The organism is Sorangium sp. So ce1504, assembly GCF_051521635.1.
GTDB lineage: Bacteria > Myxococcota_A > Polyangia > Polyangiales > Polyangiaceae > Sorangium > Sorangium cellulosum_B.
In genome coordinates this window covers 8,379,471-8,494,813 of the sequence record NZ_CP150365.1, presented here as the reverse complement: position 1 = coordinate 8,494,813, position 115,343 = coordinate 8,379,471, and the positions used below count along the sequence as shown (strand labels likewise).

The following is a 115,343-nucleotide window of genomic DNA, read 5'->3' as shown; positions in this document are numbered from 1 at the left end:
GCCCGCGGGCTCTCCACGGAGCTCGGGCAAGCGCGCAGCCAGATCGCGGACCTCGAGGCCCGGACGCAGGAGCTCGATCGGCAGCTGGAGCAGCGCGCGGGCGAGCTCTCCGCGGCTGCCGCGGAGCGCGAGCGCTTGCTGGGTGAGCTCGCCGAGCGGGCGCAATCCATCGAGGCGCTCCAGGGCCGGCTCGCCGAGGCCGAGCGGCGTGGGAGCGAGCTCGGCGCTCAGCTCTCGCAGCGGACCGAGGAGCGCGACACCCTGCGGGCGCACGGCGAGCAGCTCACCGAGCAGCTGGCCGTCGAGCGCGCCCGCCTGCAGAAGGCACGCTCGAAGTGGGGTGAGGACCGCGTCTCGCTCGAGCGCGCGCGGGAGGCGCTCGCCGCGGCGCTGTCGCAGATCGATCAAGCCGAGGCGCTCTCGATCGAGTGAGCCCTCGGCGCTCCCTGGAGGGCGCTCGGGGCGATCAGCGCGAGAGCGCGGCCGCCCCGAACGCCTCGGGGAGCAGCGCCGACAGCGAGGTGGTCCGCGGCGCCACGCCGTCGGCCTCGGCGGCGATGAGGCGGATCGGGAAATCCACGGCGAACTCGGCGAGGGTTTGCCGGCACATCCCGCACGGGCTGCCGAGCACGGGCCCGCTGGTGGCGACGGTGAGCGCGATCGGATCGCGCTCGCCGGCCGCGACCATCTGCACGATGGCGGAGCGCTCTGCGCAGATGGTGAGCCCGTACGAGGCGTTCTCGACGTTGCAGCCGGTGAACACGCGGCCGGATCGCACGAGGATCGCCGCGCCCACCCGGTAGCTGGAGTACGGCGCGTGCGCCCGCGTCCGGACGGCGAGGGCGGCCTGGTCGAGCGCGTCCCAGTCGATCGCCTGCGCCGCTTCAGCCGAGGTGAGCGCGTCGCTGGCGTCGCGCGGAGGGCGGCTCACGACGCCGTGCTCCCGACGCGGCGGACCCACGTCGAGAGCAGCGCCGTGAATCGGGCGCGCGCCTCCCGGGCGGTCTCCTCGACCTCCTTGTGGTCGAGCTCGCGCTTGGTCAGCCCCGCGGCGAGGTTCGTGACGCACGAGATGGCCGCGGCGGGCACGCCCATGTGCCTGAGCGCGATGATCTCCGGGACGGTGCTCATCCCGACCGCATCGGCCCCGAGCGTGCGCAGCATCCGGATCTCGGCGGGCGTCTCGTACGTCGGTCCGAGCAGCGCGGCGTAGACCCCCTCGCGCAGGGCGACGCCCGTGTCGCTCGCCGCAGTCTTCGCGAGCTCGATCAGCCTGGGATCGTGCGCGTAGGTCATGTCGGGGAAGCGCTTGCCGAGCGCCTCGTCGTTCGGCCCGACCAGCGGGTTCGCTCCCATCAGGTTCAGGTGATCGGTGAGCAGCATGAGGTCGCCGGCGGCGAACCCCGGGTTGATGCCGCCGGCCGCGTTGGTCAGGAGCACGGCGCGACAGCCGAGCCGGGCGAGCACCCGCACGCCGAACACCACCTTCGCCAGCGGGTGCCCCTCGTAGAGGTGCGCGCGCCCCTGCAGGCAGGCGACCTGCACGTCCCCGACGCGGCCGGCGCAGAGGAAGCCGGGGTGCCCGGCGACGGCCGGCCGGGGCATGCCGGGGATGTCCGCGTAGGGCACCTTCACGAGCTCGGCGAGCTCGTCGCCCCAGCCGCCGAGCCCCGATCCGAGCACCACACCAACGCGCGGAGGCGCTGGAATTCGTTCACGAATGACGCGCGCGGCTTCGTCGAGCTCAGGCAGGAGGGTCACCGTGACAAGCTACCCCAGGGCGGCGCAAAGGGTAAACGTCGCAGCGTAAACGTCGCAGATGCACGGCGGCGCCGCGCGTGATAGGGTCGCCGCCCTTTCGGGGCAAGTGACGACGATGGGCACCAAGATCGAAGATTTCTTGAAGGAAAAGAAGATCGACCCCCGCCGCATCATCGCGGCGTCGGTGAAGATCGAGCGGCTGCAGCCGGAGGATCGGGCGATCCGCCTGACCAAGCGGCTGGCGCGTGGCAGCGAGGACGCCGCCAAGAAGAAGGAGGCGGCCAGCGCCAAGAAGCCGCGCAGCGGTCGTCCCGTGACCGACCGCACGCTGAGCGCCGCGCTGCAGGGCAAGGCGATCAGCGGCCCCGCGAAGACGCGCGTTCTTCGCGCGGTCAACCGGGTCCTAGAGCAGAAGAAGCAGGAGAAGGTCGAGCTGTCGGCGCTCTTCGAGCTGCCCAAGAAGGGCGGCGCAGCGGGGGCCGAGGCCGCGGGCTGAAGCCGACGGGGACGACCCGGACGGCGCCGCGATCTCCTCGACTCGCCCGGCTGGAGCGCTCGTTGGCCTGAGGCCGGCGCGGGCTCCAGCCGGGCCCCTTTTTGTCAGGGGCTGAAGGCGCTCGCTACACGCGATCGCGGCGGCGGGAGCCCAGATCGAGCAGGTCGGCGGCGACGAGGGCCACGGTCAGCGATACGGCGATGAAGATCATGCGCCGGAAGGTCGCGCCAATGTGGCTCAAGGAACAACTTTTCTGCGTTCGGCGTAACCGCTGCCCTTGTGGAGCAGCCGTGCGGCGCCATGAATGATCCGGCGGCTCGGCGCACCAGAGCTCTCCGTGCATACCGTGGCGGTCGAGACGGGGGCGCTGTGGGCGCACCTCTCGCGGTCGTTCTTCCCTGCTGACGCGGCTGCGCCGGACGGCCGTGGCGACGACCTGCCCGAGTGCGCTGCCAGAGACGCCCACGCGCCGCTCGACGTCGCGTTCGCGGGCGGTGACCGCTCTCGTCGTCCGGCGCTCCTCGTCTCTCCGTCGAGCTCCATGAGCGCCGAGGGGGCGGGTAGGCTTCCGCAGGTGACCGAGCCCGACGACGTGGGCGAGTGGATCCGCCGCTTCCAGAGCGGTGACCCGACGGCGTTCGCGGAGATCTTCCGCCGCTACCGCCGCGACGTCGCGCGCCTCGTCTTCAGGATGCTCGGGCCGACCGCCGACGTCGAGGACGTCATCCAGGAGGTGTTCATCCAGGTGCACCGGAGCCTGGGTGACTTCCGCGGGCAATCGAAGTTCACGACGTGGCTCCACCGGGTGACGGTCAATGCCGTGCTGATGGCGCGGCGCGCTGCGCGCTGCCGGCCGGTGTTCGTGGGCGAGCTCGGCGCCGATATCGAGGTGGACCGCGGCATGCTCCCGGACGAGGACGCCGCTCGCGCTCGCAGGATCGACGCCTTTCGGCGGGTGCTGGAGCGCCTCCCCGAGAAGAAGCGGGTCGTCTACGTCCTGCACGAGCTCGAGGGGATCCCGCCGAACGAGATCGCGGAGATCGTCGGCGCGCCGGTCCTGACGGTGCGGACGCGCCTGTTCTATGCGCGCCGCGAGATCGAGGCGATGATGCGCGCCGAGCCCGCGCTCGCCCAGCTCGCCGCCGAGCTGGCCGAGGGCGGCGCGGACAAGGCGGATGGCGCCGGGCCGGCAGCGGCGCGCACGCGCGTTTCCGTGGGGGGCGCCGCCGTGGGATACCCCGCGGCGGATCCATCGGCTGTCGACGCGGAGGACGCATGAGCGGCGCAAAGCACTACGACCGGGCACGCGAGCACATGGAGCGGTTGCTCCGCGCCGAGCAGCCGCCCGAGCCGCGCTGGGAGACCATCGAGCGCGAGCTGTTCGCGCGGATCGAGCGGGCCGCTCCGGTCCACCGCGCCGCGCCGCAGCAGCGCTCGCCGCTCGGGCGCGCGCTCGGGTTCGCGGCGGCGGCGGCGGCCATCGCGTTCGCGGTCCTCGCGGCCGGGCGCTCCGCCCCGCCCGTCACGGCGACGTCGACGCCGCCGCGCGCCCGCGATCTCGCCGAGGTCCCCGTGGCAGCCGGCGGCGACCGGGCGTCCGGCGACCTGGACTTCCGCGCCCTCCGGCCCGGCGACTCCGTCGAGACCGCGGACCACGCGGTCTCTTTCGTCGATGTCGGCTCGGTGCGCTGGACGCTCCTGCCGGACAGCCGCGCCGTCGTGCGCGCCGTGGGCGCGGCAGGGGTCGGCCACGTGATCTCGCTCGAGCGAGGCTCGGTGCGCGCCGACGTCGTCACGCGCGCGCCCGAGGAGGGGCTCGTCGAGGCGTTCGCCGTCGAGGTGGACGGCACCCGCGTCGCGGTGCACGGCACGCTCTTCACCGTGACCCGCCTGGAGGGCCGCGTGGAGGTCGACGTGGAGCACGGCACCGTCGCGGTCGGCCCTGCGGCGTACCGCGGCGCGACCACCGCGCACCTCCTCGTCGGCCCGTCGCGCGGCACCTTCTCGCTCGACGGCGGCCGCGAGGCGCGCCTCCTCGAGCGCCCCGCGCCGCAGGAAGGCGCCGCCGCGGTCGCGTCGCCGGAGCCGGAGCCGGCGCCTGCACCCGCTCCGCCCCAGCCGTCCGTCGGCGCGCGTCTGCCGGGCGGAGCCGCTCTGGCCCCGGCGGTCGTGGCTCGCGCGGAGGAGCCCGCCGCCCCTGCGGTCGCCGAGCCGACTGCGCTGCTGTCGCCGCTGACGACCGAGCCCCCGCCCGCCGCCGCGCCGCCGCTCCGGGAGGCGCAGGAGGCGTCTGGCCCGCCGGCGCTCACGCCGGCCTCCGTGCAGTCGCTGCTGTCGAGCTGCTTCGCGCGCGAGAGCGCGGGCGGCAGGTCCTCGGTCCGCCGATCGATCGTCTCGACGCTGCACGTCTCCGTGCGCCCCGACGGCAGCGTCGCCGCCCTGCGCTTCAACCCGCCGCTCCGGCCGGCGCTGCAGGCTTGCGCCGAGGGCCTCTACCGAGGGCGCTTCGCGGGAGGCTCGAGGCAGCTCGACATCCCCCTGACCATCGACGACTGAGCGGCGGTCACCCGCTTCGGATACGGGCCCATCTCGACGTTTTCGGTGCTCAGCGCACCGGAGTGCGCTTGCGCGCCGAAAACGCCGATCTGGGCCCGTCTCCTGTGCGGGTGACCGCCGCTCTTCCTGTGCGGGTGACCGCCGCTCTTCCTGTGCGGGTGACCGCCGCTCTAGAGGGAGCCGAGGAGCTGCGTGAGCGCGTAGGTTTCTCGCGCGCCCATCATGCTGAACTGTACCCCCATCCCCTCAGGGGTGGTCCATCGCACCACCGACGGGATCACGGCGACCTGCTTCAGTCCTTGCAGGGACAGCAGCACCTCGACGGTCGCGCCGAAGGGAGCCGGCGAGCTCGTCTCGATGAACATCCCGCCGAGGCTGAGGTCGCGGCATATCGCGTCGACGCGCGGGCCGTCACCGATCCGGAACGCGATCGAGATCTCGATTTGCTTGCGCGGGTGCTTCCGGTGATCTCGCACGTTCCTCGCTGGCTAGCTGCGCGGCGCTGAGGCGCGCCGCGTGGGGTATTCTGGAGCGCAGAGGAGACGATCAATGTCGCGAGCCGAGAGCGTCGCTGTCAAGCGCCGGGAGCCGCGCTCGAGTTCTTCTTCGAGCCGCTCGAGCCGCTCGAGTCGCTCGAGCCGATCGAACAACAGCGGCAGCAGCACCCCCGCGGTCGCGGTCGCGTCGTCCACGAGGGCCGACGCGGGGGCGCGCCGCGGCTGGAAGCGGCACCTCGAGGGCTGGGAGCCGGGGCTCGTGGCCGTGTTCATCGCGGGGTCCGCGGCGATCCTCGCTGTGCCGCGGTCGGTCGAGCCGGCCGAGCTGCCGCTGCCGCTCGCCGACGCGCGAGCCCTCGCGCGCGTGCGAGACGCGGACATCACGCGCGCCCGCGAGGCCGAGGAGCTCGGGCTCGACGCCGAGGTGCGCGAGCTCGGCTCCGCCGTCCGCGCGTTCGGGCTCGTGGACGCCGACGCGGATCACACCGAGGCCGAGCTCCTCGCCGCGCGCGCGCGCGTGATCGACGCCATGGGCCGCGCGCTCGCCCAGGGGGACGAGGCGGTGCTCCGGCTGCGCGCCTACCAGCTGAGAGCGTTCGTCCGCGAGGTGCGCCGCTTCGAGGCGACCGGCGAGGAGTCCGACGAGCTCCGCGAGCTCGGCGGCGATTTCCTCGGGCTGCTCCGCCGAAACGCCTGGCTGGGGCAGGGGGACGCGGCGCCGCGCGGCGGCGGGGAGGGGGCCCGCCGCGTCGCCATGGATGGCGTCGCGCTCGGTGTGCTCTTCAAGAAGCGCTGGAGCGCCATCGTCGGCGTCCAGCGAGATCCGTTCGCCCCGGCGCTCGACGAGGAGCGCGCGCTGTTCAAGTTCTTGCTCGCGCACCCGCTCGTCGCCGCGAGGAGCGCGCAGACCCTCCCGGCTCCTCCCGACGAGGAGACGGCGGCGCGCCTTGCGCAGGCGGGTGGGTCGGGGCCGCGCGCACCCGCGGCGGCGCTCCGCGCAGCGGAGGCGCGGCGCGCCGAGGAGCAGTATCGCCTGAAGAAGATTGACGAGCTCGCCGCGCTCGACCCCTCCTATCCCAGGCACCTCGCCCGCGGTGTCACGCTCTATCGGCTGGGGAGCTTCATGCAATCGGCGGAGGCGTTCCGCAGCCACCTGGACCAGCACCCCGACGGGGCGTACACGCTTCGAGCGCAAAACTACCTGCGCGCCGCGCTCGAGCGCGCGCGCGAGGAGCAATTCTAGGAACGGTCTCCCGTCGGCCGCGCCGATCGGTCGCGCCCGCATCCCCCGGGGCGGGCCTACGGGCCCCTGCGTATCCCGCCGGGGCGGTACGGGCGCCCGCTGATGCCCTTGGCCGGGTTGCCTTGCCCGCCGCGCCCTCGGCGCGTCTCCATCTCGTTCCAGATCCCCTGCTTGGCCGAGGCCTGCAGGAACCGGCGAGCGGCCGGAAATACCTCCTGCTCCTCGCTCTCCACATGGCGCTGGTGCGCAGCGCGCAGGTCCTCGATGAGCTGGGGGATCGCCTCCACGGCCTCGGGGCCGCCGTCTCTGTCGATCGCGGCGCGCAGCGCATCGATCGCGCGCTGTTGCGCCTTGTGCTCCTGCCGGAGGCGATCGAGGGTCGGCGCGATCGCCTCGAGCACCGCGAGCCGCGGGTACAGCGAGCGCTCCTCGTCCTCGCGATGCCGGCTCATCGACCGCTCGAAGTAGGACACCACGCTGGAGAGACCCTCGAGCGCGGCGGCGCGCCCGCGGGGATCGCTGAGCGCGCGCGCGGCGCGCGCGAGATCGTTCAGGTTCTCTTCCAGGCTCCGGTGAGCGGCGGCGAGCTTCTCGAGCGGATCGATCCGGTCATCGGACATTCATCGATGATCGGACGACAAGGCGCACGCGTGGAAGCCCTTTATTCCTTCCGCGCGCGATTGGCGCTCCGCGTCGCGCGCGCGGCGTCGCGCGCTCCGCGCGCTATTAGCGCTCCGCGTCGCGCGCTCCGCGCTGTGCGCTGGTCATCCGACCAACTCGCCACCTGACCAGCGGAGACCGTATCGCACCTCCGGCGCCGGTCATCCCGCGCGGGATCGCTGGCGCGTTCTACGGAAGGCCCGCGTTGCGGGGCAGATCGAGGTGCAGCGCGGGCGCCAGCATCTCGCGCGCGAGGTGCACCTCGAGCAGGTCGATCACGGGGCTCTTCGACACCGCGCGGAGCCGCTCGTCCGCGCCGGCATCACCCGCCGCCTTCCTGGCCATCGCGGTGTAAAATTGCGCCTCCACCCGCTGCGCCGCGCTCCGGGCGAGCCTGCCGAGATCCGCGTCGCTGAGCCCACCGTTCGCCCAGGCCGCGAGCTTTCCCGTCCAGGATGCGCGGCTCGTCGCGCTGTCCAGCGCGCGACCCGCGGTGCCGTCGGTCGCGACGCCGAGGGCGCGCTCCAGCAGCAGGACCCAGAGCCCGCCGTAGATGAGATCGTCCTCGTCCACGTTCGCCTCGAGGCCGCGCTTCAGCGCCCGTCGCGCGGCGGGGAGATCGCGCTCCACGAGCGCGCGCCCCACGGCGTCGAGCATCGTGGCGCCGAGCTGCGGCGGCTCGGCCGCCACCAGGGCGAACGCCCGATCGTACGCCCGGGTCGCGCCCTTCTCGTCGCCATAGCCGTCGAGGATGCGCCCGAGCAGCCGCTCCGTCCGCGCCTTGGCGCCGGGATCCCGGGCGCGCTGCCGGGTGTCGAGCGCGGCGGCGAGCGCGGCGTCGAGCGACTCCTTCGCCCGGTCCTGCGTGCCAGCGTCGCGGTGGAGCTCGAAGGCGAGCAGGTGCGCCTGGATGATCTCGAGCGGCGCGCTGCGCGCGTCCGGCGCTCCCAGCGCGCGCCGCACGTCCTCGAGCGCCGCCTGGGGCTCGCCGGACTGCCGCTCGGCCATCGCGAGCACCGTGAGCCCGTTGACCGTCGGCTCGGCCGCCGTCGCCGCGCGGAGCAGCGGCAGCGCGGCCACGAGGTTGCCGGCGCGCAGCTCGAGCGACGCCATGAGAGAACGGACGCGGGCGCCTGACGGATCGAGCGCGCCGCCGCCGCGCGCCGCGCGATCGGCGAGCACGAGCAGCGGCCCCGCCGCGTTGTAGGTGCGCCGGGCCGCGTCGAAATCGTCGTTCGACGCCTCCTCCGAGAGCGCGCTCAGCACGAGCCCGAGCGCGGCCCCGAGCGCGCCCGGGCTCGGCCGGTCGCCGAGCGCGCCGACGATCACGAGCGGCGTCGCCTCGGACATGCCGAGGCGGATCATCACCTGGGAGAGGAGCGTGGCGCTGTCGTAGTTCTGCGGGTCGCGCCGGTAGGCCTCGAGGGCCGCGCCCCAGATCGCCCCGTCGAGCAGATCCTGCCGCATCCCGGTCTCGGCGTCGCGCTCCTGCGCCTCGTGCTGCGCGAAGGCGGCGGCGAGCGCCTGCCACGAGACCGCGTCGTCGTCGGAGGCGGCGGCCTTGAGCCGCTGGTACAGGCCGGGCGGGATCACCCGGCGCACGCTCGTGCGGTCGATCTGATCGATCGCGCCCTTCGCGTCGCCGAAGCGGAGGAACAGCGCCGCCAGGCTCGCGCCGCCCGACTCGAGCGCGCGCGCCGCCTCGACCGCCTCCTCGCGCTCCGGCCTCGCGCCGCCCTGGCGGTACTCGATGTTGAACTCGATCGCCCGATCGATCCACGCCACGGTGGCGGCGGCCGCGCGCTGGATCGACTCCGCGCGGCCGTCGACGAGGGCGCGCGAGACGGCCGCGCGCTGATCCGCGCCGAGCTGCTCGAGCGGCCCGCCGGTGCGCGTCTCCTTCATCCACTGCTCGAGCGCGGCGAGGTGCTCGTCGCTCTCGGCGCGGGCCCGGCTCCCGCTCGGCAGCGCGGCGGAGCGGATCTCCATGAGGGCCCGCACCCGCCCCTCGTCGCCGCGCGGGCTGAGCCGCTCGATCGCGCCGGCGATGGCGCGCTCGCCTACGGCGTCGATCATCTCTGCGCGCCCCTCGCCGGGACGGACGAGGGCCAGCGCGCCCAGGACGCTCTCGACGGCCCGATCGGGCTGCCCTGCGTTGAAGCGCCCGGCGGCGTGCGCGAGCTGCCTGCGGACCACGCCGATGAGCAGGCCCGTGCGCTGCGGGCTCTGCTTGCCGTCGCGCACGATCGCGAACAGGCTGGCAGAGAAATCGGCGTCGCGGACCTCGACGGCAGCGACGCGGCCCTCGGCGCCTGGCGGCCCCTTCGCCCCCGGCGAGCCAGAGGCCCCGCAGGCGACGGGAGAGAGCGCGAGGACGAGCGCGGCGAGACCCCGAGCGAGACGGCGCCGAGGGAACAGGGGCGGCAGCGACATTGCGAGCCAGTGTACACGGGGGGAGCGTGAGCGCACCCCTCGGAGGCGCTACCGCGAGCCGTCGCCGAGCTTGCGGCCGAGCAGCTTGGAGGCGAGCGTCTCGCCGAGCTCGCTCATCATCAGCTGCTCGACCACCGCCTCGGTGGCGGCGCGCTCCGCCTCGCTCGTGTACTGGAACTCGATCCCCATCCCCGCCGGAGCCGACTCTGTCGCCTCGGCGGTCGTGACGATCCACTTCACCCGCCCGCGAAGGCGGAGCGGCTCGGCCAGGTTCCGGATCGAGAGGGCGAACACGAACTCGGTGCCGATCGCGAGCGGGCGATCCGTCCGGATGAACGTCCCGCCTTTCGAGATGTTGCGCGTGTAGTCGGCGAAGAACGTGTTGAGCCGTTTGTACTCTACGCTCAGCTCGATCGCGGCGCGATGGGCCGAGCGGCGGTCAGCATCCGTCACGGGACCCACCCTACCACGGCGCATGCGGGCCAATGCGGACCAGAGTAAAGTCGCCGGCCATGCGACTCGCAGGGGTCAGGGCCGCGCTGGCGAGCGGGCGAGGCACGATCGACGCGACGCTCGCCGCCGGGCGGGCAGTGACGCGGGCGGGGCTGCTCGCCGCGCTGCGTTGGCCGGGGCTCAAGGTGCTCGCGCGCGAGCTCGCGAGAGGCAAGGCGAACCCGTCGCTCTTGTTCCGTTTCCACGCCGAGAACAGCCCCCACCGGATCGCGGTGATCGAGCCGCTGGGCCTCGCGAGCCTCGCGCCCCGCGCGGCGGAGCGAGGCGCGGGACCCCCGGCCGAGGATCGGGTCTACTCCTTCTTCGCGCTGAACGAGGCCATCGATCGGCTGGGCTCCGCGCTCGACCGGCGCGGCGTCGGCCCGGGCGTCACCGTGCTGCTCGCGCTCAAGAACCGCCCCGAGTTCCTGATGTGCCAGGTCGCGCTGGCCCGCGTCGGCGCGTCCGTGGTGGCGGCCTCGTGGCGATCGACCCCCGCGGAGCTCGCCTACCTCGCCGGCCACTCCGGGGCGCGCCTGCTCCTGTTCGACTCCGACATCGCCGGGGTGATCCGCGAGGCCGCGCCGCGGCTCGAGGGGATCCCGCCCGAGGAGATGATCGCGATCGGCGAGCGCGCCCCGGGCTTCTCGCACCTCGACGACCTCCTCGCCGAGCGCGGCGCCGAGCGGGGCGCCTCGCCGGATCGGAGCGAGCGCGCCGCGGTGGTGATGTACACGTCCGGCACCACCGGCAAGCCGAAGGGCGCGGTGCGCGGCTTCGGCGGCGGCATCGTCCTCCCGGCGCTCGGGGCCATCGGCGCGACCCCGATGCGCGCGGGGGACGTGCACCTCGCCGTGTGCCCGCTCTACCACCTCACGGCGCTCGGCTTCGTCAACCTGTCGCTCATCGTCGGCGCCACGATCGTGATCCTCCCGGAGTTCCAGCCCGAGCTCTTCCTCGAGGCGATCCAGCGGTACCGCGTGACCACCACGGCGGTCGTCCCGACGATGCTCCACCGCGTCCTCGAGCTCGGCGAGGCGCGGCTCAGCGCCTACGACACGTCGTCGCTCACCGCGATCTTCGTGGGCGGCGCGCCGCTCTCGCCGGCGCTCGCGGCGGAGGTGATGGCGGCGTTCGGCGACCGGCTCTTCAACTTCTACGGCGCGACCGAGACGGGCATCGTGACGATCGCGGGCCCCGGGGATCTGCGCGCCTCGCCGGGCACCATCGGGCGCCCCGTCGCCGGCAGCGAGCTGCTCCTCGCGCGCGAGGACGGGACGCCGTGCCAGGACGGCGAGGTGGGCGAGCTTTACGTGAGGAGCTCCTTGCTGGTCTCCGGCTACCACAGGGACCCAGGCGCCACGCGCGAGTCGACGCGCGACGGCTACTTCTCGGTCGGCGACCTCGCCCGCCGCGACGCGCGCGGCTGCTACCACCTCGAGGGCCGCAAGCGGGAGCTCATCATCTCGGGGGGCGTGAACGTGTACCCCGCCGAGGTGGAGTCGGTCCTCCACGAGCACCCGGCGGTCGCCGAGGCCGCGGTGGTGGGCGTCCCGGATCGCGCCTTCGGGGAGCGCGTGCGCGCGGTCGTCGCCCTGCGCCCCGGCGCGACCGCGAGCGAGGGCGACATCCGGGCGCACTGCCGCGCGCGGCTCGCGGGCCCGAAGGTCCCGCGCGAGGTCGTCTTCGTCGACGCGCTGCCGCGCAACCCGACGGGCAAGGTGATGAAGCGCGAACTCGCCGGGCCCGAAGGGAAATCAGCGGATTAGGCGGCCCGGTAGCCGCTGTCCCGGGAGGGCGATCGATGCTATTTCGCACGTCGTGCGGGATCCGTACGAAGTATTGGGCGTCGAGCGTTCCTCGACGCAGGATGAAATCAAGAGCGCCTTCCGGCGGCTCGCCGGCCAGCACCATCCCGACAAGAACCCGGGGGATCAGGGCGCGCACGTCCGCTTCAAGGAGCTGAACGCGGCCTACCAGATCCTGAGCGATCCGCAGAAGCGCGCGGCGTTCGATCGGTTCGGCCCCGCCGCCGTCGGCGCCTCCGCCGGCTCGGGGGTCCCGGGCGTGCCCTTCGACATGCAGGACCTCAACCTGGACGCCATCTTCGGCGATCTCCTCGGCGCCCTGGGCATCCGGGTCGGCGACCGCGGGACGCTGCAGAAGGAGGTGCGGATCACCTTCGAGGAGGCGGCGTTCGGCTGCGCGAAGGAGATCACCTACGATCGCGTCGAGCCGTGCGGCGACTGCGCCGGCTCGGGCTCCGCGCCGGGCGCGTCGACCGAGCGCTGCTCGGCGTGCTCGGGCCGCGGCCGCGTCCGGATGCAGCAGGGGATGTTCCCCATCGCGATCGAGCGTCCCTGCGGGCGGTGCCGCGGCACGGGGCGGATCGTGACCGACCCGTGCAGGACGTGCCGCGGCGCCGGCCTCGCGGCGAAGCAAAAGACCATCGAGGTGACGATCCCTCCGGGCGTGGAGAACGGCGCGACGCGGCTCGTGGAGCGCGGCGGCAACGCCGTCCGCTCCGACCGGGGGCCGGGCGATCTGGAGCTCACCATCCGCGTCTCGCCGCACGAGCTCTTCCGCCGCGTCGGCGACGACGTGGTGTGCTCCGTGCCGATCTCGTTCGCGCGCGCGGCGCTCGGCGGCGAGCTGGAGATCCCGACGCTGGAGGGGAAGGGCCGGCTCCGCATCCCCCCGGGCACGCAGCCCGGCGCGGTGCTCCGGATCAAGGGCAGGGGCATACCGCGTCGCGTCGTGGGCGGGCGCGGCGACCAGCTCGTCGAGGTGAGCGTCGAGGTGCCGACGCAGCTCACCGCGACGCAGCGGGAGCTCATCGCGCAGCTGGCGAAGGACCTCGGCGAGAACGTGCAGCCTCAGCAGGCCACCTTCATGGAGAAGCTGAAGGGGCTGTTTGGTTGACCTGGCGCGCGGCCGCGCGCGATCCTCCGCGTTCTTCTGAACGCCGAGGCACGAGCTCTGCTTCGAGCGCCTGAGCCGACATGGCGACGGAGGCATCGGACATGGACAAGGCGAAGTTCATCGACGTCCTGAGCGACTCCACCGGAGAGACGGCGGAGAAGGCCGTGCGCGCAGCGCTCCTCCAGTACCCGGACGCGGGGGTGCAGATCCGCCTCCACACGCGGGTGCGCACGCCGGAGGTCGCGCGGCCGGTGCTCGAGCGCGCGGCCCGGGAGGGCGCGCTCGTCGTGTTCACCGTGGTGAGCCCCGAGCTGCGCGAGTTCCTGCATGCGTCCACCGCCGAGCTGAACATCGAGGCGATCGATCTGATCGGCTCGCTCATCGTCCGGCTCGGCACCTTCCTCGACCGGGAGCCGATCAACCTGCCGAGCGCGATGCTCCCGCTGAGCGAGGAGTACTTCCGGCGCATCGAGGCGGTGGAGTTCGCGGTGAAGAGCGACGACGGGAAGGAGCCGCGGAACTTCAAGAGGGCCGACATCGTCCTCGTCGGCGTCTCGCGCACGTCGAAGACGCCGCTGTCGACGCTGCTCGCGCAGCGCGGCCTCAAGGTCGCGAACCTCCCCCTGGTGCTCGGCGTCCCGCCGCCGCTCGAGCTGATGGAGGCCCCCCAGGATCGGGTCGTCGGGCTGACCATCGGGATCGATCAGCTCTGCGAGATCCGGCAGGCGCGGCTGCGCCAGCTCGGGATGCCCTCCGAGACCAACTACGCGATGCGCGAGCACGTCCGGCAGGAGCTCGACTTCGCGAACCGTCTCTTCGCCGCGCACCCGGAGTGGCCGGTGGTCGACGTCACCAAGCGCGCCATCGAGGAGACGGCGGTGATCATCCTCGAGCACCTGAAGGAGCGCGACGAGCGCGCCAAGGTCGTGCGCTCCTCGCTCGTGTGAGGCCGCGGCTCCAGCGAGATCAGCTCACGATCTTGAGGGCGCGGCCGACGAGGACCTCGTTGTGGCTGCCGGTCCTGTACCCGCCGAGATCGAGCGTCACGTACCGGAAGCCGTGCCGCTTGCCGGCGGCCACGATCTCGGCGCGCACCGGCGGCTCGGCGGCGCGCGCGAGCTCGCCCGCGTCGAGCTCGATGCGCGCGAGGTCGTCGTGGTATCGGACGCGGACCTGGCGGAACCCGATGCCGCGCAGCGCCGCCTCGAAGCCGCCGATCTGCGCGAGCCGCTCGCGCGTGACGCTGGTCCCGTAAGGGATCCGGCTGGAGAGGCAGGCCGCGGCCGGCTTGTCCCAGATGGGCAGGCCGACGCGCGCCGCGCCGGCGCGCACATCGGCCTTGCTGAAGCCGAGCTCGACGAGGGGGCTCAGCACGCCCGCCTCCCGCGCCGCCTCCAGCCCGGGGCGGTAGTCGCCGAGGTCGTCGGTGTTGGTGCCGTTCACGATCGCCGCGAGCGCCCACTCGGATCGCCTTCGCGCGGCGATCCGGTAGAGCTCGCTCTTGCAGTGGAAGCAGCGATCCGGGTTGTTCGCGACGTAGCGCGGATCGTCGATCTCGGACGACTCGACGAGCCGGTGATCGGCGCCGATCAGCCGGGCGATCGAGGTGGCCTCTTCCTTCTCGGCCGGCGCGAGGCTCGGCGAGACCGCGGTCATCCCGACGGCCCTCGGGCCGAGCTCCTGGTGCGCGACCGCGAGGACGAAGGCGCTGTCGACCCCGCCGGAGTAGCAGACGAGGACCGATCCGAGCTCCCGGAGCCGGGCGCGCAGCCCGGCGAGCTTGGCATCAATGGGCGAGCCCTCGGGCGTGGACGACAGCGCGGACATGGCGATCCTCTTACCATAAGCCGCGTTCCGCGCCGGTCGGCCCGGCGTCCGCCAGGTTACTTGCGGTCCGAGCGCCGGTTCTGACACGCTGCAGGGCGAGATGGACCCGAAGAGGAAGCAGGCCGCCCGCACCTCCCTGCCGTTCGCGCTCGCGGCGGCGCTCGCGCCCGCCGCGTTTGCTGGCCAGGGGTGCAGCGACAACCGGCTGCCGCCGCGGGAGCTGCCGCGCGCCGAGGAGCAGCAGGCGCTCCCGCGATGGTACCCGGAGAAGCCCTGGTCGGAGCAGGGCGGGGAGAGCCAGGTCTACATCGAGGGCAAGATCGTCTTCGACACGAGCAAGGCGACGATCCGGCCGGGCAGCGAGAAGACGCTAGAGATGCTGCTCCAGTTCATCAAGGAGCACCCCGAGGTGACGCGGCTGCGGATCGAGGGGCACACGGACGCGCAGTCGAGCGAGGAGCACAACCAGGCGCTCAGCGCGCGGCGCGCCCTCGCGGTCGCCGACTGGCTGGTCGATCACGAGGTCGAGAGCGACCGGCTGATCGCCGTGGGCTTCGGCGAGTCGCGCCCGCTCGGGCCGAACGAGATCGCGGCAGGCCGCAGCGAGAACCGCCGGGTCGAGTTCCACGTGGCCGAGGTGAACGGGCGCCCCTTCCTGGGGCAGGATCCGTACAGGGGCGGCCTGGCGCTGGAGGTGCTGAGCCTCGAGCAGCGCAAGCAGCGCGCGGAGCAGGCCGCGCAGCTCAAGGCGCCCCCGCCCCGCAAGGGCTTCGTGGCGACGGGCGACGAGATCAAGCCGGTGCAGGTCAAGCCCCGGGCCACGTCGGAGGCGCAGGAGGGCGAGCCCCCCGCGCCGAGCGCGCCGGCCAAGGAGAGCGCGCCGCCACGTGACGGCGGTGGCGCGGCGCCCGCGGGCGGGGGCTGAGCGACCTCAGGGCGCGAGGTGCCGCGTGCGCGGCGCCCGTGTCCGGTAACGCTCGAGGAGCGCGAGCGTCGCGTCGAGCGACGCGCCGTACGGGAGCACGTTCCCCTTCGGCGTGGCGTACTCGAGGTAGAGGTTGTCGTCGGTGGACAGGATCGGGCCGCCGTCCTCGGCCGCGTCGGCGACGAGGCGATCGAGATCGTCGCCCGAGGTGACGAGGGCGTCGAGGAGGTCCTCGAGCCGCGCGCTGGCGAGCGTCGCCTGGAGCGACGGGCGCGCGTCGAGCCCGGCGAGGCGCGCCCCCGAGGCGACGAGCGGTGCGCCGCTCGCGACGAGGATGCCCTGCGCGCCGCCCACGAACAGCGCGACGTGCGGGAATGCGCTGCGCATCGTCCTCACCACGACGGCGAGCTCGCGCCGCCGGATGTGGTGGAGCTGCACCCACTGCTGCAAGACGCCGCCCTCGGTGAGCCGCGACCGGGCCAGCTCGTAGAACTCGTGGCTGTAGAGGCTCGCGGCGCCCGCGAACCAGACGCTGGTGAGCTCGATGGCGATGAGATCGTAGCGGCCCGGGGCGGCGACGAGCAGCTCGTTCCTGCCGTCGTTGAGCGAGAGGCGGACGCGGGGATCGTCGAGCGCACGGAGGCTCGGGCCGGCGAAGAAGCGCCGAGACGCCTCGACGATCGCGGGCGAGATCTCGGCGACGTCGATGCGCTCGAAGGGGTAGGCCGCGATGGTGCCGGTCGTCGTGCCGGTGCCCAGGCCGATGACGAGCGCGGCGCGCGTGTCGCGGAGGAAGAGCGAGGGGAAGTGCGCGAACCGCCGCTGCGCCGTCATCTCGGGGCCGTCGTCGCCCTGGAACTTGCCGTTCGTGTACATGGTCGTGACGCCGGCGAGGTGCGCGACCGTGGTGACGCCGCCGTGCACGTCCTCGCGCACGAAGTCGATGCGCTCGGGGCGCGGCCCCATGGCGAAATAGACGTTCGCGCCGCTCGTGAGGCGGGCCATGTCCCAGCGGGGCGCGAGCACGGCGAGCGCCCCCGCCGCCGCGGCCAGCGCGAGGGCGCGGGGGAGCTCCGCCCCGGCGCGCGCGGCGGCGAGGACGGCCGTGAGGGCGAAGGCGAGCGCGATCGTCAGGAGCGCGCGCTCGGAGCCGAGCGCGGGCAGGATGAGGTAGCCGGTGACGATGGAGCCGGCGATCGTGCCCAGGGTGTTCGCGGAGGTCAGCCTGCCGACGCGCGCGGCGACGTCGGCGTGCGCGGCGGCGCGCGCGAGGAGCAGGGGGAAGGTGGTGCCCATGCACAGCGTGGGCAGCGCGAGGATCGCGAGGGCGGCGAGCGCGCGGCACGCCTCGCGGCCGGCCCACCCGTCGACGTGCTTGCCCGCGAAGGCGAAGAGCCGCGGGAGCTGGTCCCAGAGCGGGACGGTGGCGGCGAGCGAGAGCGCGGCGGCGGCGAGCCCCCGGGAGAGCGCGCCCTCGCCGTGGCGGCGCGCGAGGGCAGGCGAGCGCGCGGCGCCGGCCGCGAGGCAGACGAGGAAGACGGCGAGCATCAGCCCGAAGGCGTAGGCGCTGTTGCCGATGAGCAGCGCGAGCAGGTGGGTCTGGACCACCTCGGCGGCGAAGACCAGGAAGCCCGACGCGAACGCGAGCAGGAGCAGGAACGGCGGCTCGGTCCGGCCGGCGGCCGCAGGGAGCGGAGCGTCCGCGGTGCGGGCCTCGGGGGAGCGCGCGTCGGGGGCGGCAGCAGGCGCCGGGCCGCGCAGCCCGGCGGAGATCGCGACGACGCCGAGGACGAGGTTGGCGATCGCCGCGGACCAGAGCGCGCCTCGGATGCCGAGGTGCGGGAGGACCACGTAGGCGCCGGAGAGCGCGCCGGCCGCGCCGCCGGCCGTGTTGATGGCGTAGAGCGAGGCGAGGCGGCGCGCGGCGTCGTGCTCGGCGGGAGGCGCGCCGCCGTCCGGCGCGGCGCCGGCGCGGAGGATGCGCGAGAGCACCGGCAGCGTGGCGCCCATCGCGACCGTGGGGACGACGACCACGAGCGCGGTCAGCGCAGCGCGCGCCGCGGTGAGCAGCGCGAGCGAGTCGGGCGCTGCGCGGGCGACGGCGACGTAGGCCGAGGTCAGCGCCTCGAACAGGAACGGCGAGACGGCGCAGATCGCGCCGACGATCACCTCGAGCGCGCCGTAGACGACGAGCGGGCGGCGCGCGGACGCGGCGTGGCGTCCGCCGAGGTGCGCGCCGAGGGCGAGGCCGCCCATGAAGGCGGCGAGGACCGTGCTCACGGCATACGCGGTGGCGCCGAAGACGTAGGCGAGCAGCTTGGAGAAGGCGACCTCGTAGAGGAGGCCGGTCGCGCCAGAGACGAAGAACAGGGCGGCCACGAGCGGGAAGCGGGAGCGCACGGGCGCGCACGCTAGTACAGGCGCCCGACGAGCAGGCACCTCAGAGCGCCGAGCACGACATCCCTCGGCAGGCGGCCGAGGGCGGGCGCGACGCGCCGCCCCGTCACCAGCCGAGCCGCTGCAGCCGCTCTCTGGCCCCCTTCACCCCGAAGATCGTCTCTTCGCCGGGCGGCACCACGGGCGCGAGCAGCACCGCCGCGAGCACCGCGGTGACGACCAGGGGCGCTCGCGCGTCGTCGCCGGCGATCGGCGGCTCTCGCACCTGCCAGACCCGCCGCGCCCGCGCGAGCAGCGCGTCGAACCCGCACCCGCCGATCGCCCGCACCCCCGCCGCGGCCGCCGCTCGCACGAGCGGCGCACGATCCAGCGGCACCGTCATGACGAGCACGCGGCTCGTCGCGCGTGGCGTGGAAGTAGAAGAAGAGGAGGTGCGCGCGACGTCCACCTCGACGGCGTCGGCCATCGGCGTGCTCCCCGACGGATACGCCTTCTTCTGCACGAGCGTGAGCTCCGCCCCGAAGAAGACGCGCGCCTGATGTGCCCAGCGGTGCTCGTCGATCCGCGCCTCGGGCTCCGGCGACAGCAGCGACCACCCCTGGCTCGGAGGCAGCAGCTCGATACGTCCTTCCGCCCACCCGCTGCCGTCGAATTCCATATGCGCGCCCGCTGCCACGGTAATCCCTGGTTTGACCTGGTCCGGATCGCACGAACGCGCGGCCGGTGGTCTATAGTTCGTGCCATCTAGGGTAAAGGTGAGCCCTGCATGCCGAAGTCCGATCAGGCGTCGGAAGAGCAAGGCCGGGCTGCCCTGAGGGCGGCCCTCTTTATACACCGACGCGCGCCGCTCTCCCGTCTGCTCGCTCGCCGCGGGCTCGGTCCCTACCGCGGGTACGGCGAGCTCCTGGAGGCGATCGAGCGGCTCGCCGACCGCGGCGCGCAGGTCACGCTGATCGGGCGCTCGATCCGGGGCGAGCCGCTGCTCGCCGTTCACCTCGGCGCAGCCAGCCTGGCCGCTGCGCGCGGCGAGAAGCAAGCCGCAGGCCTCCTGGCGCCGAGCGCCCAGGGAGGACAGAGCGTTGCGAACGGCGTCTCACTCCGTCCGCTCGATGGCACGTCGGATCGCGATGGCAGCCGCGCGCCGGGCGGCGCGGACGACCCGGCGCCGAGCGACGCCGCCCTCGCTCGGTTGGCCGAGCGCGCCGAGCGCGCCAGTCTGCGCCCCTCGACGGGAGCCGGGTCGCGTGAGCGCGTGCGGACGACGGTGATCCTGTCCGGGATCCACCCCCTCGAGTGGATCGGCATCGAGGCCCACCTCGCGCTGCTCGATCGCCTCGCGACCCAGGACCTCGGGGGCCGGTCGATCCTCGCCGTCCCGATCGTGAACCCGGATGGGCTCCTCCGCGTCGAGATGAACCTCCGCGCCGGGCGACACCGGTACGTGCGGGGCAATGCCCGGGGCGTCGACCTGAACCGGAACTTCGACGCGGGATGGTACGAGCGCGGCCTCATCCAGCGCTTCATCGGGCTCCTCTTCTCGCCCGGCAGCCGCCCCGCCAGCGAGCCGGAGGTGGAGGCCATCGCGCACGCGCTGTCGTCGCGCCGGATCGACCGCGCCTTGTCGCTGCACAGCGCCGGCGGCGCCGTGCTGTACCCGCCGGCGCACAGCCTCTGGCCCGTGGCCGACGCCGCCGAGCACCGCGCCTTCGCGCTGCGCGTCGCGCGCGCCGCGGACCGCAGGCCGTACCGCGCCATGCCCTACGTCCGCTTCGCCTGGGGCGTCCGCAAGGCCGGCCTGGAGATCGACTGGCTCCACGATCGTCACGGGGCGCTGTCGCTCCTCGTGGAGTGCTCGCGCGGCAAGCTCGGCCTCCGGCCGTCGCGCCTCGTCGAGCCGTTCGCCTGGCACAACCCCCGGCGTCTCGACGACGCCACGCCGCCGCTCGTCGACGCCCTCCTACCCTTTGTGAAGGGTGCGCGCGCCTAGAGCGGCGGTCACCCGCTTCGGATACGGGCCCATCTCGACGTTTTCGGTGCTCAGCGCACCGGAGTGCGCTTGCGCGCCGAAAACGCCGATCTGGGCCCGTCTCCTGTGCGGGTGACCGCCGCTCTGCTGCCGTTCTGCTGCGGCTCTGCTTGGTGCAGAGGGGGGCGGAGACCGATGTGGTTCCGCGAGGAACCGGGCGCGGCGCTCAGAGCTCGATCGGCTCGCCGACGGGGATCTTCTGCAGGCCGAGGAGGACGCCGAGGGCGGCGAAGGTCGCCGCCATCAGGCCGTACGCCGCGAGCGCCCGGTGCTCGATCAGCCAGCCGGCGCCGATGGGGCCGATGATCTGCGAGATGCTCGCCAGCGACTGGCTCACGCCGAGCGCCGCGCCCTGCTCGTCGCGGCCGACGCTCTTCGTGAGGAGCGTGGTGACGGCCGGCCTCACCACCGCCGCGCCGAACGCCGCGATCCCCACGAGCGTGAGCAGCACGGGCAGGGTGTACGCGACGCCGAGCAGGCCGTAGCCGACCACCATCGTGCCGAAGCCGAGCAGCGCGAGCCGCTCCTCGCCGTACCGCTTCGCCAGCCGGCCGATCAGGCCGCCCTGGATGCTGCCGCCGATGAGCCCGGAGAAGGCGTAGAGATAGCCCGTCTCCTTGACGCCGAACGCGAAGCGCCGCTCGAGGAAGAGCGCAAGGCCGCCGATGAGCGTCGAGAAGGAGAGAGAGAAGGCGAAGAACTCGAGCAGCCTGCGGCGCGGGAGCGGCCGGTCGAAGTACCGGCGGAAGGCGTCTCCGCGGCCGAGCGACGCCGGCCGGGCGGCCGCGGCGGTCACCCCGTCCTGGGCCGCCGGCAAGGGCGGCTTCGCCGGGAGCAGCGTGGCCGTGAGGAGGACCGACAGGAGCGACAGCGCCGCCGCCCCGTACGCCGGCGCGCCGTAGCCGAAGCGGCTCGCGAGCTCCCCCGTGATGGCCGGGCCGAGCAGGAACCCGGAGCCGAAGGCGATGCCGATCAGGCCGAACGCCTTGGTGCGCTCCTCGGGCCGGGTCACGTCGCTGATGTACGCCTGCGCGATCGTCAGGTTCCCGGCCGTGAGCCCGTCGATGATCCTCCCGAGGAACAGCATCCAGAGCGAGCTCGCCGAGCCGAGCACCAGGAACCCGAGGAACGTGCCGGTCTGGCTCACGAGCAGCGTGGGTTTGCGGCCCACCCGGTCCGAGATCCGGCCGAGGATCGGCCCGGAGACGAGCTGACAGACCGCGTAGCTCGCCGCGAGCACGCCGACCACGAGCTCGCTGGCGCCGAAGTGCTCGGCGTAGAACGGGAGGAGGGGGAGGACGAGCGTGAGGCCGAGGACGTCGACGAAGACGGTAAGGAAGATCGGCAGGAGCGGCGAGCGGAGCATGATGGCTTTCGGTGGCGATGGACTGCGGTGACGGCCGCCGGCGACCGGGCCGGCGATGGCCGGGCCTCCGGACGGGCGCCTTGACGGCGTTGTCCTCATGACGCATCTGCGCCGCGGCGGGTACCCTCCAGCGCGCGTCCAGCGCTCGTGCGGGGCACGGGCCGGGCCGCGGGCGGGCCCGGGGACGCCCGCGCCGTGGCTCAGCGCTCCGACGGGGCGACCGCGCGCGGGTCGGGAGAGCGGAGCGCGAGGGTCATCTGGATGTCATCCAGGATGGCGCCGTCGACCCGGAACGCGTCCTCCCGGGTGCCGATCGGGACGAACCCCATCCCCGCGTAGAGCCGCCTGGCCCGCTCGTTGTTGGCGAAGACGCCGAGGTCGAGGTACTCGAGGCCCGCCTCGTCGCGGGCCCACGCGATCGCGGTCTCGAGCAGGCGCCGGCCGTGGCCCTGCCCGGTGTGGGGGCCGAGGATGCCCATCGCGACGACGGCGCGGTGGCCCTCGGACCAGACGCGGCCGCCGCGGAGCTCGATGTGCCCGATGATGCGCGCCCGCGGCTCGCTCGACCGGAGCAGCCAGGCCCGCCCCCAGAGCGGCTCGTCGAGCCCCTTGCCCCAGCGGTCGCGCGCGCTGTGCTCGACCTCGTCGGGGGCGAGCGACGTAGCGATGGCGAAATGGGGCACTCCGCGCCGGCCGGACTCGGCGACGTGCTCGATGAGGTAGGCCGCGAAGGCCCGCGCGTCCGAGCGGTGGGCCGGGGCGATGGCGTGGAGGGCGGGGGAGGGGATCATGCCGCGGCGCGCGCAGCGCCACGCCGAGCGTAGTGCCGCCCTGGCGCCCGCGCGACCTCCAACGGCAGCAGGCGGGCTCGGCCAGGTGATCTCGGGCTGAGGGACGCGGACGGCCGGACGCTGCTCAGGGCGTCACCAACGTGAACGTGAACGTGAACGTTTACGTGGTCGTGAACGTGAACGTGAACGTTTACGTGGTCGTGAACGTGGTCGTGGTCGTGGTCGTCAACGTTAGGTCGTGAACGACCACGACCACGACCACGACCACGACCACGACCACGACCACGTTCGGATATAGGAGAACGCGGCGTGAAGCTTGGTTAACGCTGATGAGGGGGAGCGCGGGGCCCCGGCGTGGGGAGGCGCGGATCAGTCGGGGAAGATGCCCAGCTGCTCCGGGTCGGCGAGGCCGAACTGGGCCATCATCTTGAGCAGGTAGTCAGGCACCGACTTGTAGCCCTTCAGCTCGTACGCGTAGTGGTTCTTGTAGATGGTGAGCTGGGTGCAGTTCTCGTTGATGTTCTGATCGCACGCCGGCACCTCCTTGAGCGGGCCGACCGCGGGCACGTCCTTGATCGCCGGATCCGGGATGATGATCGCGGCGCCGTCCGGGTGGTACGTGATCATCGCGCGACCATACTTGTTGAAGCCGGGGCCGTAGTCGGCGACGTACGCGGGATCCGCGGGGATGCTGTCCGCCGGGTTGCCTGGCTGCGCCTCGTGCCTCGCGTCGAGCTGGTAGCCCTTCGCGGTGAGGGCGTTGGCGTACTCGAGCACGCGGGCCGCGATGCCCTTCTGCACCCACTTGCCGCCGGAGTCCTCGCACGCCGCCCTGTTCTTGCCGGCCCCGAAGAGGCACTCCATGCCGTACGTGCGGGCGTAGTAGACCTGCCCGGACGTCGGGTCCTGCCACTCGATGCGCTGCTCGAAGCCCGGGTCCGCGTCGCTGCCGAGCCGGTAGACGCGCATCATGTCGAGCCAGTTCGTCTTGCCGTTCGCGGGGATGTTCGCGAGCGTCCACGCGATCAGGAACTTCTGCACCTCCCAGCCGATCTGCGGATCGACAGCGACGGTCCGGTCCACGACGGCCGGGTCGAAGTCGCCGCCGAGGTAGTTCGTGCAGAGGTTCTTCCCGTTGGTCGGGAAGCAGACCTTCGGCCCCTCGTTCGGCCACCAGCTGACCCAGCCCATCGGGCGCGCCGGGAACTCCTTCGCCAGCGGGTCGGGATCCTTGCTCGCCGTGTCGAGCACCGGGAAGCCGTCCTCGCCGGCCTCGAGGCGAGGCGCGAGGAGCGAGCGATCGCCGGTGAGGGCGTTGGCGAGCACGCGGCGGTAGCCCTCGGGCAGCACGTCGGCCATGCCGACCGCGCGGAAGCGGGCGTCGTAGAAGTCGCGGCGGGACTGGCTCACGAACCGGTCCTCCGACTCGGAGAGCAGGATGGCCGTGTGGATCTTGTCGTAGTAGCTGCCCGCGTTGAACGAATAGTCGGTGTCGAAGTCGCCGTTGCTCTCCGAGTTCCTGTTCTCGAGCGGGTGACCGCCGAACCCGATGTCCTTCAGGTAGCCGGTCGAGCCGTTCGGGATCTGCACCAGCACCGGGCTGTTGGTCGTGCCGCCGAAGGAGCCGAAGTCCTCGCCGGCGCCGTAGTCGTCGCCGTCGAGGTTCGAGCGGAGGACCGGGTCGTTGAACAGCGGATCGCGCAGGTAGTGCGGCCCCTCCTCCGGGCGGGCGAGCTGCCTCGTGAAGTGATCGAACGCCACCGTCGCGGCCACGACGTTCTCCTGCAGGCTGCCCTCGACGAGGAGCGGCCACAGCGTGTCGAACGACAGGCCCTGGTTCGTCGCGAGATCCTGGTAGATCGTCCCGTAGAACCCGATGCCGCCGGCGATGCCGAGCATCTTCTCGTTGTAGCGGCTGTAGGACCTGTCCGCCGCGGCGCGGACGCTGAACGTCGTGCGGTTGCGCCGGAAGTTGTCGAAGATGTGCCTGTTCTCCTGGGTGGTGAGCAGGAACATCAGCTGCTCGTACGGGTCGGCGCCGTTGTCGTGACGGAAGACCGAGACGTTGCCGGTGTCGGCCCAGTTGTCGGTCGCGAACCCGTACGGCACGCGGACGCGGTTCTGGGCGTCGACCGCCGGGCCGCCGCGGAAGGCGCCGATCGCGGTCTCGCTGTCCTGCGGCTTGCGCAGCTGCTTCCAGCCGACGTAGTCGACCGGCTGCTGGCGGCAGCGCTTCGTCTCCTCGCCGACCGTGACGATGCCGCCGTCGAGGAGCGGGTGCCACTTGCCGTCGAGCTGCTCGTTCCACGTCGCGGGCGGGGTCGCCTCCACGTCGTAGCAGTCGCGGATGACCTCGTACTGCGATTGCAGCTGGGAGTAGTGGAAGTCGTTGACGCTGGGCGCGCTCGTGGCGTTGCCCTTCGCGAACATGCCGTACTTGATGCCGGCCAGCCCGCCGAAGTTGTCCGTCGCGGCGAGGAGCCCGCCGCCGACCCTGCCGCCGGCGAGGTAGTTGCGGTCGCCGTTGTCGTAGACGCTCACGTTGTCGCCGTAGAAGAAGCGCGCGGCGGCGAAGTCGTAGACGCCCAGGCCGACCAGGTCCTGCGAGACGTCGCCCGGGTAGTCCATGACCGTGGAGTGCTGGAACATCCAGATCATGTTCTTCTGCTCTTCGTCCGTGATCGCGTCGAAGTAGCGAGGGCCGACGCACTGCTCCGGGCTCTCGTCCGCCTCACCGGTGCACGCCGCCTTGACCTTCCCGTTCTTCGTCCTGAGCTGCCAGTACTGGGGCCGGAAGAAGAGCGAGGCGTAGCTGCTCACGAAGTTGTGCCGGAGGCCGATGGAGTGCCCCATCTCGTGCGCGATGACCGCGTACTGGTAGCGGCGCTGGATGTACTTGAACATCTTCTCGTAGCGCCCCCGCTTCTCGTCGGCCGTCTCGTCGTCGCCGACGGGGAACTTCTCGCGGAGCGCCTCCGCGAGGCCCGTCATCGCCGAGGCCTCGGGGGCCTCGTGCAGGATGCAGGCGCCGCGCTCGGCGAGCGCGTTGTCGTGCATGCGGCGGAGCTGCGAGTGCATCTTCGGGTTGTTCATCGCGAACGGCGACGCCGCGTCCGCGAGCGGGCCCTCGATGGGCAGGCCGGCGGGGACGCCCGCGCGCTTCAGCATCGCCGGGTTCAGGAGCTCCGACTCGGCGAGGCTGCCCCGGGCGGCCTTCATGCGGGCGCCCACGACCGCCTGCTGCGGGGAGGGGACGTCGCCCCGCACCGCGATGTCGGCGACCTTCGCCTTCATCGGCTCGATGAGCGCCTTGAGCTGGGGGGAGACGCCCTGCGCGACGAGGCCCGCGTACGCCTCGGCGTCGAGCTTCGTGGCGCTCGCGAGCCGCGACGTGACCTCCTGCTTCGTCATCGTGGGCCCCTGGCCGCCGCCGGACATGCGGCTCGCCTGCGCCCAGTCACGGATGTACGTGCCGTCGGTGATCTCGGAGGTCGGGATCTCGCCGTTGATGTAGCGGACGATGTCGACGAGCTGCTGCGCCGCGGAGTCGGTGACGTGGCTCCAGATGTTGATGCTGGCGGCCACCTTCTCGCCCGTGATCGGGTCGTCGGCGTCGACCATGATGCCCCAGGGCGACGGGGTCTGCGGCTTCTCGACGATGAGCACGCTGTTGTAGCGGAGGTCGCCGAGCCGCGGGGCGACGCGCTCCTCGAGGGGGACGCTCGTGTCGCCGCAGGCGGGGTGATCGCCCTCCACGATGGGGTTGTGGCAGAGCACGATCACCGAAGGCTGCGTGACGACGCTTCCGATCGCGAGCGTCGCCTGGTCGCCGCCCCGCCGCTGAGAGAGCTGCTCCACGGCCTGCTTGGCCTGGTCGTCGCACGCCGGCGCGTCCCAGCCCTGCTCGCGGCGGCACGCGTTCAGCGCGCGCGAGAGCGCGACGGCCTCGTCGATGTCGTCCTGCTGGCCCTTCCACATCGGGAACTTCGCGTCGCAGTCCTGGCCGCCCGTCTTCCGGCACTCGACGAGGCGCGACGTCTGGATCGCGGTCTTCATCGCGAGATCCCACTCCTCGGTGGCCCACTGGGTCGCCTCGAAGATGTCCTCCGACGTGTTGCCGCCGACGTACCAGGGGATGACGACGGCCTCGCGCTCCGTGTAAGGCAGCGTGCACTTCTGCTTGTACACGTCGCACTGCGAGCCCGCGCCGGCCGCCGCGCACACGTCCGCGGTGCCGTCCTTGTTCTCGTCGAGGTTCGGATCGGCGGTCACGTCGCCGGCCGGGGCCGTCTCCCGGGTCGCGCAGGCGACCGCGCCCTCCATCGCCTCGGGATCCGTGTAGAAGTGGCTGCGCTTCCAGAGGTTGTAGCGGGCCGCGAAGCGCCGCCACTGGTTGTCCACGATGCCGTAGTTGCGCTCGTAGCCGTAGCGGTAATCGAAGTTGAAGATGCCGAACGCCTGGAACCTCACGCCGTCGAAGTCGACCGGCTCGTAGTCGTTGTCGACCACCTTCTTGAACGACTGCCGGATCGTGATCTCGACCGGGTTGCAGTTGCCGTACGGGTCGGTGCCGCCGGCGAAGTCGCCCGGGAGCATGCAGGCAGGGAACTTGTCGATGCCCCAGCCGAGGCTCGAGAGGTCGAGCAGCGCGGGCGTGGCGAACGCCTTCGTCGTGACGTCGAAGTAGCCGTTCTCGCCGTCGAACCGCGGGGCGTCGGCGGAGGCGGGGTCGCTGACGTAATAGGCGAGCGGCTCGTACTCGACACCTCCGTAGAGGCCGATCTGCGACAGGGTGTCGAAGTTGTAGGCGTCGGTCGCGAGGTTGCGGGACCAGTCGACGCGGATGTACTCGCGCTCGTACCAGAGCCGGTCGCTGGTGTTCTCGACGATGACGTTCGACTCCTCGCCGGTCGAGGGGTTGTAGTCGCGGACGATGTCGAAATGCGACTCGATCGCGTAGCTCGCGACGATCTGGCCGTCGTTCGTCGTCTTCTTGGTGAGCCCGTTATAGTTGTTGCCCTTGCCGTCGGTCCCCTCGATGCGCTCGTAGGCGAGCCGGGCGTTGAGCTGGCGCTCGGTGATCTCCCACTTGATCCGGGAGACGGGCTGGGCGTAGGTCGACGTGAAGAGGCCATCTTGGGCGGCGCCGTACCCGACGTCGACGACCGTACCCCGCATGTAGAACTCGGGGTCATCGACGATGTCTTTGAGGTCCCCTCCAACGAAGAAGGACTTGGCGAGCGCATCGCTCTGCACCCTTCTGATGGACGGCCGCTCCTCGGCGCAGCCCGCCCCCACGACGGTCAGCGCGACGGTGCCGAGGAGCACCGCACGCCTAAAAATTCGATTCATCAACGATCCTCCGGAAGCTGCCTGTCGAGATCGACGCACAAGCTGACCCTTCACGGCGCACAGGGCGCAGCGCGAGGTAGTCCCCCCAAGGCAAGAACGTTGCCAACGCTCGCCGACGCTCGAACGCGAGCTCTTTCGATAAGTTAAGCACCTGTCGCACATGTGCATCGGGGGTGGCGTTAAAGAGTTAACTGTTGCCGGACGAGCTTGCGACCGGCGCCCGTCTCCGGGGTGACGGCGGTCGGAGCAGTGCTCGGGACGGTCGACGGCGCGGGCGCGGCGGCGCGCCGCGCGCGCTCGCGGAAGGGGCACCGCGCGCCGCCGGGGGCCGACAAGTCGTCGGCTGTCGAGTTCTTTGGTATGGTCGCCGCGTGCACTCTCCCTCGCATCGGACGCGCGGGTCGCGCGGGCGCGCGGACAGCCATGGGCGCAGCGCTCTCCTGCGCGAGGGGCACGGCCGCCCTGGGGCGGGCATGCGGTGCGGCCGCCCGGAAGCGGGCGAGCGGGGCAGACGCCGGCAGGTGCCGGGCGCATGAGGCATGAAGCGCTCCTCGGCCGCAAGGTGGCCGGGCGGTTCACGATCACCCGCTTCCTCGGCGAGGGCGGCATGGCCAGCGTCTTCATCGCCGAGCGCGACGCCGAGCCCCGCCGGGTGGCGATCAAGATCATGAACCCGGAGTTCACCGGGGACCGCGCGTTCATCCGGCGCTTCCAGCGCGAGGCGAAGGCCGCGGCGCGGGTGAAGCACCCGAACTCCGTCAAGATCTTCGAGTACGGGGTCGAGGGCGCCCTCAGCTACATCGTGATGGAGCTGCTCTCGGGGGATGACCTCTACGTCCTCCTCGAGCGCCACGGCGCGATCGGCCAGGCGCGGGCGGTCCGCATCCTCTCGGAGGTGTGCGAGGCGCTCGCGGTCGCCCACGAGATGGGCGTCGTGCACCGCGATCTGAAGCCCGAGAACGTCATGGTGGTCCCCGATCCCATGCACCCTCACGGCGAGCGGGTGAAGGTGCTCGATTTCGGGATCGCCAAGATCCTCGACACGGGCTCGTCCGGCGAGGCGCCCGAGCTCCTCGCCGACCCGCTGTCCGTCGTGACGCGCGCGGGCACGTTCGTCGGCACGCCGGCCTACATGGCTCCGGAGCAGTGCGGGCTGCTGCCGGTGGATCAGCGGGCCGACCTGTACACCTGCGGGGTCCTCTTGTTCCAGCTCGTCACGGGGCGGCTGCCGTTCGAGGGCGAGACGCCGCTCCACACGGCGACGCTCCACATCCATGCGCCGGTGCCGGCGCCGAGCAGCTGCGCGCCCGGGATCCACCCGCGCCTCGAGGCGCTGATCGTGAAGGCGCTCGCCAAGGAGCCGGCGGACAGGTACCAGACGGCGCGCGAGCTCGGGTACACGCTGCACTGCCTGCTGGCCGAGCTGCCCGACACGGCCGTGGGGCTCGGGCCGATCTCGCGCCGGCAGCCGAGCTCGCTCTTCTCGCGGGACGCGTCGCTGCAGCGGGGGCCGATGTCGCTCCCGCCGCTGACGTCGCTGCCGAGCTCGACGTCGGCGCCGATCTCCGGCCAGGCGCCCAGGGCGGAGCTCTCGATCGAGTCGGCCCGGACGCTCGTCTCCGGCGGGGGGGCGGGCGCCGAGGTCGCGCGTCCGCCGCCGGTGGTGCTTCACCACGCGCCGCCGCCCTCGGAGCTCCCGCAGACGCTCGATCCGCAGGCGGTCGCGCCGGGGGCGGGCGCCGAGCCGCAGCGCTGGGCCGGGGAGTCGGTGCCGGAGATCTCGCTGCAGCTCCCGTCCTGGTCCCACGGCGCCAGCGAGGCGCTGCTCTCGGGGAACGGCCTGGCCGAGCCGGGCGCGTACGACGACGCGAGCGGGGACGACGACAGCACGCTCACCATGGTCCGTCGCGACGAGCTCCTCGGTCCGGCGAGGGTGCGAGTCCACACGGCGGCCTATGACGAGGGCGACGAGCTCGACATCACGCCTCCTGGCCGCGAGGTGAAGGCGACGCTCCGCTCCGCCGAGGACTTCGGGCTGGGCACGCCCGAGAAGCGGGCCGAGGTCGGCCTGGTGCGCGTCGATTCCGTGCCGGTCCCGGCGACGCCGCAGAGCCCGCTCGACGGGGGGGCGGCGGGGGCGTGGGACAGGAGATCGCCGCGCGCCGCCAACACGCTCCGGCTGGTCTCGTCCCACCCCCCGGCCGAGAGCCAGATGCCCACGGTGACGCCCGGCGAGCTCCAGGCGGCGAGCCCGCAGGGGTTCGGGGCGATGGGGTTCGGCGCGGCGAGCGCGGAGACCGCCGGGGACTCCGCGGCGGTCGTACGGAGGGCGCCGGCCGCGGCCGACAGCGCCTCGCCGGCAGCCCCGGCGGCGTCGCTGCCGTTCGAGCTCGCCACGACCATCGCAGAGCAGCGCACGGTGCTGGAGCGCCGCGCGACGATGCCCGATCACGTCGTCGTGCCCCAGGCGCCGCCTGCGCCGGCGCCTCCGCAGGCGCGGGAGCCGAGCTGGCTCGCCGGCAAGCGGGGGCTCATCATCGGCTTCGTCGCCGGGATGCTCCTGACGGCGCTGGCGATGTTCCTTGTGATGCGCCTGCTCTCCTGACGTCTCGCACGCGCCCTCCCGCGCGGCGCGCCCTCTCCGACACCGCGCGCCGGTTCAGGGGATGTCGTACGTCAGCAGCCGGCACTCGATCGGGCCGTTGAACACGGTGAGCGAGCGCTCCGGCCTCCTGCGCATGGCGTGCTCGATGTCCTCGGTGCCGGCGAGGATGGCGACGCGGTGGCCCTCGAGCCGCGACAGCGCCGCCGCCATGTCGCGGTAGAGGGCCAGCGTCCCCGGCAGGCGCTCGCCGTACGGCGGGTTGGTCAGGACGTGGCCCGGCGGCGCGGTCGGGGCGAGCGCGGTGATGGACTGACAGCGGACCTCGATCTGCACGCCGGCCATCCGGGCGTTGCCGCGGGTGATCTCGGCGGCGCGGGGGTCGATGTCGGCGGCGACGATCGCGGGGCCCTCGGGCCGGATCCGCGCGCGGGCGGCGTCGCGGAGCTCGGTCGTGCGCCGCGCGGCGGCCTGATCGTGGCACGCCCACCGCTCGAAGCCGAAGCGCTGCGCGCGCAGGCCGGGGGCGATGTCCCGCGCCCAGAGCGCGGCCTCGAGGGCGATGGTGCCGGCGCCGCACATCGGGTCGACGAACGGGCGGGCGCGGTCCCAGCCGGAGAGGCGGAGCAGCGCGGCGGCGAGCGTCTCCTTGAGCGGCGCGCCGCCGATGTGCGTGCGGTAGCCGCGGCGGTGGAGCGCGGCGCCGCCGAGGTCGGCGTAGAGCGTCGCGCGGTCGCGGACGAGGTGGAGGAAGAGGGCGAGATCCGGGTCGTCGAGGTCGACCGACGGGCGGGCGCCGACGCGGCGCCGGATCTGGTCGACGATGGCGTCCTTGGTCCGCTGCGCGATGAACTGGGTGTGGGTCAGCGCGCTCGAGCGGCAGGAGGCGCGGACGGCGAGCGTGTGGACCGGGCTCAGGTAAGGGGCCCAGTCGACGCGCGAGACGCCCTCGTAGAGCGCGTCCCCGCTGGGCGCGTCGAACGAGGCGAGCTCGACGAGCACGCGCACGGCGGTGCGGAGCTCGATGCACGCGCGGAAGCCGTCGTCCGGCGGGCCGGAGAAGTGGACGCCGCCGCGATCCGCGCGGACGCCGCGGAACCGGTGCTCGCGGAGCTCGTCGCGGAGGGCGGGCTCGGTTCCTTTGGCGGCGGTCGCGAAGAAGTCCATGGCGACGGGGCTTCTAGCCGAACCGCCGCGCGGCGGCCCTCACGAACGCGGCCTCTGGCCGCGCGGCCGCTCCCAGGGCGAGGCGCGTGGCACTGGATTCGCACGGCGTTCGCTGAGCTCTGGGGTGTGTGGACCGGGCGCAGGGACGCCGGCGCTCGGCAGGTGGAGTGAGCGGGCTCCGCGGTCGGCGGGCCGAGGCCGCTCGGGCAGGACGCCTGGCCCGAGGCCGCGGCGAGCGGGCAGAGCGAGGGAGCCAGGGCGTTGCGCGGCGGAGGCGCCGGCACGGCGATCCGCGAGGGAGGGAGGCCAATGGAGCATCGGATGGCGGCTTTGCGTGGCATCAACATCGCGCTCGGGATCTGGCTCTTGATCTCCGCGTTCCTCTGGCGCCACGGCCGGGACGAGTTCACCAACACCTGGGTGGTGAGCGCGCTGTGCGTCGTCTTCGCCCTGATCGCGCTCTGGGCGCCGAGGGCGCGTTACGCCACCGCGATCCTGGCGGTGTGGCTCTTCGTCAGCGCCTGGACGATACCGGCGCTGCTGATGGCGACGGTGTGGAACAACGCGCTCGTCGCCGTCGGCATCCTCGTCGTGTCGCTCCTCGCGACCGACGTCGCGGTGCGGGGCTCGCGGGCCGCGCCGCGCGTGTAGGCGCCGAACGGTCGCGCCGCCGCGGCCGGAGGGCCGGCCCGGGGGCGCCGACGGCGCTCCCCCAGCTGCGCGCTGGCGGCGCGCGGCGTGTTCGCCTCGCGGCGTCGATCGTGTATAGCGGCGTCGCGAGCGCCGCGCACGAGCCGGCGAGAGGATGTTCCATGAAGCTCAGCGTCAACGTGAACAAGATCGCGCTCCTGCGGAACTCGCGGGGACACGATGCCCCGAATGTCCTCTCCTTCGCCCGGAAGATCGTCGACTACGGAGCCCACGGCATCACCATCCATCCGAGGGCGGATCGGCGGCACATCACGCCGGACGACGCGCGGGCGGTGACTCGCCACATCACCACGGTGGAGACGAACTTCGAAGGCGATCTCCGCGAGGAGTTCCTGGACCTCACGCTCGAGCTCAGGCCGACGCAGTGCACGCTGGTCCCGGTCACGCCGGGCGAGCTCACCTCGCACCGCGGCTGGGACGTCGCGAAATGGCGCTTCGTCCTCCAGCCTGTGGTGAAGCGGCTCAAGGAGGAGGGGATCCGGACAAGCCTCTTCGTCGAGGCCGACCCGGCGGTGGTGCCCGTGGTCGCGGAGATGGGGGCCGATCGCATCGAGATCTACACCGGTCCTTACGCCCAGGCGTTCGATCGCGGCGATCACCGCGCGGAGCTCGACAAGATCGTCGCGACCGTGAGGGCCGCCGTGGCGGCCGGGGTCGGGATCAACGCGGGGCACGACCTCACCGTGGAGAACCTCGCGCCGCTCGTCCGCGAAGCGCCGCAGATTCAAGAGGTGTCGATCGGTCACCACCTCGTGGCGCATGCGCTCGAGGTCGGGATGAAGCAGTCCGTGCGCGACTACCTCGCGGCGGTCGAGGGGCGCCCCGCGCCGGCGCAGTAGCGGAGGGCCGGCCGAGCGCGCCGGTCAGCGCTGCGCCGGCCGAGCTCGCCCCGCCGCGATCGCGCCGCCGGCGGCGCCAGCCCTGGTCAGCTCCGGTGTTTGCTCAGCGGATCGACAGCGACGTCATCCACCGGCACGGCCGCGGACGGGCGGGACGCGGGGCCACGCACCGGCAGCTCCACGATGAACTCCGCGTGGCGCCCCTTCTCGGTGTTCCCGAGCCGGATCGCGCCTCCATGGCCGTGACGCACGATCTCATAGCAGATGGAGAGCCCTAGCCCGGTGCCCTGCCCGTTGGGCTTGGTCGTGAAGAATGGGTCGAAGATCCGCTCACGGATGAGCTCCGGTATCCCGGTGCCGTTGTCCCAGATCCGGATCTCGGCGATCGACCCGACCCGGCGCGTCGACACCCGGATGCGAGGCGGCTCCGCCGCGGCGCCCCTCTCCGCCCGCACCCGCTCACCCACGGAGTAGAGCGCGTTGTTGACCAGGTTGATGATCACGCGAGCGAGCTCCTGATCCATCACCTCGACCGGCGGGAGCGAAGCGTCGAACTCCTTCTCGACCACCACGTCCAGGGCGGGCGCCGCAGCGAGCTTGCCGACCATCGCGAGCTCGACCGACTTCTCGACCAGCGCGTTCAAATTCACCGGCTCTCGGACGCCCGACAGGACACGGGAGTGCAGCAGCATGTTGTTCACGATGGCGTTCGCGCGCTTGCCGTGCTCCGCGATCTTGTTCGCGTTGATCCTCAGCATCGGGAGCACCTCCCTGATCTTCGCCATGACCTCGCCGCTGTGCGGGTCGTCGAGATGGAGCTCGGTCGAGAGCGTGACGAGCTCATCCGCGAATCGAACGGACAGATCAGCGAAGTTGTTGACGAAATTGAGCGGGTTCTTGAGCTCGTGAGCGACTCCCGCGGTGAGGTTGCCGAGCGACGCCATCTTCTCCGCCTGGATCAGCTGCTGCTGGGTCTGCTGCAGGTGCTCGAGCGTCGACGCCAGCGCGATGTTCTTGCGCTTGAGCTCCTCGGTTCGCTCGTCGACCTTCCGCTCGAGATCGTTGTAGAGCCGCGCGTTCTCGATCGAGATCGCGACCTGCGACGAGAGCAGACGGAGCACCTTCAGCCGATCCGAGGTGAAGGTGTCGGTGATGAGGTTGTTCTCGAGATACAGCACACCGACGAGCTGTCCCTGATGAACGAGCGGGGCACAGAGCACCGACCTCGGCTGGCAACGCACGACGTAGGGGTCGCTGACCAGCCGCTCATCCCGCGCCGCGTCGCGCAGCACGACGCTCTCCCGCGTCCTGGCGACGTAGTTCACCAGCGCGTGCGGGAGATCCGGGCTCTGATCCATCGGGATCGACTGAAGCACGGTGACCTCCCCGGACACGATCGTCCCCTTGGCCTCGATGACGAGCTGGCCGGCTTCCTTGATGAGGAGGACTCCCTTCTCTGCGCCTGCGTTCTCGAGCATGATCTGCATGATCCTGTCCAGGAGCCGACCGAGCATGATCTCGCTGGAGAGCACCTGGGACGCCTTGACGACCGTGGTCAAGTCGAGGTCCTGGGGCGTCGGCGACACCGTCACGGCGGTGCCGCTCTGATGCTTCACCTGCGCCGGAGACGACCGCATGAGGAGCACGGGATACTGCTCGTCGAGCGCGCGGACCTTGGTGTGCGCGCCCCAGGTGAGATAGCAGCCGCGCGCCTCCTGGAGGTACGAGCCGGCCAGCTGCGGTTTGCCCCTGTTCAGATGGAACAGCGCCGCGCGCTCGCACGCCAAAGCCACATCGTGGAGGTACTCGCTCTTCCGCGCTGCGGAGATCGCGTCGTCGTAGAGCCTCGCCGCCTGCCTGGATCGGCCCTCCACGCGCGCCTCCTCGGCCAGCACCAGCGCATATTTGTGGCGGGCGTTCACCGCGCTGTGCTCGGCCCACTTGTGCAAGATCCGCTTTGCCTTGTCGATCGCGCCGCGCAGGCGGCGCCTGTCCGCGCCGTCCGCGTCCGGAACCAGCGAGAGCGCCGCGAGCGCCCGGTAAAACGCGTGGTGCGGAACGAACGCCGAGCTCGGGTCCAGCATGTCCTTGTAGGCCTCGAGCCGCGACGCGATCTCCACCACCTCGTCATGACGCTCGAACAGGTAGCCGATCTGGAGCGCCAGCAGCAGGTGCTGCGCGCGCTGCATGTCCTCGGTGACGTACGCGTCCGGCTCGAGCGAGTGCTCGTTCGAGCGCAGCGCGGAGGGGTCGGCGTCCTGCAGCTCTCGCGTCCAGCGCAGGGTGATCTGCATGCACTGGACCACCTTCTGGGCGTCGGTCCGTCGCCCGAACTCGAGATACCGGCGAGCCTGGGCGGCCACCTCGGCGATCGGGGTGTCGACCAGAGAGGTCCAGTAGATGCTCAGGCACATGCAGTACGATGCTTGCACCAGGTTGCCGGAGTCGACGGCGCACTGGATCGCCTCCGCGAGCAGATCGAGCGCCTCGCGCAGGTGGGACGAGAACACCTCCAGGAAGCTCGCGATGACGAAGAGCGTCCTGCACGTCACCGATGGATCATTGAACTTGCGCGCCAGGACCAGGGCGAGCTTGCCGTACGCCGCGCCCGTCCTGGGATCGCGGAGCACCGAGCTGTTGAACATGCCGAAGCAGGCGAACGCGAACGAGGAGGCCTCGGTGTTGCCGTAGGTGAGCGACAGCTGCACGAGCTTGAGGATGATGAGCCCGATGAGCTGCTCGCGCTGCAGCAGGTAGGCAGGGAACCAGAGGGTGATGAGCAGACCCATCGCCGCCCGGATCTCCGGCGTCATGCGGTCCGGCAGCTCGCTGAGCTCGCTGATCTGCCTGCCCCGCAGCTTCCATCGAACCTGGGCGAGCTCGAGCAGCACCTCACCCATGTGCGGCTTGGACGACAGCCGTATGCCGAGCAGCTGCAGCGCGAGCAAGCCGGTCTCCACGGCCTGCTCGTACTGGCACAGGTGCAGGAGCTGCGTCACACGGGCGGTATGCACGGCGACCCGCTCGTCGTCGGCGCGGGCGTTGCGGAGCAGGAGCGCGAACCTCTCGTCGGCGTCCGCGAAGCGGGTCATGAGATAGTCGCACTCGGCCCTCTCGAGGTGCAGCGCGAACGTCAGCTCATGACAGCGGCTCCACCCCTCCGCCCCGACGAGCTCGGTGCCAGCGGCGAGGTAGCGCAGCGCCGGTTCGTAGGCAGCGGACGCCTTTGCCTTGCGACCGGCGGTGAGATCGAGCTGCGCGATCTCCTGGCGCTCCGTCGTGTCGCGCACCACCTCGGCGCCTGCGTTCAGGTGATTGACCACCTCGAAGAGCCGCTCCGCGACGCGCTCGGCCGGGAGGCGCCGCCGGAGGAGGCGGCCGATGTCGAGGTGGGTCTTCTTCCGGTCCTGGTCGGGGATGAGCGAATAAGCTGCCTGCTGCACGCGGTCGTGCAGGAACTCGTACGGGACGGCGAGCTCCTCCAGCGACGCATCGAAGGGATCTCCCGGCTCGGCGCCGAGCAGCAGCTTGTACGACTGATCCGTGGGCAGGATGAGGCCCGCTTGCACGGCCTCCCACAGGGCGTCGGCCGTCTCCCGCGGTGAGCGCTCGAACACGATGGACAGGATGTTCGAGTCGAAGCGGCCCCCGACGCAGGCCGCCAGCTTCACCGCGCTCTGCGCCGCGAGCGGGAGCCTCTGCAGCTTGCCGACCAGGAGGTCGACCACGTTGTCCGTGACCCCGACGGACCTGAGCTGATCCATGTCCCAGCGCCACGCGCCCACGCCGCGCTCGTCCGAGAGCGCCGGGTCGAACACGAGCAGCCGCTCTTGATGGAGCGTCTTCAAGAACTCCATGACGAAGAACGGATTGCCGTGGGTCTTGCTGGCCAGGAGCGACGCGAGCGGCCCCGCGCGCTCCGCCGTGCACGAGAGGACGTCGACGAGCCACCCCGTGAGATCGTCCTGGGAGAGCGGCGCCAGCGCGAGGTGGGTGACCCTCGTCGCCTCCACCTGGAGGCGCTCGAACGCGCGGCCCAGCGGGTGGCCGTCCGTGACCTCGTTGTCTCGGTACGCGCCGATCAGCAGCAGGTAGCCGCTGGCCGGGTTTTCGCTCAGGTACCGGAGCAGATCCAGGGACGCTGCGTCGGCCCACTGCAGGTCGTCGAGGAAGAGCACGAGGAGGTGCTCCCTCTGGGCGAAGGCCTGAATGAAGCTCTGGAAGACCTGACGAAACCGGTTCTGAGACTCCGCTGGGCCGAGCTGGGGCACGGCCGGCTGCTGGCCGAGGACCAGCTCGAGCTCCGGGATCACATCGACGATGATCTGGCCGTTGGGGCCGAGCGCGCGTCCGAGCCGCGTCCTCCAGACAGAGAGCCGCGCCTCGTCCTCGGTGAGCAGCTGGCGGATGCTCTGCCGGAACGCCTCGATGAGGGAGCTGTAGGGTAGACCCCGATTGAACTGATCGAACTTGCCGGAGAGGAAGCTGCCGGTCTGGCCGACGACGAGCCTGTGGAGCTCGTTGACCAGCGTCGATTTACCGACGCCGGAATAGCCATGGACGAGCACGATCTCGGTGGCGCCTCGGGCGACGCGCTCGAAGGCGCCCGTGAGGGCGGCGACCTCCGCGTCGCGTCCGTAGAGCTTCTGCGGGAACTGCAGCCTCTCCGAGCGATCCTGCCTGCCTGTCGGGAACGGCGCTATCTCGCCGGCGGAGCTCCACCCGGCGAGGCAGGTCTCGAGGTCGATGCGCAGCCCGCGCGCGCTCTGGTAACGGTCCTCGGCCGCCTTGGCCAGCAAGCGCATGACGACGCTCGACAGCGGGGCAGGCACTCCCGGCCGCAGCTCCTCCGGCGGCGTCGGCCGCCGGGCGATGTGACAGTGCACGAGCTCGAGCAGATCGGTGGCCAGGAACGGCGGCCGGCCGGTGAGCATCTGGTACAGCGTCGCCCCGAGCGAGTAGAAATCCGTGCGATGGTCGAGGGCCCGGTTCATCCGGCCGGTCTGCTCGGGTGACATGTAGGCCAGGGGCCCCTCGATCCGGGCGACGCTCTCGATCGTCTGGCTCTCGCGAGGCAGCCGGGAAGCGATGCTGAAATCCGTGAGCTTGGCGCGGCCGGTCTCCCGGTCGAACAGGATGCTTCCCGGATGGATGTTCTTGTGGGTGATCTCCCGTTCATTCAAGGCTTCGAGCGCTCGGCAGAGCTGGATCGCGACGCGGAGGAGCAGCTCGATGTCCAGCCCTTCGGCGGGGATGGCGGAGTGCAGCGGCTCACCCGCGAAATCCTCGAGGACGAGCACCGGCACGCCCTGGTGCTTCTCCAGCCGCTGCACCTTCAGGATGTACGGGCTGTCGAGCATCTGGGCGAGCTGGTGCTCGTGCTTGATGCGCGTGATGTCGAGCAGGGTCGGGTAAGCGACGTGGAGCGCCTTGATCAGCGCTGGCTGCCCGTCGGCGGATCGGATGGCTCGATAGGTGGCAGTCCGCGTCTCTTCGACGACGGTCGCGGTCACATCGTAGCCCAGGAGGATCTGCATGAACTCGCCCTTCGCGTGCAGCTACTTCCGCTGCTTCGGCTGAGCGTCGGCCGCGGCCGCGCTCGTCATTCCATAGGCCTGCCCGTCGCCCGCCGGGGCGGCCTTCGGTCTGGCCTTCTTCGCATAGCTCCACAAGAAATCACCGCTGCCGCGCTCTCCCCACGTGATTTTATCCTGCGACCTTCCCCTGGCGATCTGCGCGTCGGAGTGGCAGCCCATGCAGCTCGACGTGTGGAATATCCGGGTCGTCTCGGGGCGTAGAGCGCGGTTCACCTCGGCGGCGACCGTGTTGCCTTTCTGCATGTATGTCTCCAGGACAGTGTTCACGAGGTAAGGTCGGTACGGCCGGCCGCCGGACTCGTTCGCGACGGCATCGGGGAGCTTGTCCGACGGCGACGGCTCGCCCCCGCCGTCCGTCGGCCACTGCGTGCCGACGAGCTCGTAGAACTGCAGGGCAGAGCGGTTCTTCTCGAGCTGCGCCTGGACCTGGCTGTTCAGGGCGGCTGTGTCCTCCCGGATCGGCTGCTGCCGGTGCACCTGCGTGCGGCTGACCCACGGACCCCCCGAGGGCGGCCAGACGCGCTCATCCGGCGGCTCATTGACCGGGCACAGCGGGCAATCCGGATTGTTGAACGAGGGCTTGAGCGGCTTGCCGTCGTGCGTCTCGAGCGGGTTGACATCGACATTGTCGATGTGCTCGAACGCAGCCCAGACCCATTGCTTCTTGGCCGAGAGCGTCTTGATCATGACGTTCGCGCCCACGAGGCCGAACGTCTGCAGCGACGGGCCTGCGCCCGTGCGGACGTACGCCTTCCGGAGGATGAAGCGCCCCTCGAGGTGCCTGTCGCTCTCGTCCAGCAGCTTCCACGCGAGCTTGAGCGCGATCGAGGGCATCTGATCCTCGTTCCGCGGGTTGCCCCAGGGCGCGTCGGGGTTGGTGCAGTCTTCCTCGCGGGTGGCGCAGTATTCCGCGCTGTAGGCGATCTGTCCATCGATGCTGTAGAGCGCGTTGTCGTTGAGGTACTTGAACAAACGCTCGCTGTACAGCACCTCGTAATACACCTTGTTGCCGTTCTGGTCCCAGAGGATGAACGAGTCGGCCTGTCTGTCGTCCTGGAGCGTGCGGGAGGCATTGATCGCGAAGCTCGTGTCCGGAGCGTCCCGCCTGGCCTGCTGCTCGGCAGGGTTCCATGCATCGGGTGGGCCGCCGTCCGGCTTGAAGATGTCGTAACTGGTCTTCCAGGTATCCCACCCATGGGCGCCATCGTCCGCAAGGCGAGGCCGCGCGCGGCCGTCCTTGGTCACCGGCCATGCCATCGCGATGAAGGACTGCCATGCCAGGATGTCGTATAGACGGTTGCCTTCTGCGTATTTCCCCCTCCCTATGGTTCTTTCTTGCAGCTCGGGATCGATGTCTCGGGGCAGGGCCGAGCACAGCTTGTCGGTGAAGCTCGGGAACTTGCTCCACAGCTCCGCCCGGCATGTCTCGTCGTCAACCGGTGAGGACACGCCCGTGTTCTCGGGAGGGGAGGGCGGGGGAGAGGAGCTCTGCAGCTGGACTGTCGCGGTGCACGACAGGTGTGCCGCGCCCGCCAGGATCATCGAAGCCGATCTGTAGATGGAGGACGAATGGCGTTTCATTGTGCGACGCTCCGGAATACAGCGTGTGTGTCGGTTCTCAGGCGAGGGAGAAGCAACGTAAGACACCAAGGTAGGCTTTGGCCGACAGAGCTCGATCCGGGCCGAGGACGATCTTCAGGTCGATCCAGCGGCGCACGCGGGACGGCCATTCGTGCTCCCGGCAGCGCTCGCGCGAGGACCCGGGCCATGCGGTGAGCGCGTCGCGCTGCGAGGGCGTGCAGAGGCCGAGCGACGAGAGGCGCTCGAGCGTCGCGCTCCGGCCCGGGTCCAGCTTCCGGGTCGCGAGATCGAAGAGCTCGATCCCGAGCCGAGGAGCGACGTTGTCTCCGATGGTGACGTCGATCGTGACGCGCTCGTCATCGACGCGCAGCGCTCTCAGCAGCTCCTCCACCTCACCGGGTTTGCCCGGCCAGCCCACCCCGTGCAGGTAGCCGATGAGCCGGTCGCGCGGCAGCGAGACATTGAGCTTGAGCGTCGCAGGCTGCCTGGCGCTCATGACGGACAGATGAACGGCGTGGCCGCCGTCCGGCAACAGGGAGAATCCGCGGAGCAGCGCGGCCTGGGTCGACGCCGGGACTGGCCCATCGAGGAGCACGGAGAGGGCCGCCTCGACGAGCCGGAGCCGGCCGCTCGGGCTGAAGTCGCGCTCTGCCTCCGGGGCCTCCAGGTTCGTGAGGGGCCTCGGATCCAGGCAGAGGAGCACGGACGGCTCGACCGGACCACGACGCGCGGCCGGCTGATCGAACTCGAACCAGAGCAGGGGAACCTGCTCGAACAGGAGGGTGCCGGGCGTGGTCCACGCGGCGAGGAGACGCCCTGGAGGGCCCCGGAGCGGATCGGCGCCTTCCACCGGCGGAGGGCCGCCGGGGGCGACCGGACCTTCGCGGCGCGAGCGCGGGAGCCGAGACGCGAGGAGCTCTCTCCCTTCCGCCAGAATACAGGCAAGAAAGTCGACCCGCGCAGCGGTCGCCCCCAGATGACATTCGAGGGTCAGGACCGAGGCGGCGTCCAGCAGGGCCGGGGCGCAGCGGCTGAAGGCGCGCCAATCTCGCGGTGACACGAGCGTCGGCGGGGCATGAGGCTCGACGAGCTCCAGCGTCTTCTCCATCGACCGAACGATCATGCAGCGACCTCTCGTCCTGCCGGGCCGTGCCCGCGTGATGACCACCGACTGCCGCGGTCGGCCTTCGAGCAGCGCCCGAGGCTACCCGCTCACCAGGCCTTGTACCAGGCGTCGCCGTTGAGCTCGGGAACGGCGAGATCCAGCAGGGCCTCGAGCGAACCGTCGTCGGACGGGCCTCTTGCGATGTGGCTGTCGAGCTTCTTCTTCTGCCGCTCGCTCAGCTTGAACTCGCTCATCAGCGAGCTTCTGGATTCGTTCTTGCGCGCTTCATCGTCGGGGTGGAAGCGATTGTAGACCTCCGCGGTGTGCACCAGATGATAAAGGAAGGACAGGAGACCCGGCTTGCGTGCCACGCCGCTCGCCGACGGGGCGGGCGCCTCGTCGCTCGTGTTCTTGAAGAGCCTCTCGTTGACCTCATCCTTCGTGAGGTAGAGGACGTTCGCGACGCAGTCGTCGTCGGGGTGCCCCATGTCGCCGCACTTGTTGAACACCTTCTTCTCGGTGGCGCTCAGGCGAAAGTCTTTCAGCACCTTGTTCTTGTCTGGGTTCACGGTGAGGCCCGCGTACCTCAGGTGATAGAGCAATGACAGGACGCCGGGCGGATAATTCGTTGTCTCTGTGGACATAGTCGTCATTCCCTCGCGTGGTGTAGTTGAAGGGCGCTTCGCGCGTCGCAGCAGGCGCGCGCGGCCCGGTGAATCGCGTGCTCTGCGAGTCCTCAGGGGCCGTCGCTCGCTGGAAAGAACCGCCTGCTCCGAGCCGCTCGATCCAGTCAAGAAAGACATTCGGGATGGAACCGAACCGTCTGCGAATGGGAATTGCACGGCGCGTACCAGCCGTGCGTGCATGTCCGCCGCCCAGCCGACGTGCGGGGATGCGGGCGTTTCCAGGCCGGGATGTGACGGCGGCCGCGGGCGTTCCGTCGAGCGCGTGCGGCAAACTGTCGGCCGACGTGTCGGCCGACGTGTCGGCGGGCGTGCCGGCCGAGGTCCCGGCGCCGTGCCGGTGCCGTGCAGGCGGACATGCCGGCGCCGTGCGGCGCCCTGCCGGCCGACACGATGTCAGCGCGGCGCCTACGCCGGCCTGGGCTCCAGGGAGATCTGGACCGTCTGCTCCCCCTCGAGCAGCGGCCGCGTCACGTCGCGCCCCGCCACCCTGTAGACGGTCGTCGATTCGGCCCTGGGCCAGATGCTCCGCGCGCCGGCGCTCTCGAACTTGAACTCCTGCCGGGCGGCCCGGCAGACCGCCTCGTCGACGAGGATCTCCCCGGACAGCGCTGCGCGCGCGAGGTGGGAGGCGGCGTTCACTGCCTGCCCGAGCACCGTGTAGCCGAGCCGCGCGCACGCGTGCGAGCCGACCTCCGCCGCCAGGACGCTGCCGGTCGAGACGCCCGCGCATACCCCGTGAGCGTAAGGCGAATCCTTCCCCGTACGCCGAGCGACCGTCTCGAGCTGCTCCCGTACGGCGACGCACGCCGAGAGCGCCCGGTCGAGGTGCTCCGGCCCGTGGAACACCGCCATGACGGCGTCGCCCACGAATTTGTCCACGATGCCTCCGTGCGCCAGGAGCTCCGGGACGATCACCTCGAAGTTGGCGTTGAGAAGCCGCGTGGCCTCGGCGGGCGGCCTCTCCTGCGCCACGCGGGTGAACCGGAAGACATCGACGAACGCGACGGTCGCCTCCAGCGCCTCGCTCGCGGCTGCGCCCGCGGGCCCGAGCGCCCGGAGCCGCTCCACCAGGGCCGCGTTCGTGAACTTCCGCAGGATATCGTTCTCCTCGTTCGCCTGGGCTTTCTGTCGCTGCTGCTCCGCGGAGCGGAGGGACTTCTCCAGCGTGGTCTCGAGGTCGGCGAAATCGAGCGGCTTGAAGAGGAAGTCGAACGCCCCCCGGTTCATGGCGCGACGGATGTTGGTCATGTCGCCGTACGCGGAGACGATCACCGTCCTCGCGAGCGGGTTCACCTCGGGGATGTGCTCGAGCAGGGTGATCCCGTCCATGACGGGCATGTTGATGTCGGCGACGACGACATCGATGTCCGGGTGTCGCCGGAGCTCCTCGAGGGCGTGCTGGCCGTTGTCGGCGAAGATGAGCTCGTAGGCGGAGCTCTTCTTGTTCTGCCGAAAATGCATCTTCAGCAGGAGCTGCATGTCGGGCTCGTCATCGACGATGAGGATCTTGGCGGGCTTGCTCCCCGCGTCACACACCGCGGCGAACGCCGTGATGAGCTCGCGGGACGACTGGAATCTCCGGGTCCGGTCCTTTGCCAGGGCGCGCTCGAAGAATCGATCGAAGCCGGGGAGCAGGGCGGCGTCGAGCGATGACGGCGGCGGGAACGGGTCAGTGCAGATGCTGATGATGAGCCCTGGCAGATTTTCTATCGAGAACGGAAATCGGCCGGTGAGCGCGCGGTACGCAATGACGCCGAGCGACCAGAGATCGGCCAGGGGGTGGGGAACGGCGCCGCGGACCTGCTCCGGGCTCATGTACGCGGGGGTTCCGATGCGCGTGCCGCTCCAGTCACGCGCATCGAACAGCCGCCACCCCACCCCGAAATCGAGGATCTTCACGGACTCGCCGGACGCACCCCGGGCGAGGAAGATGTTCGCGGGCTTGAGATCACAGTGGACGATGCCTGCCGCGCTCGCTGCCTCGAGGCCCGAGCTGAGCTGCCGGAGCAATGACAGCACGGCCGCCGCCGGGAGCTGGCGCGTGCGGCGAAGCCGGCTCTCGAGGTCTTCCCCCTCGAGCAGCTCCATGACGATATAGGGAGAACCCTCATCGATTCCGTAGTCGTGGACTTGGACGATGTGCTCGTTGCGGAGACGGGCGACGGTCGTCGCCTCCTGCTCGAAGTTGCGCCTTGCGTCGAATGAGACGACGTTCTCGGGCATCATCCGCTTCAGCGCCACCGGCCGGCGGAGCATCTGATCGAAGGCCTCCCAGACGATGCCCATGCCGCCGCGGCCGATCTCACGCAGCAGCGCGTATCTCCCGCCGACCGTTTGGCCCTTCACAAAGGAAAACTACTACGCGCGAGCGCACATCGTGTCAACTGGCGTTACTGTGTCCGCGCCCAGGCGACGACGGCGCCAAAGCGGTTCGGTGTGCTCGAATGTGCGCGTCGCGCATTGCGTGGAGGAGCGTGGAGGAGCGTGGAGGAACCGAACGCCGGCTCCGCTGAGCTTGCAAGTCTTTTCGGTGGGCGCGTATTCTCCCACCCCCATGGTGACCGAGCGAACAGGGCTCACCACGATCGCGAACGCGACGACGCTGCACCCCGACACGAGCCCCTCACGGCGGGCATGCACACGCCTCGCTCCGTCCCTGTCCGTCCTTTACCATCCTCGTCTCGAGCGCATCGGTGAGCGCGCCGTCCTCGCCGACCTCGCGCTTCGCGATGCGGTCGCGCTGTCGAGAATGGAGCCGTACTTCGGTCCACCGGGGGCGATCGGCGATGCGCCGCTCGGGGATACCCACCTGAGCCGCAAACCCCTGCGCATCATCGCGCTGCCCGACGACCGGATCCGGCTGGACGCGGCGGAGCGCGGCTCCCACGTCGCGGTGGATGGCGCCCCGCTGGAGGGGAGCCGCGATTTCTCGCTCGACGAGGTGACGCGGGGGGTCGTTATCGAGCTCGCCAGTCGCGTCGTCGTGCTGCTCCACATGGTCGATCCGTCCCCGCGGGAGCCGGGGGAGCGCCTCGGTCTGGTTGGCGATAGCGACCTTCTGGAGCGGACGCGGTGGCATATCCGCCGCATCGCCGACCTCGGAACTGCGGTGCTCCTCCGCGGCGAGACGGGCACTGGAAAGGAGCTCGTCGCGAGGGCGATCCACCAGGCCGGCAATCGGCGCAATCAGCCCTTCGTGGCCGTCAACATGGCGGCGATCCCTCCGTTGCTGGCGGCCGCGGAGCTCTTCGGCGCCGAGCGCGGATCCTATACCGGCGCCGTGCGCGACCGTCCCGGTTACTTCGGCTCGGCCGAGGGCGGGACGCTCTTCCTCGACGAGATCGGCGAAGCGCCGCCCGACGTGCAGGCGATGCTCCTCAGGGCCCTCGAGACGGGCGAGATCCAGGCGGTGGGCGCCCAGCAGCCGAAGAAGACGCGCATTCGGCTGATCACCGCCACGGACGCCGATCTGGAGGCCAAGGTGGCCGAGGGGGCTTTTCGCGCTCCGCTGCTCCACCGCCTGGCCGGTTACGAGATCGCGCTCCCTCCGCTCCGCGATCGCCGAGACGATCTCGGGCGCCTGCTCCTTCACTTCCTGCGCGAGGAGCTGACGGCCTCGGGCGACGCGCATCGGCTCGACGCGCCGCGGCCCGACGGCGCCCCGTGGTTGCCGGCGTCCGTGGTGGCCCGGCTCGCGCGGTACGACTGGCCGGGGAACATCCGTCAGCTCCGGAACGTGGCGCGGCAGCTGGTCGTGGGGAGCCAGGGCGCGGCGTGTCTGGAGGGGGCGCCGGCGCTCGAGCACCTGCTCCAGCGGGCAGCCCCGGAGCAGCGGAGCCACGACGACGGCGATCGCGCGGCTGCGGCGAGATCGGCGCGGCCGGAGACCGCCACGGCGGCGCGGGCGATCTCGGGGAAGGGCGCCGGCTGGCGCAAGCCCTCCGACGTGCGGGAAGAGGAGCTGATCGACGCGCTCCGCCGGAGCCGGTGGGATTTCAAGGCCGCTGCCGAGCAGCTCGGGATCTCGCGGACATCGCTCTATGCGCTCGTGGAGAGCTGCCCGCAGGTCCGCCAGGCGAGCCATCTTGCGCCGGACGAGGTCGCCCGCTGCTACGCGGAGTGCGGTGGACGCATCGACGCGATGGTGGAGCGCCTCATGGTCTCCAAGCGGGCGCTTCAGCGCAGGATCCGTGAGTTGCGTCTGGGATAGTCGACCCGGAGCCGGAACGAGAAAGCCGGATCGATAGGCCGATAGGCGGTCAGCGCGCGCGACGTCGAGCCATCCCAGCGGCTTCATGATAAGTTGGATCCTCGCGTCCTTCCGTCTTTTCTCGGCATGGGACGGGGCCGCCGCGCGCCAACGCAGCGTTTCCCGAGGGCTCTCCGCTGCCGTCTTGCGCGGGTGAGCGGTCCTCGGTCCTGCCGGAACGGAGCCGGTCTGTCTGACGCATTGGGGGGAACATGGGAATTCGTTGCTTCCGTCGACGTGTGGCGTCCGGGGTCGTACCCGTATGCCTGGTGACCGCACTTGTCCTCGTGGGCGCGCCAGCGCGCGCCACGCCGCCTTCCTTTACCCTCTTCGAGAGCGGGCAGGTCCGGCCGCTCGCGCTCTCCCCGGACGGTACACGGCTCTTTGCCGTGAACACACCCGACAACCACCTCGAGGTCTACCGCGTCCGGCAGGGCGCCCTGATCCACCTGACGTCGGTGCCTGTGGGGCTCGAGCCCGTGGCGGTCGCCGCCCGCACCAACGACGAGGTGTGGGTCGTCAATCATCTGTCGGACAGCATCAGCGTCGTGCGGCTCGGCCGCGACGGCGCGACCGGCGCCGTGGCCGGCACCGTGGATCGAACGCTGCTGGTCGGCGACGAGCCGCGCGACATCGTGTTTGCGGGGCCCGGGCGGCAGCGCGCGTTCATCACCGCGGCGCACCGCGGCCAGAACGTCCCGTTCGATCCGCAGCTCACCACGCCGGGCGTGGGCCGCGCCGACGTCTGGGTGTTCGACGCCGGAGATCTCGGGGGCTCCCCCGGCGGCGACCCGCGCGCCATCCTCACCCTGTTCGCGGACACCCCCCGCGCGCTCGCCGTCAGCCCGGATGGCAGCCGCGTTTATGCGGCCGGCTTCCACTCGGGCAACCGCACGACGAGCATCTTCGAGACGGTGGTCCCCGACGGCTTTGGCCCGGACGGCCTCCCTCCGCCGAGCACGAACTCCCGGGGTCAGCCCGCGCCGGAGGTCGGCCTCATCGTTCAGTTCAACGGGGCTCACTGGGTGGACGCGACAGGGCGCCCCTGGGATGACGCGGTGAAGCTGTCGCTCCCCGACAAGGACGTCTTCGTCATCGACGCCATGGCGGCCACGCCCGCGCCCCTCCCTGGGCGCGCAGGGGTCTTCACGGGGGTCGGCGCCGTCCTCTACAACATGGCGGTCAACCCGGTGAGCGGGGCCATCTACGTCTCCAACACCGACGCGAACAACCTGGACCGCTTCGAGGGCCCAGGCACCTTTGCAGGGCAGACCCTGCGAGGTCACTTCCTCGAGAGCCGGATCACCGTCCTCGGCCCGAGGGGCGTGACCCCAAGGCCCCTCAACGCGCATATCGACTACGGGGCGTGCTGCGCGCCCCTCCCGAACCGGGAGAACGCCGCGAGCCTCGCGACGCCCACGGGGATGGCGGTCTCGAAGAGCGGTGAGACGCTCTACGTGGCCGCGCTCGGATCGAGCAAGGTGGGCGTCTATCGGACCGCGGCGCTCGAGACCATGACCGCGCCGACGGCGAGACACCAGATCTCCGTGACCGGCGGGGGCCCCACGGGGCTCGTGCTCGACGAGCCTCGCCAGCAGCTGTACGTCCTGACCCGCTTCGACAACGGCATCTCCATCGTCAGCACGGCGCTGCGCGCCGAGATCAACAAGGTCTGGATGTGGAACCCCGAGCCGGAGGACATCGTCCGGGGCCGCCGCTTCCTCTACGACGCGTCGTTCTCGTCGAGCCACGGCGACTCTTCCTGCGCGAGCTGCCACGTGTTCGGCGATCTCGACAGCCTGGCCTGGGATCTGGGCAACCCGGACGCTCCCGTGATCGACGACCCGGGGCCGTTCGTCAACGATCCGCTCATCAACCTGATCACCGGCGAGCCGATCACCCATCCGACGCTCCACCCCATGAAAGGCCCCATGACCACCCAGAGCCTGCGGGGGATGGCGAACCACGGCCCCATGCACTGGCGCGCGGACCGCACGGCCGAGCGCGACGCCACCTCGGCGCTGCCGGACGGCGAACTCTTCGATGAGCGCGCCGCGTTCAAGAAGTTCCAGGCTGGCTTCATCGATCTCCTCGGGCGCCACGCTGCCATCCCCGACGCCGACATGGAGGCGTTCACGGACTTCGTCCTCCAGATCACGTATCCGCCGAACCCCATCCGCGCCCTCGACGACTCGCTGAACACCGAGCAGCAGAGGGGATACGACGCCTTCCTGTCCACGGTGGATATCAACGGCAAGCGGTGCGTCGAGTGCCATGTCCTCGATCCGGAGGCCGGGCTCTTCGGCACCGCGGGGCTGTCGGGCTTCGCGCTCGAGCCCCAGCTCTTCAAGGTGCCGCACCTCCGCAATGCCTACCAGAAGGTGGGGAAGTTCGGCTTCCCCGCGGCGTTCGGGTTCGTCCCTGGCGACAACGGCTCCGCCGGGGATCAGGTCCGCGGCTTCGGCTTCATCCACGACGGGAGCGTGGATACCCTGTTTCGATTCCACCACGCGCTCGGGTTCTCGACGCAGTTTGCGCCCGGGGGCATCCCGGAGACGCCCGCGGGGGACGCGACCCGGCGCGACCTCGAGGCGTTCGTGCTGGCCTTCGACAGCAACCTGGCGCCGATCGTCGGCCAGCAGGCGACGCTGACCCGGAACAGCGCCGCGGCGGTCGGCCCGCGCGTCGATCTCTTGATGTCGCGCGCCGACGCCGGCGAGTGTGATCTCGTGGTGAAGGGACGGATCGCCGATCGAGCGGTCGGTTATCTCTATGTCGGCGCGGGCCAGCTCGTGGCCGATCGTCGCGCGAGCCCGCTCGTGTCCGACGCCGCGCTCCGGGCGCTCGTCGGGGGCGACGGCGCCCGGCTGACGTTCACCTGCGCGCCGCCGGGCTCCGGGGAGCGCATCGCGCTCGACCGCGACGCCGATGGCTTCCTCGACGGCGACGAGCAGGACGCGTGCAGCGATCCCGCAGATCCTGCCAGCACGCCGTGATGGGAACTCGCGATGTCATGAGCCCGCTCGTGCGCTGCTCGTGCAGGATAACCAGCATCGCTTCATCTGGCGATATGGAATTTTCAGATCGATTTTGATGTGCCCTGTCGCACAGATGGGCAATTGATGATTGCCATCGATGAATCGATTCCTGTAGGGTCATCGCAGTACGGCTTGCGGTTAAGAGCGCCGCTCGAGACCTCCTGCACCAGGCAGCCGAGGGCGGGCCCAGCGCGTCGCTGCTCCGCGTCGCCCTGCTTCATCAGGGCACATCGTCGCGCCTAGCGCCGCGCCCACCCTGGGCTTCCTTGTTCGATCCGGTCTTGTTCGGCGCCTGATACGTACGAAAGGGGAACGAGACACATGGCATTCCTTCCTACTTGCTCTTCCATCGGCGCACAGCGTCTCCGCCGCTTCGGTTGCGCGATCGCCGCGGTTTCTGCGCTCACGGCGATATCGGCTCCAGCCAGCGCGCTCCCGTCGTTTCCGGGGGCAGAAGGCTTTGGCGCCGTCGCGACCGGCGGGCGCGGCGGGCGCGTCATCAAGGTCACCAACCTGCGCACGAGCGGGTCGGGGAGCCTCCAGGCGGCCCTCGACGCCAGCGGGCCTCGCATCATCGTCTTCGACGTGAGCGGCGTGATCGAAGGGGATGTCGTCATCCGGAACGGCGACGTGACGATCGCGGGCCAGACGGCCCCCGGCGCGGGCATCACCATCCGCGGTCGCTTGACCGCCAGGTACTCCACCGCGGTCAACAACATCATTGCACGGTTCTTGCGAGTCCGGCCCGTGTACAACGGCTCGGCCGGAGAGCAGTTCGACGCAGCGCAGATCTCGCGGAACTCGAAGGTGATCCTCGATCACATGTCGATCGCCTGGGGCGTCGATGAGACCGTGGACCTCTATGAGGCAGATGACGTCACGGTCCAGTGGTCCACCATCGAGTCGTCGTCGACCACGGGGCATCCAGAGGGGATGCATAATTACGGTCTCATCAACGGCCCTGATGGCCACCGGATCACGCTCCACCACAACCTGTTCGCCCATCACAAGGCGCGTTGCCCCGCGGTCGCGAACGGCCCGGCCGACATCCGCAACAACGTGGCCTACAACGTGAGGCACGGGTTCGTGCACCACAACCGGGCGAGCGGCCAGTTCAACATCGTGGGCAACACCTACATCAAGGGGCCGAGCGATCAGCTGATCCCGTTCTACTTCGACGGCAGCGCCGGCGCAGGGCTCAAGTACTTCCTCGGCGACAACTACATCGACGATCCCGGGAAGTTCACGGGCACCGTCGAGAACCCCTGGAAGCAGCCGTACCTCCACCCGAGCTTCAGCAAGCTCAACAAGGCGGAGTCGTACCGCTCGGCGACGCAGTTCAATTTCACGCGGGATGTCCCGGGGTACATCCCGGTGACGACGCAACGCGCGCAGGACGCGGCTCGGCTCGTCGTCGCGCAGGCGGGCTCGCTGCCGCGCGACGTGGTGACGAAGGGCGTCTTCAAGAACATGGAGCGCCGCGACGGCTCGTGGGGCGCCCGCTACGTGAGCAACCTGATGGACGGGCTCAGCCCGGGGACGGCCCCCGCAGACGCCGACCGCGACGGCATGGCGGACGCGTGGGAGCGGGCGCACGGCCTCAGCTCATCGAACGCGAGCGACCACACCAAGGTGATGCCGTCCGGATACACCGCGATCGAGGAGTACATCAACGAGCTCGCCGCCGCGCTGATCCGCCAGGCGGCGGGCAGCTCGTCGATGCTCCCGGACGAGGGGGAAATCGAGGAGCAGATCGAGTAGCGAGGTCCAGGAGAGCGCGATCGAGAGGCCGCGGCGTGGTCCAGCACACCGCGCCGCTCCGCGCAGCGGAGCGGCGCGGGAGCGGCGGCGACGGTGCGGCCTCACGACGCGGCGCCGGCTGGCCTGCCTGTTGCGCAGGCCGTCGCCGCTGCTAGGTTCCCCGCGGCGCTCCTTCAGACAGAGCGTCCCGGACGAGACGCGCCGTACCCGGTCAGGATAAGACGACGCCGCCGCATCACGAGGAGAGTCGTCATGTCCTGGCTGGCGTTGCTCCTGGCAGGTCTGCTCGAGGTCTGCTGGGCTATCGGTCTCAAGTACACACACGGCTTCACGCGCCCGTTGCCAACGGCGCTCACGGTCGGCGCGATCATCACGAGCATCGCGCTCCTCGAGAGCGCCTCGCGGACCTTGCCCATCGGCACGGCGTACGCCGTCTGGGTCGGCATCGGCGCGTTCGGGGCGGCGATCGCGGGCATCCTCCTGTTCGGCGAGCCCGCCACGGCCGCGAGGCTCGGTTTCCTCGCGCTGCTCGTTGTGTCCATCGTCGGCCTCAAGCTGGCGAGCCCCTGAGCCCTCGTCGCCCGGCGCGCGACCGGCCGCCTCGGGTCGACTAGCCTTCCCTCCATGCACGGAACACCCGAAGCCCGCGCCCTGCACGCGCAGTACCCCGCCATCGATCTCCACGCCGACAGCCTCATGTGGGCGCGCTGGGTCGGTTACGATCTGCAGGCGCGGCACGAGCCGCCGCTGCCGCTCGCCGCCCTCGGCGGGCACGTCGACGTCCCGCGGCTCCGCGAGGGCGGCGTCGGCGCGCAGTTCTTCGGGCTGGTCTCGCTGCCCATCGGGCAGCGGCGCGGGCTCGCCGCCGTCGTCGAGGAGCAGATCGATCTGCTGGAGCAGGCCGTCCGCGCGCGGCCCGGCCGCCTCGTGAAGGCGCTCACGGCCGAGGACATCGAGGCGGCGAGGGCCCGCGGCGCCGTCGCGGCGCTGCTCGGCGTCGAGGGGGCACACGCGCTCGAAGGCGATCTCGACACCCTCGCTCGCTTCGCGCGGCGCGGCGTGCGCTACCTCGGGCTCTGCCACTTCAGCGCCAACGAGGCGTGTTATCCCGCCTACGGCAGCGGCCGCAGGGATGGTGAAGGCCTCACCGCCTTCGGCCGCGACGTCGTGCGCCTCGCCGAGGACCTCGGCGTCATCGTCGATCTCGCGCACATCAACCGGGCAGGCTTCCTCGATGCATGCGCGCTCGCTCGCCGCCCACCCATGGTCAGCCACACGGGTATCGCCGGCGCGTTCGATCACTGGCGCAACATCGATGACGACCAGCTCCGCGCGCTCGCCGATCGCGGCGGGTGCGCCGGGATCATCTTTTGTCCGCTCTATCTCGGCGGAAACGGGCTCGCGCCCGTCGTCAAGCACCTCGTGCACATCATCAACGTTGCCGGCGAGGACACGCCAGCGCTCGGATCCGATTGGGACGGTTTCATCATTCCCACTCGTGAGCTGCGTGATGCGGCCCATCTTCCGCTCTTGACGGATGCGCTGCTGCGAGCTGGCTTGAGCGAGCGTGTGATCGCCAAGGTGCTTCGCGAGAACGTGATGCGCATTTTGAGTGACAACCCGCTTCCAACGCGGCTCCCGGTTGCGTAGCCTCTCTCGACGGGCCGTCGGGGTGGGTGGTCCCTCCGGCGCTGCGCTAGATCCTCCTTAACTCGGAGCGGATGCAGGCCATGACTCTCCATCGCCTCGCTGCACAGGGCTACGCGACTGCAGCGGATGCTTACGAGAAGGGGCGCCCGGACTACCCGCGCGGCGCCATCGAGCTCCTGCGCGACACGCTCCGCATCGACGCGACGAGCACGGTGCTCGATCTCGGCGCCGGCACCGGCAAGCTCACGCGCCTCCTGGTGCCCACGGGCGCGCGGCTGCTCGCGCTCGAGCCGGTCGAGGGGATGCGCCGCAAGCTGGGCCAGATGGTCCCGTCCGCCATCCCGCTCGATGGAGTCGCCGAGGCCATCCCCTTGCCCGAGACATCGGTCGACGCCGCGGTCGCCGCGCAGTCGTTCCACTGGTTTCACGGTGATCTCGCGCTCGCCGAGATCCACCGCGTGCTCCGGCCGAGAGGGCGCCTCTCCCTGCTCTTCAACCTGCGCGACGAGCGCGTCGACTGGGTCGCCCGCATCTCCCACATCCTCGACCGCCACGGCCGGGATGCTCCGATACACAGGTTCGGCGCCTGGCGCCGGACGTTCTCCGACTCCCGCCTCTTCGCGCCGCTCGGAGAGCACGAGTTCACCCATACGCAGGAGCTCGACCTCGATGGGCTCCTCGAGCGCGTCGCGTCGATCAGCTACATCTCGGCGCTCCCCCTGCAGGAGCGTTATGCGGTCCTGAACGAGATCCGCGAGCTGGCCGCGAACCACCCGGACCTCGCGGGGAAGAGCGTGTACCTCTTCCCCTACCGGACGCTGGTGCCCCTGTACGAGCGGCGGTGAGCGTCCGGCGAGCCCGCCGACGGGGGCGCCGTGCTAGAGCGGCCCCCGCATGGCGGCGCATGAAGTCGTGATCGTCGGAGGCGGGCCGGCGGGCGTGAGCACGGCGCTCTTCCTCGCCCATCATCGCCCGGCCCTCGCCGACAGGATCGTGGTGCTCGAAAAGGAGCGCTACCCGCGGGACAAGTCCTGCGCAGGCGGCCTCGGCGAGCGAGCGGACAGGGCGCTCTCGTCGATCGGGGTGACGATCGACGTGCCCTCGGTCGTGGTGCACGGCATCAGCGCGGCCTTCCAGGCCGGCGAGGTCGCGCTCCGCGAGGGCAACATCGGCCGCGTCGTCCGGCGCGCCGAGTTCGATCGCGCGCTCGCGCTCGCCGCGCGGGCGCGGGGCGTCCGGATCGTGGAGGGGGCGCGGGTGACCGGCGCCGCGCTGGGCGAGGACGGCGCCCGCGTCGAGAGCTCGGCCGGGGTGTTCGACGGCCGCGTCGTCGTCGGCGCGGACGGCGTCGGCAGCGTCGTCCGCCGCGCGATGGGGCTGCCGTTCGGCAGGCTGCGCGCGCAGGCCGTCGAGGTCGACACCGAGCCCGTCGCGGCGGACCGGGCGCGCGACCTCCTGCACTTCGAGATGCGGGACCGCTCGTTCGCCGGCTATCTGTGGGACTTCCCCACGATCGTCGGCGGGCGCGAGCTCGTCTGCCGGGGGGCCTACGTGCTGCACGAGGGCGCGCTCGGCGTGGCGCGCCCCGCGCCCGACGCCGAGCGCGTGCTCCGGAGCAGGCTCGAGGCGCTCGGCCTCGACCCGGACCGCTACCGGCGAAAGCGCTTCGCCGAGCGAGGCCTCGACCGGCGGGCCGTGATCGCGCGGCCCGCCGCCCTGCTCGTCGGCGAGGCCGCGGGCATCGATCCGATGCTGGGAGAGGGAATCGCCCAGGCGATCGCGTACGGGGCCCTCGCGGGCGAGTACCTCGCCGAGAAGCTCGACGCCCGCGATCTCGGGTTCCACGACTGGGGCCGGCGCGTCGAGCGATCGCTGCTGGGCCTCGACCTGCGCTTCCGGCGCCGGGTGATGCGCGCCTTCTACGGCGCGCCGCGGGAGCGCGTCGAGCGTTACCTCCTCGGCGAGCCGTCGTTCCTGCGCTTCGGCGTCCGGCACTTCGCCGGCAGAGCCCAGCCGGCGGGCGACGCGCTCCGCGCGGCGGCGACGGGCGCGCTCGTCGCGGGCCGGATCGGGATCGAGCGCATCGTCGCGTCGCTCCCGCCGCGCGCGCGCAGCGCAGGCAGCGCCGACGGCGCGCACGCATAACGAGGCAGCGAGACGCGCCGCGCCCGTGAGCCCCGACACCCCCGCGACGGCCACCATGCTAGCATCGCCCGCCATGGTCGCGCCGTTCCAGCCGGCGGTCGGGATGCTCTTCGGCGAGTTCCGGATCGTTCGGCCCCTCAGCGCCGGGGGCATGGGCGCCGTGTACATCGCCGAGCAGGCGAGCACTGGCAAGCTGCGGGCGCTCAAGCTCATGCACCCGCAGCTCTGCGCGGACGCCCGGCTGCGCGAGCGCTTCGAGCAGGAGGCGCGCGTCGGCGCGCTGGTGGAGAGCGATCACGTCGTGCAGGTGATCGGCGCCGGCGTGGACACGGCCAGCGGCGTGCCCTGGCTCGCGATGGAGCTGCTCGAGGGGGAGGATCTCTCGCAGCGGATGAGGCGCAGCGGGCTGCTCTCGCCGCAGGACGTGCACGAGATCTTCCGGCAGGTCTGCCACGCGCTCGGCGCCGCCCACCGGGCGGGCGTGGTCCACCGGGACATGAAGCCGCAGAACGTGTTCCTCGCGAAGACGCAGAGCGCGACGGCGCGCTGGTCGGTCAAGGTCCTCGACTTCGGCATCGCGAAGATCGCCGCGGAGGCGAGCACGATGGCGACCGCGTCGCTCGGCACGCCCCTCTGGATGGCGCCCGAGCAGTCCGACCCGCGCGGGCAGATCTCGCCGGCGACCGACGTGTGGGCGCTCGGGCTGATCGCGTTCGCGCTGCTCACCGGGCGCATGTACTGGCGCGCCGCGAACGACCCGATGGGCACCGCGATGCCGGTGCTGCTCCGCGAGATCCTCTTCGAGCCGATCGACCCGGCGTCGGTGCGCGCGACCGCGCTCGGGCGCGCCGGCTGTATCGTGCACCCGTTCGACGCCTGGTTCGCGCGCTGCGTCGCGAGGGAGCCGTCGCAGCGCTTCCAGACGGCGCAGGAGGCCTTCGACGCGCTCGGCCCGGCGCTGTTCGTCGATCCGCTCGACCCGCGCAGCGTGCGCGCCGCGGGCGGCGCGATCTCGGTGGTGCCGTTCAGCGCCGCGGCGGCGCTCACCCCGGCGGGGCCTGCCTCGCGCCTGTCGATGACCGGACCGACCGAGATGGCCTCGGACGCGCAGCGCGCGCGGTCGTCGCCCGCCGGCGCGGGCGCATCGTCGCCGCCCGTCAGCGCGCGCCCCCCGGTGACGCCCGCGCCCGTCCTGGCGAGCAGCGCGCCGCCGGAGGCCCCTCCCAGGCCCGCGCGGCGGGGGCCGCTGCTCCTCGCGTGCGGCCTGGCCGGTGGCTTCGCGATGGCGGCGATCGCCTTTTACGCCGGCCGCGCGCAGAGCGACGTCCGGCTGGTGCAGCGCCTGCCGGTGCCGGCGCACCCGACGGTGGTCAGCCCAGGCCGCGGCGGCGACGCGCGCTCGCCGGCGCTGGCGGGCGACGCGAACGGCGCGGGCGAGCGGCAGCCGTCGCCTGGCCCTCGCGACGCTCCGGCGCCGGCGCCCGCGCCGAGGTCCCCGCGCCCCACGCGCGAAGGCACCGCGCCGGCGGCGGCGGCGATCGCGGCGGCGCAGCCGAGCGCGCCGAGGCCGTTCGATCGCGGCGCGGCCCACGCGGCGCTGCAAGCGAAGGGCGCCACCGCGCGGATCCACTGCAAGGGCAAGGCGGGGCCGAGGGCGGTGACGGCGCGGGTGTTCTTCAACCCCGCGGGCGCCGTGCAGCGCATCGCGATCGAGCCGCAGGTCGCGATGACCCCGGCCGGGAGCTGCGTGCAGATGCTGCTCGGCTCCGCGCGGGTGCCGGCGTTCGACGGGAGCGAGCTCCAGGACGTCACGACGACCGTCGGGATCGAGTGATCGCCGCGGGCGAGCGCGCGCCCGGCCCCGTCACGGGTCTCCGGAGACGCACTCTCCCTCGCCGCGGAAGTGCCCGATCGTGCGCGAGAGCGCCGCGATGAACGCCCCGAGATCATTGATGTTTCCGGCGCTGCCCGTCCCGTAGGGGCCCTCCTTGATCTCGACGAGGCGCACCGCGGCGAGCTCCTCCAGGGTGACGGCCCCGTCGTCGTCGGCGTCCGCGGCGGCGATGGGCGCGAACCGGCGCGCGGCGGTCGCGGCCTGGAGGTCGTCGTAGAAGAAGTGGTCGCCGTGGATGGTGAGCTCCACGTCGTCGGTGCCGCCGTTCGTGACGAGGACGCCCTCGGTCTCCTTGCCGGCCTTCTCACCCTTGCAGTCGGCGTAGCGCGTCGCGAGCGAGAAGGTCCAGTCGAGGCGCTTCTCGACCTCACCGCCGCCGTCGCTCTTCCGCGCGATCGCCTCGATGTGCACGGACGCTCCCGCCGCGAGCATGAGCGCCTTGTCCTCCTCCGTCGCGCCCTCGAGCGCGGTGTCCGCGTCCACCGGGCCGATCTCGTAGGAGACGGCCTCCCAGGGCTTCGCCTCGAGGTCGTCGAAGGTCACCACCGGCTTCGCGCCGGCCTTCGTGTGGTCGAACAGGATCGAGCCCTGCATGCGCGCTCCGACGTTCCCCTCGCGATCGGCGACGGTGACGTTCCGGACGACGAACAGGAACTTCTCGTACTGGATGCTCCAGCCGTCCGCGAGATCGGCGGCCGGGATCTCCTGCTCGATGTACTCCTCTCCCCACGTCGAGAACGCCACGCTCCCGGCCCCAGCCTCGTCCTCGCCGCAGCCGGCGAGCGCCGCCGCGGCGAGCGTCGCCGCCGCCACCCACAGTCCTTTCATCGTCATTCCTTCTCCTCCGGGGAGCCGGGCGCAAACGAGAGCGCGTAGGCCGTCCCCTTCTTGAGTCCCCGCGTGAAGCCGCGCTGGGCCTGGCTCTCGGGCTCGAGGTCGACCGGCGCGCCGTCCTCGCTCGCGGCGACGGCCTCGAAGTCGACCTGATCGAGCCAGACCGCCGGCTTCACGACGAGCGTGACGGCGCCGGGCCCGTCGAGGAAGACCTCCTCGAAGACGCACCCCTCCACCGACGGCTCGCCGGTCGCGTCGTCGGCGACGTCGGCGACCAGCGCGCGCGCGCGGAACACCCGCGCGAGGTCGCCCTTCTCGGCGCGGCCCTCCACGGCGACGACGTGCCCGTCGAGCGCCGCGGCGAGCGGGCCCGAGGGCGGCGCGCCGAACGTGAAGCGCGCGGATCGCGCGACGCCGCTCACGGCGTCCGCGTCCGCGAGCGCCGTCGTCCCTTGCAGCAGGTCGACCGACGTCGGCTGCGTCATCTGGCCCCTCGCCTCGCCGGCCTGGTAGTGGCCCGGGTGCGCGTGCGCCTCGGGCACGGCCCACCGGGCGAGCCGCTCCAGCAGCGAGGGGCCGCCGCCCGGCGAAGGCCGCCGCGCCGTGAACGGGGCGCCTTCGAAGTAGTGGAGCGACCCGATCGCCAGGTGCGCCTTCGACAGCGTGATGGTCCAGCCGAGCGCGTTCGTGAACGGCGCGGCCGACGCGGCGTCGGGCGCGATCTGCGTCGCCAGGGTCAGGCGCTTGCCGGAGGTCGCGTCGTCGCCTGCGGCGCCGCACCCGGCGGCGAGCGCGCCCGCGGCGAGCGCCGCGGCGAGGCGCCCCGACGCGGCGAGGGCGGCGCGCCGGCGGGATCGGGTCTGTGCGGTGGTGGATGTCATCGAGGTCCTCAGCCGATGTAGAGGGAGAGCGAAGCGAGGAAGCTGCGCGGGGCGCCGACCGTCACGTGCCGCGCGGGGAGGAGGTCGGGCGCCGCGCCGCGGGTGAAGCTCGAGGGGTAGACGAACTCGCCGTCGAACCACGCCGCGTCGAGGAGGTTGTAGACGTCGAGCCCGAGCTCGACGCGGTGGTAGCGGACGTGCGCCGTCACGTCGGTGACGAGCGCGTCGTGGCCGAGCTCTCCGAACGGCAGGGGGCGGCCGTGGAGCAGCGTCACGCCAGCGCCGGCGCGGGCCTCGAGGCGCCGGCCGAAGAGCGCGCCGAGGCGCGGCGTCACCGCGAGATCGGCGCGGGCGACGACCTGGGGCACGAAGGGGAGGAGATCGCCCGCCGCGTAGCGCCCCCCGGAGGCGGTGAAGGCGGCCCGGGTGTACGTCAGGCCGACGCTCGACACGAGCCACGGCGCCGGGTGCGCCACCGCGTCGAGGGCCACCCCGGTGCGGGCCGTAGCGGGCACGGGCTCGTTGCGGGCGGTCGCCTCGTCGAAGACGAGATCCTCGCTGAGGCGCGTCTGGAACAGCGCCGCCGACGCCCGCACGAGCTCGTCGGCGTAGCGGAGCCCGGCCTCGGCGGAGAGCACCCGCGTGAAGGGGGTCCGCTCGCCGTCGCCGAGGCTGCGCGCCTGGGGCGAGCGGAACCCCTGGCCCACGCTGGCGAGCGCGCGGAGCCCGGGGAACAGCGCCACGTCGACCGTGCCCTTGCCGCCCACGTGGACGCCCTGCGCGCTGCGCGCCTGGGCCCCCTGGCCGACATTGTCGACGACCTGGTACGCGAGGCCGTCGGCGCGCAGCCCGCCGCGCAGCGTGATCCGCCGCGCCGGCCGGATCGACGCGTCGAGGTAGCCGGCGATGTCGGTCGCGCGGACCTTCGCGTCGACGAGCGTGGCGGTCGGCCTGTCGTCGACGGCCGCGAGGCGCCGCTGCGACTGCTCGATCCAGTCGGTGCGCGCGACGACGCCCGCCTCGAACGTGTCGCGGTCGGAGAGCAGCGGGAAGGCGAGCCGGTAGGACGCGGTGGCGCCCGCCGTGATCGCCTCGTTGAGCTGCTGGGTGGCGTCGCCGTTCGTGGGGTCCGCGAGGTACCCGGTGAAGTTCGAGCGCAGCCGGAGCGCGCGCAGCACGACGAACGGCGTGAGCGAGAGGCCCTCCCCGCGGGCGGCGCCGTCGCCCGAGCCGCGCAGATCGACGACGAGCTGCGCGCGCGACGAGTCGCCGCCCTGATCGGGATCGTACGAGGCGAAGCGGTCGACCTTGCCCGACTCGATGTCGCAGAGGCGCAGGACGCCGGCGGAGCCGCAGCGGGAGGCGAACGCCGACGCCATCACCCGCGCGGAGACGCCGGCGACCGGCCGGTAGACGGCCTGCGCGACGATCGAGGCCCGGCCGGCGGCGCGGGCGGGCCCGAAGCCGTCGGTCCCGTACGCCTCGAAGGCCGCAAACGTGGCGTCGTCCGCGTTCTCGGGGTGGTAAGCGAGGAAGAGCCGGCGCGCGCCGGACGAGCCCGCGGAGGCGGTGGCGGTGATCCCCGGCTCGCCGTAGGCGAGATCGAAGCGCATCGTCCCGGCGACCGCGAAGTCGCCCTGGCGCGGGTCGTACGATCCCGGCTGCGCGCGGAGCTCGCCGATCACCTCCGGCATCACGAAATGAAGGTCGGTATAGCCCTGGCCGTGGACGTTGGAGACCTCGTTGACCGGCGCGCCCGCGACCCAGATCTCGAGGTCCTGCCCGTGGACCGCGTCGAAGCCGCGGAAGAAGATCTGGTGCGCCTTGCACTCGCCGCTGTGCTGGGAGGTGAACACGCCCGGCACGAGCTGCAGCACGTCGCTCGCCGTCCGGTGGGGCGCCGCCCGGATCTCCGCCTGCCCGCGCACCGACTCCGAGGCGCTGCGCGGCGGCGCCGCGCCCTGCACCACGACCGTGATGGGCGCGGCGTCGGACACGGGCGCAGCGGCGCCCGCCGCGCCGGAGGCGGGCGTCGCTGCGCCGGCGCCGCCCGAGGCATCGCCGCCCGCCGACGTTGCCGCCCCGGCCGCGGGCGGAGGCGCGGCGCCGGCGCGTGCAGGCGCCGCGCTGTCGCCGGCGCGCGCAGGCGCGGCGCCATCGCCGGCACGTGCAGGTGCGGCACCGTCGCCAGCGCGCGCAGGCGCGGCGGACGCGATGACAAGAAGCAGCGGGAGCGCCGTGCTCAGGGAGCGAATCACAGGTGGGCTGGCCAGTAGCACGATTTTATCGGTTCGTGTTACCATGCGGACGCGCACGCTCGCCCGGCGGGCGCGCCGGCGGTTTGGTCGACGTCGCAGGCGGCGAGCGCGTTCGTGTGTTCGTGTGTTCGTCGGTGGCGTCGCTGTCTGCTGGCCGCCGAAGATTGCTCCGGGGCCGTCCGCGAGCCCTCTTCCGACGCCGTATCGACTCGCGCTCTCGGGCGGATCGAGATAGCGACAACATGTCGCATTCAGGCGAGGGGCGGCGCGGCCTATCGTGGCGCGCATCGTTCCTCGGGAGGACGCTCATGGAATCCGGTCTTCGTGCATCACGGCTCTGGTTCCCGCTGGTCGGGGCGGCCCTCGCGCTCATGGCGTGCGGCGACGATGAGGGGGTGAACCCTGTCGACGGCGCGTCGACCTCGACGGGCGTCGGTGGCGGCGGCGGGAGCGGCGGGGCTGAGACGATCGCTGTCGCGCTGCAGTTCGAAGGCCGCGTCCGCGACGAGGTGTTCTCCTGCAGCGAGACGTACGCTGTCGGCAGCGCCTCGACGGACGTGGGGCTGAACGATTTCCGCCTCTACATCCACGACGTGCGCCTGCGCCGCGCGGACGGCGAGGAGGTGCCGCTCTCGCTCGAGCAGGACGAGCTGTGGCAGTACCAGGACGTCGTGCTCCTCGATTTCGAGGACCGATCGGGCACCTGCGCCAACGGGACGGAGGAGACGAACGGCGTGGTGCGCGGGACGGTCCCGGCCGGGGACTACGACGGGCTGTCGTTCAAGCTGGGCGTCCCGTTCGACCTGAACCACGGCGACGCGTCGAGCGCGCCGTCGCCGCTCAACCTGACGGGGCTGTTCTGGAGCTGGAACGACGGGTACAAGTTCCTGCGCCTCGACAGCGTCTCCACGGCGGACGACAAGCCGTTCCTCGTGCACATCGGGAGCACTGGCTGCGTCGCCGGCGCGGGCGGCGAGGTGACCGCGTGTGATCGCCCCAACGTCGCCGAGATCGTCTTCGAGGGCATCGACCCGCTCACGACGAAGGTGCTCGTCGACTATGCGGCGCTCGTCGCGGACAGCGACCTGTCGGGGAGCGCCGACGACATCCCCGGCTGTATGTCGGATCCGTCGGATTCCGAGTGTCTGCCGCTCTTCACCCATCTCGGCATCGACAGCACCGACGGCTCGCCGCGCCCCGATCAGCAGTCGTTCTTCAGGATAGACTAGGCGCCATGGCGATGTTCGCTTCGATGACCGCTCTCCGCCGCTCGGCGATCTCCTCCGCCCTCGCCGCGCTCGCGGCCCTCTGCTGTGCCTGCGGCGACGACGATGGCCCGGGCGGATCGACGGGGGAGGGCGGCGGCGGCCAGGGCGGCGGCGGCGATGGGGGAGGCGGCGCGGGCGCCTATGCGTGGGGGCTGCCGACGGGCTTTCCGGTGCCCAAGGTCCCCGAGGACAACCCGATGTCGCCGGCGAAGGTCGAGCTTGGCAGGCGGCTGTTCTACGACGTGCGCCTGTCCGGCAACGGCACGTACTCGTGCGGCTCGTGCCATCGCCAGGAGCTCGCGTTCACCGACCACCTCGCGAACGCCGAGGGCTCGACCGGCCAGCTGCACTCGCGCAGCTCGATGAGCCTGGCCAACGTCGCTTACCTCACGACGCTGACCTGGGCGAATCCGCTCGTCGAAGCGCTCGAGGAGCAAGCGCTCCTGCCCATGTTCGGCGAGACGCCGGTCGAGCTCGGGCTCGCCGGCATGGAGGGCGAGCTCCTGGAGCGGCTACAGGGCGAGCCGGTGTACCAGGACCTCTTTCCCGAGGCCTTCCCCGGCGACGACGAGCCCATCCGCCTCGCGAACATCACGAAGGCGATCGCGGCGTTCGAGCGGTCGTTGCTCTCCTACCGCGCGCCCTACGACCGTTACCGTTACGGCGGCGACCCCTCCGGGATGTCCGATGCGGCGCTGCGGGGGATGGATCTCTTCTTCTCCGAGAAGCTGGAGTGCTTCCATTGCCACGGCGGCTTCAACCTGTCGGACTCGGTGGAGCACGACGGCACCACCTTCACGGAGGTGATGTTCCACAACACGGGGCTCTACAACACGGACGGGAACGGCGCTTACCCGGAGGGCAACGGGGGAGTCTACGAGATCTCCCACAAAGAGGCGGACATGGGCCGGTTCCGCGCGCCCACGCTGCGGAACATCGCCGTCACGGCGCCGTACATGCATGACGGCAGCATCGAGACGCTCGAGGGGGTGCTCGACCATTACGCCGCCGGAGGGCGCACGATCGAGGCTGGCCTCCCCAACGCCGGTGTGGGCAGCGAGAACAAGTTCAAGAGCGAGCTCATCAGCGGGTTCGATCTCACAGAAGAGGAGAGAGCGGACGTGATCGCCTTCTTGCAAACCCTGACGGACGACGAGTTTCTGAAGGACCCGCGCTTCGCGGATCCCTGGGCGGAGGCGCCGTGAGCCGAAGGCCTTTCCTGAGCCGGGCGCTCCTCGTGCCCGCGCTGGCGGCGCTCGCGTCGGCCGCGATGTACACCGGGGCGTGTGGCCACAGCCACGACCACACGTCGAGCGGGACGGCGTCCGACCCGACCCTGGCCGACGTCATCTTCGAGGGCGGCGCGACCGACGAGGCCCTGGCGGCGCTGCTCGCCGTGGAGCCGAAGGACGATCCCTCGCAGGGCACGGTGTTCGACGCGCCCGAGGACGGCGCGATGCTCCCCGGCGACGCCGCGCCGGAGCTGACCTTCCACGTCGCGGGCGCGGCGCAGCGGACGGCGCCTCGGGCCGCGCCGGAGCTGCGGCTCGCGGCCGCCGCGGCGCCGGGGACGCGGGAGCTCGCCGCGCCGGGAGCGTCGATCGTCGCGGAGCTCGGGGCGCTCCTTGGGCCGGCGCGCGCCGCCTGGGCTCACGGGACGCCCATCAACGGGCGCGCTTACTTCCTGGTCTTCACGACGGCGGAGCGCGAGCTGCTGCTCCGGGTGTTCACGACCAAGCTGAGCTACACGCCGGACGCGGCGGCCTGGGACAAGCTCCGCGCTGCCGGTGCGCCGATCACGGTCGGCGTGACCAGCGCGCTGTTCGAGAACAACCGCATCGTGCAGGGCGGCGGTCCCTTCCCGGGCGCGTCGGTCACGTTCACCATCCTGCCCTGAAGCCGCCGCGCGGCGCGGCGGTGCCGGCTCAGGACGAGCGCGGGAAGATGAGCGTGTACGAGCCCGGCGCGGGGTTGAAGAGCACCGCCTTGTCCGGGTGCTCCTCCCTGTCGAAATGGGGATACCACGGCAGCGCCCGCCAGGACTCCGACTCCTTGATGAACTCGCGGACGATGAGATCGAGCTCCACGTACTTCCCGGCGGTGATCGCGGAGAGCTCCGGTCCGAAGCTCCAGCGCTCGCGTCCAGGGCGCGGGGCGACGTCGTTGTGCAGCGCCCCGCCGTAGGCGATCACCATCTTTCCCGCGGCGTCCTCGCGGCCGAGCAGCGCCTTCGCCTCGGCGGCCGTCTGGCGCGCGATCATCTCGAGCATGGCCGTCACCGCGTCCGGCCCCGCGCGCACGATGGCGTCGACCTCCTGGCACGAGGGCGTGAGCTGGTGGGGCCGGATGCCGAGCCGCTTCGCCGCGTGGCCGAGCGCGAGGAACTCGTCCTGGTTCTGCGCCGCCTGGCCCTGCGTGACCGTCCGCTGCTCCGTCTCGACCCGCGCGACCTGCTCCTTCTTGCAGCGCGGGTCCACGGCCCAGAGCTCGACGATCAGATCGGAGGCGCGGCCGGCGAGCGCCGGCAGGAAGAGCTCCGTGAAGCGTCGGGTCGCCGACGGGATGCCCTCCGCGCCTCGCTGTGCGTGCGCCTCGCCCACCGCGAGCACGCGCGGGCCGCTCTCCAGGACGTGGGCGAAGGCCTGGGCCGGCGTATCGAAGGCGAGGCAGCCCAGCGCGCCGCAGGGCGCCGGCGCCGGGGAGGCCGCGGCTGCGGGGGCGGCGGCCTGCGGGGCCGGCGGCGGGGCGGCCGGGGGCGAGCTGGAACCCGAGGCGGCGGCGCTGGCGGAAGGAGCGCTCGCGGAAGGAGCGCTGGCCGAAGGAGCGCCGCCGGCCGGAGCGCCGCAGGCCGCGAGGAAGGCCGCGGCCACCAGGGAGGTTCGCGGAGTTCGCATGGGAGCATCTTACCGGGCTCCGAGAGCTCCTGTTCAGCGCGGCGCCGCGGAGCAGCCGAGCGGCTCCCCGGCCGAGCCGCGGCCGCCCCCGCGGCCTTCCGAGGGCTACCCGCGACCAGGGTGCTGACCCATGTTGCGCAGCGCGTGACGTGATGAGCGAGGGGCATCGTGTCCAGACGGAAGAGAAAACCTGGGGGAGCGAGCTCGGTGAGGCGTCGCGAGCGCGACGAAGCGATACGGGAGCGCGATGACGAGCGAGCTCGGCTCGCCGAACGCGACACGCGTGGCACGCACGGAGAGGGGGCCTTGATCATGACCATGAGGACGAGCGGGCGGGCGGAGCACGAAGCCACCGCAGGACACGCAGAGTCCGCGATCACCAACAGCCTGGAGCAGGTGCGCGACATCCTGTGCGGCGCCCAGTTCCGCGAGTTCGCTCGCCGGCTCTCGCACACCGACGCTCAGGTCGCCGCCCAGGCGGAGGAGCTGCGGAGTGAAGCGTGGCGGCGTCTGGACATGCTGGAGGCGCACATGCGCAGGGAGATCGAGGCGCTCGGCGCGTCGATCGAGGCCCAGCGCGCGGCCGCCGACGGCGCGCTCGGCAGCGTCGCGCGCGAGTCGCGGGAGGCGCTCGAGCTGATCGCGCAGCGGGTCCAGCGGCTGGAGGAGCTCGTGGGGCGCACGCAGCGCGAGCTCCGGCAGCAGATGCTCGACCAGTCCAAGGCGTTCGTCGACGAGACGCGGCGTACGCGGAGCGAGCTGAGCGCGATGCTCGAGCGCGAGCTGGCCGCCGTGTGGGCCGACGGCGCCGAAGCGCTCGCGCCGGACGCGCCGGCGCGCGAGGCGGCCGCGGCGTCGGAGCGGTACCAGAAGGCGGAGCGCCGCTCGGACGAGGCAGCGTGAGGCGGCCGCGCCGCTCCGCCCAGCGGAGCGGGCGCGGCGGTCCGGAGAAGAACGATGCGAGAGCCGAGAGCGCGCCGCGAGGCGCCTCCGCCGAGAAAGACGCTCGAAGACCTCCGCCCCCTGCTCGTGGGCCCTGAGCAGCACCGGATCCAGCGGATCGAGGAGCGGCTTGACCAGTCCATGGTCGAGATGGTCGCGGGGGCGCTGCCCGAGGCCGTGATCGAGAGCCGCAAGAGGGGTGAGGCGCTCTCGTGGGCGCTGGAGCCGCTCCTCACCAGCGCGATCCAGGAGCGCGTGCGCCAGGACCCGGGGTCGTTCGCGGACGCGATCGCCCCCGCCATGGGGCCGGCCATCCGCAAGGCCGTGCGCTGCGCTCTCCGGGCGATGATCCAGCGCCTCAACGAGGCGGCCGCCCTCGGCCTGTCCTGGCGGAGCGTGCGCTGGCGCGTCGAGGCGCGCCGCACGGGGCGTCCTTTCGCGGAGGTGGTGCTGCTCCGCTCGATGATCTACCGGACCGAGCAGCTCTTCCTTGTCCACCGCGGGACGGGGCTCGTCCTCGAGCACCTCAGCGCCGACGAGATCCCCTACAGGGATCCCGATCAGGTCACGGCGATGCTCACCGCCATCGACGCGTTCGCCCACGACGCGTTCCGGACCGACGCGCGGCTGGAGCGCTTCCGCGTGGGCGATCTGACAGGGTGGGTCGAGCACGGCCCGTCGGCGCTCCTCGTGTCCATCGTGCGCGGCGTGGCGCCGCCCGCGTACGGGCTCGTGCTGTGCGAGACGCTGGAGCGCGTCCACCTCTCGTACGGCGGTGAGCTCGCCGGCTTCCGCGGCGATCGGACGCCGTTCTCGGGCGCCCGCGAGCTGCTCTCGCGCTGCCTCCAGCAGCAGCGCCAGCCGGTCCCGCGCCGAGCTCGGGCCGTGCTCGCGGCGGCCGCCCTGCTGGCCGCGGTCGTCACGGCCGCGCTCGTCTTCTCGGTGCGCGCCTCGCGCGAGGATCAGCGCCGCGTCGACGGCTGGGGCGAGGCGCTGCGGCGCGAGCCCGGCCTGCTGGTCACCGCGGCGGAGCGGCGCGCCGGCCAGGTCGTGTTCACGGGCCTTCGCGATCCGCTCGCCGCGGACCCGAGGGCCGTGCTCGAGCGCGGCGGCCCCGTGCGCCAGGAGGTCATCCTGCGCTTCGAGCCCTTCTATTCGCTCCATCCGCAGATCGTCGAGCGCCGGGTGGCGCGCGCTCTGGAGCCGCCGCCCGGGGTCACCCTGGCGCTGCGCGGCGGCGCCGTCGTGGCCAGCGGGGTCGCGCCCCAGCGCTGGATCGAGCGCGCGCGCTGGTCGGCAACGGTGCTCCCCGGCGTCTCGGGGTTCGACGGCGAGGGCCTGACGGCGCAGGAGTCGATCGACCGCGCGCGCGCGGCGGCGCGCTCCCTCGAGGCGATGGAGCTCCTCTTCCGCCGCGGCGCCGCGCGGCTCTCCGGCGAGCAGGCTGCGCGCCTCGACGAGGTCGCGGCCGCTGCCGGGCGGCTGATCGCCCGCGCGCGCGAGGCCGGCATGATCGCCGAGATCCGCGAGATCGGCTATGCGGATCCCGTCGGATCGGAGGCGTCGAACCGAGCGCTCAGCCAGGCCCGCGCGGAGCACGTCGCGGCCGAGCTCGTTGCGCGGGGGATCCCGGCCGATCGCCTGCGAGCGAGCGGCGGGGGAACGCGGCGCGAGGTCGTGCCCCCGTCCTGCGCCGGGGGCGCGGCGCGGGCCGAGTGCCTCGCCGGCCCGGACGAGCGCCGCGCGCGCAGCGTGATCTTCCTTGTGGACCTGCACGCGGAGAGCAAGGACTGAGTCATGGCGGAGAAACGCAAGGTCTGCGTGCTGGGCGCGACGGGGGTCGGCAAGACAAGCCTCGTCGCCCGCTTCGTGCGCAGCATCTTCTCCGAGTCTTACCGGACGACCATCGGCGTGACGATCGAGACACGGCGCGTGATGTGCGATGAAGGCGAGCTCGACCTCATCCTCTGGGACCTGAGCGGAGAGGACGAGTTCCAGTCCGTCCAGACATCGTACCTGCGCGGCTCCGCGGGCTGGCTCCTCGTCATCGACGGCACGCGGCGCCTCACGGCGGAGACCGGGCTCCGCCTCTACACCGCTGCGCGGACGATCGTCGGAGAGGTCCCGGCCGTCGTCGTCCTGAACAAGGCCGATCTCACCGCGGCGTGGGACATCGACGATGCCACCGAGGCCAGGCTGAGGAGGGCGGGCCTCTGGATCACGAGGACGAGCGCCAAGACCGGCGCCGGGGTCGAAGGCGCGTTCAACGCGCTGACGCGCGCCATGCTGGCGAGCGAAGCGCCTTCGTTGCGGGGTTGATGGACGTGGACACGTGGCTCCTCGCTGCGCTGGACAAGCTCGTCCTCGAGCGTTTGCACGACGGGACCTTCGTCATCCGCGGCGAGCCGCCGCCGTGGTTCCGAAGGCTCGGGTTCGCGCCGCCGTGGCGCGACTCGCCGCTCCCGATCGATCGCGCGCTGCCCTTTCTGGAGGTGTTCCTCCCCGAGGCGGAGCGGGCCTGGTCCGCGGAAGGCGCGCCGGGCGTGCAATCCGACTTCTGGACGCAGATGATCGGCGACGAGGCGCTTCACCTCGAGGCGACGGCGCTCCGCGTGGGCTCGTCGCGGCTGCTCGTGATCACCCGGAACGACGCGCTGTTCCAGGAGCGCCGCCGCGTCCTCCAGCGGGCGCGCGAGCTTCACCTCGTGCACGAGGCGCTGTCGCGCGAGGTCGAGCGGAAGGATGTCCTCGTCCATTGCATCGTTCACGACCTCTCCGGCCCGCTGAACAGCCTCCTCGGCGCGCTGTCCCTGCTGGGAGAGCAGCCGCTCCCGGAGAAGAGCGGCGCGCTCGCCGCGGTCGCGTTGAAGGCCGCCCTGCGGCAGCGCGAGCTGATCCGGGAGATCCTCGACGTGTTCACCGCCGAGGGCATGGCGTCCGACGCCTCCAGCGGCGACGTCGCCGCGGTGGTCGACGTGCGCGGCACCGTCGCTCGGGTCGTCGAGGCGCTCCTGCCCATGGCGCGAAGCCGGGGGGTGTGCCTGGAGGCGCCGCCGGAGATCGGCTGCGCGCGGCCGTGCACCGTCGTCGGTGAGGAGCCCAGGCTCGCGCGCGTGGTCTCCAACCTCGTCGAGAACGCGCTCCGGTTCACGCCTCCGCGCAGGTCGGTGCGCGTCGCAGTGCACGATGAGCCCCGGTGGGCTCGCGTGACGGTGGAGGACGATGGGCCTGGCGTCTCCCCTGCCATCGCGCCGCGCCTGTTCCAGAAATTCGCGCACGGCCACGACCCTGGCGCGGGCAGCGGCCTCGGGCTCTACGGCGCCCGGATCGCGGTGGAGCGGTGGGGCGGGGCGATCGGGTACGAGGCGCGGCCGGAAGGTGGGGCGAGGTTCTGGCTCCGGCTGCGGCGTGTCGGCGCGGCGGGCGAGGCGGGTGGCGGCGGGGCGCAAGGGGGGTGATGCCATGGCCAAGCTCTTGCTGGTCGACGATGACTCGGGGACGCTCGCGTGGATGGCCGAGGCGCTGCAAGGCGCGGCGTACGACGTCCGGACCGTGCGCGGCGGGAGCGCGGCGCTGGAGCTCCTCCGGACGTGGACGCCGGATCTCATCCTGGCGGACTTCCTGATGCCCGAGATGGATGGCTTCGCCTTCAACCGGCTGGTGCAGTCGCGCGAGCGGGTGCCCGTGATGCTCGTCTCCGTCGTGAACAAGCCGGCAGAGGCGATCCTGCGGGGGGTCGCCGGCTACGTGCGCAAGCCCGTCACCGCGGGGGAGCTCCGCGCCGCCGTCGAGCGCGTGCTCGGCGCCGTCGAGGGGGTAGCCATCCTCGTCGTGGACGACGACGCGGACATCCGGGAGTGCTACCGGCTGATCCTCGAGCCGCGCTTCAGCGTGCTCGAGGCCGAGAACGGGCGCGACGCCCTGGAGCTGCTCGCGCGCGAGCCCGTGGCGCTGGCCATCGTGGACGTCCACATGCCCGTCATGAACGGGGTGGAGTTCATCCGCGCGATGCGCGACGACGCGAGGTTCTGCACGATCCCGGTCGTGGTGCAGACGAGCGACCGGGCGGCCGCGCGCGCGCCCGTCTGGACCGATCTGCACGTGGCGCAAACGATCCTGAAGGACGAGTTCCTCGACTGGCTCATGACCCAGATCGACGCGCACCTCGCGCCGGCGTCGCCGCGCGAGGCCGAGCGCGCCTGGTCGACCGCGAGCCGGTGAGCGCCGGGCGTCGCCCCTTCGGCGAGCGCGGCCCACCCGGGCGCCGTCAGCCTGGCGTCCACCGCGGGTTCGCGGTGAACAGCCCGGATCCGAAGCTGATGTCGTAGGCCAGGAACAGGCCGAACCCCACGCTGAGGAGGCTGGCGACGGCGCCGAAGGCGTAGTGTATCCCGCTGGTGCGAGCGCGCGCGTAGGCGAACGGCAGCGCGAGCACCCCGGTGATGAGCGTCATCCCGGCGATCGTGCCCACGCCGAACAGCGCGATGTAGCCGATGCCCCACCGCGGGTCGCGCACCGTGGTGAGCACGAGGAGCGCCACCGCGGCCGAGCCCGCGAGGCCGTGGACCACGCCGATGAGCAGCGGCCGGAGGCTCGCATAGACGCGCGAACCGCCGAACACGCGGTCCGCCCAGCCGAGGTCGTGCCGGTGGCCGTCGTGGTGAGCAACCTGCGCAACAGGCGCAACAGGCTCGACCGGAGCAACGTCGGGCGCCGGCGGCTCGCCCCGCCGGACCGCCCGGTAGAGCCGCGCCAGGTGGTACACCCCGAGGCCGATCAACATCAGGGCGACCGAGAGCTCCATGGCCAGGCCGACGTGCGGCGGCACCACGAGCCCGAAGAGCAGGATGCCACCGCCGATCACCATCAGCGTGAGCGTGTGGCCGACGCCCCACATCGCGCCGATCAGCAGCGCCGTCCCGAGGCTCCGGACCCGGCTCACGACGGTCGCCACCGCGATCACATGGTCCGCGTCGGTGGCGTGGCGCATCCCGAGAGAGAAGCCGAGGAGCAGCAGCGGAAACGCCGAGGCGAACATGTCCCCTCTCGTAGCACGGACGGCGCGCGTCGTGTCACGCTGTGCGCGGCCGCCTGTTCCCGCCTCCGGCCGGCTCGCTTCGGCCTGTCGCGGCGAGCCGTCGTCTGCGCGGGGGCGACGAGCGCTGTTTCAGCTCAGCATGTCAGTTCGCGCGGTCTCGACTGAGCGCGTCGATGGCCTGCTGCATCCAGACCGCGTCTTCTTCAGCCTGCTTCAGGCCGTGCATCATCTGCTGGCGCAGCACACCCGTGGTCTGACGGATACCCCGTCGAAAGACATCGGCCGCGCGCTCGTGGACGACCTTGAGCCACGGGGCAAGGTCGCGCTTGTCGAGCGGCCCTGGAGCGTCCAGGACGGTGATGCAGGCATCGATGGCCTCGCGCATGGATCGGGACTCGAGCGCGTCGGCGAAAGCGGAGAACTGGAGCAGCGACTCTCGCAGCGCAGCGCGTCCGGTCGATGAGACTCTGTCTGTCATGGCCGCGCTCAGCCTACCACCTGGGCGACGCCTCCGCCCGTGCGCGCGCTGCGATTGCGCGTCAGCGCAGGCGGGATCGCCCCGCCGTCTCCAGCAACATCGCGAGCACGAGCGGATCGCCGAGGCCTTGCTCTGCGCCGATGTGCGCGCGGAGGCGCGACAGGCGCGCCGCATCCTCCAGGAACAGCGGTTCGTTCAGCCGGGTCGCGGCCTCGTGCAGGATGCCCTCGCGCTCGGAGAGGAGCACGGCGGCGCCGGCGCGATCGCCGCGCGCCACGCGGGCAGCGGCCTCCGCGAGCGACTCGCCCGCGGCGAAGCCCTGAAGCGTGCGCGTCATCGACGCGTCGACGGACGCCGCGCTGGCGGCGTCGCTGTCCGCATAACGCACCTCGATGGGGATCTCCTCGATCACGTTCCTCTTGGAGAGCCGATCTTTGTACTTGAGCTCGACGGTCGCGACGTTTCGCTTCCCCGCGCCGGGGCCGGCGCTCAGCTTGAGCAGCAGCGCGTGCCGATCATCGCGGGCGAAGACAGGCATGAAGAAGCGCATGCCGCCCTCGGCGTCGTCGCGTCGATCGGCCGCGATCCGGTCCCGCGACTGGGCGGCGACGTCGGCCGCGATCTCCTGGGCGCGGACGCGAGAGGCCTCGGCGCCGTCCAGCCGGCGCGAACCGTAGACGCGGAGCAGATCGACGCCCGCCTTCAGGCGCACGCGCACCTCCACCGCGGTCGCGACCGGGTCGAGGCGCTTGTCGAGCTCGGTCGACAGCGCGGGCGCGATCTGCTCCGGGTGTCGCAGGTAATAGTAGCCGCCGGCCCCGTCGCTCGCGATCGAGCTCATGAGCTGGCCGTCGAAGTCGTCGCCGAGCCCGAGCGCGCTCGTCTGGATGCCGCGCTGGAAGGCGTCGAGGGCGAGCCGCGCCAGGCGCTCGCTGTGGGTGAGGCCGCTCGTCGCCCGGCCGTCGGAGACGAGCAGCACCACGCGCACGGCGTCCTCGGGGATGCCCGGCCGGCTCGCCTGCGCGTAGCCCAGCGAGAGCCCCGCGCCGATGTTGGTGCCGCCGCCCTCGCGGAGCCCCTCGATGGCGCGGCGGATCGCCGCGCGGCGCGGGCCGACCGGGCCGTCCTCGATCACCACCTCGGCGTCGCTGGAGAAGGCGGTGAGCGAGAAGTCGTCGGCCGGCGCGAGCCGATCGACGAGCGCCTGCGCGGCGCGGCGGGCGCTGTCGATCGGCGCGCCGGCCATCGAGCCGCTCGTGTCGAGGACGAGGTGCACGGAGAGGTGCGGCCGCGCCGCCGCCGCCGCCGCCGCGGAGCGGAGCGCGAGGCGCAGGTGGAAGGCGCCGCCGCCCGGGCCGAGCGCGGCGCGCTCCAGGTCGGCGCGCAGGCCGAGCGCCTTGTCGGGGGCGAGCGGGACCTCCGGGGCGTAGCGGGCGGCGACGTCGCCGACGAGCTCGCGCTCCGCCGCGGGCACGACGCCGCGCGCGAGGGCGGCCTCGAACGCGGCCAGGTGGCCGCCCCCGGGCCGGTACGTGGTGGCGAAGCGGCCGTTCGGATCGAGGGCGACCTCGGGCTCCGGAGCGTAGGCGGCCGCGCTCCGCGCCGAGACCGGCGGCGAGGAGGCGCCGGCGCGCCCGTGGCCGCTCCCGAACCCCTGGCCCGACCCGGCGCCCGCGCCGTGCCCGATCGTCCCGATGGATCCGAGCCCGGGCGCCGCGCTCTCGCCGGCGAGGCCCCCGTGGCCGGCGAGGGGGAGGCCCGCGCCGCCTGCGGACGACGCGGCGCCGTCGAGCCCCCACGGCGCCGTGGGGGCGCTCGGATCGCCGCCGCCCCCGGCGTTGAGCAGCCCGATCATCCCGAACTCGGCCGAGTCGCGCAGCGCCTGCTGTCGCGCCACGTGCGGATCGGGGCTGTCGCTCGGGCCCTTGACCCCCCACCTGTTCCCCGTCGCCCCCGCGCGCGGCGTGGACGATGGGTGGCCCATCGACCCTTCCTCGCCCTTGGCTCGCGTCCCTGCGCCGCCCTCCTTCGCGTCGGCGGCGGGCTCGCCCTCGCGCTCGATCGCCGCGCGCAGCTCGCGCTCGTCGGCGGACGCGAGGTACTGCTGCACGAGCGCGATCCGATCCGCGCTCATGCCCGTGGACGGGTCGACGAGGGGCGGCGCCCAGCGAGCGAGGGCGCCGAGGAGCCCGAGGTGCAGGGCCGCCGAGACGGCGTGGAGGGCGAGGCTCTTCCGGCTCACGAGCGAGCGGCCCACGCGCTCGCCCGCGGCGGCATCGGCGCGGATCTGGATCCGCACACCCGCGATCTCGACGTCCACGCGCCCTTGCGCGGGCAGGGGCACGAGCGTGGCCCCGGGGATCGACGCGCGCTCCGCGCCGGCGTGCAGCTCCCGCGCCGCGGCCGCGGACAGCGGCGCGCCGCCGGGGGTGAGCGCGAGCGTCCCCGTCGCGGCGCCCAGCAGGACGAAGCCGACGCGCCCGGCGCCGTCGACCTCGAGGAGCGGCGCGCGGCGCGCGCCGAGCGCGCGCTCGGGGAGGAAGCAGTCGCACGGGCGACCGTCGTCGCGCCCCTCACCGACGTCGAACGCGCGCGGCGGCGTCAGGTGCTGGACGAAGAGCACGGTCGTGCCCCAGGAGATGACGATCTCCACGGAGCGCACCGGGGTCTCGGCGGCCTCGCCGGTGCTCGCCGCGTCGGGCTGCCTCGCGGCGGTGAGGTTCGGATCGGTGGCGGCGCCGCCATCCCCGGCGTCCGTCGTGTTCGCGCTGGGCATAGATCTCCCCTGTGCGCCGCGCGGAGCGGCGCGCTCACGTCCTCAGGAACCGCGCGGAGGACGCGCGGATCCGCGTCCTTCAGGCGGGCGCTCGGCCGCGCTGGCCGGCTGTCCGTCGTGCCTGCGGAATGACAGCGGCGGCGCGGGGAGGTTCCGGCGGCGAGGGGGTTAGGTGAGGCGGGGGTGACGCCCCCGCGATGGCCTACTCGAGGACGGGGTGGTACCGCCCGCTGGGCGTGACGATGACGTGCGCCTGGAGCGGGACGTTCAGCCGTCGACGGGGGCGCTGCTCATCGGGGCCACCTCCGCCGGCGGGTGAGGGACCGGGCGCAGAGGCGCCGCGCGATGCGGAGCCGCGTGGCCACCGTCGGCCTCGGGATCGCAAGCGCCGCCGCGATCTCGCGCATCGTCAGGCCGGTGGCGGTGAGCGCCAGGACCTCGCGGAGCTCAGCGCGGAGGCGGTGGAAGGCACGGAGCAGCCCGCGCGCGACGATGCGCTCCTCCGGAGAGGGAGCTACGAGGGGAGCGAGCCGGTCGGGATCGACCGCGGGCACCTCGTGCCGGCGGTGCGCCTTGTCGCGGTAATGCGAAGCCTGCCGCGAGGCGACCGCGGCCAGCCAGGCGCGCAAGGCGTCGCCCGGTGGCTGATCGGGCGACGGCCGGAAGCGGCCGGCGCGCATGCTGCAAAAGGCGCCGAGCACGGTCTCCTGCGTGACGTCGTCGAGATCCGCGGCGCGGACGCCGCGGGCGCGCAGCGTGCTGCGGATGAGCGGGCGCTGTTCGAGAAGCACGGCGGCTTCGAGATAGACGGCGGGGTGAGGTGGCTGGTGTCGGGGCTCGGGCGGGCGGGCGAGCCTGCCGCGCGCCGTGGAGCGCGGGCGGCGGCGTGAGGGCGGATCGATCTCTTGGCCCTGTTCGGGGCGTGGACGTACCGTTTCCATGTCGGACCTCGTTGCTGCGGGGTTCGGCCACGCTGCCCGGACGGTTGGCGCCGTCGCGGGCAGCACTTGCTTGTGGGGAGCTTAGGTGGCGCAGCGGGAGCGCGGCAACACAAATGAGATATATGAGATGCTATTCCAGATCGCAGCAGAGGCGGCGCCTTTGCCATGCCTGATGCGCGGCTGGAGGAGGTGCTCGGCTTCATCGGGGCCAACGTCCGCCGGATCCGCCTGAAGCGCGGCATGACGCAGCAAGAGCTCGCCAGCGCAGCCGGAATCGCCCTCGGCTTTCTTCAGAAGGTCGAGCGCGCCAAGACCAACGTCGGGGTGGCCGTCCTTGTGAGGCTGGCTGACGTGCTCGGCGTCCGGCCTGGGGTGCTGTTCCGTCAGCGGGAGCTTCCGCCGGTGAAGCGGGGCCGGCCACTCAAGGCACGACCCCGCGAGCGGTGATCCGCCTTCCGGGCGGCATTCGCTGAAAGATTCAGGAGAGCGGATAGAGCGGGTCAGACCGGCGCGGGCTCGGCGGACGCGGGCTCGGCGGGCACCGGCTCGGCCTCGGGGGCGGCGCTGCCGCGGCGCTTCGGGCGGAGCCGCCGCAGGGCGTTGCGGAACGAGGTGGCGCCGAAGCGACGCTTGACCTCGGGCATGTCCCAGCAAGCGTTGACGCCGGCGGCGCGCGCCTCGTTCCCTAGCAGCGTGGCGTAGGTCACGATGGAGTTGCGGAGCACCATCGCCTCTTCCCGGTTGCGCAACCCGAGGATGCCGAGCAGGTCGCGGCCGCTCACCTCGTCGAGCAGCGCGCTGCCTTCGCGCAGGAAGTCTTCGGTGAGGCCGACGGGCGCGAGGCGGGCCTGGTGCTGCTGGGCGAGCCGGAGCAGCATGGCGAGATCGCTGGTCTCCTCGGTGAGCGTGCCGCTCGTGTTCACGTCGGCGAACTGCTCGGCGACGTCCGGCTCGAACGCGAACGCCTGGTCGGCGAACGCCTTGAGGCGCGCGCGCCAGGGCCGGCTCGCCTTGATCACCTGGTCGATGGGCCGCACCTGATAGGCGCCGGTGCGCTTGCCCTCGCCGAACCAGAGGTTCGCCGTGTCGAGGAGCTGGATGGCGCCGCGGAGCAGCGCGCGACGCTCGGGGCCATAGGCCTTGCTCGCGAGGTGCGCCTCGTGCTGGACGACGGCCAGATAGAGGTCCCGGAGCTCCGTGAGGGTGGTCGAGACGGGTTGGCTCGGCTCCATGACCTCGCGGAGGATGCGGTCCATCTCGGGCCGCGCGGTATCGAGGAGGGCCTGGAACTCCGCGGGGGTAGCGACCGCGCGGGTCTCCTTCAGGACGGCGTGTTGCTCTTGTGAGAGTTCGATTCCCATAACCTACCTCCAGTGGGGGTGGCGAGCGGGCGAGCGTAACAGCACGGTAGAGCTCGTCATGGCCCGGACGGGCTCGGCCGTCCGGAGAGCACGGTGTCGACGCCGGGGGGCTGCGCCGGCGCGCCCGGGACGCGTCCCAGCAGACCGGGGCGCGAATCCAGCGGACCGTGGAGCGCGGCCAGCAGACCGTGGAGCGCGGCCAGCGGGCCGGGAGCGCGGCCAGCACCGCCGAGACGGCCAGGAATTGTGTCAGCAGGTCCAGGGAGGCGTACCAGCAGGTCCGTAGAGCCGTACCAGCAGGTCCGTAGAGCCGTACCAGCAGGTCCGAGGCGGCGTACCAGCAGGTCTGAGGAGCCGTACCAGCAGGTCCGAGGAGGCGTACCCACAGGTCCGAGGAAGCGTGCCAGCAGGTCCGAGGAGGCATACCAGCGGCTTCGAGGAAGCGTGCCAGCAGGTCCGAGGAGCTGTACCAGCGGGTGCTGGCACGCGTCCCGGGGTTGCTGGGGCAGCCGCCGGCACGTGCCGGCACGGCGCCGGGCGACGCGGACAGCGTAGAGCGCGCTTCGCCTCCGGCCCCGATGGAGGTAGCGAAGAGGACGCCCCCACGGACGGGGCGATTCCCACCCCCGAGCCCCCAGAGTGAGGTCATGCGACGCCTGCGCTACAGCCCGATCCTCGCGCCTGTGCTGCTGGAGTGAGCACCGATCACGTTAGAATCCCGAGGAAATCAACAGAAGGGAAGAGCAACCGCAAGGGCGCGAGGGGCGCAAGGGGCAGGCAAGAGAATATCTCGTCTTTGGTCCCTTGCGCCCCTTGCGCCCCTTGCGCCCTTGCGGTTGCCCTCTTTCCCGCATTCCTTGCCCTTGGAGCCTGCTTCCCGGCAGACTGCCGCCAGGACCCCTACATGGCGTCGAGCGGATAGCGCGGCCGTGGAGGTCGAGGTGCGCGTCGGCGAGATCGACGAGGCCATGGGCTCATGACAGCGAAGTGTCGATCTCTGGGAACCCGACACAATCCATTTCGAGCCGCGAGAGCCGGCCAGCTGCTTCAACTTTGGATAGCATCGTCGGGATCAAATAGAGCGCGCCATACAGCGCCTGAAATGCATCGACGCCGGCTCCATGGGACTTATGTCTGTCTCCCGCCCCAGCGACTTCAACGTCAGCTTCCCAGCACAGGGCTGCTGGCCTGTACTCGGGCGCCCAGAGCCGCACCTGGATGTTTTCTTGGCTCCCGTTCGGTAGTGTCAGCGTGAGGGTGCGTTCAGCGATCGGGTCCGGCATGACCCCCAGCTAGCGACGGTGCCGTGCGGCGTCCAGGTCAGGGGGAACGACGCGTCCCCCTGGCCCGAGCTCGGCGCGCTGCCGGCAAGGGATCGAGGCGAGCTGGGCGGCGCCTTCTCCGCGGCAGCGCAGGCGCGGAGGTCGAGGTAGGCGGCGGCGATCTCGGCGCGGGCACCGTTCACGTGGTCGGGCTCGCCCCCGAGGGCGGAGCGGCCGGCGTCGGCGGCACGGGCGCGCCGCGGGGCGGTCCTCGGCCAGGGATGATCTCCTCCAGGGACAACCGCGCCAGGCGAGCGACCGGGCACGAAGCCCCGACGTTTCGCGGCGATCTTGGGCGGCGCGGCTTTCGGGCGGCCGCGCGTGCCGTCGTTTCCCTCACCGGCGAGCTCGCCGCCATCGAGGTGGACGCCGGCGCGCGGGGCCGCCGTCTATGTCCAACTGGCTATATTGTGGTCAGCGGCTCGCCCTTGGTCCGGCCGCGCGTTCGCGCGTCAGCGCGCCGGAGTCACGGCTCAGTGAGTTTGATCTCCGGGAACCCGAGCCACTCCGCATCGAGCCACGAGAGCCGGCCCAAGTCCTCATAAATGACGAGCATCGACGGGATCAGTTGAAGCGCGCAGTACAACGCCTGGAAAGCATCGATACCGACGCCGTTGGTCTTATGGGTCTTCCCCGCTCCAGCGACTTCCACGTCAGCTTCCCAGAACGGAGCGGATGGCCTTGGCCTGTACTCGGGTTCCCACACTCGAACTCGGATGCTTCCTTGCGTCCCGTTCGGAAGTGTCAGCTCGATGGTACGTTGCGCGATCACGTCCGCCATGCGCCACCAGCTAGCGCGCTCGTCGGCGATGTCAAGCGCCCTAGCTCAACAGGAGCTCAGGCACTTCCTCTGCCCATTTGTCGCGCCTGTTCACAGTAGCTCTTCAGGAGCACGGGCGCGCGCTCTTCGCAGTAAATCTCCCATCGCGTCGACAGCGCGAAGCATGCAGTAGGGCAACTGGAACGACACTTCTTGTAGCCCGCGACTCGCCCTTCGTTGCCCTCCGACATGCAGTGAGCCACTTCCGGACGTGTCAAAAATATATCCATCGCTGCCCCGCACATGAGACGCCAGATATCGACCCCCTCGTCTACTGCGTCTTGGCACCTCTCTTCTGCTCCTGTCTGCTCCTGTGAGCAACTCGCTCGACTCTAGGGTCTCCTCGTCCAATACGGACTCTGATTCTGGTGTCGGGTCAACAGTGCACGAAGGGACGGAACAGCAGATGACGGCCACGGTGATAGCGTTGAATGTTCGCATGCCGCGTCTATTGCGATCGGCGTGCCGGGCTCATGTGTGCTTCCCTGAGGCGTGCCGCATCTCTTCCGAACTAGAAACCAAAGGCTTTGGGGCATGAACAGGTCACGTCGGGAACCGTCCTCTTGGTTCTCACGGCGGCTCCCACCAGCCTCTTTCCACGTCGACCGCCCTTCCTCTTTCTGCTCCTCTGCGTGGGCGACGACGTGCGATGTCCGGGAGGGAGCTGTGGGCCGATCCGGAGCAGTTCCGCGACCGAGGCGTCGAGAGGTGCGTCGGCGAGCTCGGGTCCGTCGCTGGCGTCGAGGCGTGCGCCGGGTCCGTCGCCGGCGGGCGGAAGTCGGCCCGCTCAGCGCGGGCGTCTGCGCGGCGTACATGGCGCCCGTGCAGGTAAGGCGGCCGCGGCGTCGAGGTCACCTCGCGTTGAACAGCCCCTCCGCCGCCTCCGCCACAGCGCCATCACCCCGACCAGCGCCGCGCCCAGCGCCGCGCCCGCGCCGCGAGCGCCGGACGCGCGCCGCGGCTCGGCGCCCGCGGCCTCGCACGCGCAGCCTCCGCCCAGCTGGAGGATGAGCGGGGCCTGCTGCGGGCCTTCGCACAGGTCCACCGTGAGCGGCCGCGGCGCCGTCCGCGCGACCCCTTGCCTGAGCGGCGTGTCGAGGTTGCCCGTGTTCTGGTTGTCATGGTGGAGGCTCTCCCAGGCGATGAGCGCGCCCGTCGTCGCCTCGGTGTGCCAGGCGAAGAGCCAGCCGTCGCGGGTGCCCACCGCGATCTCGAGCGTGCCGTCGCCGTCGAGGTCGCCCACGGCGGGCGTCGTGGTGATCGACTGGCCGGTGAACTTCGGGAACCCGCGCGGCTCCCGGCCGCACCCGTCGAAGGCGTGGAGAAAGTAGCCGCTCGATCCGCTCAGCACCTCGGGGTAGCCGTCGCCGTTCAGATCGACGACCGCCTGGCTGCCCGAGATCGCGTAGTCCTCGAGCACGAACGGGGCGCGAGGCAGCATCGCGCCCGACCTGCCGCTCCAGACGGCGAGCAGGTGAGGCCCCGGCTGCGTCGCCCCCTGCGTGCCCGCGAGGGCGAGCGCGGCCGCCTTCGAGGCGCCCGCGGCGATGACGTCGGGGGTGCCGTCCTGATCGATGTCGCCGAGCGCAGGTTGCGACAGCAGCGGGATCATCGTCCGGGCGCCGGCGGCGGGCGAGAGGGGGCCGAACGTCGGGTCGAGCCCGGCCGGCGAGCCGCCGCTCGCCCGCGGCAGCGCGCCCGCCGGCGTCGCCAGGAGCTCGCGCTGCTCGCCGGGTGAGGCCGGGAGGACGAGCGGCGGCGCGCCGTTGCCCTGGACGACGCCCGCCAGCGCGCCATCGAACCGCCCGACGACGCCCGAGGCCGTGATCCCCTCCGCGGCGAGCGGGTCGAACGAGAGCGACGGCACCGTGATGGGCCACCCCGCGAGCACGGGCCCGGAGGGCGCGGTCGTGCCTCGCCCATCGATCACGTAGACCGCCCCGGCCTCGCCGTCCTCGCCGAGCCGCTCGCTCGACGCGACCAGCAGATCCGGCAGCGCGTCGCCGTTGAAGTCGGCCACGGCGGGCGTCGCGAGGAGGCGGCTCCGCGCCGGCTCCTCGGCGAGCGGACCCGCGTAGTGCACCTCGACGGGAAAGCCGCGCAGCGCGTTGCCATCCCTGTCGAACGCGTGGACCGTGCCGTCGAACGCCGCCTGGATCACGTCGAGCCGCCCGTCGCCGTCGAGATCCGCGAGGACCGGCGAGGCGAAGGCCCCGCGCGCGATCCGCGCGGCCGCCGACATGCACGGCGCGCTCGCCGGAGCCCCGGGATCGAGGGGGCAGGAGGGGATCTCGGGCAGGCGTTTCGGCCACCCGTACCGGTCGCTGCCGTCCGCGCCGATGACGTAGATCGTGCCCGGCCAGGTGGAGATCGCGATCTCCTGCCTGCCGTCGCCGTCGAGGTCCGCGATGGCGGGCGCGCTCAGGATCGGCTCGCGACCGAGCTCACTGTTCACCTTGCTGTACGCGGGGGCGCCGAGGTAAACGGGCGTGGCCGGGGACGCCGGCTCATCGAGCAGGCCGTCGGTGGCGCCGGTCATGAACGGGAACCCCGGCAGCGGCTGCGGCCCCTTGGGCGTCACCTTCAGCACGTGCAGCGCGCCGCCGGCCGTCGGGTAGACGAGCTCGCGGACGCCGTCGCCGTCGATGTCGGCCATCTTCGGGCTGCCCTCGCCGCTGTCGCCGACGCGGACGGGGAAGCCCTGGACCAGCGTCGGATCGCTGTCGACGTGGATCGTGCGCCGCGCCTCGCTCTCCACGTCGCCGGTGGCGTAGTGGGCCCTCGCGCGGACGCGCACCGTGATCGCGCGATCGTCCTCGCCGTGGGGGCTGTCGGGGTCGCGGAGGTGGGACGTGTCGATCGTGCGCACGTCGAGGGAGGCCATCGGGCCCTCGGCGCCGGTGACAACCGTCGGCGCGACGTTCGTCTCCTTGTGGATCACCTTGAAGTCCGCCGCGAGCGGCTGCGCGCCTGCCGCCCACTCGACCCAGTAGTCGTAGGCCATCGCCCGCTTCGCCGAGATGGTGCCCTCGATCGGCACCGGGCCCTGGACCTGATCCTTGTAAACGACCTCGAACCACCGCGGCGACGTCATGTCGACGGCGGGCGGCACGCGCCCCTCGCCGAGCGCCTCCACGGCGCGGTTCGCGTTGACGCGGCCGTGGCCGAACCGCTGATCGAACCCCGCCTGCGAGAAGCGGTACAGCGACCCGGGCTCCAGCGACTCCGGCACGGCGATGTCGTCGGCGGTCGCGACGAGCAGGCCCTGCACCTCCCCCGGGGACAGGGACACGCCGCGGTCGAGGGCGACGGAGTAGAGCAGCCCCGCGACGCCGGCGAGCTCGGCGGTCGCGTCGCTGGCGCAGCCGGGGCTCGACACGGCGAGCACGTTGTTGCCGCCGAAGCTCGAGCACGGGGACGCGTCGACGAACGTGGTCGACGTCGCGACGCTCTGGCCGTCGTAGCGGACGGCGCTCACGGGCAGCGCGTGGTTGCTCGTCGCGGGCACGCTGTGGTGGCGCGAGCCCTCGTTGCCCATCGACGCGACGACGAGCGTCCCCTGGGCGTGGGCGTAGTCGAGCGCCGCCTGGACAAAGCCGGTGTTGTCGACCGTGGTCACCGGGCACTGCACGACGTTGGCCCGGCTGTCCGCCGCATAGAGGAGCGCCTTCGCGAGGTCCTGCGCGTCGGCGACGTGGCTCTCACCGACGCGCAGCGGGATGAACCTGCACCGCGGGCACACGCCCGCCCCGCCCAGCTGGTTGTTCGTCTGCGCGGCCGACGCCTTCGCGCCCTCGGTGCCGTGGCCGTTGCGGGCGTCGTCGAACGGATCGTTGTCGTTCTTGAAGAAGTCCCAGCCCGCGATGTCGTCGGCGTAGCCGTTCTGATCGTCGTCGATCCCGTCCGAGAAGTGGAGGATGAGGTCACCGGCGTCGAGCTGGCCGTTCCCGTTCCGATCCCCCTGCGGCCGCCCCTCCGACGCCGCGGGCGTGAGCTCCGGCGTGTCCCTGTAGTCCGCGATGGAAAGGACCCCATCGCCGTTGCAGTCGAAGCCCGCGAGCGCGCCGTCGCCGCCGCACGCCGCGCCGTCCGCGCGCCGCGGCATGTGGGCCGCGAGCTCGCCCTGGTTGAGCCACACCTTCTCCAGGAGATCCCCCTCTCCCCAGAAGATCCCGGAGTCGGCGACGGCGATCCTGACGCGCGGGTCCCCCTGGGTGAAGCGCCAGGCGAGATCGATCGCCATGCCGGCGGCGGACTCCTCCGGCCGGACGTACCCGCTCGGGGCCGGGATGAACGAGTAGAAGCCCCACTGTCCGCTCTGCGTGACCGACGTGCCGTAGTCCGGGTCGTTCGGCCAGTGCTCGGGCTCGGCCATGTCCGCTGCGCTGGCCAACGGGGGCGGGGGCCAGCCGCCGGAAGCGTCGGATGGAACGAGCGCGCCCGCCGCGGCGCCGCCGAGCGCCCCCAGAAGAGCAAGCGAGGGAAAGCAAGTGCAGCGCATGCCGAGACCCTACCATCGGTTCGCGCGCGCGAGGCAACCGCCGCCTCCAGCAGGAAACCGGCGCTTTCACCGCGCCCGGGCCCGGATCGCGGCGGCCTTCGCGCCGCGCGCGACCCGACGCCGCTGCGGTGCTCAGCGCGCGCAGGCCGCCGGCGTCGGGTGCTCGGCGCAGTACGCGCTGTCGTCCGGCGGGCCGATGCGCAGCACGACGCTCTGCGACGCGAGGCGCGGCCGCGCGCCGCAGACGTCGGCCGTCTCGGCCTCCGACGGCGCGCACACGCCGGCCTCGTTGGGCACGGTCCAGGCCTGACCGGTGCCGTAGATGAGGTTGAGCGCGTAGCTCCCCTCGGGCAGGCAGCCGAACGCCACCTCGATCGTGCGCCCGAACTGCCGGCTCAGCGCCGCCTCGACCTGGGCCACGTCCCGCTCCGCGATGATGTCGTTGCCTTCCTTGTCGGTCTTGTGGCTGAGCACGAGCACGCCCCCCCGCTCCGGCTCGGTCGGGTGCATGCACAGCGCGGCGGGCCGGACGCCGATGAGCGCGCTGTCTCGCGGCTCGTTCAGCGGCTCCGGGCCGAGCGTGGCCGTGGTCACGAGATCGTCGTAGATCGTGAGCCCCTGGAGGAGCACCGCGGGCGCGGCCTGGCTGGTCAGCGGCTCCTTGTCGTCCTGCTTCGCGAACACCGAGATCGGGAAGAGCGCCGGGATCAGGGCCGAGTCGGGGACATGATCGTCGCCGTCGATCGCCCCGTCGCCGTTCACGTCCTGCCGCGCGTAGGTGAGGGTCGGCGCGGGCTCGCCGCCCACCGGCAGCGAGAGCGGGGGCTTCGCCGCGCGCGCGACCTCGCTGTCCGGCACCCCCGCGGCGAGCCGCAGGCGCAGCAGCGACGCCTCGGTGCCGGCGGGATCGGCCGGGCTGAACGTCTCCAGCTGGAAGTCGGAGGCCATGACCACCTCGCTCGGGCTCTGCGTGACGCCGGACGCCGGCGCGAGCACCTCGGCGACGTGGAAGAGCGGCCGCTCCAGCGGGAGCGGGAGGCCGAGGGTGACGGCGATGCCGCTGACGCGCGTGCCCGTCTCGGGGATGGGGGCGGCGATCGTGATCGCGCGGTACCGCGGGGCGGCGCCCTCGAGCACCTCGGTCGCGTTCTCGATCGCGCCGCCGGCCACGTCGCCCCGGGTCGGCAGGTTGGCGATGCTGAAGGTGGGGTCGAAATTACCGTCGTAGTCGTAAAAACCGCGGATCTGGTAGGTGCCAGCGACCAGGGGCGAAAGCCTCCAGGGGACGCTCACGGTGACGGGCGGCTCGTCCGGCTCGGGGCAGTGGAGCGCGCCGTCCTCGGAGCGATCGAGCGCGGCGCCCAGGCCTCCGAAGAGCTCGTCGCCGGGGATCACGTCGATGCTCGCGGCCGAGGTGCCGAGCCCCTCGGGCGGCGGCAGCAGGCGCGTGTCGAAGCCGAGCACGACCGCGGCGCCGACGACGTGGCCATCCTTCGTGCAGGGCCGGGGTCCGGCGTACGTCACCGTGCCGTCGAGCACCGCGGCGGGGCCGCTCTGGTCCGGCAGCGGGACGAAGACCTCCACGTCGTCGCAGCCCGGGAGGGCCGCGAGGAGTGCGCCGAGCAGGAGGAGACCGGTGCGGGGGCTGGGTCGGAGCATGGCCTTGCCTAGAGCGAGTAGCTGAAGAATCCCATGAAGCGCCGGCCGATGCGGTTGCCGAACGGGTGCATCTGCAGCGCGTTGTCGCCGAGCCCGTCGAGCGCGTTGAACACGGTCGCGGAGATCTCGGCGCGGTCCAGGAAGCGGTAGCCGACGCGCGCGTTGAGCAGCGTGTACGCGGGCAGCTCGTACTGCTTCGTGGCGATGACCGTCCCCGTCGGGACCTGCTCGGCCCACACCTGCGAGGACTGGTAGTGGAACGTGACCTCACCGTCGACGCCGATCGGCGTGCGGACCTGGACCCCTGCGTTCACCTTGTGCCGGCTGGTGCGCGCGTCCTCGAGCGCGTCGCGCCCGTCAGGGCGCCGGTGCACCGAGCGGTTGAGCGCGTAGTTGGCGAAGATGTCGAGCCCCTCGGTGGGGTAGACGCGGCCGCCGAGCTCGCCGCCGAAGACGTGGTAGACGTCGCTCTGGTTCTCGAAGCCGCCGAAGCCGGAGGTGTATCTCCCCGTCTCCGGGTTCAGCCCCCCGGACCCGTGGGCGCGCTGCGAGAGGGTCGTGCGCTGCGGCTCGGCGAGCACGATGAGATCGCTCACGCGGTTGTAATACGCGGTGACCTCGAACTCGAAGTAATCGCTCTGCTGGTTCAGGTAGCTCGCCTCGGCGGTGATGATCTGCTCGGGGTCGATGGGGCGCTCGGAGCTGTCCGGCGTCCTCGAGGTCGAGAGGAGCTCGAGGCCGGGCAGCGCGAGCTGGATCGGCAGGTCGACGTAGGCCTCGAGCGACGTGGGCGAGCGGAACGCCGTCGAGCCGGAGAGGCGGATCGCCTGGCGCTCGGTCGGCTTGACGATGACGGAGCCGCGCGGCGACGGGATGAGCCGCTCCAGGTAGGGCACGTAGTCGAGCCTCCCGGACGCGACCAGCGTGACGCGCTCGCCGAGCTTCATCGAGTCCTGGAGGAACACCGAGCCCTGGTGCTCGAGCGGCATGTCGTCCTCGAGGTAGCTCCACGAGGTCGCCTTGAGCCGGTAGCCGAGGCCGATGTGGAAGTCGTGCACGACGGGGCTGGGCGCGCGGAGCGTCTTCACGAACTCGAGCTCGGCGTTCACGACGTGCTGCTGCGGCCGCCCTGCGAACAGGGTGTGCCCCAGGTAGGCGGCGTTGAGCAGCGAGTACCCGTCGAGGTTCGAGTAGTACGTCCGCGCGTTGACGTTCTCGCTGCGGTACGCGACCGCGACGTCGGCGTTGGCGACCTCCAGGTTGTAGTCGTTGAAGGGGCCGATGCCGTAGACGTCGAGCTCGCTCCGGGCGTAGCCGGCGCCCACCGTGAGCTCGCGCTGCGGCCCGAGCCGCTGCGAGGTCCGGAGGTCGATGCGGACGTTCTGCGCGCCGAGATCCTGGCTCTGGCCGCTCGTCTCGAGGTCGATGCGGTCGTCCGCGACCTCGCGCGACCACCGGGGGTAGCGGGTGTAGCCCGCGGAGAGCCGGTACGCGAAATCGCCCTCGCGCGCGGAGGCCCACACCGAGGCGTAGCCCTGCCGGTGATCGCCGTAGCCCGCGCGGAAGCCGCTCTTCCCGACGCCGGGCTCGATCGTGATGATGTTGACGATGCCGGCGAAGGCGTCGGCGCCGTAGAGCGCGGAGCCCGGGCCGCGCACCACCTCGATGCGCTCGATCTGATCCACGTCGATCGAGAGCGCCTCCCAGAAGGTCGAGCCGAGCACGTCGTTCTTGACCGTGCGCCCGTTCACGAGGACGAGGATCTTGTTGGCGAGGCGGCTGTTGAAGCCGCGCATCGACACGTTCTCGTCGCCGCCCGTGATTTGCATGACGTCCATGCCGGCGACGCGCCGGAGCAGCTCGGGGATGCGCGTGATCCCGGAGAGCCGGATGTCCTGCCGGGTCACGATGGTCGTCGAGTTCGGGGAGTCGAGCGGGCTCTGGGCGCCGCGCGAGGCGGTGACGACCGTCTCCTGGTAGACGTCCTCGGTCCGGGCCGCGCCGACGATCCTCGCGGCGTCGCCGGGGGCGGCCTTCGAGCCCGGCCCTGGCGCCTTCGTCGCGGCCGTCGCGGGGGCGCCCTGCGCGGCGGGCTCCCCGGCGGGGGGCGGCGGGGCGGGCGCCTCGCCTGGGGTGGGCTGCTGCGGCGCCGGCTGCTGCGGCGCGGGCGCCGGCGGCTGCTTCGGCTCGGGGATCGCCGCGGCGCGCTGCGCGGCGAGGCGCTGCTCCAGCTGCTCCACGATCCGCGTCACCTGCTCACGGTCCGCGGGGTCGCTCGCGATGTACTCGCGGTACGCGGCGAGCGCCTGCTCGATGTGGCCGGCCTCGGCGTGCGCGCGCGCGATGTTGAAGGTGACGTTCGGGTGCGGGAGGATCTCGTTGGCCTTCTGGAGCTGCCGGATGCCCTCGTCGAACTGCTTCTGGGCGATGAGATCCATGCCTGCCCGGAAGTGGAGGCGCGCCTCGGTGCGGGCGTCGGCGAGCGCGCCGCGCGCGGCGGTCATCGCGCCGAAGGCGACGGCGCAGGCGAGGAGCTTCCGCTGGAGCGCCGTCGCGCGGCGCGGCCGCGCTGCGTGGGCGTCGTCGGTCGGGTCGAGCGCCGGGACATCGTCGCGGCGGCGGTGCGAGCAGGAATCGGAAGACGACATGAGTTCGCCCTGTCCTCAGCGGGGCCGGGGAGCGACGGCGATCCCGGCGAGAGCTCGGGAGCGCTGACGGCGCTGCTCCCCACATCACACCGAACACTTCATCGACGGGTCCACGTGAGGAGCGTCCGGTGAGCTCCTCGCGCGAACGCGAAGCCACTGCGGCCATGGTAAGAGGCCTTGGCCGCGAAAGCGCGGCGACTCTACCAGAAGAGCGGCCGGGGCGCGTCCGCGCCCTCGTCAGTAGGGGTTGCTCTTGTACGGCTCGGGCTTCTGGATGTTCGCCCTGGGCTTGCTCGGGGTCGCCGGCGCCGGGATCGCGGCCGGGTCGAGCTTCGCGCGCACCTTCTCCTCGGCGCCGGAGACGTGCACCGTGGCGGGCTTGTAGCCCGGCTTCTCGAACACGAGCTCGTGCTCCAGCGCGAGCGCGGCCGCGGCCCCTCGCCAGACGATCTCGCACGGCGTCTCGGCGCAGAGCTCCTTGTTGCCTTCCCTCACGGCCGCGCCGGGCGGCGAGCTCTCGATGTGCAGCCCGCGCGCCGCGGGCGCCGGCGCTGCCGGGGCTGTCGCTGCGGGCGGAGGAGGGCTCACCGCGCCCTGCTCGCGCGCCGCCGCGCTCGTGTGGGCGACCGGCACGCGCGCCAGCAGGGCGGCGGCGACGCCGACCCCGACCGCGAGGACCGCGGTGAGCGCCCAGGGGATGACCTTTCGACCTGGGCTCGCGCCGGTCTGGATGGCGGAGAGCACCTCCGCGGGCGGCGCTGGGCGCGACCCCATCGCGTCGGTGATCGACGGGGGGACGAAGACGGGCGCCGCAGGCGGCTTGAGGGCGCTGTCCGTGGCGAGGGGGCCTGTATAGGTGGCGGGTGAGCTCGTGGGGGGCGACGAGTACGGCGTGGAGAGGCCCGGAAAATCGCTCGTCGTCGAGAGCGGAGCGGCCGATGGGTGCGGCGTGGCCGACGGACGCGAAGGCGCCGATGGGTACGGCGTGGCCGATGGATACGAAGGCGCCGACGGGTACGAAGGCGCCGACGGGTACGGCGTGGCCGACGGATACGAGGGCAGCGACGCGCGGTAGCCCGTCGTGTCGGACAGCATGGGCGGGTTCTCGCCCGTGTCTCGCGTGGAGATGCCGCCTGCGGTGAACTTGAGCGCGTTGACGAGCTCGTTCATCGACGAGAAGCGGTGCGCCGGGTCCTTCTCCAGGCAGCGATAGACGATCCCCTCCATCGTCTGCGAGATGGAGAGCTGCGGGTTGTGGGCCTGCATCGGCGGGATCTGGTCGTGGACGTGCGACATGAGCGTCCCGACGCCCGCGCCCTTGTCGAAGGGCACCTGGCCCGACAGCATCTCGTACATCATCACGCCGAGCGCGTAGATATCGGTGCGCGCCGAGACATCGCTGCCGGTGATCTGCTCGGGCGCCATGTACTTGGGCGAGCCCATGAACAGGCCTTGCTGGGTCAGGTCCTCGCCGCTCTGGGTGTCCTTCACGAGCCCGAAATCGAGCACCTTCACGTGGTCGTGCTCGTCCTCGTGATCGACGAGCAGCACGTTGCCCGGCTTGAGGTCGCGGTGCACGACCCCGAGCCCGTGCGCCTCGCGGAGCGACCGGCAGATCTGGCGCGCGATGTGGGCCGCGCGCGCCTCGGAGAACGGCCCTTCCTCGCGGAGCACGCGGTGCAGGGTCTTCCCCTCGATGTACTCCATCGCGATGTAGTAGATATCGTCGTCGCTCTGGCCGTAGTCGAACACGGTGACCGTGTTCGGGTGCGTGAGCTTCGCCGCGATCGACGCTTCGAGGAAGAAGCGCCTGTGGAACTCGGGATCGTGGTCGCCCTCGTACTTGGGGCTCAGCACCTTGAGCGCGCAGATGCGGCCGAGCGGCGCCTGCTCGGCCCTGTACACCTTCCCCATGCCGCCGCGGGCGATGACGCTGACGATCGTGAAGCGGCCGTTGATGACACGCCCCAGCAGCGGGTCTGTCGCGGCAGCCCTCGAGACCTTCGAGCTGCCGGTTACCTCTCGCTGTCGGCTATCAGGCATGTCGCGCCTCTCCTCGGGCAGCGGGAGGAGGTGAAGATTGGACACACAGCAGCCGCCTCGGGAGCAGTGTGACTGAGGCGACTCTGAGGTGTCAATCTGCAGTGCCACGATACAAGCAGGGAATGCGTGGAGCGTGGTGCGCTGCCGTCCGTGCGGTCGTTGAGGCGTGGCGGGCCGCGCGAGGCTGAACGTCGGTGACCCCGGCGCGTCGCTGCGGGGTGAAGAACGTAGGACGGATCGCGCGCAGGAGCGGGACGTTTGCACGGCCTGCGCATCGCCTCGGTCTGCGCGGTTCGCGGGCGGATCGCTCCGTCGCGGAGCGCTGCGCGGCGCGCGGCTGGAAGGGTGTCGACCCGCGGCGGACCGCGACCATGAGCAGGAAGCCGCGTTCCGCGCGAGGTCGCCGATCCAGATGCGGTTCGCGTCGTCGGTGAAGAGAGAGGGAGAGCGACGTGCCTGCGATCGAGAGGCCCATGAGCGGAGCCGGGGAGCTGTCGGCGCGCACGCGACCGCCGTCGCCGCTCCCGTTCACGCCCTCGGACGGCGTCAGTCGGACGATTTCCTTCGCGTCCTCTGCACCGTCTGCATCGTCCCGGACGAACATCGGTCCGCTGGGCCGTTCCCAGGCCGTCGCGGAGGAGCCACTCTTCTCGCCCGTCCGGTAGATGGGACGTGGCTTCAACGGCTCGCTGGCCCGGCGCACCTCACGCCAGCGCCGGCCCGCGCGCGGCGGTCGCGCCGGGTTGGCCGAGCCGCGTAAACAAATCAGCCGTCATCGTCAAGAGATCCCGGCGGCCGGGACGTTCGTAGGTGCGATCTCGGCCCAAATCAGCGGGGAAGCGGCCGCCGCCGCGCGGGGTTTGGCCTCTCCCTCCGAACGACCGTTGCGCTTGACGTTCAGATGGACGACGCTGTGCGCCGCAGCCGGTGTCGGGCACGCTCCGGTTCGCGCTCCTTTTATCCACCGCGGGCCGTGACCAAGACACCCCCTCCTCCCATCACTGCCGGAACGGTCATCAATGACCGTTACGACATCCGTCAGAGCCTCGGTAAGGGCGGCATGGGCGAGGTCTTCCTGGCCTTCGATCGCTCGACGCAGCAGACCGTGGCCCTCAAGGTTGTCCGCGAAGAGTCGCGCATGCCAGGCGACGACGAGGCGCTTCGCCAGGAGCTCCTCCTCGCGCGCTCGGTGGGCCACCCGAACGTCTGTCGCGTGCACGACCTCGCGCCGAGCCCGTGGGGCCCCATCCTCGTGATGGAGCAGATCCCCGGGCAGACGCTCCACACGCACATCCGCAAGCGCAAGGCCCAGGGCGGCTACTCGGCGGACGAGTTCCGCAAGATCGCGAGCGAGGTCTGCAACGGGCTCGCGGCCATCCACGCGCAGGGCCTCGTGCACGGCGATCTGAAGCCGGGCAACGTGATGGTCTCCGAGGGCCGCGCGGTGATCCTCGACTTCGGCTTCGCCCAGGAGCGCGCGCGCGCCTCGGCGCGCCGCCCTGGCGCCCCGCCCGACGGCGGCACGCCGAACTACATGTCTCCCGAGCGGCTGCGCAACGGCGGCGCGAGCCCCGAGGACGACGTGTACGCCATGGCCTTGACCCTCTGGGAGATGTGGACCTGCCGCGTCCCGGAGCCCGGCTACAAGCCGCGGGTCAAGACGATGAAGCAGCAGATCATGTTCGACGTGCCGGCGGGCCTGTCGATCGACGAGGTGCGGCAGATCTTCCGCGGCCTCAACGAGGACCCGTCGATGCGGCCGCAGGCGCGGCACATGCGCTTCTTCAACCCGTCGCAGCTCACGACGAGCCCGATCCAGCTGCCGCGCGAGCGCCTCGATCCGGGCCCGCCGCCGGGCGGCGCGCTCAAGCTGAACTTCACCCCCGGGGCGCAGTCGCTGCTCGTGACGTACGCGACGAACGCGCCCGAGATCGTGGGCTCCCTGCTGCCGCTGCACGACACGAAGCTCGCGCTCGGCCGTCGCAGCGATCAGAGCCTGTGCGTGCCCGAGGCGACCGTCTCGGGGGCGCACGCGATCCTGAAGTGGCAGACGGGGTCGTGGTTCATCGAGGACCAGGGCAGCACGAACGGCAGCTACGCGGACTTCAACTACGAGCGCAAGTCGCAGGTCTCGCTGCTGCACGGCGGTGAGGTGCAGGTCGGCGAGTGCCGGATGAAGCTCGTGACGTTCGGCCCGGACTCGCCGCAGCACCGGCGCGCGAAGCAGTACCTCGCGAAGCGCGACGGCCTCACCGGCCTGCTCGTGCGCGAGCACCTGATGAAGGCGATCGACGAGGACGGCCTGTTCGCCGACTGGGCCGAGGTGCCGATGCAGGTCGCGCGGTACGAGCTGCGCGGGCCGAACCGCCAGGTCAGCGAGCGCCCGACCATCCTGGAGATGCTCGCCCTGCGGAAGGCGGCGCAGCGGGTGATCGATCTGACCGAGATGCTCCTGCTCAGCCTCACGCCGGCCGTCGCGGGCCGGACGGGGCCGCTCAAGTTCGTGGTCTCGATCGTGGGTCCGAGCATCGACGAGGCCCGTCACGTGGTCGAGCAGGTGGTCGCGCAGGTTCAGGGGATGCTCCCGGAGACGCTCGAGCTCGGCGCGACGCTGGTGAAGGGCGAGCCTGGGCGCCCTGCGCGGACGCTCATCGATTGAGCCTGAGCGCGTCCGATGAACAGCCGGCCTCCGTTCCCGTCAACCTCCAGTCCGCCGTCTCAGCCCTCGCCGTACCGCTACCTCGGTCGCGGTGGCAGCGAGCGCCCCGTGCGGCTCCAGATCATCATCGCGCTCGTCGCGGGCCTCATCGTGGTGGCGGTGCCGCTCTACCTGTGGCGGCGCCCGAAGCCCGAGTCGATCCCCTCCGCGGACGCCGCGACGGCTGACGCAGGCACCTACGCCTGGGACGCGGGCGCGCTCGCCGACGCGGGCGCCGAGCTGTCGGAGGGGGTCACGCTCTCGCCGTTCACCACGATCAAGTGCGAGAACCCCGGCCCGGGCACCACCCCGCCCGAGCGCTGCGATCACGTCACTTTCTTCGAGGACGGCCTGTCGCGCGCGATCCGCGACAACGTCCAGTGCGCCCCTTCCGGCAAGGCGGGCGTCACGGTGAGCTTCGTCCTCGAGATGGACTTCCGGCGCAAGCGGACCAACCTCTACGTGGGCAAGTCGACGACGGTGAGCCGCGCGAAGACGAAGGAGCTGCTCCGCTGCGTGAAGCGGGCCATGCCGACGCCTGACTGGGGGACGATCCCGCACCAGTACGTGAAGTACAAGATCAACGTCATGGCGACGTACCCTGCCAACGAGTCCTTCTGAGGCGAGAGGCTCGTGCGTAGCGCATCGATCGTCCTGGTGCGCTTCGCGCTCCCGGCCCTCGGGGCGCTCCTCGCGATCGAGGCGCAAGCCCAGCAGGGCGGGACGGCAGCGGCCGCCGGGAAGCAGGGGGGGCCGGCGGCGCCCGCCGCGCCGGCTCGGCGCGAGGGCTATTCGAGCTACGAGAGCGCCACCATCGAGCGTGTCCTGTCGCGCCTCGGCGCGACGCTCGATCCTGCCCCCGAGGGCAAGATCGTCGAGGGGATCGACGTGGTCCCGCTCGAGGTGATCGAGGACCGCGATCCTGCGCCGGCCTTCCTGAACTGGTTCCACGCCCTGTCGCGCCCGTACGTCATCCGGCGCGAGGTGCTGCTCGCGGCCGGGCGCCCTTACGAGCAGGCGCTCGCCGACGAGTCGGCGCGCAACCTGCGCGACCTGAGCCAGCTGTCGCTCGTCCTCGTCTTCGCCGTGCGAGGCGGCGCTCCGGATCGGGTGCGGGTCGCCGTCGTCACCAAGGACGTCTGGAGCCTGCGCCTCAACTCGGACTACCGCATCGCCGGCGGGCAGCTCGAGTACCTGTTCCTGCAGCCCAGCGAGCAGAACCTGCTCGGCGTCCACCACTCCGTCGCGGCGCAGCTCGCGCTCGATCCCGGCGCGCTCTCGTTCGGCGTCACCTACGCGATGCCGCGCATCGGGGGCAGCCACGTGCGGCTGCGGACCCAGGCGAACGCGATCATCGACCGGGAGACCGGCGAGTTCGAGGGCACGAGCGGCGAGTTCATCTACGGCCAGCCGCTCTACGCGACGCAGGCGGAGTGGGCCTGGGACCTCGAGATCTCCTGGCGTGACGAGGTGACCCGCCGCTTCGTCGGCACGAAGCTCGCCACCTTCGACGCGGAGGCGACGCCGAAGGACGATCGCGTCCCGTACCGCTACCGGAGCGATCTCCTGGTGGGCGGCTACGCCGTCACGCGCAGCTTCGGCGGCGGCGCGTCGAGGTCCTCGGCCGTGAAGCACGACATCTCGGTCGGCATCGAGGCGAGCCGCAAGGTCTATCGCCTCGACGCGCCCGGGGGCCTCCCCCCTGCCGCGATCGCCGAGTTCGAGGAGCGCGTGATGCCGGTGAGCGACACCCGCGTCGCGCCGACGTTCAAGTACGCGACGTACTCGACCCGCTTCTTGCGCGTCCTCGACTTCAACACGCTCGCGTTGCAGGAGGACTACCGGCTGGGGCACGAGCTCGCGATCCTGATCTATCCGGTCACGACCGCGCTCAACTCCAGCCGGAGCTTCCTCGGGATCTCCGCCGCGGCCGCGTACACCGTCGCGCTCGGCGACGGCCTCGCGCGCGCCGTGGTCGAGACCGTCACCGAGCTCGACGGCTCGCAGATCTTCGACGCCTCCATCGAGGCGCGCGCGCGGGTTCACACGCCGAGCTTCGGCGTCGGGCGGCTCGTGTTCGACGTGCGCCTGTTCGACCGATACAGGAACTACCTGAACAGGAAGCTGGTCCTCGGCGGCGACACCCGGCTCCGCGGGTACCCGACGGCGGCGTTCATCGGCGAGGATGTGCTCTCTGCGAACCTGGAGCTCCGCACGCGGCCCCTCGAGATCTGGTCGTGCCAGGTCGCGGGCGCGGCATTCTTCGACGCCGGCGACGCCTTCGACGGCTTCGACGATCTGCGCCTCAAGCAGTCGGCTGGCTTCGGGGTACGGGCCCTCTTCCCGCAGCTCAGCCGCGTCGTCATGCGCGCCGACTGGGGGGTGCCGCTGACGCGCGGCTACAAGGAGCCTGACGCGCTCCCCGGCGACATCCTCGTCACCTTCGAGCAGGCGTTTCCGATGCTCCCTGCGGACGAGTAGGGACACCGCCGGCGCCGGGCGGCGCCGGTGGACCGCTCGCGGCCGCTGCGACGCGCGCGCGGTGCGCCGAGAACGCGCCCCGGAGCGCTGGCGTCACCGGCTCTCGGTCGAGCGTCGCGAGCGTCTCGGCCGCCGGCCTGCCCGCGAGCACCGCGTGCCAGGCCCGCTCGAGCGCTCCCCGCAGGCGCGCGGCGTCGTCCTTCGGCGGCTCCTGCCGCTTGCCCTGGCCGGCCGTCTCCGCGCCGGGGCCTTCCGCGCGCGTTGCATGGAACGCCCGAGCGACGCTGCCGCGGTGCGTGTAGCGATCTCCCTCGAACCCCGCGACGTCGAGGAGATCCGGCGCGATGGGATCCCCCTCGTCCAGCGGGATCCGGCCGGCGAGCTCCAGGGTGCCATCCTGGTCGACGTCGAGCGCGAACCGCGGCGGCGCCGCGAGCTCGACGGCGTACCGGGCCGCGCCGAGCGGCTGCACGGCCCAGATCTCCAGCTCGCCTTCCTCGTTTCTGAGCACGACGTCCGGAGCGCCGTCTTGGTTGAGATCGGTCCCGGAGCGGAACACCCCGAGCTGCTCCGTCGCCTCCGGCTCGTGGCCGGGGAGGAGCGACGGTATCAGCTGGGTCGCCTGTCTGCGGTCCACGCGCCCGCTGTCGAGGGGCCCCGCGGCGATGACCACGCCGTGCGGCGTCGCCACGCGGACCGCCGAGGCGCGGCGCCCGAGCGCGTCGGTCCCGCTGTAGCCGCGCACCACCACCTCGCCGCCGCGCCGTAGCGCGCCGCGGAGCTCGACCTCGAGCTTCAGCCCGAGCTCGGCGGCCTCCACGTCGATGGCGTGCAGCCGAGCGTCGAGGTCCGGGGGCGCGACGAACGCGCCGAGCGTCGGTCTGCCCGCTGCACCCCAGGGAGAAACCTGATGATCGCTGGCGCATGAGCTGGTGCAACTGACGCAGACGACACAGACGAGGCGTAGAACGCCCATCGTCAGCGAGAGCTTTTCTGTTACGGTTCCCGTCCGCATGCGCCTGCTAGTAGCCGACAAAATGGACCTCTCGGCTCTGGAAGAGCTCAAGGTGCTCGGGATCGAGATCGAGTCCCGGCCGGAGCTCACCAGAGACACGCTGCCGGCGGCTCTCGAGGGGATCGGCATTCTCGTCGTTCGTTCCACGGAGGTCACGGCGAAGGCGATCGCGTCCGGGCGACAGCTCAACCTGATCGTGAGGGCAGGGGTCGGCGTGGGGACGATCGACGTCGCGGCCGCGAGCGCGCGCGGCGTCTACGTGGCGAACTGTCCCGGCAAGAACGCGACCGCGGTGGCAGAGCTGACGATGGCGTTCATCCTCGCGCTGGACCGCCGCCTGGTCGATGCGACGTCGGAGCTCCGGGCCGGCCGCTGGGAGAAGGCGAAGTACTCGGTGGCCCGTGGCCTGTTCGGTCGGCGGATCGGGATCGCGGGGCTCGGCGCGATCGGCCGTGAGGTGCTCCTGCGCGCCCGCGCGTTCGGGCTCGAGCCGCACGCCTGGTCGCGCTCGTTGACGCCGGGCCGCGCCGCCAAGCTGGACGTCAGCTATGCGCGGACCTTGGAGGATCTGGCTGCCCGCTCTGACATCTTCACCGTCCACCTGACGGCCACCCCGCAGACGCGCGGTATCGTCAGCCGGAGCGTCCTCGAGGCGCTTCCCGACGGCGCCATCGTCGTGAACGCCGCGCGCCCCGAGGTGATGGACTACGCCGCGCTCGAGGAGCTCATCCCGCGCAAGGGGCTGCGGGTCGGCCTTGACGTGTTCGCCACCGAGCCTGACAAGAGCTCGGCGCCGTTCGAGTCGCATCTCCTCGGGCGAGGGCTCGTCTACGGCACCCCGCACGTCGGCGCGCAGACGGAGCAGGCCCAGCGCGCGGTCGCCCTCGAGACGGCCCGGATCATCCGTGCCTTCATGACGGAGGAGGAGCTGCCCAACGTGGTCAATATCTGCGCCACGTCGCCCGCCCGCTACGCGGTCGTCGTCCGAATGATGGACAAGGTCGGCGTCCTCGCGAACACCCTCAGCGTCATGAAACGCCACGGGATCAACATCGAGGAGATTTCAAACACCGTCTTCGAGGGGGCCACTGCGACCTGCACGAAGATGCGCGTCTCCGGCCGGCCGAGCGAGGCCTGTCTGAAGGAAATCGCGGCGTTCGAGGAGGTCCTGCACGTCGATATCGTCGCGCTGCCGAATCTGGCATAACGCTGACGGACCCGGCGGACGCGTCGCGTGACTGCCGCGCGGCGGGGAGCGCTCCAGCGCTGACGCGCTGCTGGCCGTCGCGAGGACGCGAGGAGGAACCGGCGGGAGATCTCCGGCCGTGCAGGGGCGGTTTGCCCGTATCCCCCCTTGCATGAGGGCCCGCACTCGACTAGGTTGTCCGCCGACAACTAGGCGGATCCGCGAGCCGGGTTCCCAGTTCGGGGAATCGGCTCTTTTTTTTTGGCGCAGAGGCACCGGGCACCCTCGCTCGGGGCCGATCGCGCTGGGAGGACCTGGATCCGCCGAAAGTGACGTCTCTCACATGCAGCAACCCATGGAGCCTTCGACCAGAGCCGTGTTCGATCTCGGGCGCGTTCGCGACGCCGTCGCGCCGGTGCTGGCCTCGCATGGGATCACGCTCGTCGATCTGGAGTGGATCACGGAGCGGGCGGGCTGGACGCTGCGGTTCACGATCGAGCGCGAGGGGGCGGACGACGCGGGCGGCGGGGTCACGCTCGAGGACTGCGCGGACGTGTCGCGCGACATCTCGTCGGTCCTCGACGTCGAGGATCTCATACCCAACCATTACAACCTCGAGGTCAGCTCGCCTGGCCTCGACCGGCGGCTGCGTACAGCGGCCGAGTTCGCTCGTTTCCTCGGCAGGACAGTGAAGGTGAAGCTGGCACGCCCCGCACCGGACGGTCAGCGGTTGCTCCGGGGCGAGCTCCTCGAGGCTCCGGAGGGGCAGGTCGCGGTGCTGGTCGACGGCAAGCGGATCGCGGTCCCGTTCGCAGATGTCGTGGAGGCGCGCCTCGTCTTCGAGCTCACGGCGCAGCCCAAGAAGGGGCAGCGGCAGGGCAAGGAGCCGGCTAAGGAGTCGGGGCAGAAGAAGCAGCTCGCGGAGGCGGCTCCGCGGTCGGGCTCAAAGCGGAGCGAGCGCGGCTCCGAGAAGCGCAAGTAGAGAGAAGAAAGATCAGGAGACAGGGACGTCATGGCAACGATGGCAGCGATGCCGACCTCGGAGACGAGCCTCGGCAGCATCCTCGATCAGGTCGCGAAGGAGAAGGGGATCGACAAGAAGATCCTCGTCGAGACGATCGAGGCCGCGATCTTGAAGGCCGCGCAGAGCGTCTTCGGCCCCACCCGCGAGCTCGAGGCGCGCTTCAACGAGGACACCGGGCAGATCGACCTCTTCCAGTACATGACCGTGGTCGAGGCCGTGACGGAGCCGGAGCGCGAGATCTCCATCACTGACGTGGACAAGCTGAAGCTGGATGCGACCCTGGGCGAGGAGCTCGGCTTCCAGGTCTTCTGGCGGCCCGAGGACGCGGAGAAGGCGCGCGATCAGGACAAGGAATACGGCGACATCCTGAAGCTCAAGCACGGCCGCACGACCTTCGGGCGCATCGCCGCGCAGACGGCGAAGCAGGTCCTGCTGCAGCGCGTGCGCGACGCCGAGCGCGATCTCATCTTCAACGAGTACAAGGATCGCAAGGGCGAGCTCATCCGCGGCATCGTGCGGCGGTTCGAGAAGGGCAACAACATCATCGTCGACATCGGCCGCACCGAGGGCGTGCTCACGTTCCGCGAGCAGACGCCGCGCGAGACGTACCGGCCCGGGGACCGCATCGTGGCGTACGTGAAGGACATCGATCGCGAGGCCCGCGGCCCGCAGGTCATCCTCTCTCGCTCCGATCCCCGGCTCGTCGAGAAGCTCTTCGAGGCCGAGGTCCCCGAGATCTACGAGGGCATCGTGCGGATCGTGTCGGTCGCCCGGGAGCCGGGCGCCCGCTCGAAGATCGCGGTGACCAGCCGCGACGCAGACGTCGATCCGGTGGGCGCGTGCGTGGGCATGAAGGGCTCGCGCGTGCAGGCGGTCGTCCAGGAGCTCCGCGGCGAGAAGATCGACATCGTGCCGTTCGATCGCGATCCGGCGCGCTACGTCATCGCCGCGATCCAGCCGGCCGAGGTGCACAAGGTGATCGTCGACGAGGCCGACGGGCGCATGGAGCTCGTGGTGCCGGACGAGAAGCTGTCGCTCGCGATCGGGCGCAAGGGCCAGAACGTGCGGCTCGCCGCGCAGCTGACGAACTGGAAGCTCGACATCATCAGCGAGACCAAGTTCAAGCAGATGGAAGAAGAGGCGATCTCCGCCTTGCAGCAGATGGACGTGGTGACGGAGCAGATCGCCAAGTCCATGTACCGGCTCGGCTTCCGCGCGCTCGAGGAGGTCAGCGAGGCCTCGATCGAGGAGCTCGCGGCCATCCCGGGTCTCGGCGGCGTCGAGGCCGCCGATCGCATCAAGTCGCAGGCGGACACGACGATGGAGCGGCTGCGGCAGGAGCGCATCCGCTCCGCGAGCTCGCGCACCGAGCCGCTCACCGACCGCGAGCGGCTGATGTTCATCCGTGGCGTCGGCGATCGGACGGTGGTGTTGCTCGAGGAGGCCGGGTACCGCAGCGTCGAGGACGTGCTGCGGGAGGACGAGGATCGGCTGGCGATCCGCACCGGCCTCGGCATCAAGAAGGCGCGCGCCATCAAGCAGGGGGCGCGGGATTTCGTTGAAAGCGAGCAGAAGGTGCTCGATGCGGCGCGGGCGGACGTTCGTCGCGCCGCAGACGTGAGGCACGCGTAGGCTGCGAGGAGAAGTAGAGGGCCGAGGATGGGATCAGCAGTGAGCAGACAGAGCGACGCGGGTGAGCGTGAGCCCTTCGAGAAGGGGCGAGTGCGCACGTGCGTCGGCTGCGGGGAGCGCGTCGGCGTCGACGACGTCCGCGGCGCTCGTCCGCTCGTCCGGCTCATCCTTGGTCCCGGCGGTGTGGTCGCGGTCGATCCGGGCGACGGCGGGTTCGGGCGGGGCGCACACGTCCACCCGCAGCAGGACTGCCTCTCGGCGGCGGTCGCCCGGGGGCTCGCCCGCGCCGCGAAGGGACGTGTCCACGCGATCGTGGGGGCCGCTGGAGGAGGCGCCGAGGGCGCCGGCGATCAGGCGCGGGGCGTCGAGCCGCTCACGACCGTCTCGCTGGCGCGGGCGATCCGAGGGGCTACCGAGCGCCGGCTCCACGGGCTCGTCCGTGCCGCCGTCCGCTCCCAGAGCGCGGCGATCGGCGCCGATGCGGTCGTTGGGTCGTGCGTGCGCGGTGAGGCCGCGCTCGTCCTGGTCGCGTGCGACGCCGCGGCAGGCGCGGATCTGCCGGAGGTCCGGCGCGCCGTCGCCGAAGGGCGCGCCGTCGCGTGGGGCAGCAAGCAGGGGCTCGGCGCCCTGGTGGGCGGCCCGCGCGAGCGCGGCGTGGCCGTGATGGCGATCTCGGCGGCGTCGATCGCCGCTGCCGTCGCGAACGCAGCGCACGTCGTGGACACGTGCGCGCGCGTCGAGCGGGGCGAGGACGCCGCGGAGGGTGGGCGCCGCGGCGCCGGTCGCAGGGGGCGGCCTTCGCGCAGCGCGGCCGCCCGATCGGAGGAGGGCGAGAGCCCCGAGCATCGGAAGGCGCCGCCTGGCCATGCTGGCCTCTCGCGTCGCCGAGGGCCGGGGACGTCAGGCGTGGAGCGCGAGAACCCCGAGGCCGGGGTTCTCTCGGCGTCCGAGGATGTCGGGGGAAGACCCGGCAGCCTGGAGGGCGCGCTTACCAGCCGCGAGGAGCGGCGGGTGCCGGAGAGTGGGTCCGGTCGGCTTCTTGCTACTGCGCCGGGCATGGGGGGAGGCGGTGCGGTCGGGGGCAGGGCGGCGGTGTCCGGTTCTACCGGACGCGCCTCGACGGTCGACAGAGTGGCCGCAAATCGTCGCCCGCGCGGATGGGTGAGGCGGATTGGTTAACGTGGAGCGAGGTGCATGAGCAAAGTCCGGGTCTACGAGGTCGCCAAGCAGCTGAATATGGACCAGAAGACGCTGGTCGCGCTCTTCCAGTCCATGGGTATAGGCGACGTGCGCAATCACATGAGCGCCGTCGAGTCCGACGTCGTCGAGCGGGTGAAGCGGCACCTCGAGCGGCAAAAGTCGCCTGAGGTGGTGGAGGAGAGGATCCGCCCCACGGTCGTCAAGCGTCGCGCACGGCCCGGGGCCGAGCCCGAGCCGTCCTCGCCAGGCCGCGGGCCTGACCTGTCGGAGGCGCCCGTTCGCGCTGCTCCGGAGCCTGCGCCCTCTCGGCCTGCGGCTGAGCCCGCTCTGGCTTCGTCGCCGCCCGAGCGCGCCGCTCAGGAAGAAGCGCCGCCCCGTCGCCCCGTTGCGCCGCCCGCCGCTCCCGTCGCAGCGCCCTCGGCGCCGGCCCCCGAGCCGGTCGTCGCCGTGAGCCCGCGCGAGCCTGCTCCCGCACCCGCGCCCAATGCGCCTGCCCCGGCGATGCCGCCTGTTGCGGCTGCGCCCCCTGCGCCGCCGCCCCCGGCGGCTCCCGCTCCCGCAGCAACCGCGCCTGCCGCGGCGTCCGCGGCCGCGGAGGAGACGAAGGTGACCTCGCCCGAGCCGAAGCCTGCGCCGCCTGTCGCGGCGCCGCCTGCCACCGCCGCCGCGCCGGCGCCCGTCCCCGCTGCGGCTGCGCCCGAGGCGCCAGCTGCCGCCCCCGCGCAGGCGGCTGCGCCCGCGCCGATCCCTGCGCCTGCCGCAGCGGCGCCCGCCGCAGCGCCTGCGCCTGCCGCAGCGCCTGCGCCTGCGCCTGCCGCAGCAGCCGCAGCGCCCGGAGCAGCCGCAGCGCCCGGAGCAGCCGCGGCGCAGACGCCGACGCGGCCGCAAGCCGCGCCCTCGGCGCCCGCGCCTGCTCCAGCGCACGGGGCGTCGCGGCCGACGTCGCCGCCGCCCGCGCCGCAGCGGCCTGCAGCTCCGGCCGCCGCCCGCCCGGGCGCTCGGCCGACCACGCCGCCTTCGCCCGCGGCCAAGCCGGAAGATCCGGCCGGCACGCCGGGACAGGCGCCGCGCCGCCCGTCCTCGCCGCCGAAGACCGGCATTGAGGTCTGGCAGGGGCGTCCGGGCGTCACGATGCCGGCTCCCCGCACCGGCACGCCGCCGGCGCGGCGCACGACCTACGATCCGCGCGCCAACGCCCAGCAGGCACGCCCTGGTGGTCCCAGCTTCGGTCCAGGCGGCCGGCCCATGGGCGGTCGGAACACCCGCCCCGGGATGTTCGGGCGGCAGCGCCCGGGTGGCGGTCTCCCGCGCAAGCCGGTCCAGGTCTCCACGCAGGAGATGGCCTCGCACAAGAAGGTCATCAAGATCGAGGAGCAGGTCACTCTCCAGCAGCTCGCCGCGAAGATGAGCCTGAAGGCGACGGACGTGCTCATGCGGCTCCTGTCGATGGGCATGACGGGCGTGAACATCAACAGCACGCTCGACGCCGAAACCGCGAAGATCCTCGCGAGCGAGTTCGGCTGGAGCGTCGAGGACGTGGCCGTCAGCGAGCAGGACACGCTGAGCGCGGCCATGCAGGCCGGGGCCGACACCGACGAGGAGGTGGAGATCCGTCCGCCCATCGTCACCGTCATGGGTCACGTCGACCACGGCAAGACGTCGCTGCTCGACAGGATCCGGAAGGCCACGGTCGCCGAGGGCGAAGCCGGCGGGATCACCCAGCACATCGGCGCTTACCGCGTCGAGACGCCGCGCGGCACGATCGCCTTCCTCGACACGCCGGGCCACGAGGCGTTCACGGCGATGCGCGCCCGCGGCGCCTCGCTCACCGACATCGTGATCCTGGTGGTCGCGGCCGACGACGGCGTGATGCCTCAGACCAAGGAGGCGATCTCGCACGCCCAGGCCGCGAAGGTGCCGATCCTCGTCGCGGTGAACAAGATCGACAAGCCGGGCGCCGACGCCGACAAGATCAAGCGCGACCTCGCCGCGCTCGGGTTGCAGCCCGAGGAGTGGGGCGGCGAGACGATGTTCTGCAGCGTGTCGGCGAAGTTGGGGCAGGGCATCGACCAGCTCCTCGAGTCGGTCCTGCTCCTCGCCGAGGTCCAGGACCTCCGCGCCAACCCGAAGAAGCGCGCCAGCGGCACCGTCATCGAGGCGCTGCTCGATCGTGGCCGCGGCCCGGTCGCGCGCGTCATGGTCCAGGACGGCACGCTCCGCACGGGCGACATCCTCCTGGCCGGCGCCGCGTGGGGCAAGGTCCGGGCGATGACCGACGAGCTCGGGCGCTCCGTCGCCGAGGCCGGCCCCGCGACGCCCGTCGAGGTCCTCGGCCTCAACGAGGTGCCGAGCGCGGGCGATCCCGTCCACGCCGTCAAGGACGGGAAGACCGCGGAGGAGATCGCCGAGACCCGCCGCAAGAAGGCGTCGAAGACGCTCATCCCGCAGGATTCGCGCGTCTCGCTCGAGTCCATCACGAAGAACCTGCAGGAGGCCGATCAGCTCGAGCTCAAGCTGATCATCAAGGGCGACGTGCAGGGCTCGGTCGAGGCGATCATCCACGCGCTGGCGAAGCTCTCGACCCAGAAGGTGAAGGTCACGATCGTGAACGGCGCCGTCGGCGGCATCACCGAGGGCGACGTCAACCTGGCGGTCGCGTCGAAGGCGATCATCGTCGGCTTCAACGTCAGGCCGGCCGGCAAGGCGGGCGCTCTGGCCGAGAACGAAGGCGTCGAGATCCGGCTCTACAACATCATCTACAACGCCGTCGACGACATCCGGAGCGCGATGGAGGGGCTGCTCCCCGCGACCAAGGTGGAGAAGGTCCTCGGCCGCGCCGAGGTCCGCCAGGTCTTCAAGATCACGAAGGCGGGCACGGTCGCCGGCTGCATGGCCATCAGCGGCTCGGTCAAGCGCACCGGCGAGGCGCGCCTCATCCGGGACAACGCCGTGGTCTGGACGGGTCGCCTGTCCGGGTTGCGCCGGTTCAAGGATGACGTGAAAGAGGTGGTCGAGGGGTTCGAGTGCGGTATCTCGCTCGACGGCTACTCGGACATCAAGGAGCGCGACATCATCGAGAGCTTCGAGATCGAAGAGGTCAAGACGAAGCTCTGAGCCTCATCCGATGTTCGTGGGTGTACTCCGTCTCCGTCTCGATATCGTCGGGGCCCGCTCCCTCAAGGACAAGCGCAGCGTGGTGCGCTCCTTGAAGGAGCGGGCGCAGAGCCGGATGCGCGTGTCGATCGCCGAGGTCGGCGTGCTCGACGATCCGAGGCGGGCGACGCTCGGCGTCGCGGTCGTCTCGAACTCGGCGGTCATGTGCGACAAGGTCCTCGCGGACGTGGCCGCGATGGCAGGGTCGCTGCCGCACGCTGTCCTCACGGATCGGGCGACCGAGATCGTGCCGTTCGGCGATGGAGGCGCTGGGGTGCAGGGCGGCATCGAGCAGGCGCTCGGCCGTGACGATGGAGATCTGGGAGCGTCCTCGAACATGTTCGAGGACGCAGAGGACGACGAATGAGCGGCGTGGTGAAGCGGGCGACGCGGGTCGCCGAGCGGCTCCGTGAGGATCTGTCCAACCTGCTCCGGGATCTGCGTGACCCGCGGATCGCCGGCGTGCTCGTGTCGCGCGTGGAGATCACCGACGACCTGCAGAGCGCGAAGGTCCACGTGCGCCACGAGTTCGGCGCGGAGGACGCCGCGGCGCGCCGCGCCCTGCTCAAGGGGCTAGACGCGGCGTCGGGCCGGCTGCGCAGGGACGTCGCCCGCACGATGGGGCTACGCGTGGTGCCGACGCTGCGCTTCTTTTACGACGAGGGGCCGGACGCCGAGCGGCGGATCGAGGAGCTGCTCCGAGAGATCAAGGACGGCTCGGGCGGCGAGCGCTCCTAGAGCGACGGTCACCCGCTTCGGATACGGGCCCACCTCGACGTTTTCGGTGCTCAGCGCACCGGAGTGCGCTTGCGCGCCGAAAACGCCGATCTGGGCCCGTCTCCTGTGCGGGAGACCGTCGCTCTGCTCGGCATGGTGCTGAGGTGGGCGGAAACGGCTGTAGAGCGGGGTCGAGCGGCGCGCGGCCGAAGCTCGGGCGCGCTCACCGCGAGATGAGCCGCTCGATCGCCTGCGCGGGCTCGAGGTCGAAGCGCCACGGTCCCATCTTCGTCGGGGCGTCGAGCGCCACCTTCAGCGCGCTGAGGAACTCGCGCCGCCGCCACTCCACGGCGCCGAATCGCTCCAGGTGGTCCGTGTACACCTGGCAGTCCACCAGCGCGAAGTCCCAGGCGACGAGGTTCCCGAGGAGCGTCGCGAACGCGACCTTCGAGGCGTCGGGCGCGCGTGCGAACATCGACTCGCCGAAGAACATTCGCCCCAGCGACACGCCGTAGAGGCCGCCGACGAGCTCGCCGTTCGACCACGCCTCGATGCTGTGCGCGACCCCGGCGGCATGCAGCGCCGTGTAGCCGGCGACGAGCTCCTCGGTGATCCACGTGCCGTTCTGCCCAGGGCGCGGCGCGGCGCTGCAGGCCTGCATGACCCGCTCGAACGCCGTATCGGTCCGCACCTCGATCTCGCCCCGGCGCACCCGCTTGCGCAGCGAGTGCGGGACGTGCGCCTCGCGCGGCGGCAGGACGAAGCGCGGATCCGGGGAGAACCAGAGCAGCGGCAGCCCCTCGTGAGGCCAGGGGAAGATGCCCCGGCGGTAGCCGGCCAGCAGCCGCTCCGGCGAGGCCTCGCCGCCCACGGCCACGATCCCCTCCGGGGTCGCGCGCTCTGGCGGAGGGAAGTCGAGCTTGCTCGTGAGCACCGGGACCCGCATTGCTGTGGGATCGAATCCTCCCAAAAGAGCGCGCGGTTGCAAAGCGTCGCCCGCCGCGCGCTCAGGAGGCGCACAGGTAGTCGGAGCCCTCGACGAAGCCGCGCGCCGCGAGGTGGCCGCGGATGAGCGCGCGCGCCCCCCGCGCCCCCACGGCGACGACGAGGGTCTCTGCCCCGCGCTCCAGCCGCGACGGGTCGACGATCGGCGCGCCCTGCGCGATCCGGCCGATCTTGCGCGGATCGATGTCCACGAACCGCGCGGGCGCCACGCCGTTCCGGGCGAGCGCCCTCGCCAGCCGCCGGCCTGTCTTTCCCGCGCCCCACACGGCCACCGGGCGCGCTGGGCGCAGCTTCCTCGCAAGATAGTGCGCCTTTGCCTCGAGGAACCTCGCGATCGCGTACCGCGGATCGGCGAAGGTGGCGCGCCCCTCGCGGTGCCGCCAGCGCAGGCCGAGCTCCGGGAGCTTCGCCATCCGCGCGCCCGCGGCGTCGAGGCGCAGCCACAGGTCGTAGTCCTCCGCCCACGGGACCTCCCGGAACCCGCCCACCTGCTCCAGCGCGCTCCGCCGCAGCATCACCGACGGGTGGCACAGCGGGGACTCCACGAACATCTCGCGCGCGTGGTCCTCCGGGGTGACGATCGAGTTCAGCCAGTCGACGTAGCGCAGCATGCCCTCGCCGATCGGCCCGGCAGCGAACGCCTCGACGCGGGCTCCGACGACGTCGAGCCGCGGATCCCGGAGGAGCATCTCCGCTTGTCGCGCGAGCCGCTCGCCGACCGAGATGTCGTCGCCGTCCATGCGGGCGAGGAGCTCGCCGCGCGCCGCCTCCGCCGCCCGCGAGAGCGCCTGTGCGATCCCCACACCGCCCGTCGCGACCTGGAGGACGCGGCGATCGCGCTGCGCGATGCGCGCGACCCTGGCAGGGCCGCCGTCCGTCGAGCCGTCGTCCACGGCGACCACCTCCAGATCGACCGCGCGCTCGGCGAGCACGCTCTCCAGCGCCTCCTCGATCGTCGCTTCCGCCTGCCGGTACGGGAGCAAGACGGAGACGAGCGGCGCCACGCGGAGACCATGGCGGCGCGCCCGCGCAGCGTCCACAAGAACGGGCGCGGACGCCTAGCGCTTCTTGAAGTCGCCGAGGTGCGTGATGTACCAGCGGCCCTGCCACGAGATGATCGTGTGCACGTCGAGGCTCGCCGGCTTCCCGTCGATCTCGTACTTCAGCTTGCCGTGAAAGGAGCGGTAATAGCCGATCTTGTTGACCTCGTCCCCCGGAGGCACCCACTTCGGCTTGGAGCCCACAACGAAGCTGACGAACCGCGCCCCCTCCCAGCTCTTGCGCTTCCGATGCATCGACTTCACGTCGTTCACGTAAGCGGCGTGGAGGTTGTCCCAGTACTTGCCGGGGTCCTTCACGTCCTTGAGCGGGATGAACGGCTCCTTGGGGAACCAGAAGGGCTCGGCCAGCGCCGGCTCCTTCTTCGCGATGGCGTCGAACAACGCCCTGGCTCGCGCCGTGAGCTCCTCGCTCTCGAGCGCCGGCAGGATCTTGTTGTCCGCGCGGGCGGAGGTCGCGGCGCTCGCGTCGGCGCCTGCGCTGGGCTCCGCTCCTGGGCCTGGCGACGCGTCGGCAGCGGGCGCCTCGGCGGCCCCGCGATCGCCCCCGTCCTGCGGCGGCTCCGGCGCGCTTGCGTCCTCGGGGCGAGGCGCTGACGCCACCTCAGCCGCGCTGGCCCCTGCCGTCGCTGCTGCCGCCGTGGGCGCGGCGCCGACGGAGGAAGGCCGGGCGCTCTCGGCTGGCCGGGCATCGGGCGCCGGGGTGGGCGCCGCGCAACCCGCCACCACCGCCAGCGCGGTCGCGATGACCTGCTTGATCATGCGCGTGCCCTATCGCAGCGCTCCGGCGCCGACAAGCGACGCCGAGGCGCGGCCGGATGCGGGGCCCGCCCGGCGGCGGACCTGGCTCACTTCTCCACGATGATGAACTGAACGCGCCTGTTCTTGGCCTTGTTCGCGGGCGTGACGTTCGGCGCGACGGGGCGATCCTGCCCATAGCCCTTCGCGAGCAGCCGCGAGCCGTCCACGCCGGCCCGGATCAGCCAGGCGCGCACCGCGTTCGACCGGGCCTCGCTGAGCGTCTGGTTGTGCTCGCGCCCGCCCGTGTTGTCGGTGTGCCCCTGGATCTCGACCTTGCGGATGTTCGGATTCCGCTGGAGCACGTCCGCGATCTCCTCCATCAGCGCGTTCGAGTCGCCGAGGATCTTCGCCGAGTCGGTCTCGAAGTGGATCTGCCGCGAGATCTTGATCTCGTTGCCCAGCACCTTCACGAGCGAGATCTTCGGCCGCTTGTTCACCGTGAGGGCGGCGCGCGTGTCCTCGCTCGTCCGGACGTCGGCCTGGTTGACGTGGTTCATGTAGCCCTGCGCCTCGACCTTGAGCGTCACCGCGCCGGCCGGCAGGTCGGGGAAACGGAAGGCGCCGCTGCCGTCGGCCGTCGCCGTCTGCTCGCGGCCCGCAGCGTCGACCAGCCGGATCGTCGCGCCAGCGACCGCGTCCCCGCTCTCCGCGTCCTTCACCGTCCCGACGATGTTGCCCGTCTTGGGCAGCGCCTCGAGGGAGCAGTCGACGTCCACGAACGTCGGCCCCTGCGGCTGTGCCGGGCTCGGCGCAGCGCCAGGCCCTCCCGGCTGCGGACCGAAAGGCCCAGGCTGTCCGGGCTGCGGGCCGAAGGGCCCAGGCTGCGGACCGAAGGCGCCGGGCTGCCCGGGCTGCGGGCCGAAGGGCCCAGGCTGCCCGGGCTGCGGACCGAAGGCGCCGGGCTGCCCGGGCTGCGGGCCGAAGGGCCCAGGCTGTCCGGGTTGCGGACCGAAGGCGCCGGGCTGCCCGGGCTGCGGGCCGAAGGGCCCAGGCTGCCCGGGCTGCGGACCGAAGGCGCCGGGCTGCCCGGGCTGCGGACCGAAAGGCCCAGGCTGTCCAGGCTGCGGACCGAAGGCGCCGGGCTGTCCGGGTTGCGGACCGAAGGCGCCGGGCTGCCCGGGCTGCGGGCCGAAAGGCCCAGGCTGCGGGCCGAACGCCCCGGGTTGCCCCGGCGCTGCCCCGCCAGGGAGGATCGTCGCCTGGCAGGTGCCGGGCTTGTACCCGTTCGCCCGGATGTTGAAGGTGTACGTCCCCGGATCGAGGTGCCGTGTGAGGAAGCGGCCGTCCGGCCCTGTCGCGTACGGCGGCTGAGCCGCGCCCTCGATCGTCACGATGGCGTCCGCCACCGCCGCGTCGGGCTTGCTCTGCTCGTGCACGAAGCCGCGCGCGAAGGTCTGCGGCGCCGGCACGAGCTGCGGCGGCTCCTTGATGATCTGCGGCGCCGGGGCCGGCGGCGGCTCCTTCTGCTTCGTATCGTACGCATAGCCAATCCCGAGATAGAGCGTCCACGGCGCCTGAGGCGCGACCTCCTCGATGAACACGGAGGTCGCCGACAGGCCGAGGTCGAACGCCGCGTGTCCGGAGAGCCCGCGGAACGCCTTCTCGAACGGCGTCACCCGCACGCCGAGCGACAGCCGCGACGGCGCCGCGGCATAACCCGGTCCGCCCTGGTTCTGCGGGTCAGGAGACGCGAAGTCGTCGAGCCCGAGGCAGACGTCGCCGCGCGACACGGTCTTCGTGTGGCACTCGTAACCCTGCCGGTTCACCGGGATGTCGAGGGTGTACTCCAGGTAAGGCTGCACCTTCGGCAGCGGCACCTCGACGCCGAGGTGGGTCTGGAAGAAGTCGACGCGGTTGATGCCGAGCCCGAACCGCTCGATCCGCGAGATCGGCTGCCGCTCGCGATCGTCCGTGAACGCCTTCGCGCGCGCCTTCTCGACCTCCTCCACGAGGACGCCGGAGTTGTCGAGCTTGTAGCCGAGGTTCACGTTCACCCGCAGCGGGAACCCCTTGCCCTGCGGCTTGCGCAGATCGAGCGACGCGAGCCCGCGGAAGACCGCGCTCGTGCCGCCGCCGGCGAGGCCGACGTCGCCGGTCCCGTTGAGCAGGAGCAGCTGCGCCTCGCCGCCGAAGGAGAACGGCTTGCCGATCTTCGTGGGGGTGAACGCCTTCACGCCGAACGTCGTGTCGCCGAGCACCTGCAGCAGCCGCGGACGACCCTGGTCGTTCGCGTTCGCGAACGTGCGGATCGACGCGTACCCCTCGAGGAAGGGCAGGGGGGTCGCGTTCAGCGCGAAGAACGCTCCGACGTGGCTCGCCGAGTCCTCCTTCGCGTCAGGACCGCACGTGATCGGGTGACCGGCGAGCGTCGACTCCGCCGGATCACAGAGAAAGCCGCTCGTGGAGAACCAGTCGAGCAGGAACGACACCCGGAAGGTGCCCGGCGCGCCCGAGCCCGCGTACGACGTCCTGAGGAGGCCGGTCGAGCCCCACAGGTTCGGCTGCGCGGTGAGGGAGAGCGCCCGCTCCTCCTCGTCCCACGCGGTGGATGTCGGCGCCGTCGCGCTGGCCTGGAGGCCCTGATCACCGACCGACGCCTGCGCGCCGAAAGAGACGCTCCCGTCCGGCGGCGGTTGGCCCGGCTGCGGCCCGAACTGCGGCGGAGCGTCGCCCGGAAAGCCCGGCTGCGGCCCGAAGGAGCCGGGCTGACCGGGCTGCGGCCCGAAGGGGCCGGGCTGACCGGGCTGCGGCCCGAAGGGGCCGGGCTGACCGGGCTGCGGCCCGAAGGGGCCGGGCTGACCGGGTTGCGGCCCGAAGGGGCCGGGTTGCGCGGGAGGTTGCTCGGGCCCGAAAGCGCCGGGCGGCTGCGCGGGCTGGCCTGGGATCGGCTGAGGTCCGAAGGGCGGCTGCGGCTGCTGTGCCTCAGCAGCGCCCGCGAGCGTGAGCGAGCCGACGAGCGGCAGCGCCGTGAGCGCAGCGCGCCGGGGCCTGTCGGCAAACACCTTCCGAAGCGTATGCATCGAGCCTCACCCGCGAGGTCGAACAAGGAAACGCCCGCCAATCGGGACGGTGGAGACCTCGCGCGCGGCCCGTTGTATCACTCCGGGCGGCGCGTGAAACAGCGGTTTTCGCTGGCAGCAGCTCCGCGACAGGCGCGCCGCACGGCTCGATAAGTACGGCATCCCCGCGCGGTGATGCCGAGCCTTTCGGCCTTCTCTGCGCAACGTACGCCGCCACGCCGCCGCGCCGGCGCCTCGGTCGCAAACGTGCTCGACCAGAGCGCCCCGCGGTCCCGCCGCCGCTCGGCCGGGGCCGAGCAGCCGTCCAATTCCGCGGACGCGCATGCTAGGAAAGCCATCACCATGGCATCCCGCGGGCGCATCCTGATCGTCGACGACGAGGCCAACGCGCGCGCGGCGCTCTCGGAGATCCTCCGCGAGGAGGGGTACACGACCGAGACCGCGGCCGACGGCTTCAAGGCGCTCGGCAAGCTCGAGGAGTTCGCGCCCGACGTGGTCCTGACCGATCTGAAGATGCCTGGGCTCGACGGCATCCGGATGATGGAGAAGGCGCAGCTCGCGCTGCCGGACGCGACCTTCGTGGTGATGACGGCGTTCGGCACCATCTCGAGCGCGGTCGAGGCCGTGAAGAAGGGCGCGTACAACTACCTGACGAAGCCGCTCGATTTCTCGGTGCTCGCGGTCGTGGTCGAGCGCGCGGTGGAGCGGGCGCGGCTCCTCCAGGAGAACTCGCGGCTGCGCGAGCGGCTGCGCGAGCGCAACGCGTTCGGGCACGTGATCGCGAGCCACCCGAGCATGGCGAAGGTCCTCCGGCTGGTCGAGCAGGTGGCGCCGAGCCGCGCGAGCGTGCTGATCGTGGGCGAGACGGGCACGGGCAAGGAGCTCATCGCCGAGATGATCCACCGCGCCAGCCCGCGGGCGAAGGCGCCGCTCGTCCGGCTGAACTGCGCCGCGCTGAGCGAGTCGCTCCTCGAGAGCGAGCTGTTCGGCCACGAGCGCGGCGCCTTCACCGGCGCCGTCGGCCGCCGCGAGGGCCGCTTCGAGCAGGCGAGCGGCGGCACCCTGTTCCTGGACGAGGTGAGCGAGATCCCGCTGGCCACGCAGGTGAAGCTCCTGCGCTTCCTGCAGGAGCGGACGTTCGAGCGGGTGGGCGGCAACGAGACGCTCAAGGTCGACGTGCGGATCCTCGCCGCGTCGAACCGCGATCTGCGCCAGCGCATCGCCGAGGGGGTGTTCCGCGAGGACCTCTATTACCGGCTCAACGTCGTCACCCTGGAGATCCCGCCGCTCCGCGAGCGCCGGAGCGACATCCCCGAGCTCGCGACGTTCTTCCTCGGCCGCTATGCGCAGGAGAACGGCAAGCGCATCGAGGGCTTCACCGACGAGGCGCTGTCGGCGCTGACGTCCTACTCGTTCCCCGGCAACGTGCGCGAGCTGGAGAACGCGATCGAGCGGGCCGCGGTGCTCTGCGACGGCGCGCGCATCGAGCTCCGGCACCTGCCGGCGCAGATGTCGTCCGAGCCGGCCGAGTCCGTCGACGCGATGCCGCGCGTCCCGGGGAGCACCATCTACGACCTGGAGCGCTACGCGATCCTGCGCACGCTCGAGGCGTGCAAGGGCTCGACCTCGAAGGCCGCGACGATCCTCGGGATCAGCCCGCGCAAGATCCAGTACAAGCTGCACGAGTACAGCGCGGCCAACGCGCGCGGCCGGGCGCGGCCGGCAGACGGCGCGCCGGGCGAGAGCCCCGAGGGGGAGGAGGGCGCATGAGCAACGCAGCCGAGCGCATCGTCGAGCCGCGCGACCGGGGTGCCGCGCCGGCCAGCTCCGTCGAGGAAGGGGCGCCGGAGGGCGAGCTGCTGATCGACGTCCGCGGCCTCCTGAAGACGTTCCGGGTGGGTTTCTTGCACCGGAGGGCGGTCGAGGCGGTCAAGGGGGTGAGCTTCGGCGTACGGCGCGGCGAGATCTTCGGCTTCCTCGGGCCGAACGGGGCCGGCAAGACGACGACGATCAAGATGCTGACGGGCCTCATCGCCCCGACCGGCGGCGAGGCGTACCTGTTCGGCGCGCGCGTGCCGTCGCCCGAGGCGCGCCGGAAGATCGGCTTTTTGCCGGAGAACCCGTACGTCTACCCCTACCTCACCCCGCGCGAGTTCGTGGAGCTCTGCGGCCGCCTCTCCGGGATGCGCGGCGCGGCGCTGCGCAGGCGGGCGATGGAGGTGCTCGATCAGGTGAAGATCGCGTACGCGGCAGATCGGCAGGTGCGCCGGCTGTCGAAGGGGATGCTGCAGCGCACGGGGCTGGCGGCCGCGCTGGTCGCCGATCCGGAGATGCTGATCCTCGACGAGCCGATGAGCGGCCTCGATCCGGTCGGCCGCAAGGAGGTGCGCGATCTCATCTTCGCGGAGCGCGATCAGGGCCGGACGATCTTCTTCTCGACGCACATCCTGAGCGACGTCGAGGCGATGTGCGATCGCGTGGCGATCCTGCGCGAGGGCCAGGTGGTGGTGAGCGGCGCGATCCGCCAGCTGCTGCGGGGCGACGTGCTGCGCACCGAGGTCACGCTGGCGGGCGCGAGCGAAGGCCTCCTTGATGATCTCGGCGCGAAGGGCTTCGCGACCACGCGCCGGGGCGACGTCGTCGTGGTCGATGTGGAGGGCGAGGCGCGCGTGCGCGAGGTGCTGCGGGCGTCGCTCGCGGCGGGCGCGCAGGTCGTCGAGGTGGCGCCGCGCCGCGAGACGCTGGAAGACCTCTTCATGCGCCGCGCGCTGTAGCCAGCGTCGGCGTCCCTCAGACAGCGGTAGGCCCCCGCAGAGGACACCCTCTCCGGGGGCCGGGCAGCCGTGGCTACGCCGATGCCCCAGCGACGTCCTGCTTGGCCGCTTCGATGATCTCGAGCGCGTACGCGCCGATGGTCGACGCGTCCTCGCCCTCGACCATGACGCGGAGCTTCGGCTCCGTCCCGCTCCAGCGCACGAGGATGCGCCCCTTGTCGCCCAGCGTCTTCTCGATGCGATCCACGGTGACCCGCGTCCGCTGCATGCTGTCGAGCGGCAGCCGCGTCGCGAACGTCGCGTTCTCCAGGACCTGCGGCACCCGCTGCATCGCCTTCGAGGCGAGCTCGCTCAGCGGCTTGTCCTCCTCCATCATGATGGCGAGCACCTGCAGCGCCGCCACGATGCCGTCGCCCGTCGTCGCGTGGTCCAGGAAGATGAGGTGCCCCGACTGCTCGCCGCCGAACGAGTAGCCGCCGTTCCGCATCGCCTCGACGACGTAGCGATCCCCGACCGCCGTGCGGACGACGTGCCCGCTCTGGGCCTTGAGCGCCCGCTCGAGCCCGAGGTTCGACATCACCGTCGTCACGATCGTGTTCCGCGGCAGCTTGCCGGTGCGCAGCATCCGGAGCGCGCAGAGCGCCATGATCGCGTCGCCGTCCACGACCTCGCCGCGCTCGTCGACCATGATCACCCGGTCCGCGTCGCCGTCGAGCGCGATGCCGATGGCCGCGCCGCGCTTGAGCACCTCGGCCTTCACGTGCTCCGGGTGCAGGGCGCCGGTCTCGCGGTTGATGTTGCGGCCGTTCGGCTTCACGCCGAGCGCCGTCACGTTCGCGCCGAGCTCGGTGAACACCGAGGGGGCCACGCGGTACGCCGCCCCGTGCGCCGCGTCGACGACGATCTTCACACCGTCCAGCGAGAGCGCCGTGGGGAACGTGTTCTTGCAGAACACGACGTACCTGCCGCGCGCGTCGTCGAGCTTCACCGCGCTGCCGATCGCCGCCCCGACCACCCGCGCCTCGTCGAGCTCGTGGCTCTCCATCAGCCGCTCGATCTCCTCCTCCGCGGTGTCGGGCAGCTTGTAGCCGTCGGGCCCGAAGATCTTGATGCCGTTGTCCTGATACGGGTTATGGCTCGCGCTGATCACGACCCCGGCGTCGGCCCGCATGCTCTGCGTGAGCTGCGCGACCGCCGGCGTGGGGATCGGCCCGCTCAGCATCACGCGCCCGCCCATGGCGCACACGCCGGACGCGATCGCGGTCTCGAGCATGTAGCCGGACAGGCGCGTGTCCTTCCCGATCACCACCCGCACCTGCCGCGACTTCCCGTGGCTCGCGACGAACGCGATCGCGCGCCCGAGCCGCAGCGCCATCTCGGGGGTCATCGGCGGCTGGTTCGCCACGCCGCGCACCCCGTCGGTGCCGAAGAGCTTGCGGCCTGCGGCCTGCTTCTGCGGTTCGCCCGTCGCCGACGGAGCGCCCTCCCTAGGATCCTTCTTGGTGTGCTTCGGCACGGTCCCTCTCTGTGGTGTGGGGCTGAGGAGACCACCCTTAGCAACCTTTGCCAAGACGGCCTACGGCCAATCGCCGCCGCGGCGACATTGGCGCGGCCTACATCGCGCGGCTTTGTGGCGTGGCCGCTATCGTGCCGCGTCTGCGCCGTTTTGCAGCTCGGTAGCGACGCGCCGTGTTTACAGCGAGGTCGCTACGGGGCCGCTTTTGCAGCGCGGTCGCTACTGCGCTGCTTTTGCAGCGCGGTCGCTATCGCGCCGCTTCCGGCGGCGCCTCGTTGTTGCGCCGAGCTGCCTCGTTGCTCAGGCGCAGCAAGACGGACCCCTGCGCCGGCGTGCGCAGGTCCCGGCCCTTCGTCGTGCCCTCGCCGCCGCCGGGCGCTGGCAGGAGCGCGTTGATGAGGCCCATCAGCCTCACCGTCGCCTGGGGCGCGATGCCGTGCGCCCAGCTCAGCAGGTACGACGACAGCCCGAGCTTCACCTCCGCGCGCCCCTCGCGCGCCGCCGCCACCACCCGCCGCGCCGCGCGCCGCGCGTCGATCGTCGCGATCGGGAGCGACGAGGCCAGGCCGAACCAGCCGAACTCGTGCTGCGGGCTGCCGCCGAACGCGGCGTTGTAGATCGACCCCGTGC

General features: G+C 71.8%; 82 protein-coding genes and 1 riboswitch (2 of these 83 cut by a window edge). Of the genes, 42 read left to right on the top strand and 40 right to left on the bottom strand.

Going from position 1 to position 115,343, the window contains the following annotated elements:
- Positions 1–432, top strand: partial view of a response regulator gene (locus WMF39_RS31935; RefSeq protein WP_437740259.1) — the final stretch only. The gene continues 2,835 nt to the left of window position 1, outside the view; only the last 432 of its 3,267 coding nucleotides appear in the window; the start codon falls outside the window, past its left edge; the stop codon is at positions 430–432.
- 34 nt (positions 433–466) lie between these two features.
- On the opposite strand, the gene cdd is transcribed toward WMF39_RS31935, so the two are convergent.
- Together cdd and WMF39_RS31925 are read right to left on the bottom strand one after the other, a co-directional pair.
- A complete protein-coding gene (gene cdd / locus WMF39_RS31930; RefSeq protein ID WP_437740258.1) occupies positions 467–931 on the bottom strand; it encodes a cytidine deaminase in 465 nt (154 codons plus the stop codon).
- On the bottom strand, positions 928–1,761 hold the full coding sequence (locus WMF39_RS31925; RefSeq protein ID WP_437740257.1) for a purine-nucleoside phosphorylase: 834 nt from the start codon (positions 1,759–1,761) through the stop codon (positions 928–930). The genes cdd and WMF39_RS31925 overlap by 4 nt, the downstream gene beginning before the upstream one ends.
- Positions 1,762–1,876: 115 nt before the next feature.
- On the opposite strand from WMF39_RS31925, the gene WMF39_RS31920 reads away from it, so the two are divergent.
- The 3 genes from WMF39_RS31920 (at position 1,877) to WMF39_RS31910 (ending at position 4,813) form a co-directional block, all read left to right on the top strand.
- A complete protein-coding gene (locus tag WMF39_RS31920) occupies positions 1,877–2,257 on the top strand; it encodes a hypothetical protein (RefSeq protein ID WP_437740256.1) in 381 nt (126 codons plus the stop codon).
- A gap of 304 nt (positions 2,258–2,561) precedes the next feature.
- A complete protein-coding gene (locus WMF39_RS31915) occupies positions 2,562–3,536 on the top strand; it encodes an RNA polymerase sigma factor (protein ID WP_437740255.1) in 975 nt (324 codons plus the stop codon).
- Positions 3,533–4,813, top strand: coding sequence for a FecR domain-containing protein (locus WMF39_RS31910; protein ID WP_437740254.1), 1,281 nt, complete (start codon positions 3,533–3,535; stop codon positions 4,811–4,813). Before WMF39_RS31915 ends, WMF39_RS31910 begins: the two co-directional genes overlap by 4 nt.
- A gap of 170 nt (positions 4,814–4,983) precedes the next feature.
- Here the strand turns inward: WMF39_RS31910 and WMF39_RS31905 are convergent, their stop codons facing one another.
- Complete coding sequence (locus WMF39_RS31905) at positions 4,984–5,289, bottom strand: PilZ domain-containing protein (RefSeq protein WP_437740253.1); 306 nt, start codon at positions 5,287–5,289, stop codon at positions 4,984–4,986.
- 73 nt (positions 5,290–5,362) lie between these two features.
- Here WMF39_RS31905 and WMF39_RS31900 point away from each other — a divergent pair, with 73 nt between their 5' ends.
- On the top strand, positions 5,363–6,553 hold the full coding sequence (locus WMF39_RS31900; RefSeq protein WP_437740252.1) for a hypothetical protein: 1,191 nt from the start codon (positions 5,363–5,365) through the stop codon (positions 6,551–6,553).
- A 56-nt stretch (positions 6,554–6,609) separates the two neighbouring features.
- On the opposite strand, the gene WMF39_RS31895 is transcribed toward WMF39_RS31900, so the two are convergent.
- The 3 genes from WMF39_RS31895 to WMF39_RS31885 form a co-directional block, all read right to left on the bottom strand.
- Entirely contained in the window at positions 6,610–7,173 is a 564-nt protein-coding gene (locus WMF39_RS31895) for a hemerythrin domain-containing protein (RefSeq protein ID WP_437740251.1), read from the bottom strand.
- 229 nt (positions 7,174–7,402) lie between these two features.
- Positions 7,403–9,646: a hypothetical protein gene (locus WMF39_RS31890; RefSeq protein ID WP_437740250.1), complete on the bottom strand. Its 2,244-nt coding sequence runs from the start codon at positions 9,644–9,646 to the stop codon at positions 7,403–7,405.
- A 48-nt stretch (positions 9,647–9,694) separates the two neighbouring features.
- Positions 9,695–10,099 (bottom strand): PilZ domain-containing protein, encoded by a 405-nt coding sequence (locus WMF39_RS31885; RefSeq protein WP_437740249.1) that lies wholly within the window; start codon positions 10,097–10,099, stop codon positions 9,695–9,697.
- 59 nt (positions 10,100–10,158) lie between these two features.
- Here WMF39_RS31885 and WMF39_RS31880 point away from each other — a divergent pair, with 59 nt between their 5' ends.
- The 3 genes from WMF39_RS31880 to WMF39_RS31870 all read left to right on the top strand — a co-directional run bounded on the left by WMF39_RS31880 (position 10,159) and on the right by WMF39_RS31870 (position 14,007).
- Positions 10,159–11,907, top strand: a complete 1,749-nt coding sequence (locus tag WMF39_RS31880; RefSeq protein ID WP_437740248.1) for a class I adenylate-forming enzyme family protein — start codon at positions 10,159–10,161, stop codon at positions 11,905–11,907.
- Positions 11,908–11,959: 52 nt separating this feature from the next.
- Entirely contained in the window at positions 11,960–13,060 is a 1,101-nt protein-coding gene (gene dnaJ / locus WMF39_RS31875; RefSeq protein ID WP_437740247.1) for a molecular chaperone DnaJ, read from the top strand.
- Positions 13,061–13,161: 101 nt separating this feature from the next.
- Entirely contained in the window at positions 13,162–14,007 is an 846-nt protein-coding gene (locus WMF39_RS31870; RefSeq protein ID WP_437740246.1) for a pyruvate, water dikinase regulatory protein, read from the top strand.
- A 19-nt stretch (positions 14,008–14,026) separates the two neighbouring features.
- Here WMF39_RS31870 and larE read toward each other — a convergent pair whose 3' ends face one another.
- Positions 14,027–14,887 carry an ATP-dependent sacrificial sulfur transferase LarE gene (gene larE, locus WMF39_RS31865; protein WP_437740245.1) on the bottom strand — a complete coding sequence of 287 codons (861 nt, stop codon included), beginning with the start codon at positions 14,885–14,887 and terminating at the stop codon, positions 14,027–14,029.
- Positions 14,888–14,987: 100 nt separating this feature from the next.
- Here larE and WMF39_RS31860 point away from each other — a divergent pair, with 100 nt between their 5' ends.
- A complete protein-coding gene (locus WMF39_RS31860) occupies positions 14,988–15,812 on the top strand; it encodes an OmpA family protein (protein ID WP_437740244.1) in 825 nt (274 codons plus the stop codon).
- A 6-nt stretch (positions 15,813–15,818) separates the two neighbouring features.
- Here WMF39_RS31860 and WMF39_RS31855 read toward each other — a convergent pair whose 3' ends face one another.
- Entirely contained in the window at positions 15,819–18,212 is a 2,394-nt protein-coding gene (locus tag WMF39_RS31855) for a fused MFS/spermidine synthase (protein WP_437740243.1), read from the bottom strand.
- 103 nt (positions 18,213–18,315) lie between these two features.
- Entirely contained in the window at positions 18,316–18,867 is a 552-nt protein-coding gene (locus WMF39_RS31850) for a hypothetical protein (RefSeq protein WP_437740242.1), read from the bottom strand.
- A 108-nt stretch (positions 18,868–18,975) separates the two neighbouring features.
- On the opposite strand from WMF39_RS31850, the gene WMF39_RS31845 reads away from it, so the two are divergent.
- Entirely contained in the window at positions 18,976–20,196 is a 1,221-nt protein-coding gene (locus WMF39_RS31845; protein WP_437740241.1) for a M14 family metallopeptidase, read from the top strand.
- 205 nt (positions 20,197–20,401) lie between these two features.
- On the opposite strand, the gene WMF39_RS31840 is transcribed toward WMF39_RS31845, so the two are convergent.
- From WMF39_RS31840 to WMF39_RS31830, 3 genes are all read right to left on the bottom strand, one after another.
- Positions 20,402–21,601: an MFS transporter gene (locus WMF39_RS31840; RefSeq protein ID WP_437740240.1), complete on the bottom strand. Its 1,200-nt coding sequence runs from the start codon at positions 21,599–21,601 to the stop codon at positions 20,402–20,404.
- 200 nt (positions 21,602–21,801) lie between these two features.
- Positions 21,802–22,392, bottom strand: a complete 591-nt coding sequence (locus WMF39_RS31835; protein ID WP_437740239.1) for an N-acetyltransferase family protein — start codon at positions 22,390–22,392, stop codon at positions 21,802–21,804.
- 369 nt (positions 22,393–22,761) lie between these two features.
- Positions 22,762–27,744 carry a zinc-dependent metalloprotease gene (locus WMF39_RS31830; RefSeq protein WP_437740238.1) on the bottom strand — a complete coding sequence of 1,661 codons (4,983 nt, stop codon included), beginning with the start codon at positions 27,742–27,744 and terminating at the stop codon, positions 22,762–22,764.
- A 532-nt stretch (positions 27,745–28,276) separates the two neighbouring features.
- Here WMF39_RS31830 and WMF39_RS31825 point away from each other — a divergent pair.
- Positions 28,277–30,349: a protein kinase domain-containing protein gene (locus WMF39_RS31825; RefSeq protein WP_437740237.1), complete on the top strand. Its 2,073-nt coding sequence runs from the start codon at positions 28,277–28,279 to the stop codon at positions 30,347–30,349.
- A gap of 54 nt (positions 30,350–30,403) precedes the next feature.
- On the opposite strand, the gene WMF39_RS31820 is transcribed toward WMF39_RS31825, so the two are convergent.
- Positions 30,404–31,513 (bottom strand): THUMP domain-containing class I SAM-dependent RNA methyltransferase, encoded by a 1,110-nt coding sequence (locus WMF39_RS31820; RefSeq protein WP_437740236.1) that lies wholly within the window; start codon positions 31,511–31,513, stop codon positions 30,404–30,406.
- A 321-nt stretch (positions 31,514–31,834) separates the two neighbouring features.
- On the opposite strand from WMF39_RS31820, the gene WMF39_RS31815 reads away from it, so the two are divergent.
- Positions 31,835–32,164, top strand: coding sequence for an SPW repeat domain-containing protein (locus WMF39_RS31815; RefSeq protein ID WP_437740235.1), 330 nt, complete (start codon positions 31,835–31,837; stop codon positions 32,162–32,164).
- Between the two features lie 161 nt (positions 32,165–32,325).
- Positions 32,326–33,063, top strand: coding sequence for a pyridoxine 5'-phosphate synthase (locus WMF39_RS31810; RefSeq protein ID WP_437740234.1), 738 nt, complete (start codon positions 32,326–32,328; stop codon positions 33,061–33,063).
- An 86-nt stretch (positions 33,064–33,149) separates the two neighbouring features.
- Here WMF39_RS31810 and WMF39_RS31805 read toward each other — a convergent pair whose 3' ends face one another.
- The 5 genes from WMF39_RS31805 to WMF39_RS31785 form a co-directional block, all read right to left on the bottom strand.
- Positions 33,150–38,600, bottom strand: coding sequence for an AAA family ATPase (locus WMF39_RS31805; RefSeq protein ID WP_437740233.1), 5,451 nt, complete (start codon positions 38,598–38,600; stop codon positions 33,150–33,152).
- 21 nt (positions 38,601–38,621) lie between these two features.
- A complete protein-coding gene (locus tag WMF39_RS31800) occupies positions 38,622–40,109 on the bottom strand; it encodes a hypothetical protein (protein WP_437740232.1) in 1,488 nt (495 codons plus the stop codon).
- 169 nt (positions 40,110–40,278) lie between these two features.
- Positions 40,279–41,364 carry a hypothetical protein gene (locus WMF39_RS31795; RefSeq protein ID WP_437740231.1) on the bottom strand — a complete coding sequence of 362 codons (1,086 nt, stop codon included), beginning with the start codon at positions 41,362–41,364 and terminating at the stop codon, positions 40,279–40,281.
- Between the two features lie 89 nt (positions 41,365–41,453).
- Positions 41,454–41,990, bottom strand: coding sequence for a hypothetical protein (locus WMF39_RS31790; RefSeq protein ID WP_437740230.1), 537 nt, complete (start codon positions 41,988–41,990; stop codon positions 41,454–41,456).
- A 447-nt stretch (positions 41,991–42,437) separates the two neighbouring features.
- Complete coding sequence (locus WMF39_RS31785) at positions 42,438–44,378, bottom strand: protein kinase domain-containing protein (protein WP_437740229.1); 1,941 nt, start codon at positions 44,376–44,378, stop codon at positions 42,438–42,440.
- Positions 44,379–44,586: 208 nt separating this feature from the next.
- Here WMF39_RS31785 and WMF39_RS31780 point away from each other — a divergent pair, with 208 nt between their 5' ends.
- The 8 genes from WMF39_RS31780 (at position 44,587) to WMF39_RS31745 (ending at position 56,709) form a co-directional block, all read left to right on the top strand.
- Positions 44,587–46,242, top strand: coding sequence for a sigma 54-interacting transcriptional regulator (locus tag WMF39_RS31780; RefSeq protein WP_437740228.1), 1,656 nt, complete (start codon positions 44,587–44,589; stop codon positions 46,240–46,242).
- Between the two features lie 251 nt (positions 46,243–46,493).
- A complete protein-coding gene (locus WMF39_RS31775) occupies positions 46,494–49,277 on the top strand; it encodes a YncE family protein (protein WP_437740227.1) in 2,784 nt (927 codons plus the stop codon).
- A 363-nt stretch (positions 49,278–49,640) separates the two neighbouring features.
- Positions 49,641–51,080, top strand: coding sequence for a pectate lyase family protein (locus WMF39_RS31770; RefSeq protein ID WP_437740226.1), 1,440 nt, complete (start codon positions 49,641–49,643; stop codon positions 51,078–51,080).
- Positions 51,081–51,242: 162 nt separating this feature from the next.
- A riboswitch (guanidine-III (ykkC-III) riboswitch) is annotated at positions 51,243–51,311 on the top strand.
- Positions 51,312–51,332: 21 nt separating this feature from the next.
- A complete protein-coding gene (gene sugE, locus WMF39_RS31765) occupies positions 51,333–51,650 on the top strand; it encodes a quaternary ammonium compound efflux SMR transporter SugE (RefSeq protein ID WP_437740225.1) in 318 nt (105 codons plus the stop codon).
- A 54-nt stretch (positions 51,651–51,704) separates the two neighbouring features.
- Entirely contained in the window at positions 51,705–52,730 is a 1,026-nt protein-coding gene (locus WMF39_RS31760) for a dipeptidase (protein WP_437740224.1), read from the top strand.
- Between the two features lie 80 nt (positions 52,731–52,810).
- Entirely contained in the window at positions 52,811–53,575 is a 765-nt protein-coding gene (locus WMF39_RS31755; protein WP_437740223.1) for a class I SAM-dependent methyltransferase, read from the top strand.
- Positions 53,576–53,624: 49 nt separating this feature from the next.
- Entirely contained in the window at positions 53,625–54,875 is a 1,251-nt protein-coding gene (locus tag WMF39_RS31750) for an NAD(P)/FAD-dependent oxidoreductase (RefSeq protein ID WP_437740222.1), read from the top strand.
- 73 nt (positions 54,876–54,948) lie between these two features.
- On the top strand, positions 54,949–56,709 hold the full coding sequence (locus WMF39_RS31745) for a serine/threonine-protein kinase (protein ID WP_437740221.1): 1,761 nt from the start codon (positions 54,949–54,951) through the stop codon (positions 56,707–56,709).
- Positions 56,710–56,739: 30 nt separating this feature from the next.
- On the opposite strand, the gene WMF39_RS31740 is transcribed toward WMF39_RS31745, so the two are convergent.
- Genes WMF39_RS31740 through WMF39_RS31730 form a run of 3 tightly spaced genes read right to left on the bottom strand, consistent with a single transcriptional unit; the run spans position 56,740 to position 60,742 of the window.
- Positions 56,740–57,603, bottom strand: a complete 864-nt coding sequence (locus WMF39_RS31740) for a hypothetical protein (RefSeq protein ID WP_437740220.1) — start codon at positions 57,601–57,603, stop codon at positions 56,740–56,742.
- Positions 57,600–58,484, bottom strand: a complete 885-nt coding sequence (locus WMF39_RS31735; protein WP_437740219.1) for a hypothetical protein — start codon at positions 58,482–58,484, stop codon at positions 57,600–57,602. The genes WMF39_RS31740 and WMF39_RS31735 overlap by 4 nt, the downstream gene beginning before the upstream one ends.
- Positions 58,485–58,492: 8 nt before the next feature.
- A complete protein-coding gene (locus WMF39_RS31730; protein ID WP_437740218.1) occupies positions 58,493–60,742 on the bottom strand; it encodes a TonB-dependent receptor in 2,250 nt (749 codons plus the stop codon).
- A 308-nt stretch (positions 60,743–61,050) separates the two neighbouring features.
- Here WMF39_RS31730 and WMF39_RS31725 point away from each other — a divergent pair, with 308 nt between their 5' ends.
- Genes WMF39_RS31725 through WMF39_RS31715 form a run of 3 tightly spaced genes read left to right on the top strand, consistent with a single transcriptional unit; the run spans position 61,051 to position 63,907 of the window.
- Positions 61,051–61,971, top strand: a complete 921-nt coding sequence (locus WMF39_RS31725; RefSeq protein WP_437740217.1) for an MbnP family copper-binding protein — start codon at positions 61,051–61,053, stop codon at positions 61,969–61,971.
- Between the two features lie 5 nt (positions 61,972–61,976).
- Complete coding sequence (locus tag WMF39_RS31720; protein WP_437740216.1) at positions 61,977–63,215, top strand: MbnH family di-heme enzyme; 1,239 nt, start codon at positions 61,977–61,979, stop codon at positions 63,213–63,215.
- Entirely contained in the window at positions 63,212–63,907 is a 696-nt protein-coding gene (locus WMF39_RS31715; RefSeq protein ID WP_437740215.1) for a hypothetical protein, read from the top strand. Before WMF39_RS31720 ends, WMF39_RS31715 begins: the two co-directional genes overlap by 4 nt.
- Positions 63,908–63,935: 28 nt before the next feature.
- Here the strand turns inward: WMF39_RS31715 and WMF39_RS31710 are convergent, their stop codons facing one another.
- Positions 63,936–64,904 (bottom strand): hypothetical protein, encoded by a 969-nt coding sequence (locus WMF39_RS31710; RefSeq protein ID WP_437740214.1) that lies wholly within the window; start codon positions 64,902–64,904, stop codon positions 63,936–63,938.
- Positions 64,905–65,216: 312 nt separating this feature from the next.
- Here WMF39_RS31710 and WMF39_RS31705 point away from each other — a divergent pair, with 312 nt between their 5' ends.
- Genes WMF39_RS31705 through WMF39_RS31685 form a run of 5 tightly spaced genes read left to right on the top strand, consistent with a single transcriptional unit; the run spans position 65,217 to position 70,067 of the window.
- The gene (locus WMF39_RS31705) at positions 65,217–65,807 is read left to right on the top strand and encodes a hypothetical protein (RefSeq protein ID WP_437740213.1); all 591 of its coding nucleotides are present in this window, start codon (positions 65,217–65,219) and stop codon (positions 65,805–65,807) included.
- A 54-nt stretch (positions 65,808–65,861) separates the two neighbouring features.
- Positions 65,862–67,640: an OmpA family protein gene (locus WMF39_RS31700; RefSeq protein ID WP_437740212.1), complete on the top strand. Its 1,779-nt coding sequence runs from the start codon at positions 65,862–65,864 to the stop codon at positions 67,638–67,640.
- 3 nt (positions 67,641–67,643) lie between these two features.
- Positions 67,644–68,165 (top strand): Rab family GTPase, encoded by a 522-nt coding sequence (locus WMF39_RS31695; protein ID WP_437740211.1) that lies wholly within the window; start codon positions 67,644–67,646, stop codon positions 68,163–68,165.
- Positions 68,165–69,304, top strand: a complete 1,140-nt coding sequence (locus WMF39_RS31690; protein WP_437740210.1) for an ATP-binding protein — start codon at positions 68,165–68,167, stop codon at positions 69,302–69,304. The genes WMF39_RS31695 and WMF39_RS31690 overlap by 1 nt, the downstream gene beginning before the upstream one ends.
- Before the next feature lie 4 nt (positions 69,305–69,308).
- Positions 69,309–70,067 (top strand): response regulator, encoded by a 759-nt coding sequence (locus tag WMF39_RS31685; protein WP_437740209.1) that lies wholly within the window; start codon positions 69,309–69,311, stop codon positions 70,065–70,067.
- Between the two features lie 46 nt (positions 70,068–70,113).
- Here the strand turns inward: WMF39_RS31685 and WMF39_RS31680 are convergent, their stop codons facing one another.
- From WMF39_RS31680 to WMF39_RS31665, 4 genes are all read right to left on the bottom strand, one after another.
- Positions 70,114–70,884 carry a high-affinity nickel-transport family protein gene (locus WMF39_RS31680; RefSeq protein WP_437740208.1) on the bottom strand — a complete coding sequence of 257 codons (771 nt, stop codon included), beginning with the start codon at positions 70,882–70,884 and terminating at the stop codon, positions 70,114–70,116.
- Positions 70,885–71,026: 142 nt separating this feature from the next.
- Positions 71,027–71,269 carry a hypothetical protein gene (locus tag WMF39_RS31675; RefSeq protein WP_231864310.1) on the bottom strand — a complete coding sequence of 81 codons (243 nt, stop codon included), beginning with the start codon at positions 71,267–71,269 and terminating at the stop codon, positions 71,027–71,029.
- 154 nt (positions 71,270–71,423) lie between these two features.
- Complete coding sequence (locus WMF39_RS31670) at positions 71,424–74,138, bottom strand: vWA domain-containing protein (protein ID WP_437740207.1); 2,715 nt, start codon at positions 74,136–74,138, stop codon at positions 71,424–71,426.
- 290 nt (positions 74,139–74,428) lie between these two features.
- Positions 74,429–74,929 carry an RNA polymerase sigma factor gene (locus WMF39_RS31665; protein ID WP_437740206.1) on the bottom strand — a complete coding sequence of 167 codons (501 nt, stop codon included), beginning with the start codon at positions 74,927–74,929 and terminating at the stop codon, positions 74,429–74,431.
- A gap of 315 nt (positions 74,930–75,244) precedes the next feature.
- Here WMF39_RS31665 and WMF39_RS31660 point away from each other — a divergent pair, with 315 nt between their 5' ends.
- Entirely contained in the window at positions 75,245–75,526 is a 282-nt protein-coding gene (locus tag WMF39_RS31660; RefSeq protein WP_437740205.1) for a helix-turn-helix domain-containing protein, read from the top strand.
- A gap of 53 nt (positions 75,527–75,579) precedes the next feature.
- On the opposite strand, the gene WMF39_RS31655 is transcribed toward WMF39_RS31660, so the two are convergent.
- The 7 genes from WMF39_RS31655 to WMF39_RS31625 form a co-directional block, all read right to left on the bottom strand.
- Complete coding sequence (locus tag WMF39_RS31655) at positions 75,580–76,440, bottom strand: hypothetical protein (protein WP_437740204.1); 861 nt, start codon at positions 76,438–76,440, stop codon at positions 75,580–75,582.
- Between the two features lie 974 nt (positions 76,441–77,414).
- On the bottom strand, positions 77,415–77,723 hold the full coding sequence (locus tag WMF39_RS31650; RefSeq protein ID WP_437740203.1) for a DUF6968 family protein: 309 nt from the start codon (positions 77,721–77,723) through the stop codon (positions 77,415–77,417).
- Between the two features lie 505 nt (positions 77,724–78,228).
- Entirely contained in the window at positions 78,229–78,543 is a 315-nt protein-coding gene (locus WMF39_RS31645) for a DUF6968 family protein (RefSeq protein ID WP_437740202.1), read from the bottom strand.
- 826 nt (positions 78,544–79,369) lie between these two features.
- On the bottom strand, positions 79,370–83,083 hold the full coding sequence (locus WMF39_RS31640; RefSeq protein WP_437740201.1) for an FG-GAP-like repeat-containing protein: 3,714 nt from the start codon (positions 83,081–83,083) through the stop codon (positions 79,370–79,372).
- Between the two features lie 132 nt (positions 83,084–83,215).
- The gene (locus tag WMF39_RS31635) at positions 83,216–84,742 is read right to left on the bottom strand and encodes a hypothetical protein (RefSeq protein ID WP_437740200.1); all 1,527 of its coding nucleotides are present in this window, start codon (positions 84,740–84,742) and stop codon (positions 83,216–83,218) included.
- Positions 84,743–84,750: 8 nt separating this feature from the next.
- Positions 84,751–87,390: a TonB-dependent receptor domain-containing protein gene (locus WMF39_RS31630; protein ID WP_437740199.1), complete on the bottom strand. Its 2,640-nt coding sequence runs from the start codon at positions 87,388–87,390 to the stop codon at positions 84,751–84,753.
- A 237-nt stretch (positions 87,391–87,627) separates the two neighbouring features.
- Positions 87,628–89,433, bottom strand: a complete 1,806-nt coding sequence (locus WMF39_RS31625) for a protein kinase domain-containing protein (RefSeq protein ID WP_437740198.1) — start codon at positions 89,431–89,433, stop codon at positions 87,628–87,630.
- A 973-nt stretch (positions 89,434–90,406) separates the two neighbouring features.
- Here WMF39_RS31625 and WMF39_RS31620 point away from each other — a divergent pair.
- The 3 genes from WMF39_RS31620 (at position 90,407) to WMF39_RS31610 (ending at position 94,612) form a co-directional block, all read left to right on the top strand.
- On the top strand, positions 90,407–92,092 hold the full coding sequence (locus tag WMF39_RS31620; RefSeq protein ID WP_012238434.1) for an FHA domain-containing serine/threonine-protein kinase: 1,686 nt from the start codon (positions 90,407–90,409) through the stop codon (positions 92,090–92,092).
- 108 nt (positions 92,093–92,200) lie between these two features.
- Positions 92,201–92,752, top strand: coding sequence for a hypothetical protein (locus tag WMF39_RS31615; protein ID WP_437740197.1), 552 nt, complete (start codon positions 92,201–92,203; stop codon positions 92,750–92,752).
- 12 nt (positions 92,753–92,764) lie between these two features.
- Entirely contained in the window at positions 92,765–94,612 is a 1,848-nt protein-coding gene (locus tag WMF39_RS31610; protein ID WP_437740196.1) for a hypothetical protein, read from the top strand.
- Here the strand turns inward: WMF39_RS31610 and WMF39_RS31605 are convergent.
- Positions 94,569–95,588, bottom strand: coding sequence for an FG-GAP repeat domain-containing protein (locus WMF39_RS31605; protein ID WP_437740195.1), 1,020 nt, complete (start codon positions 95,586–95,588; stop codon positions 94,569–94,571). The genes WMF39_RS31610 and WMF39_RS31605 overlap by 44 nt on opposite strands.
- Between WMF39_RS31605 and WMF39_RS31600 the strand changes: the two genes are divergently transcribed.
- The 7 genes from WMF39_RS31600 to rbfA all read left to right on the top strand — a co-directional run bounded on the left by WMF39_RS31600 (position 95,545) and on the right by rbfA (position 104,560).
- The gene (locus tag WMF39_RS31600; RefSeq protein WP_437740194.1) at positions 95,545–96,834 is read left to right on the top strand and encodes a phosphoglycerate dehydrogenase; all 1,290 of its coding nucleotides are present in this window, start codon (positions 95,545–95,547) and stop codon (positions 96,832–96,834) included. The genes WMF39_RS31605 and WMF39_RS31600 overlap by 44 nt on opposite strands.
- 334 nt (positions 96,835–97,168) lie before the next feature.
- Positions 97,169–97,795 carry a ribosome maturation factor RimP gene (gene rimP / locus WMF39_RS31595; protein WP_437740193.1) on the top strand — a complete coding sequence of 209 codons (627 nt, stop codon included), beginning with the start codon at positions 97,169–97,171 and terminating at the stop codon, positions 97,793–97,795.
- Between the two features lie 30 nt (positions 97,796–97,825).
- Positions 97,826–99,469, top strand: a complete 1,644-nt coding sequence (gene nusA, locus WMF39_RS31590; protein WP_437740192.1) for a transcription termination factor NusA — start codon at positions 97,826–97,828, stop codon at positions 99,467–99,469.
- A 39-nt stretch (positions 99,470–99,508) separates the two neighbouring features.
- Positions 99,509–100,648: a DUF448 domain-containing protein gene (locus tag WMF39_RS31585; RefSeq protein WP_437740191.1), complete on the top strand. Its 1,140-nt coding sequence runs from the start codon at positions 99,509–99,511 to the stop codon at positions 100,646–100,648.
- Between the two features lie 15 nt (positions 100,649–100,663).
- A complete protein-coding gene (gene infB, locus WMF39_RS31580) occupies positions 100,664–103,783 on the top strand; it encodes a translation initiation factor IF-2 (protein ID WP_437740190.1) in 3,120 nt (1,039 codons plus the stop codon).
- Between the two features lie 10 nt (positions 103,784–103,793).
- Complete coding sequence (locus WMF39_RS31575) at positions 103,794–104,189, top strand: DUF503 domain-containing protein (protein ID WP_437740189.1); 396 nt, start codon at positions 103,794–103,796, stop codon at positions 104,187–104,189.
- On the top strand, positions 104,186–104,560 hold the full coding sequence (gene rbfA, locus WMF39_RS31570) for a 30S ribosome-binding factor RbfA (protein ID WP_437740188.1): 375 nt from the start codon (positions 104,186–104,188) through the stop codon (positions 104,558–104,560). Before WMF39_RS31575 ends, rbfA begins: the two co-directional genes overlap by 4 nt.
- A 202-nt stretch (positions 104,561–104,762) precedes the next feature.
- Here rbfA and aat read toward each other — a convergent pair whose 3' ends face one another.
- The 4 genes from aat to WMF39_RS31550 form a co-directional block, all read right to left on the bottom strand.
- A complete protein-coding gene (aat, locus tag WMF39_RS31565; RefSeq protein WP_437740187.1) occupies positions 104,763–105,485 on the bottom strand; it encodes a leucyl/phenylalanyl-tRNA--protein transferase in 723 nt (240 codons plus the stop codon).
- 61 nt (positions 105,486–105,546) lie between these two features.
- Positions 105,547–106,548 (bottom strand): glycosyltransferase, encoded by a 1,002-nt coding sequence (locus WMF39_RS31560; RefSeq protein WP_437740186.1) that lies wholly within the window; start codon positions 106,546–106,548, stop codon positions 105,547–105,549.
- Between the two features lie 54 nt (positions 106,549–106,602).
- Entirely contained in the window at positions 106,603–107,364 is a 762-nt protein-coding gene (locus WMF39_RS31555) for a hypothetical protein (protein ID WP_437740185.1), read from the bottom strand.
- Between the two features lie 86 nt (positions 107,365–107,450).
- Positions 107,451–110,423 carry a carboxypeptidase regulatory-like domain-containing protein gene (locus WMF39_RS31550; protein ID WP_437740184.1) on the bottom strand — a complete coding sequence of 991 codons (2,973 nt, stop codon included), beginning with the start codon at positions 110,421–110,423 and terminating at the stop codon, positions 107,451–107,453.
- 342 nt (positions 110,424–110,765) lie between these two features.
- On the opposite strand from WMF39_RS31550, the gene WMF39_RS31545 reads away from it, so the two are divergent.
- Together WMF39_RS31545 and WMF39_RS31540 are read left to right on the top strand one after the other, a co-directional pair.
- Positions 110,766–112,193 carry a sigma-54-dependent transcriptional regulator gene (locus tag WMF39_RS31545; RefSeq protein ID WP_437293693.1) on the top strand — a complete coding sequence of 476 codons (1,428 nt, stop codon included), beginning with the start codon at positions 110,766–110,768 and terminating at the stop codon, positions 112,191–112,193.
- The gene (locus tag WMF39_RS31540; RefSeq protein ID WP_437740183.1) at positions 112,190–113,197 is read left to right on the top strand and encodes an ABC transporter ATP-binding protein; all 1,008 of its coding nucleotides are present in this window, start codon (positions 112,190–112,192) and stop codon (positions 113,195–113,197) included. Before WMF39_RS31545 ends, WMF39_RS31540 begins: the two co-directional genes overlap by 4 nt.
- Positions 113,198–113,270: 73 nt before the next feature.
- Here the strand turns inward: WMF39_RS31540 and glmM are convergent, their stop codons facing one another.
- Positions 113,271–114,713, bottom strand: a complete 1,443-nt coding sequence (gene glmM / locus WMF39_RS31535; RefSeq protein WP_012238417.1) for a phosphoglucosamine mutase — start codon at positions 114,711–114,713, stop codon at positions 113,271–113,273.
- Between the two features lie 247 nt (positions 114,714–114,960).
- On the bottom strand, positions 114,961–115,343 hold the end of the coding sequence (locus tag WMF39_RS31530) for an SDR family NAD(P)-dependent oxidoreductase (RefSeq protein WP_437740182.1). It continues 670 nt past the right edge of the window; the window shows 383 of its 1,053 coding nt (coding positions 671–1,053); its start codon lies off the right edge, out of view — the gene reads right to left on this strand; its stop codon occupies positions 114,961–114,963.

Bases quoted from the DNA above. Each gene is read 5' to 3' on its own strand.
- WMF39_RS31740 (WP_437740220.1), bottom strand. From the start codon at position 57,603: ATGACGATGAAAGGACTGTGGGTGGCGGCGGCGACGCTCGCCGCGGCG.
- WMF39_RS31900 (WP_437740252.1), top strand. From the start codon at position 5,363: ATGTCGCGAGCCGAGAGCGTCGCTGTCAAGCGCCGGGAGCCGCGCTCG.
- WMF39_RS31880 (WP_437740248.1), top strand. From the start codon at position 10,159: ATGCGACTCGCAGGGGTCAGGGCCGCGCTGGCGAGCGGGCGAGGCACG.
- WMF39_RS31545 (WP_437293693.1), top strand. From the start codon at position 110,766: ATGGCATCCCGCGGGCGCATCCTGATCGTCGACGACGAGGCCAACGCG.
- WMF39_RS31870 (WP_437740246.1), top strand. From the start codon at position 13,162: ATGGACAAGGCGAAGTTCATCGACGTCCTGAGCGACTCCACCGGAGAG.
- WMF39_RS31845 (WP_437740241.1), top strand. From the start codon at position 18,976: ATGCCGAAGTCCGATCAGGCGTCGGAAGAGCAAGGCCGGGCTGCCCTG.
- WMF39_RS31550 (WP_437740184.1), bottom strand. From the start codon at position 110,423: ATGCATACGCTTCGGAAGGTGTTTGCCGACAGGCCCCGGCGCGCTGCG.
- WMF39_RS31750 (WP_437740222.1), top strand. From the start codon at position 53,625: ATGGCGGCGCATGAAGTCGTGATCGTCGGAGGCGGGCCGGCGGGCGTG.
- WMF39_RS31780 (WP_437740228.1), top strand. From the start codon at position 44,587: ATGGTGACCGAGCGAACAGGGCTCACCACGATCGCGAACGCGACGACG.
- WMF39_RS31660 (WP_437740205.1), top strand. From the start codon at position 75,245: ATGCCTGATGCGCGGCTGGAGGAGGTGCTCGGCTTCATCGGGGCCAAC.
- WMF39_RS31680 (WP_437740208.1), bottom strand. From the start codon at position 70,884: ATGTTCGCCTCGGCGTTTCCGCTGCTGCTCCTCGGCTTCTCTCTCGGG.
- WMF39_RS31920 (WP_437740256.1), top strand. From the start codon at position 1,877: ATGGGCACCAAGATCGAAGATTTCTTGAAGGAAAAGAAGATCGACCCC.
- WMF39_RS31670 (WP_437740207.1), bottom strand. From the start codon at position 74,138: ATGCCCAGCGCGAACACGACGGACGCCGGGGATGGCGGCGCCGCCACC.
- rimP (WP_437740193.1), top strand. From the start codon at position 97,169: ATGGAGCCTTCGACCAGAGCCGTGTTCGATCTCGGGCGCGTTCGCGAC.
- WMF39_RS31720 (WP_437740216.1), top strand. From the start codon at position 61,977: ATGGCGATGTTCGCTTCGATGACCGCTCTCCGCCGCTCGGCGATCTCC.
- WMF39_RS31700 (WP_437740212.1), top strand. From the start codon at position 65,862: ATGCGAGAGCCGAGAGCGCGCCGCGAGGCGCCTCCGCCGAGAAAGACG.
- WMF39_RS31625 (WP_437740198.1), bottom strand. From the start codon at position 89,433: ATGCCTGATAGCCGACAGCGAGAGGTAACCGGCAGCTCGAAGGTCTCG.
- WMF39_RS31630 (WP_437740199.1), bottom strand. From the start codon at position 87,390: ATGTCGTCTTCCGATTCCTGCTCGCACCGCCGCCGCGACGATGTCCCG.
- WMF39_RS31690 (WP_437740210.1), top strand. From the start codon at position 68,165: ATGGACGTGGACACGTGGCTCCTCGCTGCGCTGGACAAGCTCGTCCTC.
- WMF39_RS31605 (WP_437740195.1), bottom strand. From the start codon at position 95,588: ATGGGCGTTCTACGCCTCGTCTGTGTCGTCTGCGTCAGTTGCACCAGC.
- aat (WP_437740187.1), bottom strand. From the start codon at position 105,485: ATGCGGGTCCCGGTGCTCACGAGCAAGCTCGACTTCCCTCCGCCAGAG.
- WMF39_RS31695 (WP_437740211.1), top strand. From the start codon at position 67,644: ATGGCGGAGAAACGCAAGGTCTGCGTGCTGGGCGCGACGGGGGTCGGC.
- WMF39_RS31755 (WP_437740223.1), top strand. From the start codon at position 52,811: ATGACTCTCCATCGCCTCGCTGCACAGGGCTACGCGACTGCAGCGGAT.
- WMF39_RS31815 (WP_437740235.1), top strand. From the start codon at position 31,835: ATGGCGGCTTTGCGTGGCATCAACATCGCGCTCGGGATCTGGCTCTTG.
- WMF39_RS31685 (WP_437740209.1), top strand. From the start codon at position 69,309: ATGGCCAAGCTCTTGCTGGTCGACGATGACTCGGGGACGCTCGCGTGG.
- WMF39_RS31655 (WP_437740204.1), bottom strand. From the start codon at position 76,440: ATGGGAATCGAACTCTCACAAGAGCAACACGCCGTCCTGAAGGAGACC.
- WMF39_RS31675 (WP_231864310.1), bottom strand. From the start codon at position 71,269: ATGCGCGAGGCCATCGATGCCTGCATCACCGTCCTGGACGCTCCAGGG.
- WMF39_RS31830 (WP_437740238.1), bottom strand. From the start codon at position 27,744: ATGAATCGAATTTTTAGGCGTGCGGTGCTCCTCGGCACCGTCGCGCTG.
- WMF39_RS31650 (WP_437740203.1), bottom strand. From the start codon at position 77,723: ATGCCGGACCCGATCGCTGAACGCACCCTCACGCTGACACTACCGAAC.
- WMF39_RS31575 (WP_437740189.1), top strand. From the start codon at position 103,794: ATGTTCGTGGGTGTACTCCGTCTCCGTCTCGATATCGTCGGGGCCCGC.
- rbfA (WP_437740188.1), top strand. From the start codon at position 104,186: ATGAGCGGCGTGGTGAAGCGGGCGACGCGGGTCGCCGAGCGGCTCCGT.
- WMF39_RS31835 (WP_437740239.1), bottom strand. From the start codon at position 22,392: ATGATCCCCTCCCCCGCCCTCCACGCCATCGCCCCGGCCCACCGCTCG.
- WMF39_RS31735 (WP_437740219.1), bottom strand. From the start codon at position 58,484: ATGACATCCACCACCGCACAGACCCGATCCCGCCGGCGCGCCGCCCTC.
- WMF39_RS31860 (WP_437740244.1), top strand. From the start codon at position 14,988: ATGGACCCGAAGAGGAAGCAGGCCGCCCGCACCTCCCTGCCGTTCGCG.
- WMF39_RS31555 (WP_437740185.1), bottom strand. From the start codon at position 107,364: ATGATCAAGCAGGTCATCGCGACCGCGCTGGCGGTGGTGGCGGGTTGC.
- WMF39_RS31795 (WP_437740231.1), bottom strand. From the start codon at position 41,364: ATGATCGTTCGGTCGATGGAGAAGACGCTGGAGCTCGTCGAGCCTCAT.
- WMF39_RS31790 (WP_437740230.1), bottom strand. From the start codon at position 41,990: ATGTCCACAGAGACAACGAATTATCCGCCCGGCGTCCTGTCATTGCTC.
- WMF39_RS31910 (WP_437740254.1), top strand. From the start codon at position 3,533: ATGAGCGGCGCAAAGCACTACGACCGGGCACGCGAGCACATGGAGCGG.
- WMF39_RS31775 (WP_437740227.1), top strand. From the start codon at position 46,494: ATGGGAATTCGTTGCTTCCGTCGACGTGTGGCGTCCGGGGTCGTACCC.
- WMF39_RS31840 (WP_437740240.1), bottom strand. From the start codon at position 21,601: ATGCTCCGCTCGCCGCTCCTGCCGATCTTCCTTACCGTCTTCGTCGAC.
- WMF39_RS31645 (WP_437740202.1), bottom strand. From the start codon at position 78,543: ATGGCGGACGTGATCGCGCAACGTACCATCGAGCTGACACTTCCGAAC.
- WMF39_RS31705 (WP_437740213.1), top strand. From the start codon at position 65,217: ATGACCATGAGGACGAGCGGGCGGGCGGAGCACGAAGCCACCGCAGGA.
- nusA (WP_437740192.1), top strand. From the start codon at position 97,826: ATGGCAACGATGGCAGCGATGCCGACCTCGGAGACGAGCCTCGGCAGC.
- WMF39_RS31710 (WP_437740214.1), bottom strand. From the start codon at position 64,904: ATGCGAACTCCGCGAACCTCCCTGGTGGCCGCGGCCTTCCTCGCGGCC.
- WMF39_RS31640 (WP_437740201.1), bottom strand. From the start codon at position 83,083: ATGCGCTGCACTTGCTTTCCCTCGCTTGCTCTTCTGGGGGCGCTCGGC.
- WMF39_RS31850 (WP_437740242.1), bottom strand. From the start codon at position 18,867: ATGGAATTCGACGGCAGCGGGTGGGCGGAAGGACGTATCGAGCTGCTG.
- WMF39_RS31635 (WP_437740200.1), bottom strand. From the start codon at position 84,742: ATGCTCCGACCCAGCCCCCGCACCGGTCTCCTCCTGCTCGGCGCACTC.
- larE (WP_437740245.1), bottom strand. From the start codon at position 14,887: ATGTCCGCGCTGTCGTCCACGCCCGAGGGCTCGCCCATTGATGCCAAG.
- WMF39_RS31825 (WP_437740237.1), top strand. From the start codon at position 28,277: ATGAGGCATGAAGCGCTCCTCGGCCGCAAGGTGGCCGGGCGGTTCACG.
- WMF39_RS31810 (WP_437740234.1), top strand. From the start codon at position 32,326: ATGAAGCTCAGCGTCAACGTGAACAAGATCGCGCTCCTGCGGAACTCG.
- WMF39_RS31770 (WP_437740226.1), top strand. From the start codon at position 49,641: ATGGCATTCCTTCCTACTTGCTCTTCCATCGGCGCACAGCGTCTCCGC.
- WMF39_RS31725 (WP_437740217.1), top strand. From the start codon at position 61,051: ATGGAATCCGGTCTTCGTGCATCACGGCTCTGGTTCCCGCTGGTCGGG.
- infB (WP_437740190.1), top strand. From the start codon at position 100,664: ATGAGCAAAGTCCGGGTCTACGAGGTCGCCAAGCAGCTGAATATGGAC.
- WMF39_RS31805 (WP_437740233.1), bottom strand. From the start codon at position 38,600: ATGCAGATCCTCCTGGGCTACGATGTGACCGCGACCGTCGTCGAAGAG.
- WMF39_RS31895 (WP_437740251.1), bottom strand. From the start codon at position 7,173: ATGTCCGATGACCGGATCGATCCGCTCGAGAAGCTCGCCGCCGCTCAC.
- WMF39_RS31890 (WP_437740250.1), bottom strand. From the start codon at position 9,646: ATGTCGCTGCCGCCCCTGTTCCCTCGGCGCCGTCTCGCTCGGGGTCTC.
- WMF39_RS31820 (WP_437740236.1), bottom strand. From the start codon at position 31,513: ATGGACTTCTTCGCGACCGCCGCCAAAGGAACCGAGCCCGCCCTCCGC.
- WMF39_RS31745 (WP_437740221.1), top strand. From the start codon at position 54,949: ATGGTCGCGCCGTTCCAGCCGGCGGTCGGGATGCTCTTCGGCGAGTTC.
- WMF39_RS31760 (WP_437740224.1), top strand. From the start codon at position 51,705: ATGCACGGAACACCCGAAGCCCGCGCCCTGCACGCGCAGTACCCCGCC.
- WMF39_RS31540 (WP_437740183.1), top strand. From the start codon at position 112,190: ATGAGCAACGCAGCCGAGCGCATCGTCGAGCCGCGCGACCGGGGTGCC.
- sugE (WP_437740225.1), top strand. From the start codon at position 51,333: ATGTCCTGGCTGGCGTTGCTCCTGGCAGGTCTGCTCGAGGTCTGCTGG.
- WMF39_RS31915 (WP_437740255.1), top strand. From the start codon at position 2,562: ATGATCCGGCGGCTCGGCGCACCAGAGCTCTCCGTGCATACCGTGGCG.